This window comes from Paenibacillus nanchangensis (assembly GCF_046543445.1).
GTDB classification, from domain to species: Bacteria; Bacillota; Bacilli; order Paenibacillales; family Paenibacillaceae; genus Paenibacillus_AQ; species Paenibacillus_AQ nanchangensis.
Genome location: NZ_JBHOFD010000008.1, coordinates 1 through 115343, shown reverse-complemented (window position 1 = coordinate 115343; position 115343 = coordinate 1). Strand labels below are relative to the sequence as shown.

At 51.9% G+C, this 115343-nt stretch carries 88 protein-coding genes, 2 pseudogenes and 1 riboswitch (1 of these 91 running past the window's edge); of the genes and pseudogenes, 69 read left to right on the top strand and 21 right to left on the bottom strand.

The genetic code is table 11. From position 1 onward, the window contains the following. Together ACE6ED_RS08205 and ACE6ED_RS08200 are read right to left on the bottom strand one after the other, a co-directional pair. Positions 1–630 carry the 5' portion of a sensor histidine kinase gene (locus ACE6ED_RS08205; protein ID WP_410826621.1) on the bottom strand. It extends 270 nt beyond the left edge of the window, so only the first 630 of its 900 coding nucleotides appear in the window; the start codon lies at positions 628–630; its stop codon lies off the left edge, out of view. An 86-nt stretch (positions 631–716) separates the two neighbouring features. After that, on the bottom strand, positions 717–1427 hold the full coding sequence (locus ACE6ED_RS08200) for a response regulator transcription factor (protein WP_410826620.1): 711 nt from the start codon (positions 1425–1427) through the stop codon (positions 717–719). A 185-nt stretch (positions 1428–1612) separates the two neighbouring features. Here ACE6ED_RS08200 and ACE6ED_RS08195 point away from each other — a divergent pair, with 185 nt between their 5' ends. The 29 genes from ACE6ED_RS08195 (at position 1613) to argH (ending at position 31760) form a co-directional block, all read left to right on the top strand. Beyond that, positions 1613–2023 (top strand): TIGR03826 family flagellar region protein, encoded by a 411-nt coding sequence (locus ACE6ED_RS08195; RefSeq protein WP_410826619.1) that lies wholly within the window; start codon positions 1613–1615, stop codon positions 2021–2023. 105 nt (positions 2024–2128) lie between these two features. Next, a complete protein-coding gene (flgM, locus tag ACE6ED_RS08190; protein WP_410826618.1) occupies positions 2129–2419 on the top strand; it encodes a flagellar biosynthesis anti-sigma factor FlgM in 291 nt (96 codons plus the stop codon). 12 nt (positions 2420–2431) lie between these two features. Next, positions 2432–2932, top strand: a complete 501-nt coding sequence (locus ACE6ED_RS08185) for a flagellar protein FlgN (RefSeq protein ID WP_410826617.1) — start codon at positions 2432–2434, stop codon at positions 2930–2932. Positions 2933–3110: 178 nt separating this feature from the next. Further along, positions 3111–4703, top strand: a complete 1593-nt coding sequence (gene flgK / locus ACE6ED_RS08180; RefSeq protein WP_410826616.1) for a flagellar hook-associated protein FlgK — start codon at positions 3111–3113, stop codon at positions 4701–4703. A 17-nt stretch (positions 4704–4720) separates the two neighbouring features. Next, a complete protein-coding gene (flgL, locus tag ACE6ED_RS08175) occupies positions 4721–5638 on the top strand; it encodes a flagellar hook-associated protein FlgL (protein WP_410826615.1) in 918 nt (305 codons plus the stop codon). 15 nt (positions 5639–5653) lie between these two features. Continuing rightward, positions 5654–6220 carry a DUF6470 family protein gene (locus ACE6ED_RS08170; protein ID WP_410826614.1) on the top strand — a complete coding sequence of 189 codons (567 nt, stop codon included), beginning with the start codon at positions 5654–5656 and terminating at the stop codon, positions 6218–6220. Positions 6221–6389: 169 nt separating this feature from the next. Then, positions 6390–6836, top strand: coding sequence for a flagellar assembly protein FliW (gene fliW, locus ACE6ED_RS08165; protein ID WP_410826613.1), 447 nt, complete (start codon positions 6390–6392; stop codon positions 6834–6836). Position 6837: 1 nt separating this feature from the next. Further along, positions 6838–7080 carry a carbon storage regulator CsrA gene (csrA, locus tag ACE6ED_RS08160; RefSeq protein WP_410826689.1) on the top strand — a complete coding sequence of 81 codons (243 nt, stop codon included), beginning with the start codon at positions 6838–6840 and terminating at the stop codon, positions 7078–7080. A gap of 185 nt (positions 7081–7265) precedes the next feature. Then, on the top strand, positions 7266–8258 hold the full coding sequence (locus ACE6ED_RS08155; protein ID WP_410826612.1) for a hypothetical protein: 993 nt from the start codon (positions 7266–7268) through the stop codon (positions 8256–8258). 369 nt (positions 8259–8627) lie between these two features. Continuing rightward, entirely contained in the window at positions 8628–9992 is a 1365-nt protein-coding gene (locus ACE6ED_RS08150) for a flagellin N-terminal helical domain-containing protein (protein WP_410826611.1), read from the top strand. A 131-nt stretch (positions 9993–10123) separates the two neighbouring features. Continuing rightward, the gene (locus ACE6ED_RS08145) at positions 10124–10507 is read left to right on the top strand and encodes a flagellar protein FlaG (RefSeq protein ID WP_410826610.1); all 384 of its coding nucleotides are present in this window, start codon (positions 10124–10126) and stop codon (positions 10505–10507) included. Positions 10508–10528: 21 nt separating this feature from the next. Continuing rightward, positions 10529–12004, top strand: coding sequence for a flagellar filament capping protein FliD (gene fliD, locus ACE6ED_RS08140; RefSeq protein ID WP_410826609.1), 1476 nt, complete (start codon positions 10529–10531; stop codon positions 12002–12004). A gap of 17 nt (positions 12005–12021) precedes the next feature. Beyond that, positions 12022–12420 (top strand): flagellar export chaperone FliS, encoded by a 399-nt coding sequence (gene fliS / locus ACE6ED_RS08135; RefSeq protein WP_410826608.1) that lies wholly within the window; start codon positions 12022–12024, stop codon positions 12418–12420. Between the two features lie 5 nt (positions 12421–12425). Continuing rightward, positions 12426–12767 (top strand): hypothetical protein, encoded by a 342-nt coding sequence (locus ACE6ED_RS08130; protein WP_410826607.1) that lies wholly within the window; start codon positions 12426–12428, stop codon positions 12765–12767. Between the two features lie 258 nt (positions 12768–13025). Continuing rightward, positions 13026–13223 (top strand): cold shock domain-containing protein, encoded by a 198-nt coding sequence (locus tag ACE6ED_RS08125; protein ID WP_038699258.1) that lies wholly within the window; start codon positions 13026–13028, stop codon positions 13221–13223. A gap of 259 nt (positions 13224–13482) precedes the next feature. Then, positions 13483–14976, top strand: a complete 1494-nt coding sequence (locus ACE6ED_RS08120) for an S-layer homology domain-containing protein (RefSeq protein WP_410826606.1) — start codon at positions 13483–13485, stop codon at positions 14974–14976. Between the two features lie 285 nt (positions 14977–15261). Next, positions 15262–15798 (top strand): ribosome hibernation-promoting factor, HPF/YfiA family, encoded by a 537-nt coding sequence (gene hpf / locus ACE6ED_RS08115; protein ID WP_410826605.1) that lies wholly within the window; start codon positions 15262–15264, stop codon positions 15796–15798. Between the two features lie 280 nt (positions 15799–16078). Then, the gene (secA, locus tag ACE6ED_RS08110) at positions 16079–18586 is read left to right on the top strand and encodes a preprotein translocase subunit SecA (RefSeq protein ID WP_410826604.1); all 2508 of its coding nucleotides are present in this window, start codon (positions 16079–16081) and stop codon (positions 18584–18586) included. 137 nt (positions 18587–18723) lie between these two features. After that, a protein-coding gene (prfB, locus tag ACE6ED_RS08105; RefSeq protein WP_410826603.1) for a peptide chain release factor 2 occupies positions 18724–19837 on the top strand; the annotation gives its coding sequence in 2 pieces (ribosomal slippage) (positions 18724–18795 and positions 18797–19837; 1113 coding nt in all). A 27-nt stretch (positions 19838–19864) separates the two neighbouring features. Beyond that, a complete protein-coding gene (locus ACE6ED_RS08100) occupies positions 19865–20749 on the top strand; it encodes a YitT family protein (protein ID WP_410826602.1) in 885 nt (294 codons plus the stop codon). 273 nt (positions 20750–21022) lie between these two features. After that, the gene (locus ACE6ED_RS08095; RefSeq protein ID WP_410826601.1) at positions 21023–21439 is read left to right on the top strand and encodes an HI0074 family nucleotidyltransferase substrate-binding subunit; all 417 of its coding nucleotides are present in this window, start codon (positions 21023–21025) and stop codon (positions 21437–21439) included. Then, positions 21436–21744: a nucleotidyltransferase domain-containing protein gene (locus ACE6ED_RS08090; RefSeq protein WP_410826600.1), complete on the top strand. Its 309-nt coding sequence runs from the start codon at positions 21436–21438 to the stop codon at positions 21742–21744. The genes ACE6ED_RS08095 and ACE6ED_RS08090 overlap by 4 nt, the downstream gene beginning before the upstream one ends. Before the next feature lie 1051 nt (positions 21745–22795). After that, positions 22796–23842 carry an N-acetyl-gamma-glutamyl-phosphate reductase gene (argC, locus tag ACE6ED_RS08085; RefSeq protein ID WP_410826599.1) on the top strand — a complete coding sequence of 349 codons (1047 nt, stop codon included), beginning with the start codon at positions 22796–22798 and terminating at the stop codon, positions 23840–23842. A gap of 78 nt (positions 23843–23920) precedes the next feature. Further along, positions 23921–25156 carry a bifunctional ornithine acetyltransferase/N-acetylglutamate synthase gene (gene argJ, locus ACE6ED_RS08080; protein ID WP_410826598.1) on the top strand — a complete coding sequence of 412 codons (1236 nt, stop codon included), beginning with the start codon at positions 23921–23923 and terminating at the stop codon, positions 25154–25156. A 33-nt stretch (positions 25157–25189) separates the two neighbouring features. Then, positions 25190–26026, top strand: coding sequence for an acetylglutamate kinase (gene argB, locus ACE6ED_RS08075; RefSeq protein WP_410826597.1), 837 nt, complete (start codon positions 25190–25192; stop codon positions 26024–26026). Between the two features lie 442 nt (positions 26027–26468). Continuing rightward, positions 26469–27791, top strand: coding sequence for an aspartate aminotransferase family protein (locus ACE6ED_RS08070; protein ID WP_410826596.1), 1323 nt, complete (start codon positions 26469–26471; stop codon positions 27789–27791). 66 nt (positions 27792–27857) lie between these two features. Continuing rightward, positions 27858–28820, top strand: a complete 963-nt coding sequence (gene argF, locus ACE6ED_RS08065; protein WP_410826595.1) for an ornithine carbamoyltransferase — start codon at positions 27858–27860, stop codon at positions 28818–28820. A 165-nt stretch (positions 28821–28985) separates the two neighbouring features. Next, on the top strand, positions 28986–30221 hold the full coding sequence (locus ACE6ED_RS08060; RefSeq protein WP_410826594.1) for an argininosuccinate synthase: 1236 nt from the start codon (positions 28986–28988) through the stop codon (positions 30219–30221). Positions 30222–30338: 117 nt separating this feature from the next. Next, positions 30339–31760 (top strand): argininosuccinate lyase, encoded by a 1422-nt coding sequence (argH, locus tag ACE6ED_RS08055; RefSeq protein ID WP_410826593.1) that lies wholly within the window; start codon positions 30339–30341, stop codon positions 31758–31760. Positions 31761–32220: 460 nt separating this feature from the next. Here the strand turns inward: argH and ACE6ED_RS08050 are convergent, their stop codons facing one another. After that, on the bottom strand, positions 32221–33009 hold the full coding sequence (locus ACE6ED_RS08050; RefSeq protein ID WP_410826592.1) for an alpha/beta hydrolase: 789 nt from the start codon (positions 33007–33009) through the stop codon (positions 32221–32223). A 233-nt stretch (positions 33010–33242) separates the two neighbouring features. Here ACE6ED_RS08050 and ACE6ED_RS08045 point away from each other — a divergent pair, with 233 nt between their 5' ends. Then, complete coding sequence (locus ACE6ED_RS08045; RefSeq protein WP_410826591.1) at positions 33243–33809, top strand: DL-endopeptidase inhibitor IseA family protein; 567 nt, start codon at positions 33243–33245, stop codon at positions 33807–33809. Between the two features lie 251 nt (positions 33810–34060). Here the strand turns inward: ACE6ED_RS08045 and ACE6ED_RS08040 are convergent. From ACE6ED_RS08040 to ACE6ED_RS08030, 3 genes and pseudogenes are all read right to left on the bottom strand, one after another. Beyond that, a pseudogene (locus ACE6ED_RS08040) lies at positions 34061–34188 on the bottom strand (IS5/IS1182 family transposase); the annotation flags it as partial. 501 nt (positions 34189–34689) lie between these two features. Continuing rightward, the gene (locus tag ACE6ED_RS08035; protein ID WP_410826590.1) at positions 34690–35082 is read right to left on the bottom strand and encodes a CBS domain-containing protein; all 393 of its coding nucleotides are present in this window, start codon (positions 35080–35082) and stop codon (positions 34690–34692) included. Between the two features lie 172 nt (positions 35083–35254). Then, positions 35255–36685, bottom strand: coding sequence for a VanW family protein (locus ACE6ED_RS08030; RefSeq protein WP_410826589.1), 1431 nt, complete (start codon positions 36683–36685; stop codon positions 35255–35257). A gap of 262 nt (positions 36686–36947) precedes the next feature. On the opposite strand from ACE6ED_RS08030, the gene ftsE reads away from it, so the two are divergent. The 6 genes from ftsE to ACE6ED_RS08000 all read left to right on the top strand — a co-directional run bounded on the left by ftsE (position 36948) and on the right by ACE6ED_RS08000 (position 46725). After that, positions 36948–37634: a cell division ATP-binding protein FtsE gene (ftsE, locus tag ACE6ED_RS08025; RefSeq protein ID WP_410826588.1), complete on the top strand. Its 687-nt coding sequence runs from the start codon at positions 36948–36950 to the stop codon at positions 37632–37634. Continuing rightward, positions 37624–38538, top strand: a complete 915-nt coding sequence (gene ftsX / locus ACE6ED_RS08020; RefSeq protein ID WP_410826587.1) for a permease-like cell division protein FtsX — start codon at positions 37624–37626, stop codon at positions 38536–38538. The genes ftsE and ftsX overlap by 11 nt, the downstream gene beginning before the upstream one ends. 56 nt (positions 38539–38594) lie before the next feature. Further along, positions 38595–39932, top strand: coding sequence for a murein hydrolase activator EnvC family protein (locus ACE6ED_RS08015; RefSeq protein ID WP_410826586.1), 1338 nt, complete (start codon positions 38595–38597; stop codon positions 39930–39932). Between the two features lie 78 nt (positions 39933–40010). After that, positions 40011–41498: a S41 family peptidase gene (locus ACE6ED_RS08010; protein WP_410826585.1), complete on the top strand. Its 1488-nt coding sequence runs from the start codon at positions 40011–40013 to the stop codon at positions 41496–41498. Positions 41499–41584: 86 nt separating this feature from the next. Next, the gene (locus ACE6ED_RS08005; protein WP_410826584.1) at positions 41585–42904 is read left to right on the top strand and encodes a PDZ domain-containing protein; all 1320 of its coding nucleotides are present in this window, start codon (positions 41585–41587) and stop codon (positions 42902–42904) included. A gap of 782 nt (positions 42905–43686) precedes the next feature. Further along, the gene (locus ACE6ED_RS08000; RefSeq protein ID WP_410826583.1) at positions 43687–46725 is read left to right on the top strand and encodes a cellulose binding domain-containing protein; all 3039 of its coding nucleotides are present in this window, start codon (positions 43687–43689) and stop codon (positions 46723–46725) included. Between the two features lie 87 nt (positions 46726–46812). Here the strand turns inward: ACE6ED_RS08000 and ACE6ED_RS07995 are convergent, their stop codons facing one another. Then, positions 46813–47466, bottom strand: a complete 654-nt coding sequence (locus tag ACE6ED_RS07995) for a response regulator (protein WP_410826582.1) — start codon at positions 47464–47466, stop codon at positions 46813–46815. Between the two features lie 55 nt (positions 47467–47521). Continuing rightward, positions 47522–48913 (bottom strand): sensor histidine kinase, encoded by a 1392-nt coding sequence (locus ACE6ED_RS07990; RefSeq protein ID WP_410826581.1) that lies wholly within the window; start codon positions 48911–48913, stop codon positions 47522–47524. Positions 48914–49213: 300 nt separating this feature from the next. Between ACE6ED_RS07990 and ACE6ED_RS07985 the strand changes: the two genes are divergently transcribed. The 4 genes from ACE6ED_RS07985 (at position 49214) to ACE6ED_RS07970 (ending at position 53154) form a co-directional block, all read left to right on the top strand. Beyond that, positions 49214–50149 (top strand): ABC transporter ATP-binding protein, encoded by a 936-nt coding sequence (locus ACE6ED_RS07985; RefSeq protein WP_410826580.1) that lies wholly within the window; start codon positions 49214–49216, stop codon positions 50147–50149. Between the two features lie 13 nt (positions 50150–50162). Next, entirely contained in the window at positions 50163–51344 is a 1182-nt protein-coding gene (locus tag ACE6ED_RS07980; RefSeq protein WP_410826579.1) for an ABC transporter permease, read from the top strand. Then, positions 51337–52488 (top strand): ABC transporter permease, encoded by a 1152-nt coding sequence (locus tag ACE6ED_RS07975; protein WP_410826578.1) that lies wholly within the window; start codon positions 51337–51339, stop codon positions 52486–52488. The genes ACE6ED_RS07980 and ACE6ED_RS07975 overlap by 8 nt, the downstream gene beginning before the upstream one ends. A 336-nt stretch (positions 52489–52824) precedes the next feature. Then, entirely contained in the window at positions 52825–53154 is a 330-nt protein-coding gene (locus tag ACE6ED_RS07970) for an L-rhamnose mutarotase (protein WP_410826577.1), read from the top strand. A gap of 69 nt (positions 53155–53223) precedes the next feature. On the opposite strand, the gene gcvPB is transcribed toward ACE6ED_RS07970, so the two are convergent. The 3 genes from gcvPB to gcvT are packed head-to-tail and all read right to left on the bottom strand — an operon-like array spanning position 53224 to position 57145. Next, positions 53224–54684: an aminomethyl-transferring glycine dehydrogenase subunit GcvPB gene (gene gcvPB, locus ACE6ED_RS07965; RefSeq protein ID WP_410826576.1), complete on the bottom strand. Its 1461-nt coding sequence runs from the start codon at positions 54682–54684 to the stop codon at positions 53224–53226. Further along, positions 54681–56033 carry an aminomethyl-transferring glycine dehydrogenase subunit GcvPA gene (gcvPA, locus tag ACE6ED_RS07960; protein ID WP_410826575.1) on the bottom strand — a complete coding sequence of 451 codons (1353 nt, stop codon included), beginning with the start codon at positions 56031–56033 and terminating at the stop codon, positions 54681–54683. The genes gcvPB and gcvPA overlap by 4 nt, the downstream gene beginning before the upstream one ends. After that, a complete protein-coding gene (gene gcvT, locus ACE6ED_RS07955) occupies positions 56030–57145 on the bottom strand; it encodes a glycine cleavage system aminomethyltransferase GcvT (protein WP_410826574.1) in 1116 nt (371 codons plus the stop codon). Before gcvT ends, gcvPA begins: the two co-directional genes overlap by 4 nt. A 303-nt stretch (positions 57146–57448) precedes the next feature. Further along, a riboswitch (glycine riboswitch) is annotated at positions 57449–57550 on the bottom strand. Between the two features lie 173 nt (positions 57551–57723). On the opposite strand from gcvT, the gene gcvH reads away from it, so the two are divergent. Next, a complete protein-coding gene (gcvH, locus tag ACE6ED_RS07950) occupies positions 57724–58116 on the top strand; it encodes a glycine cleavage system protein GcvH (RefSeq protein ID WP_410826573.1) in 393 nt (130 codons plus the stop codon). Between the two features lie 153 nt (positions 58117–58269). On the opposite strand, the gene ACE6ED_RS07945 is transcribed toward gcvH, so the two are convergent. The 3 genes from ACE6ED_RS07945 to ACE6ED_RS07935 all read right to left on the bottom strand — a co-directional run bounded on the left by ACE6ED_RS07945 (position 58270) and on the right by ACE6ED_RS07935 (position 61173). Beyond that, positions 58270–59037, bottom strand: a complete 768-nt coding sequence (locus ACE6ED_RS07945) for a class I SAM-dependent methyltransferase (RefSeq protein ID WP_410826572.1) — start codon at positions 59035–59037, stop codon at positions 58270–58272. After that, positions 59024–60364 carry a nucleotide sugar dehydrogenase gene (locus ACE6ED_RS07940; RefSeq protein WP_410826571.1) on the bottom strand — a complete coding sequence of 447 codons (1341 nt, stop codon included), beginning with the start codon at positions 60362–60364 and terminating at the stop codon, positions 59024–59026. Before ACE6ED_RS07940 ends, ACE6ED_RS07945 begins: the two co-directional genes overlap by 14 nt. Positions 60365–60480: 116 nt before the next feature. Continuing rightward, complete coding sequence (locus tag ACE6ED_RS07935) at positions 60481–61173, bottom strand: glycosyltransferase (protein ID WP_410826570.1); 693 nt, start codon at positions 61171–61173, stop codon at positions 60481–60483. Between the two features lie 177 nt (positions 61174–61350). Between ACE6ED_RS07935 and ACE6ED_RS07930 the strand changes: the two genes are divergently transcribed. Then, the gene (locus ACE6ED_RS07930) at positions 61351–62064 is read left to right on the top strand and encodes a GT-D fold domain-containing glycosyltransferase (protein ID WP_410826688.1); all 714 of its coding nucleotides are present in this window, start codon (positions 61351–61353) and stop codon (positions 62062–62064) included. An 85-nt stretch (positions 62065–62149) separates the two neighbouring features. Here ACE6ED_RS07930 and ACE6ED_RS07925 read toward each other — a convergent pair whose 3' ends face one another. Both ACE6ED_RS07925 and ACE6ED_RS07920 read right to left on the bottom strand, forming a co-directional pair. Next, entirely contained in the window at positions 62150–63001 is an 852-nt protein-coding gene (locus ACE6ED_RS07925) for a flagellar motor protein MotB (protein WP_410826569.1), read from the bottom strand. Continuing rightward, complete coding sequence (locus ACE6ED_RS07920) at positions 62998–63837, bottom strand: flagellar motor protein (RefSeq protein WP_410826568.1); 840 nt, start codon at positions 63835–63837, stop codon at positions 62998–63000. Before ACE6ED_RS07920 ends, ACE6ED_RS07925 begins: the two co-directional genes overlap by 4 nt. A gap of 184 nt (positions 63838–64021) precedes the next feature. On the opposite strand from ACE6ED_RS07920, the gene uvrB reads away from it, so the two are divergent. From uvrB to ACE6ED_RS07900, 4 genes are all read left to right on the top strand, one after another. After that, on the top strand, positions 64022–66016 hold the full coding sequence (gene uvrB / locus ACE6ED_RS07915; RefSeq protein WP_410826567.1) for an excinuclease ABC subunit UvrB: 1995 nt from the start codon (positions 64022–64024) through the stop codon (positions 66014–66016). Positions 66017–66122: 106 nt separating this feature from the next. After that, positions 66123–68984, top strand: a complete 2862-nt coding sequence (gene uvrA / locus ACE6ED_RS07910; RefSeq protein WP_410826566.1) for an excinuclease ABC subunit UvrA — start codon at positions 66123–66125, stop codon at positions 68982–68984. Between the two features lie 339 nt (positions 68985–69323). Beyond that, the gene (locus ACE6ED_RS07905; protein ID WP_410826565.1) at positions 69324–70442 is read left to right on the top strand and encodes a hypothetical protein; all 1119 of its coding nucleotides are present in this window, start codon (positions 69324–69326) and stop codon (positions 70440–70442) included. A 369-nt stretch (positions 70443–70811) separates the two neighbouring features. After that, complete coding sequence (locus ACE6ED_RS07900) at positions 70812–71021, top strand: DUF2759 family protein (RefSeq protein WP_410826564.1); 210 nt, start codon at positions 70812–70814, stop codon at positions 71019–71021. A 286-nt stretch (positions 71022–71307) separates the two neighbouring features. Here ACE6ED_RS07900 and rfbC read toward each other — a convergent pair whose 3' ends face one another. Together rfbC and rfbA are read right to left on the bottom strand one after the other, a co-directional pair. Further along, entirely contained in the window at positions 71308–71868 is a 561-nt protein-coding gene (rfbC, locus tag ACE6ED_RS07895; protein WP_410826563.1) for a dTDP-4-dehydrorhamnose 3,5-epimerase, read from the bottom strand. Between the two features lie 140 nt (positions 71869–72008). Continuing rightward, positions 72009–72887, bottom strand: a complete 879-nt coding sequence (rfbA, locus tag ACE6ED_RS07890) for a glucose-1-phosphate thymidylyltransferase RfbA (protein ID WP_410826562.1) — start codon at positions 72885–72887, stop codon at positions 72009–72011. 309 nt (positions 72888–73196) lie between these two features. On the opposite strand from rfbA, the gene ACE6ED_RS07885 reads away from it, so the two are divergent. From ACE6ED_RS07885 to ACE6ED_RS07875, 3 genes are all read left to right on the top strand, one after another. Next, positions 73197–75713 carry a U32 family peptidase gene (locus tag ACE6ED_RS07885; protein ID WP_410826561.1) on the top strand — a complete coding sequence of 839 codons (2517 nt, stop codon included), beginning with the start codon at positions 73197–73199 and terminating at the stop codon, positions 75711–75713. A gap of 157 nt (positions 75714–75870) precedes the next feature. After that, on the top strand, positions 75871–76761 hold the full coding sequence (gene galU, locus ACE6ED_RS07880; protein ID WP_410826560.1) for a UTP--glucose-1-phosphate uridylyltransferase GalU: 891 nt from the start codon (positions 75871–75873) through the stop codon (positions 76759–76761). A 121-nt stretch (positions 76762–76882) separates the two neighbouring features. Then, complete coding sequence (locus tag ACE6ED_RS07875; protein ID WP_410826559.1) at positions 76883–79075, top strand: LTA synthase family protein; 2193 nt, start codon at positions 76883–76885, stop codon at positions 79073–79075. 100 nt (positions 79076–79175) lie between these two features. Here the strand turns inward: ACE6ED_RS07875 and ACE6ED_RS07870 are convergent, their stop codons facing one another. Next, on the bottom strand, positions 79176–82001 hold the full coding sequence (locus tag ACE6ED_RS07870) for an O-antigen ligase family protein (protein WP_410826558.1): 2826 nt from the start codon (positions 81999–82001) through the stop codon (positions 79176–79178). 209 nt (positions 82002–82210) lie between these two features. Between ACE6ED_RS07870 and ACE6ED_RS07865 the strand changes: the two genes are divergently transcribed. The 20 genes from ACE6ED_RS07865 (at position 82211) to ACE6ED_RS07770 (ending at position 112254) form a co-directional block, all read left to right on the top strand. Next, positions 82211–83596, top strand: coding sequence for an ABC transporter permease (locus ACE6ED_RS07865; RefSeq protein ID WP_410826557.1), 1386 nt, complete (start codon positions 82211–82213; stop codon positions 83594–83596). Positions 83597–83610: 14 nt separating this feature from the next. Beyond that, positions 83611–84834: an ABC transporter ATP-binding protein gene (locus ACE6ED_RS07860; RefSeq protein ID WP_410826556.1), complete on the top strand. Its 1224-nt coding sequence runs from the start codon at positions 83611–83613 to the stop codon at positions 84832–84834. Next, positions 84824–86320 (top strand): methyltransferase domain-containing protein, encoded by a 1497-nt coding sequence (locus ACE6ED_RS07855; RefSeq protein ID WP_410826555.1) that lies wholly within the window; start codon positions 84824–84826, stop codon positions 86318–86320. The genes ACE6ED_RS07860 and ACE6ED_RS07855 overlap by 11 nt, the downstream gene beginning before the upstream one ends. A gap of 70 nt (positions 86321–86390) precedes the next feature. Further along, the gene (locus ACE6ED_RS07850; protein ID WP_410826554.1) at positions 86391–90149 is read left to right on the top strand and encodes a glycosyltransferase; all 3759 of its coding nucleotides are present in this window, start codon (positions 86391–86393) and stop codon (positions 90147–90149) included. Between the two features lie 49 nt (positions 90150–90198). Beyond that, positions 90199–91134, top strand: a complete 936-nt coding sequence (locus ACE6ED_RS07845) for an NAD-dependent epimerase/dehydratase family protein (protein WP_410826553.1) — start codon at positions 90199–90201, stop codon at positions 91132–91134. 1 nt (position 91135) lies between these two features. Further along, the gene (locus ACE6ED_RS07840; protein WP_410826552.1) at positions 91136–92122 is read left to right on the top strand and encodes a glycosyltransferase family 2 protein; all 987 of its coding nucleotides are present in this window, start codon (positions 91136–91138) and stop codon (positions 92120–92122) included. A 75-nt stretch (positions 92123–92197) separates the two neighbouring features. Next, positions 92198–93220 carry a dTDP-glucose 4,6-dehydratase gene (gene rfbB / locus ACE6ED_RS07835; protein ID WP_410826551.1) on the top strand — a complete coding sequence of 341 codons (1023 nt, stop codon included), beginning with the start codon at positions 92198–92200 and terminating at the stop codon, positions 93218–93220. After that, positions 93217–94089: a dTDP-4-dehydrorhamnose reductase gene (gene rfbD, locus ACE6ED_RS07830; protein ID WP_410826550.1), complete on the top strand. Its 873-nt coding sequence runs from the start codon at positions 93217–93219 to the stop codon at positions 94087–94089. Before rfbB ends, rfbD begins: the two co-directional genes overlap by 4 nt. A 308-nt stretch (positions 94090–94397) precedes the next feature. Further along, the gene (locus tag ACE6ED_RS07825) at positions 94398–95369 is read left to right on the top strand and encodes a glycosyltransferase family 2 protein (RefSeq protein WP_410826549.1); all 972 of its coding nucleotides are present in this window, start codon (positions 94398–94400) and stop codon (positions 95367–95369) included. Between the two features lie 204 nt (positions 95370–95573). After that, positions 95574–96626, top strand: a complete 1053-nt coding sequence (locus ACE6ED_RS07820) for an acyltransferase family protein (protein WP_410826548.1) — start codon at positions 95574–95576, stop codon at positions 96624–96626. An 844-nt stretch (positions 96627–97470) separates the two neighbouring features. Then, positions 97471–98397 carry a glycosyltransferase family 2 protein gene (locus ACE6ED_RS07815; RefSeq protein WP_410826687.1) on the top strand — a complete coding sequence of 309 codons (927 nt, stop codon included), beginning with the start codon at positions 97471–97473 and terminating at the stop codon, positions 98395–98397. Between the two features lie 215 nt (positions 98398–98612). Next, the gene (locus ACE6ED_RS07810; RefSeq protein WP_410826547.1) at positions 98613–100019 is read left to right on the top strand and encodes an undecaprenyl-phosphate glucose phosphotransferase; all 1407 of its coding nucleotides are present in this window, start codon (positions 98613–98615) and stop codon (positions 100017–100019) included. Between the two features lie 227 nt (positions 100020–100246). Continuing rightward, a complete protein-coding gene (locus ACE6ED_RS07805) occupies positions 100247–101128 on the top strand; it encodes a phosphatidylinositol-specific phospholipase C/glycerophosphodiester phosphodiesterase family protein (protein WP_410826546.1) in 882 nt (293 codons plus the stop codon). Positions 101129–101325: 197 nt separating this feature from the next. Continuing rightward, the gene (gene pcrB / locus ACE6ED_RS07800) at positions 101326–102051 is read left to right on the top strand and encodes a heptaprenylglyceryl phosphate synthase (RefSeq protein WP_410826545.1); all 726 of its coding nucleotides are present in this window, start codon (positions 101326–101328) and stop codon (positions 102049–102051) included. Positions 102052–102263: 212 nt separating this feature from the next. Continuing rightward, entirely contained in the window at positions 102264–104612 is a 2349-nt protein-coding gene (pcrA, locus tag ACE6ED_RS07795; RefSeq protein WP_410826544.1) for a DNA helicase PcrA, read from the top strand. Positions 104613–104703: 91 nt separating this feature from the next. Continuing rightward, on the top strand, positions 104704–106719 hold the full coding sequence (gene ligA / locus ACE6ED_RS07790) for an NAD-dependent DNA ligase LigA (RefSeq protein ID WP_410826543.1): 2016 nt from the start codon (positions 104704–104706) through the stop codon (positions 106717–106719). 193 nt (positions 106720–106912) lie between these two features. Continuing rightward, complete coding sequence (locus ACE6ED_RS07785) at positions 106913–108655, top strand: alkaline phosphatase (RefSeq protein ID WP_410826686.1); 1743 nt, start codon at positions 106913–106915, stop codon at positions 108653–108655. A 14-nt stretch (positions 108656–108669) separates the two neighbouring features. Then, on the top strand, positions 108670–109392 hold the full coding sequence (locus ACE6ED_RS07780; protein WP_410826542.1) for an ABC transporter ATP-binding protein: 723 nt from the start codon (positions 108670–108672) through the stop codon (positions 109390–109392). Further along, positions 109389–110912, top strand: a complete 1524-nt coding sequence (locus tag ACE6ED_RS07775; protein ID WP_410826541.1) for an FtsX-like permease family protein — start codon at positions 109389–109391, stop codon at positions 110910–110912. The genes ACE6ED_RS07780 and ACE6ED_RS07775 overlap by 4 nt, the downstream gene beginning before the upstream one ends. A gap of 13 nt (positions 110913–110925) precedes the next feature. Further along, complete coding sequence (locus tag ACE6ED_RS07770) at positions 110926–112254, top strand: hypothetical protein (RefSeq protein ID WP_410826540.1); 1329 nt, start codon at positions 110926–110928, stop codon at positions 112252–112254. 66 nt (positions 112255–112320) lie between these two features. Here the strand turns inward: ACE6ED_RS07770 and ACE6ED_RS07765 are convergent. Then, positions 112321–112671, bottom strand: a pseudogene (locus tag ACE6ED_RS07765) (molybdopterin-dependent oxidoreductase); the annotation flags it as partial. Positions 112672–113678: 1007 nt separating this feature from the next. Next, on the bottom strand, positions 113679–114923 hold the full coding sequence (locus tag ACE6ED_RS07760) for an MFS transporter (protein ID WP_410826539.1): 1245 nt from the start codon (positions 114921–114923) through the stop codon (positions 113679–113681). Between the last annotated feature and the right edge of the window lie 420 nt (positions 114924–115343).

Sequence of the window (115343 nt, the reverse complement as noted above, 5' to 3'; positions counted from 1 at the left end):
GATCCTATCGCCTTTTTTGCCCAGGGACACACCGATTTCGCCTCCTGAATAGCCGTATTTCAGACTATTGGACAGCAGATTGCCCAGAATCCGTTCTATGGCGACCGGGTCACCTTGAGCATACAGCTTATGTTCAGGATAAAGGCTGATCACAGGAGTGATCGACAAACGCTGAAATTCAGGGTATAACCCCAGCGCCGTCTCTGTAATCAGTTTATTCATTTCAACCGGTATGGAAGTAAGTTCGGTATCCCCCGCTTCCAGTTTGGAGAGCTGAAAAAAAGATTCCAGCAGCTTGTACACCGAATCCGCTTTTTGTTTGGCAATTAAGAGGAATTCACGCCGGTCAGCTTCCGTCAGGCGCTCATCGGCAAGAAGGGCTTCGAGATATCCGAGAACGGAAGTTAGCGGGGTTCTCAGATCGTGGGATATATTAGACACAAGCCGCTTGTGCAGGTTCTCTGCTTCACGGGTTCTCGACTCCGCCTCCTGAAGCCGATCCAACACAAGATTGATTGACGCGGCCAGCCCGGCCAGCCCTTCATCGGTCGTTCGCAGCGTCAGCCTGAAGTTGGGAGACGATCGGGGCAAGGTATCAAAGCCGATTCTGTCCAGGAGACTTATCCGCATTTGCCGGAGCTCCTTTTTTAAACGAATCAATCGTAGGCCAGCCGCTCCAGCCAGGGCCGCCAGCAGAATACAAACGATCCAGAGGCTCATTCTTCCCCCCATTTGTAGCCCATCCCCCATACGGTTATAATGCGTTTTGGATTTCCGGGGTCTTCCTCCAGCTTCGCCCGCAACCTGCGAATGTGCACGGAAACCGTGTTCTCTCCGCCCTCGTAGCTCTCTCCCCAAATGCGTTCGTACAGGTTGTCCCTGGTAAATACTTTACGGGGATGTGAGGCAAGCAACTCCACAATTTTAAATTCTTTTGCTGTTAAAGGAAGGCGCTGACCGGCACGGGTTACGGTGCAGGCATCAGGATCGATAACGACATCTCCGGAGACGATGGCGGAAGTTGTTTCCCGCTGCACACGGCTATACCCCTCTTCTGTATATTCCACATAACGGCGCAGCAAGGCTTTGGCCCGGGCGGTCAACTCAAATATACTAAATGGCTTTGCGAGATAGTCGTCAGCTCCACTGCCAAGACCGATAATTTTGTCGGCTTCACTATCTTTGGCCGTCAGGATGAGCACGGGAACACGGCTTACGGAGCGAATCCGGCGCAGCACCTCCAGTCCGCTCAGCTCCGGCAGCATCAGGTCAAGCACAACCAGCTGAAACGGCCCTTGGGCTTCAAAGCTTGCGAGAGCGCTTTTACCATCGCCTGCAATTATGCATTGCAGTCCTTCTTGGGTCAGGTATCTGTCGACCAACCGGCCGATTTGTTCATCATCTTCCACAATTAAAACACGGTTCACTTCTCCATACGCCTCCTGGTTAAATCTGTATAAGGAATCCTCTTTCCTTCCACCTTAGCCTATAACATAAAAATCGTAAACAACCGATAGGAATAATAGACGAACACCTTATAATCATGTAATCTAGAAGCATAAAACGTGCAATTCGAGGCTATTTTAGAGAGAAAGGGGCGCCTTCCCGAATTATGAATCTCGATAACTGTCCAAGATGCGGGCGGCTGTATGTACGGGGGCTTGTGGAGCTCTGCCAGCCTTGCATGAAAGAACTAGAAGCCCAATATGAGATCTGCGTCAAATATTTGCGCGAGAACCGGCAGGCCAACATTCAGGAGCTGTCCGACGCCACGGACATTCCGATTAAGGAGATCACCCGCTTTATTCGGGAGGGCCGTATTTCCATTGCCAATGCGCCGAATATGATGTACCCTTGCGAGGTATGCGGAACCCTGATCCGGGAAGGGCATATGTGCGACAGCTGCCGCTCCAGATTGACCAAAGATCTGATGAGCGCGTCCAAGGAAACCGCTGTCGGAGACGCCTCCAGACAGCCGGGCCAAGGGGCCTACCGGGCCATCGATAAACTGCGTGGAGATTAATCCCATCAAAAAAAACCGTTTCCAGCTATAAATAATGTTTCAATACGCACCGATAAACTTAGTAATGATTATCGGTGTTTTTATTTAATCAGGAAGGTGGAAGGTATGAAAATAAACGAGACCGGACGAATCGGCGCGATTAACCCGTATAACCGGAACGCGGAAACCCAGCGTTTGGAACAGACGAAGAAGAGCGCACGCAAGGACGAGGTATCTTTTTCTGCCGAAGCAATGAATCTGCTCAAAGCCCAAGCGGCCGAAGGCAAAGTCGATACCGAACGCGCCAGCCGGATTCAAAGCCTGAAGCAGCAGGTTGCCGCAGGCACGTATAATGTGGACGCCTCCGTACTCGCCGAGAAACTTGCCCCTTACTTCAGACAGCTCCCCGAAAACTAGGTGATCCAATCCATGGCAATCTCAACATTGATCGAACTGCTGGAGCGGCTGGACGAAGTCCATCTGCAAATGCTGGACCTGGCCGCTTCCAAGAAACAAGCAATTATGGACAACAAGGTTGAAGAACTCATCGAAATCATGAACAGGGAATCAAAGTATGTGAAACTGATCGGACAGCTAGAAGAACAGCGGGCCGAGGCAGCTCATGCACTGCTGCAGCAGGTGGGAATCCGTTCGCCGCTGAATCTGAATCTGACCGAGCTGTCGAGGCTGGTGTTTGATCCGGAAGAGAAGCAGCTGCTGCTCGGTATGCAGCAGAAGCTGTCGGAAACGCTGACCAAGCTGAAGCAGGCGAATGAGTTGAATCAGAAACTGATTGAGCAATCGCTCCTTTTTATAGATTATTCTCTGGATCTGCTGGTTGGCCGGCCGAATCAGGACATCACGTATCATCATCCGTCCGACCGGAGCAATCATAACGGAACATCAGGGCTGTTTGACGCCAGGGGGTGACCCCTGTGCCGAATTTATGTTGCATTCAGGCAAAAGTGTTGGTCTTCTTGCATGCCGCGGGGGAACTCTTGAATCTGGAGAGCAGCGGCGCAGGAGGGCGGGTTCTGCACGAGCACAGCGGACAAACCTGAATGCTTTTATGTCAGTAACGGTGTATACCGAAGGGAGAGCAAGCTAGATGACATCGACATTTCATTCGATCGAGACGGCCCGGCGCAGTCTGTTCACGCAGACGACGGCGCTCGCAACGACAGGACACAACATTTCCAACGCGAATACCGAAGGTTACACGCGGCAGCGGGTGCGGATGACGGCTTCTCTTCCGATTGAACCGTACGGCCTGAACCATTCGACTGTTCCCGGCCAGCTTGGTACAGGTGTGGAGTTCACGTCCATCGACCGGATCCGAGAGCAGTTCCTCGACGATCAATACCGAGGCGAGAACGCCGGCTTCGGCAACTGGAATATCCAGTCCGACACGCTGGACAAGCTGGAGGCTATCGTCAACGAACCGTCTACGACAGGCATCCGGACGGTTATGGATAACTTTTGGAAATCATGGTCTGATCTGAGCAAAAATCCGCAGGACCCGACAGCTCGCAAAATCGTCACCCAAACGGCGCAGGCGCTGACGGACGCCATGAACTATATGAGCAATCAGCTCAATAATCTGGACAATGACCTGGCGACGAACCTGACTGTAAAAGGACAGGAAGTTCAAGGATATTTAACCTCAATCGCGGATCTGAATCAGGCGATTTACAAAATCGAGGGCATGGGCGACAAAGCCAACGACCTGCGCGACCAGCGCGACCTGATGGTCGACAAGCTCTCGAAAATTGTGAATATCACCATGGTCGATACCGACAACGGGTACAACATCTCCATGGGCGGCCTGCCGCTGGTGCAGGGTGCAGCCGTATCTGCGGCGGTCGACACCGCATTCCTGAACAATGCCTACGCTACCGGCGATTTGCGGGGCGGCGAGGCGTACGGGATGATTTTTTCCAGCCGGACTTATGTTGCGGATTACAAAAAACAGCTGGACAACATGGCCAACACACTGGCAAATGGCCAGGTGGAGGTTACAATTCCGGCAGGCTCGACGCTGCCAGCAGGCACTATGGTTGATACGGATTCCACGATTACCAAATCGGACGGCACCGTCATTCAACTGGCTGCCGGTTCGGCTGTACCCGATCCGCTTGACGGCGATCTGAAGACAACCGTAAAAGGTCTGAACGGGCTGCATCAGCTTGGTTATGCGCTGAACGGCAGCACCGGCCGGCCGTTCTTTACTTCGTCTCCAGTAGGAGCGCCGATCACTGCGGGCAACATTAAGCTGAATCCTGAGATCGCCGAAGATCCAAGCCTGTTTGCGACTTCCCTGCGCGCTACAAAGGATACCAACGGCAACGTGCAGGTCATCAGCGGGAACAACACATTGGCGCTGCTTGTTTCAACGCTGAAGGACAGCAACTTCGTAGCCGCGGACAAGTCTAAGACGGGCACAATCGGTTCGTACCTCAGCTCAATGGTCGGTCAGCTCGGTATCCAGTCACAGGAAGCAGCGCGTCAGACGCAGAATGCGGACTTTCTGGTGGAGCAGGTGAACAGCCGCCGGCAATCGGTCAGCGGCGTGTCGCTGGACGAAGAAATGTCGAACATGATCATGTACCAGCATGCGTACAGCGCGGCAGCCCGGTTTATGACTACTTTTGACCAACTGCTCGATAAATTAATCAACTCTACCGGCACCGTCGGCAGATAGGAAGGGAGTGCCCCATCATGCTAAGAGTAACCTCCAATATGATGAATTCGCAGCTGCTGCTTAACCTGAACCGGAATGCCCGGACGATGAACGACACGCAGCTGCAGCTCGCCTCCGGGCGCAAAATCAACAAGCCCTCCGACGATCCGGTAGGCATCACGTATTCGCTGCGCTACCGCGCGGAACTGTCTTCGAACGAGCAGTATCAGAACAATGTGGACAGCGCGTTGTCTTGGCTGGATTTTAATGATACGGTGCTGGGACAAGCTGGCGACGTTATTCAAAGAGTCCGGGAGCTGACTGTAAAAGCTGCTACAGGAAGCAATCCGCAGTCTGCTTTAAATAGTATTAACGAAGAAATGATGCAGTTAAAAGAACAACTTGTTGATATAGCAAACAGTACATTAAATGGGAAATATATTTTTAATGGGGAGAAGTATACTGAAAAACCTTACGACTATGTCAAAGGGACAGATGGAACTTATGATGTTACGAAGGATATAAAAACTGACACTGGCGTCATGAATTATATTGTCGGTGATGGGGTTCGTATGCCAATTAATATGAATGGAAATGATGTGTTTGGCAAAACAGGTGAACCTGATAATTTGTTCACAATAATAAATAATCTTTCAGGCGCTTTAAAAGCTGGTAATATATCGGAAATATCTTCCCAGTTGGGACTTATTGACACTAGAACAGATACAATTCTGTCTGCTCGGGCAGAGATTGGCGCAAAAACAAACCGGGTTGAACTTATGCAGGATCGTCTTAGTGACCTTAATATTAATCTGACGGATTTGCAAGCGAAATCGGAGGATGCAGACTACGAGGAGCTGATTATGAAGTCTAAGGTTCAGGAGAATATCTATAACGCATCCCTCTCTGTGGGCGCTAAAATCATCTCTACGACGCTGGTGGACTTCATCCGATAACGGAGGTGGGCTTGCATGACACAGCCGATTCTGCAAATTCGCCAGACGCCGGCGATCCTGGGCATTGATCAGAACCTGGGCAGCTATTCGATCCGCCAGCCCAAGGCAGATGTCAGGATTACGACAACACCGGGCAAGCTGGAAGTGGAATCCTATCGCCCCCAGCTGAACATCGACCAATCCCGAGCCTGGGAAGCTTATCACGGGGGCAATCCGTTAAAGATGAATAAACGGATTTATTCAGGAATTCAGCAACTATTCCTTCAAAATCTTGCCAATAAAGTAGAACAAGGAAATCGGATCGCGAAGTTTTTCAAGCCGGGGAATACGATTGCTGAAGTATACGGTACAGATACGGAACCACGTTCTTTCCCTGAGACACGCGGACCGGCTTCTTATGATAATGTAGATATTCATTTTGAATCGAGGCCACCTGAAATTTCATTCAAAGCCTCTGAAGTGGATATTCAGATTGAACGCAATAAACCCGAGATCAACTATACTCCTGGAAAGCTAGATATCTATATGAAACAATATTCATCGATTCAGTTTATTCCGCCGGAGTTGAATCTTTATACTTAGCTAACCGATATAAGCTATAGAGGTGCCGTCATGTGCGCTCTATAGCTTTTATACTATTATTAAATTAGGCTATATAAGAAAAATGTTATTTTTATGAATTGGTTAGGTATATTCTTATGCCGTGAAAATGCAACCTGCATCGCATTTTATTATTTAAGGAGTGAAATCATTGATTATTGAAACCTTATCCTGGGGCGACTTGGAAGTGAATGATGAACAGTTGTATCATTTTCCGAAAGGGTTACCAGGCTTTGAAGAAGAAACTGATTTTGCGTTAATATCTATGGCGGACACACCTTTTTGGTATTTACAGTCTATCAATGAGAAAGCTTTATCTTTCCTATTGTGTGACCCCTTTGTATTCTATCCAGCCTATGAGTTTGAACTGCCAGACGATGAAGCTGAGGAGCTGGGCATTGAAGCCGAGGTTTTGATCCGCTGCATCGTTACGCTTAGAGATGAGGTAGAACGGTCTACGATCAATCTGCTGGCTCCGGTGGTGCTGAACCCTACAACACGGAAGGGCAAACAAATCGTGCTGCATCAGACGCCTTACCACACCAAACACAGCCTGCTGCAGGAACAGCTTGTGACCGACGGAAAGGACGGTGAGTAAGATGCTCGTACTCTCCCGCAAAAAAGGAGAAACGATTGTCATTCAGGACCACATCGAACTGACGATCCTTAGTGTGGAAGGCGATACGGTTAAAGTGGGGATTTCCGCGCCCAAACATATCGACATTTTCCGCAAAGAGGTGTATTTGTCGATTCAGGAAGCGAACCGCGAATCGGTGGCGCCGGCTCAACAGGATTTGAACGCGCTGATTAACCGGCTGCGGGGAACAAAAACGGAAGAATAACAGTTTAGACGACGGGGGATAGACAGATGAAAAGATTACGTTTTAAATTTCATGCAGTCATGGCAGCCGCTATGGCTCTTTTTCTTGTAATAACACTGCTGCCGAACACAGCTCCGGCCCAGGCAGCTGCCACAGCTTCTAACGGGACACAAGTGGCCTTAGACAAGCTCAAGAAGATCAGTCGTATGACCTTCCGACTAAAAGACGCCTATCGTGTTCCTTATACGGTGTATATTTACGCCAACGACGAAAAGATGTCCGTACTCCAAGAAGAAGATTATTGGACAGGCAATCATCCGGGGGACAAAAGCTACCTGGGTACATACCGGGCCGCGCTGGTAAAAGACGGTCAATCATTCGGCACCGTTCAGAATGTGCCGCTTGAGCTGCATTCCGTGACGCTGCCGCAGACATGGCATTACACCGTACAGGCGAGCGGTTCGGATATGCCGGACCTCCTGATTTTGACGGAATGGGGGTCATCCAACTTTAATTTGCTGCACCCCTTTATTGTCACTTCAGGGAAGCTGAAGGCGCTGAACTTTACAGACTCTAAAGGGAAAAAGCTGGACACCACGTGGCCGGCAGGACGAGACCAAGGAGTCCGCAGTCTGAACGGATCCAGAATTCAGTTGAGGTATTACAACAATGCGATGGTGAAATATGCAGTGGATACCTTTAAGCTGGACATCAGCCGGTTGGCGCTTAAGCCGGACGATACGCGGTATATGAATAAACCCGCTTGGCCAAATTCAGGTATCGGAGACCGGGCCTATTTGGAGAGTCTACGGTCTGCTGCCGTCAAAGGCGAGCTTCCTTGCCACCCGCAGGTGAAGCTTGGAATGAGTCTGAAATCTGCCTCAGCTAAACTAAATCCACCCAAGTTGAAGGAAAACGGAGAGTGGGGTGCTTTTTACGTTTACTCAGGGTATGCCGTCGGGTTCGATTACTATCTGCATGAACTGAACTCCAAGTCGTCTGTAATGATTTTCAACGTGTTTGTTTCGGATCGCAACTTGGCGCCCTTTAATGTGCGTCAGTGGCTGGGCCAACCGAAGGAGGCGTACTTCAACGAAGAAGACGCCCGGTATGAGATGGTCTACGCCGCCGGGTCGCATTCCTTGGTGTTCTACTACGATGAAGAAGATCCGGTTATTCCGATGGTGTCAATTTACTAAGCGGGTAGGGCTGTTACTTATTTCTTGATTTTTACTGTTACTGCGGGACCGTATCTTTGGGACTTTTCCTTGGGTCATATTCATTGCCCTATACTCCTTGGCCTTTGATTCTGTCCGTTGATTATTGTCTATTGTCCTTCATCTCTTACTCCTGTTTTCCTCTTGAGGCTGCTATCAGCTTTGAGGGGATTTTTTCGTCAATAGGCAAATTAAAAAAAATACTGAAAAACTCGAAATTCACTCTAAAGTGTTAGCGGACACGTGACGATATATATTTTAGACGCTGATCCTGCAGGGCGGCCGACCTTAACGGTTCGGCGTTTACCACACGGATGTGGAACTAATTACATTTCAGGGAGGAAATACCCAATGATTATCAACCACAATATTGCGGCGTTGAACACTCATCGCCAGCTGTCCACGAACACTGCCAACACGAACAAAAATATTGAGAAGCTGTCTTCTGGTCTGCGCATCAACCGTGCAGGCGACGATGCTGCAGGCTTGGCAATTTCCGAGAAAATGCGCGGACAAATCCGCGGCTTGGACATGGCTTCCAAGAACTCGCAAGATGCAATTTCCCTGATTCAAACTGCTGAAGGGGCTTTGAACGAAACACACAGCATTCTGCAGCGTATGCGTGAGCTTTCCGTACAGTCCGCGAATGACACGAATACTTCGACTGACCGTGGCGAGCTCCAAAAAGAAATCAACCAGTTGACTCAAGAAATCGACAGAATCGCTACTACAACTGAGTTTAACACTAAAACGCTTTTGACTGGCGATTATGGAACAAAAGCTGTTTCCAGCGCACCTGCTAACGTATCTGTAAAATCTGCTCTTGCATCGACAATTACTGAAGGAACTTACGCAATTGAAGTTACTGCTGCTGCAGTACGGGGAACTGAAACTGGAGATGCGGATCTCTCTGGCGCAACAACTATCGTTAAAGGTACCAATGATACTCTTGTACTGAATGGTACAACGATCACGTTTGAAGCAGGGAACTATACTTCAGACCAAATTGCTAACAAATTGAACGAATACAAGGAAAAAACTGGCGTTACTGCTTCTATCGCTGGGAACAACCTCGTATTGACTAATAATAAGGTTGGTACTCAAACGAATACCATTGCAGGTAACGCTGTAGCTGAACTTGTAGGAACAGCAGCTTCTGTACCTGGTGCAAATGCAGCAATTTCCGTTAATGGAGCAGCAGTTGGTGTATCCGTAGATCCTAAAGATGGTCGTACTCTTACGATTACAGAGGGAGCGTTAAAAGGTCTCGTTCTGGATGCTAAAGGAGCTCTGAACTCTACAGCGACTATTACTGTAAACAAAGAAGAACTCACTATGCAAATCGGCGCAAATGAAAATCAGACTCTTCAAATCTCTGTTGAAGATATGAGAGCTGCTTCCATTGGCGTAGACGCTATTGATGTAACAACTTCCGGCAGAGCATCTGCTTCGATCACCACAATCAATAAAGCTCTTGAAACAGTATCTGGCGAGCGCGCTAAATTGGGTGCTTACCAAAACCGTCTGGAGCACACAATTAACAACCTGAACACTTCCTCGGAGAACCTGACTGCTGCTGAGTCCCGCGTTCGTGACGTTGATATGGCTAAAGAAATGATGCAACAAACCAAGAACAACATCCTTGCTCAAGCTGCTCAAGCAATGCTGGCTCAAGCCAACCAACAGCCGCAAGGCGTTCTGCAACTGCTCCGTTAATATTATCTTCTTTTATAAAAGCTCCGGATTACTCCGGGGCTTTTTTTGTTTTTTTTCTCTTGACATCCTAAATAATCCCTTATTCTAGCCGATATATATAGTATCAATTAAGAGTCGCTGGAGGTTGGAGCATGAATGTGCAGTTTTCTCTATCCGCTAATTCAGTACATGGTGGACAAAGTAAACCTGAACAGGCAGTTGGGAGTATAACGAACCCCATTGATAGGCCTATTATCCGGGATGAGCAAGAGTTAGTTTCCCAAGAGAGAAAAGGTGTGAATGTCTCTGTTGCCGAGGAACAATTGATTCGGACAATTGAGCGGGCAGTCAAAGCACTTCAAGGACCTCAAACCACTTTGGAAGTTAGCATCCATGAGAAAACACACGACATTATGGTTAAAGTGCTCAATAAAGATACCGGCGAGCTGATTCGTGAAATACCACCTGAGAAAACGCTGGATTTAGTTGCGAAAATGATGGAAATTGCAGGTATATTAATTGATGAAAAAATTTAATTCACTCTTGGAGGTGCTCTTTTGGTAAACCGGATTAATGGGTTCTCAGGGATGGATATCGACGGAATGGTCAAAAGCATGATGGCCACTAAACGAGTTCCATTGGACAAGATGAATCAGAATAAGCAATTGATGGAATGGAAACGCGACAGTTATAGAGACATCAATAGTAAGCTGTACGATTTTCGTAATAACAAGCTAATTGATAAGTTTGGTATTTCTGCTGCGCTTAACGCTAATAAAGCTACAGTTACCGGTAATACTACTTCAGTTAAGGCAGAAGCACTAGCGGCAGCAAACGGGATTGACATGGAAGTCATAGTTACAAAATTGGCTGAGAAAGCTACAATAAAAACTGCTGGGGTAGGTAGCAATCTGAATTCGGATACAACCCTGGCTACTTTGAATTCAAAATTAGCCACACCAGTAACAGAGCCGTATACGTTAGAAATAAACGGTGAATCTTTTACTTTTGAAAGTTCAACTAGAATATCTCAGGTAGTTGCAAAGATAAATGCTAATACCAAAGCAGAAGTGACGGCTAGTTATGATGAGGTAAAGGGTCAACTCATTTTGACTTCTACAAATAATGGCTCGGAGGGAGAACTAAAACTAGGGACCAATCACTCACTTCTAGATTTATTTAAAGGGTATTCGGGTCCTGCTACCGTAAAGGGTACAGATTCAGAAGCAATTATTAATGGAGAAACAGTTAAAAGAAGCTCCAATATGTTTGTTATAAACGGTGTACAGTTGACTTTGCTCGAGAAAACGGGGACACAGCCAGCCTCAAAAATCACTACCCAGATTGATTCCGAGAAGCCGCTTGAAACAATAAAGAGCTTTATTGAAGAGTATAACAAGCTGATCAGCACGATGAATACAAAAGTAAATGAAGCCAAGTATCGTGACTTTACCCCACTTACAGATGAACAAAAGAAAGATATGGAAGAAAGCGATATTAAGGCATGGACTGAAAAGTCGAAAAGCGGTTTACTGAAGAATGATGACATACTAAAAGCGTCGGTGCAGGGGATGCGTATGGTCATAACAGAAAGCTTGGGTGCCCTTAGTGAGATAGGTATCACAACCGGAACATACTCTGAGAATGGAAAACTCATTCTTGATGAAACGAAATTTAAAGAAGCATTAAATAAAAACCCGCAAAAGATTGTTGATTTGTTTCAAGGACCTGCAAGTGAACCTTCTACTGGTCTTTTTGACAAACTGGCGGAGAAAGTTAGTGGTACATTGCAAGATCTTTCGGATCGTGCGGGAACCGATAGATTTTCGGCAAGCTTGACTGGTACTTATAAGACAGATAGTGTTATGGGGAAACGATTAGAAGAATATAATGCACGTATCAAAACTCTCCAAAAAAACTTAACAATGATTGAGACACGATACTATAATCAGTTTACAGCTATGGAGAAAGCTATAAGCAAGTTGAACTCCCAATCCTCAAGCCTTTTATCCAGTCTGGGAACCACTTCATAATATAAAGGATGAGATAAATGATAACTTCTCCCTATGAGAAATATCGGCAGTCGGCTGTTCAAACTTCGACTCCAGCACAACTCGTCGTTATGCTATATGACGGTGCAATCCGCTTTATAAAGGCGGGTTTGGATGGCATGGAAAAAAGAGACAATGAAAAGACAAATACGAATTTAGGCAAAGCTCAGACTATTGTGAGTGAACTTATGAGCACACTCAATCACCAGTATGAGGTCTCGAAGAACCTTGAGTCCCTGTACGAGTATACAAATTTTCTTCTACGTGAAGCTAACATTCGTAAAGATGCCTCTAAAGCAGAAGAAGCAGTAGGGTATTTAATTGAACTCAGAGAAACATGGGTTACTGCCCAAAAGATTATCTCAGGCCAAATGCAGGCCCCTGTTTTAGAGGAATAGCACATATGGATATCTCTGGAGAGATTCAATTATTTAAGACAATGACCGTTTCCCTGATGGAACGCTTAAACGACGCCACCTTCGAAGAACTGGAGACTTTCGTGGAGGAGCGTCAGGCAGTGGTCGACGATCTAGTTCGGCATTTGTCGACAACATCCGCGACGGATGCGCAAAAGATCGAAATTGCCGGTATTTTGGAGAATGACGGTGCGATTCAAGCCCGAATGAACGCCCTGCGGTTGGAAGCTCAGGACTTCCTCTACAAGCGCGGGCAGGCGAAGACACAGCGAAATGCCTATGAGGCGGGGTATGCGGCGGACAGTATCTTGATGGACCGTCGCAAGTAGGCGTAGGCTATAAGCATAATTTAATTAATTATTTATAACCAATGTTTCAACCAAGGAGCAGGCGGGTATTTAATACTCGTCTGCTCCTGTTTTTGAAATATGTACCCATGATTAGCCAAGTTGATCATAAAATTGGCATGGAAAATACTTGAAGGTAACCATTTTCTTTTCCAATTGACAATCGCGAAGCAGCGGTGGTATAGTCAAAACTGTGAGCAAGACTCACGTTCATTTGATGATGAAGGGAATGTTCAAGCAATGGAAGGTAAAGTTAAATGGTTTAACGCAGAGAAAGGTTATGGCTTTATCGAGACTGCAGAAGGCGGCGACGTATTCGTACACTTCTCCGCAATCCAATCCGAAGGCTTCAAGACTCTGGAAGAAGGACAATCCGTGGAATTCGATATCGTTGAAGGAGCACGCGGTCCGCAAGCTGCTAACGTAATCAAATTATAATCATCCGGCACACGCCGACCCTACATATAACGTAACGGTTGATGGTTAGCAATTGAGACAACGCTAGCGCAAGCCCCTGGGAGAAATCCTAGGGGCTTTTCCATTTTGTTAGCGCTTTTCTAAACTGTAATTCCAACCAAATGGAAAAAAATTGGGATTATGTGTTAACCTCACATGAAATGTGGGTAATGAGTTACGTTGAGCTTTTTATTATCTTACTTGCTTCACACTATTCTATGTCGGAAGGATGATTAGCAAAATGAAAAAAGGATGGCGCGGTCTTGTGACCGGAATTCTGGGCGTGAGCCTGCTGTTCGGTTCGCTTGGAACCGCAAGCGTATCGGCCGCTCCTGTGCCGAAGGATATCAAAGGACACTGGGCGCAGGGCCAGCTTCAGGACTGGCTGAATAAAGGATATCTCGGAGGTTATAAGGACGGTACGGTCCGGCCTAATAAGCCGATTACCCGTGCGGAGTTCGTAGCCTTGATCAACCGTCTTTTCGGTTATAAGCAAACGACTGCGATAACCTTTAAGGATCTGAAATCTTCCAACTGGTATTATACAGAAGTGGCAAAGGCGGTAGCCGCAGGGTATATCGGCGGCTACGAAAACAAAACGTTCCGCCCGAACAATCCGATCACCCGCCAGGAAGCGGCGGTCATTGCATCAAAGGTGCTGAAACTGAACACCTCTTCGACAACGCTGAGCTTTAAGGACGCCAAGCAAATTCCGGCTTGGAGCAAGGGAGCTGTAGCGGCAGCGGCGGCCAAAAAGATCATTAATGGTTATCCGAACGGCACGTTTGGACCGAAACGTGCGTTGACCCGCGCCGAGGCGGTCGGCATTATCGCCAATGCGGTTGTGCATAAGCCGAGCCAAGGCGGTACGCTGCCTACGCCGACCCCGACACCAAGCGCCAGCCCGTCCCCTAGCCCTAGTGCAACCCCTGCCCCGACAGCAACCGTTCCTCCAGTTAGCGGCGGAGGCAGCGGTGGCGGTGGTGGCGGCACCGGCGGTGGTGGCGGAGGCGGAGGCGGCGGAATATCCGCACCTACCGTAACCAACCTGACTTATGGTCAAGTTGGCACAGTAACCGCCGATGTTTACCTGACCCCGTCCGTAACGGGCGATGTGTATTACGTTGCAGTGCCTTACACCAGCAACATTGCATGGCCAAGCGCTTTGCAGGTTCGTGACGGCAAAGATGCAGCCGGTCAGAACGCGGTAAACAGCGGCCATGTTAAGGCTACGGGTACAACCAACGTATCCTTCCCGGTTTACGGATTGACCGCGAATACAGAGTATGCCGTATTTGCGGCGATGACCGACTCCACTGGCGGCAACTGGTCTTCTGTACAGATGCTTCGGCTGAAAACACAGCCGGCTGTGGCAGGAGGAATCACCGCGATTCGTCCAGGAACAATTGGCACACCAGGCCCTAACGGAACGGTAACTGCCGATGTGTATGTGACTTATGGTTCGGCTGCTACCACAGACCATCTGTATTATGTTGTTCTTCCGGCTAGTGAAAAAGCACCAAGCGCTGCCCAAGTTCTGAACGCTCAGAACAGCAGCGGACAGACGGTAGCCGCTCCACTGTCTGGAAATAAGGCAGAGCCTGTCGGCACAGAAGCGACTCATCTGGCTTTGGCCGGGCTGAACGCCAACACGGAATACAAGCTTTATCTCGTGACATCAACCGGCAGCAACAATCCGTCTCCGGTTGAAGTGTTCCGTTTCCGTACCCGATAAGATGCAGCAAACGATTAATATGCAGCAACAGATGAACTGATAAAAAGCTCAGCACCAGCCGCTTTAATCAAGCGGCAGCAGCAGGCCTGGAAGGAACCCTCCTTCCGGGCCTGTTTTGCATCAAAAAAGTGTAAAGGGTCTTTGGCCGGATAGCCCGGTATTCCAAGGGGGCTGAAATGTCGGAAATTTGTAGGATTTTTACAGGCCGAGGGAACGAACTTCTTTAATTGTTTTTTACTTGGCGCTTACAATTTGCTATAATAAAGGTGCAAAGGAGGAGTGCCCATGCAATTCAGCATTCGAGGTCAACAAATTGAAGTGACTGACGCTTTGAGAGATTATGTTGACAAGAAACTCAGCAGACTTGAGAAGTATTTCGATGCACCCCCTGCTACGGAAGGTAATGTGACGCTGAGCGCGCTCCGCGGGCTTCATACCGTGGAAGTGACGATTCCGCTCCCCGGCGTAATGCTTCGGGCGGAAGACCGCAGCGACGACATGTACGCTTCAATTGACGCAGTGGTGGACAAGCTGGAGCGCCAAATCCGCAAGCACAAGACCAAGCTCAATCGTAAATTCCGCCAGGAAGGCAGCCTGAAATCCATTTTTGTGGACAATGCGGCGCCTGAGGAAGCCGATGAAGAGCTGGAAGTTGTGCGTAACAAGCGGTTTACTCTGAAACCGATGGATGTGGAAGAAGCGATCCTGCAGATGAATATGGTGGGTCATAATTTCTTTGTTTTCTCCAATATTGACACTTCCGAAGTCAGCGTGGTCTACAAACGCAACGACGGCAAGTACGGCTTGATTGAACAAGGCTGAACCCGGATAAGCGGGAAGCCGGATGAACGCGGGAGGCGGATCCTTCGTTTCCATGACGTTTCTATCATGAATGCAAATCTACCGAGCCCCTACCCGCCAGCCGGGTAGGGCTCTTGTGCGTATAGAGGATTACCGATTTTTGCCTGGTCAAGGGGCTTGTATTGCGGCATCTCTTACAAACTGTTACAATTTATGAAGCAGCGGAATCGATTAAGAACATTGCCCTTTCTCTGAGCGATTGCTCGATTCCACCATCTGTGTTGCATGAAAGGGGTTAACCATGCTAGGACTTGTTAAAAAAATATTCGGCGACACCAACGAACGCGATGTCAAACGTCTGATGAAGACGGTCGAACTGATCAATGGGCTGGAGCCGGAATTTACGGCGCTTTCGGATGAAGCGCTGCGCGGCAAAACGGAGGAATTCCGAGCACGGGTCGCGAAAGGCGAGACGCTGGAAGAACTTCTCCCAGAAGCGTTTGCAACCGTACGCGAAGCTTCCAAACGGACGCTGGGCATGCGGCATTTTGACGTTCAGCTGGTCGGCGGCATGGCGCTGCATGAAGGCCGAATCGCTGAAATGAAGACCGGCGAAGGGAAAACGCTTGTCGGTACGCTTCCGGTTTATTTGAACGCTCTGCTCGGCAAAGGCGTGCACGTGGTAACGGTCAACGATTACCTGGCACAACGCGACAGCCAGCAAATGGGCCAAATTTATAACTTCCTGGGCATGTCGGTCGGGGTCAACCTGAGCGGGATGGACCATCCTTATAAACAAGAAGCTTATGCCTGCGATATTACGTACGGCACTAACAATGAATTTGGTTTCGACTACCTGCGGGACAACATGGTGCTGTACAAAGAGCAGATGGTACAGCGTCCGCTGTATTTCTGTATCATCGACGAAGTGGACTCCATTTTGATCGACGAAGCCCGTACCCCGCTGATCATTTCCGGTCAAGCGGAGAAGTCTACGGAACTGTATTATGCTGCGGACCGTTTTGTGAAACGGTTGAAGCCGGAAGAAGACTACACGATTGATATTAAGGTTAAATCGGTTGCTTTGACCGAGAAGGGCGTTGCCCAAGCCGAAAAGGCCTTCGGAATCGAGAATCTGTACGACCACAGCCACGTCACACTGAACCATCACATTGTACAAGCGCTGAAGGCAAATGCTATTATGCGCCGAGATGTGGACTATGTTGTTACAGAAGACGAGGTTGTTATCGTTGACGAGTTCACGGGCCGTCTGATGGCCGGACGCCGCTACAGCGACGGTCTCCACCAGGCGATTGAAGCCAAGGAGAACATTGAAGTACAGAACGAAAGCATGACGCTTGCCACGATCACATTCCAGAACTACTTCCGGATGTACCGCAAGCTGGCCGGTATGACCGGTACGGCGAAGACGGAAGAAGAGGAATTTAAGAAGATTTACGGCCTGGAAGTGCTCCAAGTGCCGACGAACAAGCCGAACAAACGTAACGATATGCCTGACGTGGTATATAAAAGCGAAAACGGCAAGTTCAACGCGGTAGTTGAAGAAATCGTTAACCGCCATAAAAATAACCAGCCGGTGCTTGTCGGTACAGTCTCGATTGAGAACTCCGAACGGGTATCCGAAATGCTGAAGCGCAAAGGCGTCAAGCACCAGGTGCTGAACGCCAAGCATCACGCGGCGGAAGCCGAAATCATTTCCCAAGCGGGCCAGCCGGGCACCGTTACGATTGCAACGAATATGGCCGGCCGCGGTACGGACATTATTTTGGGCGAAGGCGTGCCGGAGCTTGGCGGCCTGCACATCATCGGTACGGAGCGGCATGAGTCGCGGCGGATCGATAACCAGCTGCGCGGACGTGCCGGACGCCAAGGCGACCCGGGTTCCACACAGTTCTACCTGTCGCTTGGCGACGAGCTGATGAAGCGTTTTGGCGCGGATAACGTGCTGGGCATGATGGACCGGCTTGGTTTTGAAGAAGATCAGCCGATTGAGAGCCGCATGATTACGCGTGCTATCGAGTCCGCCCAGAAGCGGGTTGAGGGCAACAACTTCGATATCCGTAAAGTCGTTCTGCAGTATGACGACGTGATGAACCAGCAGCGCGAGATTATTTACAAGCAGCGCCGCGAAATTCTCGAATCCGAGAACATCAAGGATATCGTGATTGAAATGATCAAGCCGGTTATCGAACGCGTGGTTGAAGCTCACTGCAGCGACGATATTCCAGAGAACTGGGAGCTGCAGGAAGTGGCCGATTACGTCAACAGCAAGCTGCTTGACGAAGGCGCGCTTACCCGCGATGATCTGTGGGGCAAGGAAGTTGAAGAATTGGTCGAATTCATCTTCGGCAAAGTGCTGGAGAAATACGCGGCCCGCGAAGAGCGTCTTGGCTCCGAGCTGGTGCGTGAATTCGAGAAGGTTATCGTGCTGCGCGCTGTCGACAGCAAGTGGATGGACCACATCGACGCAATGGACCAGCTGCGCCAAGGGATTCACCTTCGCGCTTACGGCGGTACCGATCCGCTTCGCGAATACCAGTTCGAGGGCTTTGAAATGTTTAATGCCATGACCGCGAGCATTCAAGAAGAAGTGGCGACCTATATCATGAAGGCCCACATCGAAACGAATCAGGAGCGGCAGTCGGTGGTCGAGGAGGACAAGATCTCCACGAACGCTGAACCGGCAGAAAAGCGCCCCGTTCAGGTGAAGGATACGGTTGGCCGGAATGACCCATGCCCTTGCGGCAGCGGCAAGAAATACAAGCAGTGCCACGGACAAAACGCGTAAGCGGATGTCCGCTGAGGAAGCCGGCGTAATCACCATTTACCGGCAAGCAACTTATAAATAGCTTGACGGCTGGGCCCGGGTTCTCCGATGCGGCCCGGCCGTTTTTTCAAATTAGACGAAAGGTGAAGTGAACACAAATGATCGATCCAAGTGTGAAGCAGGACCTGCGCGAAATGGGCAAGAAATTAACTAACCTTAGGGGGTCTCTTTGACTTAGACCTCAAGCAGGAAATGATCGCGAACTTTGAGGAAAAAATGTCGGCTCCGGATTTCTGGGACGATAACGAAAAAGCGCAGAGTGTCATCGCCGAGATGAACGCCGTAAAATCCTCAGTGGATCAATATGAGAAGCTGCAGCAGGAATACGATGACGCTTCGATGATGGCTGAGCTGGCCGATGAAGAAGGCGATGAAGATCTGGCGGCCGAGATTGCCGGCTCCGTGAAGGCGCTCAGTGCGAAGCTCGACGAGTTCGAACTGCAGCTGCTGCTAAATCAGCCATACGACAAGCTGAATGCAATCCTGGAGCTTCATCCGGGGGCGGGCGGCACCGAGTCGCAGGACTGGGGCCAGATGCTGCTGCGCATGTACACCCGCTGGGCGGAAAAACGCGGTTTCAAGGTCGAAGTAATGGACTATCTCCCGGGGGACGAAGCGGGAATCAAAAGCGTTACGCTGCTGATCAAAGGTTTTAACGCTTATGGTTATCTCAAGGCGGAAAAAGGCGTACACCGTCTGGTCCGCATTTCGCCGTTTGACGCTTCGGGCCGCCGTCACACTTCTTTTGTATCCTGCGACGTGGTGCCGGAGATTTCGGAGGATGTTGATGTTGAGATTCGTACAGAGGATCTGAAAATTGATACCTACCGTGCAAGCGGCGCCGGCGGTCAGCACATCAATACGACCGACTCGGCCGTACGGATTACCCATATTCCGACCGGTGTTGTGGTTACCTGCCAGAACGAACGCTCACAGATCAAAAACCGTGAGCAGGCGATGACGATGCTGCGCTCGAAGCTGTATGAGCGTAAACTGGAAGAACAGCAGAAGGAGTTGGACGAAATCCGGGGCGAACAGTCTGATATCGCCTGGGGCAGCCAGATCCGTTCTTACGTGTTCCACCCTTACAGCATGGTCAAAGACCACCGCACTTCAGTCGAGACCGGCAACGTCGGCGCAGTAATGGACGGCGATCTCGACGCTTTTATCGACGGCTATCTGCGCAGTCAGATCAAGACAGAGGCCGAATAACGGGCCGGGTATGGAGACAATGTTCGTATGGATACGATAAATAAACGCAACAAACCGCCGCTGATCCCGCTGAACGGGCCGCTGCGCCATGCGGTTGACCTGGGGCTGATTACGCTCGGTTCGCTCATTACGGCGATTGCATTCAATTGGTTTATGCTTCCGAATGAAATTGCTTCGGGCGGCGTATCGGGCCTGTCGGTTTTGGCAAAAGCCTGGTTCGGCGCAGAACCGGCGTTTACACAGTGGGCGCTGAACATTCCTTTGTTCGTGCTGGGCGTGTGGCTGCTGGGTAAGCAATACGGCGCCCGTTCGCTGATCGGGAGTGTGATTCTGCCGCTGTTTATTTTTTTGACGCGGGAGGGTCCGATTCCAACCCATAATCCGCTGCTTGCTTCCATTTACGGGGGGATTGGCGTCGGGCTGGGTCTCGGCATCGTCTATCGTGGACGGGGTTCGACCGGTGGGTTGAGCATCCTTGCGCAGATCATTCAAAAGTACACGGGCATGACGTTTTCCGCTTCAGTGGTGGTGCTCGACGGCACAGTGATCGCGCTGGCAGCGTTTGTGCTTGGAATGGAGCAGGCGTTGTACGCTCTGATCGGCCTGTATATTACCGGCAAGGTCATTAACACGCTGGAGATGGGTTTCAGCTACACCAAGGTGGCCTACATTATTTCAGACCACACGGAAGGCATTTCGCGCGCGATTCTTGAGGATCTGGACCGTGGATTGACCAAGCTGAACGCACAAGGCGGTTATACCGGCGATGACCGGGTGGTGCTGATGACCGTAGTCGGCCAAAATGAAATCACCCGGCTCAAAGCAATTGTCCGTTCGGTGGACCCGGCGGCGTTTGTGATTATCACCGAAGCCCATGAGGTGCTTGGGGAAGGGTTTAAGCGAGAGGCGTAGTCCGGGGGGACTGCGTCTTTTTTTCGTAGAGGTGTGATTTGCAGCTGGAGGATGGACGCTTGGGATGAGGGAGTGAAGAGATCAGGAGACAAGGGGATGGGGACCTCTCGAGATTGAAGGAGCGGCGAAGGCGGATTTTGACAGGAGGAACTTAAGGGGTGGTACAATGGGGGCAAATGAAAGTAGGAGCAGCATTAGAGGCAATGATAATATGGACAATGAAGAATCAAATAGACGAAACGTCAAATAACTGGCGCAAGGAGGGGAAAAGAGATGAACAGACAGGGGATCGGCATGCAGGATGAAGTGGGACGGAATAAGCTGGACCAGCTTAAGCAGGCAGCCGGGCGGCTGCGGCAGGGCACGGATGATCCCGCTCTTCAGGAGGAGTATAAGCTCGACGTGATGATTCAGCGGTTTGAATTGGCTTACGATTTAGCCTGGAAGCTGCTGAAGCATGTGCTGCTGGAGCAGGGCATCCGGGCGATTAGTCCGCTGGAAGTGTTCCGTGAGGCTTTTCCGTTCGGCTGGCTGGGCGAAGATCCCGAGCTGTGGCACAAAATGATCCGCGACCGCAACGACACCACCCATACGTATAACCCGAAGCACGCCGCCTACATTTGCGATAATATCCGCCTGGACTATCTTCCGGCGCTTGAACGGCTGTGCGCCAAGTTGGAGCCGCAATGACCGGCGGGATGGGAGGGATTCATCCGGATGCCGTGGAACGAATGCTTATGGTATGCCGCCGCACGCCCGAACTGAAACAGTTGGTCCTGTTTGGCTCACGTGCCCAAGGCCGTCATGGACCCGGCAGTGATATCGACTTGATGTATACGGGAGAGAACGTGCCCGCACGGTTTGCTCATGAACTGGCGGAGGCCGCCGGCTTATACAGGCTGGATCTGTTGGAATTCCGGCAGACGCTGGACGTGGTGCTGAAGCGGGAGATTGAGCGGAATGGGATTGTGTTTTACGAGCGGATTCAGGAATAAAGCAGTTGAAAATGCATGGTGGATAATGTGCAGAAAACAAGTAAACAAGTAAAGAAGTAAACAAGTAAAGAAGTAAACAAGTAAACAAGTAAACAAGTAAACAAGTAAACAAGTAAACAAGTGTACAGGTGGGTAGTGGTAGTTAAAAAGTGTACAGCGGGCTCTGCGGAAGCAGGGCTTTTTGGCGTTTATAGGATAGATGTATTGAAATCCGGGAGCGGGAGCCTGATATGGAGTCAATTTGGAGCGGTAGGAGCGAAGCGATCACCTTAATTTCTGTTGTTCTACGGTCTATATTGACTGAAGCTCTGAAAACAGGAATGCGTGGGTGGCGCAAAGGCGATTTGGAGCTTTAGAAGCGAAGCGATGCCTTTGTTTTCGGGGTTCTACCGCTAATCTAAATAGACTGAACTACTGTAAGACAGGAGAGAGGAGCAGGCACGGAGGCAATTTGGGACATGAGCGAAGCGACTGGCTATATTTTCCGGCGTTCTATCGTCCATACTGACTGAACTACTGAATACAGAGAAGCGGGGATGGCACGGAGGCGATTTGGAACTGTAGGAGCGAAGCGCTCGCCTTTATTTTCGGAGTTCCACCGCTAACCCAGACTACTAATTAAGAACTCCGAAAATAACAGCGACCGGAAGTCCAAATGCGCCGCAGGGACAGCGCCGCCCTACCTGTGTTTCTTCGTTCAGTCTACATGGACTCTCCAGTCAGGAACTCCGAAAATAACAGCGACCGGAAGTCCAAATCCGCCGCAGGGACAGCACCGCCTCACCTGTATTTCTTCGTTCAGTCTATATGGACTACCAATCAAGAACTCCGAAAATAACAGCGGTCGAAAGTTCCCAATCAACCGCAAGGAGGCGAATAGGCGCAAGAAACGGAAAATAACGCCAGTCGCTACAGCTAACATTCCTTGTTGTATTTATATAAGTCCGGTTGTATAATAATACAATATTACAGAGCGGGTATACATGGGACCGGAGAGCCGGAAATAAGATGGGTAGAGAACATCGGCTACATATAGGGGAGTGGGGAGAACATGGAACAAGTAAGAGCCGCGATTGTGGGATCGACGGGGTATGGGGGCGTGGAGCTGATCCGGCTGCTGCAGCAGCATCCTAAGGTGGAGATTACATCCGTGATTTCGTCTTCGAGCGCCGGGACACCGCTGGAGGAAGGGTTTCCGCATTTAACCGGGATTATTGCAAGGCCGCTTGACGGTGTTGTGCCGGAGGAAATTGCTTCCCGGGCAGACGTGGTTTTCACCGCGACGCCTTCAGGCGTCAGCGCAAAGCTGGTTCCCGGGCTGCTGAACGCCGGGCTGAAGGTGATAGATTTGTCCGGGGATTTTCGGCTGAAGGATGGAAGTGAATATGAAACGTGGTATAAGCATCCTGCACCAGATGCCGCTATTTTGGATGAGGCCGTATACGGGCTATGCGAAATCTACGGAGACAAGGCAGCGGGCGCACGCTTCATCTCGAACCCCGGCTGCTATCCAACTGCAACGCTGCTTGGTCTGATTCCGGCGGTCGCAGAGGGTTGGATCCGGCCGGAGAGCCTGATTATTGATGCAAAATCCGGAGTGTCGGGCGCAGGGAGAGGAACAAGCCTGACTGTCCATTACGCTGAAATTAATGAAAATTTTAAAGCATATAAAGTAAACCGCCATCAGCATATTCCCGAAATCGAGCAGGTGCTGACGGATGCGGCGGGCCGTAAGGTTACGGTGACGTTCACCACGCAGCTGGTGCCGATGACGCGGGGGATCATGAGTACAATGTACGCGGAGATGACGGGCGAATACACTGAGGAAGACTTTATTCAGCTCTACCTCAAGTATTATGCGGGCCGTCCTTTTGTCCGAATCCGGAATGCGGGGATCTGGCCGGCGACCAAAGAAGTGAGCGGGTCGAACTACTGCGACATCGGTTTTGCGGCGGATGCGCGGACGGGGCGGATTACGATTTTTTCGGTGATCGACAATGTGGTTAAGGGAGCGGCGGGCCAGGCGATTCAGAATCTGAATCTGATGCAAGGCTGGGAGGAAACGCTTGGTCTTGGATTTACACCGGTATATCCTTGAGAGGGATTAAGGCTAAGGCAGAAGGATCAGCCATTTTAATTAATGATGCGTGGATGTGCGCGGGGATGGGAGCGGGAAATGAAGACGATGAGCGAGCAGCAGTTATACCGTGTTATAGAAGGAAGTGTAACGACGCCACGCGGGTTTCAGGCAGGAGGCCTGCACTGCGGATTAAAAAAAACCGATCGGAACGACCTGGCGGCCATCGTCTGCGAGGTTCCGGCGGTAGCGGCTGCGGTGTATACGACGAATATTTTTCAGGCGGCGCCGCTGAAAGTGACGCGCGACAGTCTCCAGGACGGCACGCTCCGCGCGGTGATCGTCAACAGCGGCAACGCCAATGCCTGCACCGGGGAGCAGGGGGAAGCCGACGCTTATGAAATGCGCTTCCGTTTGGCCGAAAAGCTGGGGTTACAAGAGCAGTCTGTTGCGGTCGCTTCAACCGGCGTGATTGGCGAGCTGCTGAATATGGATGCGGTGCGGGGAGGAATTGCTTCGCTGCCAGAGAAACTGGACGGGAGCGCCAATGGGGCAGAGCAGTTTTGCCAGGCGATTTTAACAACCGATCTCGTAAAAAAAGAAGCCTGCGTCCGGGTCACCATCGACGGCGAAGAAGTCACGATTGCAGGCGCCGCTAAAGGCTCGGGCATGATTCATCCCAATATGGCGACGATGCTCGGCTTCATGACGACCGACGCCGCCATTGACGGGGAGTCGCTGCATACGCTGCTGCGGCAGGCGACGGACGTCACCTTCAACATGATTACGGTCGACGGGGACACCAGCACCAACGACATGCTGCTCGCTATGGCGAGCGGGCTCGCGGGTAACCGGCAGCTGTCGCCGGCCCATCCGGACTGGGAGGTGTTTGCGGAAGGCTTTACCTACGTCTGCCGCACCCTGGCTCAAGCGATTGCCCGTGACGGGGAAGGCGCAACCCGGCTGATCGAGGTTGCGGTCAACGGTGCGGTGGACGATCAGGCGGCGCGGGCGATCGCTAAAACGGTCATCGGTTCCAGCCTCGTCAAATCGGCCGTATTCGGCGCCGACGCCAACTGGGGGCGGATCATTGCGGCCGTTGGACGCGCAGGCGTACCGGTTTCGCCAGAAGCCGTCGACATTTCGCTCGGCGAGATCGAGGTGCTGCGCCGGTCCAGACCGGTAGCGTTTGACGAAGACGCGGCGCTTGCTTATTTGCAGGGCGATACGGTGCGGATTACCGTTACCCTGAACGACGGCGGCGGAACGGCGACGGCGTGGGGCTGTGATTTGACGTACGATTACGTCCGGATCAACGCCGCTTACCGCACGTAGGCTGCAGGCGGATGAACGGAGAGGATGCGGAAGATGACTTTTTCTATAGATCAGAGTTTTGAGCAAGATGCACCCGGCTTGTTCGTGATGAAGTGCGGAGGCAGCACACTTGCGGAACTGCCGGATTCTTTTTTTGACGATTTGGCGGAGCTGCAGCAGTCGGGTGCTAAGCCGGTCATTCTCCACGGCGGCGGTCCGGCGATTTCGGAGAATTTGAGCCGGCTGGGCATCGAAAGCCGGTTCGTCGGCGGCCTGCGGGTGACGACGGAAGCGGTGCTGGATGTCGTCGAAATGACGCTGGCCGGGAGCCTCAACAAGGCGATTGTCCGGCGGATTCAGCGGCACGGCGCCCAGGCGCTTGGCTTGTCGGGAACAGACGGACGTCTGCTGACAGCCCGGCCTGTAGCGAACAGTGCAGAAGTGGGACTCGTCGGACAGGTGACGGAGGTCAACGCGGCGCTTATCCGTTCCATTGCGGGGATGGGCTATATACCCGTTATTGCGCCGGTTGGCATCGGCGAAGACGGCACGCGGTACAACATCAACGCGGATACCGCGGCAGGGGCGGTCGCTTCGGCAATCCGTTCGCCGAGGATGATTGTGGTAACCGATGTGCCGGGAGTTCTCGGCACTGTGAACGGCGTTAAGGCGGTGCTGCCGGCGGTTACGCCCGAGACCATCGAAGCGATGATTGCGAGCGGGGAAATTTATGGCGGCATGATCCCGAAGGTGCGGGCCGCACTGGACTGCTTGCAGGGGGAAGTTGCCGAGGTGATTATCGCGGACGGCAAGGAGCCCCGGGTGCTGAGCCGGATTGTGAACGGCGAGCTGCTGGGAACGCGGATTGTAAAAGAAAGCCGATACGTGTAGCCGGCAGGACGGCAATGTGGTGAAGTTAGTAGGCGCGGCTGTATGCCCCTAATCCGGAGCGGCTATCTGACATATAGACTGAACCAATGAATGACAGAAAAAAAAGATAGCACGCGGCGATTGGATACTTACGGAGCAAGACGCTCGCGTTATTTTCGGAGGTTCTGCCACTAATTCATCTAGATAGGACTGTTGCAAAACAGGAAAGAGGAGAAGGCACGGAGGCAATTTGGAGATGTAGGAGCGAACGCGTTTGCCTTTATTTTCGGAGTTCTCCCGCTATACGGGACTACCATTCAAGAACTCTGAAAATAACAGCAACCGGAAGTCCCAAATTGGCCGCAGTGACTGCTCCGCTCCAACTGTGTGCCTTCAGTTCGATCTAGGTGGGACCACCATGCTCGGATAAAAACTGTACGGATTATAGAAGGAGGAGATGGAGATGAACAAACTTACACAGTTGGATGAACAGGCGAAGACCGGAGGAACTCAGCCGGCCGCTAAGGGTCTGACAACGGTTGATCAGTCTGCGGGAGAGCAAATCTCGAGCGGGCAAACGGCGGGAGCAGAGGGAGCGGACCAGAAGCTGGCTGCGATTTTTCCCTCCTATGCCCGGTATGATCTCAGCCTGGTAAAGGGCAAGGGCAGCTGGGTCTGGGACGACCAGGGGAACAAATATCTTGATTTTACCTGCGGACTGGCCGTAACCAGCCTGGGTCATGCGCCGGAAAAAGTGGGCGAGAAGCTGAAGGCGCAGATCGATACGCTGTGGCATATCTCCAATCTGTTCCACAGCCCCGGCCAGGACAAGGTGGCGCGTCTGTTGACCGAAAACAGCTGCGCAGACCAGGTTTTTTTCTGCAACAGCGGGGCGGAAGCGAATGAAGCGGCGATCAAACTGGCCCGCCGCTACCACCAAAAAATCAAGGGCACCGGTCGTTACGAAATCATTACCTTCGAGCAGTCCTTTCACGGCCGGACGCTGGCGACGCTGACCGCGACGGGCCAGCAGAAGGTGAAGGACGGCTTCCTGCCGCTGCCGGCCGGATTCAAGACCGTGCCGCTGCATGATCTGCCGGCGCTGAAGGAAGCGATCAGCGAGCATACGGCCGCGATCATGCTGGAGATGGTGCTTGCCGAAGGCGGCGTGCTGGAGGTGGAGCCGGAGTTCTTGAAAGAGGTCGAGGCGCTCTGCAAGGAGCATGGCCTGCTGCTGATTGTGGACGAGGTGCAGACGGGCATGGGCCGGACGGGCAAGCTGTTCGCCCATCAGCATTACGGAGTCGAACCTGATATTTTCACTTTGGCCAAAGGCATTGCCAGCGGGTTCCCCGCGGGCGTGATGCTGGGCAAAGGTTATCTGCGCGAGGCGTTTTCGGCGGGCAGCCACGCTTCGACCTTTGGCGGTACACCACTGGCGACGGCGGCGATGGCCGCGACGATTGAGACGATGCTGGAGGAGAAGCTGCCGGAACGCGGAGCCGAGATGGGAGCTTATCTCAAAGAGCGGCTGAATGCGGTACTTGCGGACTGCTCTTTTGTCACCGATATCCGGGGAAAAGGGCTGCTGATCGGTATCGAATGCCGGGAGCCGGTAGGCGAAATCGTCCTGCGCGGGCAAAAACGGGGCCTGCTGTTCGTGACCGCCGGGACCCATGTGGTCCGGCTGCTGCCGAACCTGTACGTCAGCAAAGAGGAAGTCGACCAGGCGGTAGACATCCTGAGCGATCTGCTTCATACTTATGCTCAAGAAACGCAGGGCTAAAGCGGCGGCAACACGGCAAAGAAAAGTCCAGAACACGACGGGAATCAAAGAGCGGGAGGCAAACGGATGAGTCAGGGAGTGCAAAATCAAACGCTGCAGAGCGCCCTCAAGGGGCGGGATTTGCTGGAGCTGAACGATTATACGCCGGAGGAGATCCGCTATTTGCTGGATCTGGCGATCGAACTGAAGGCTAAACAGAAGAATGGGGAAATCTATCAGCCGCTGAAGGGCAAGACGGTGGGGCTTATTTTTGAAAAATCCTCCACCCGGACAAGGGTGTCCTTTGAAGTCGGCACGTATCAGCTGGGAGGACACGCGTTGTTCCTGAGCAGCGCTGACATCCAGATCGGACGCGGCGAGACGATTGCCGATACTGCGCGGGTGCTGTCCCGTTATTTAGACGGGATTATGATCCGCACCTACGGCCACAACAAGGTGGAGGAGCTGGCGAAATACGCAAGCGTGCCCGTGATCAACGGGCTCAGCGACGCGGCGCATCCGTGCCAGGTGCTGGCCGACTTTCAGACCGTGCTGGAACACAAAGGCCGGCTGAAAGGGCTGAAGCTCGCTTTTGTCGGCGACGGAAACAACATGGCGCATTCGCTGCTGCTTGGCGGGGCGAAGCTGGGCGTGCATGTGGCGGTAGCGGGACCTGCAGGTTATGAGCCTGATCCGGCTGTGGTGGCGGAAGCCCAGGCGATTGGCAAGGAAACCGGCGCGGAAATTACTGTAACGCGCAGCCCGGAAGAAGCGGTGCGTGACGCGGACATTCTCTACACGGATGTGTGGGCGAGCATGGGCTTTGAAGCCGAACAGCTGGCCCGCGAAGCGGCGTTCAAAGACTACCAAGTGAACGAGGAGCTGGCGCGTCTGGCCAAGCCGGACTATTTGTTCCTGCACTGTCTGCCCGCGCACCGGGGGGAAGAAGTGAGCGAGGGTGTGATTGACGGCCCGAACTCGGTGATTTTTGACCAGGCTGAGAACCGGCTGCATGCCCAAAAAGCGCTGATGGCCGCGCTGATCGGGTAACCGCGTACGCATTTTCTGCGTACCTGTATCTCGCACATACATCATACAGCTATATCATGTATTGCACACATACCGCGCAGACAGCGCGAATAATCGCAGTATTTCTTCGTTAATAAATCGAACCAGGGATTCGGGCAGTTTTGAACAGGAAAGGAAGTTATGATCATGGCCAAGGAAAAAATCGTGCTTGCCTACTCGGGCGGGCTGGACACCTCTGTTATTTTGAAGTGGCTTAAGGAAACGTACGATGCGGAAATTATCGCCTTCACCGCAGACATCGGGCAAAAGGAAGAGCTCGACGGTCTGGAGGAAAAAGCGCTGGCAACCGGCGCCTCGAAGGTCTACATCGACGACCTGCGTGCGGAGTTTGCGAAGGATTTCATTTACCCGATGTTCCAGGCGGGCGCGCTGTATGAAGGGCAGTATCTGCTCGGCACCAGCATCGCCCGTCCGCTAATCGCCAAACGCATGGTGGATATCGCCATTGCGGAAGGCGCCACGGCCATCGCGCACGGCGCGACCGGCAAAGGCAACGACCAGGTGCGGTTTGAGCTGAACGCGGCGGCGCTGTCGCCAAGCATTCAGGTTATCGCGCCGTGGCGGCTGGAGGCGTTCCGGAGCCGCTTCCCGGGGCGGGCGGAGATGATCGCTTATGCCGAGGAGAACGGCATTCCGGTCCAGGCGTCCGCGGCCAAACCGTATTCGATGGACCGCAACCTGCTGCACATCAGCTACGAAAGCGGCGTGCTGGAGGATCCGTGGTTCGATGCAAGCGCACCGGAGAACAAAGACATGTTCCTGCTGAGCGCTTCGCCGGAGGATGCGCCGGATGAAGCCGAATACGTCGAGCTGGAATTCCTTAAGGGCAACTGCGTGGCAATCAACAGCCAGCCGCTGACCCCGCTTGAGGTCATGGAGAAGCTGAACGAGCTGGGCGGCAAACACGGAATCGGCCGCGTCGATATGGTGGAGAACCGTTTTGTCGGCATGAAAAGCCGGGGCGTGTACGAGACGCCGGGCGGAACGATTTTGTTCACGGCGCACCGAAAAATGGAGTCCATCACGATGGACCGCGAAGTCATGAGCCTGCGCGACAGCCTGATCACCCGTTACAGCAACCTGGTCTACAACGGCTTCTGGTTTGCGCCGGAACGCCTGGCGCTGCAGGCGCTGGTCACCGAAAGCCAAAAAAATGTGACCGGCACGGTCCGCGTGAAGCTGTACAAAGGCAACATCATCGCCGCCGGCGTCAAAAGCCCGGTCAGCCTGTACAATCCGCAGATCGCTACGATGGAAGCGGACCCGACTCAAGCTTACGACCAGGGAGACGCTACCGGCTTTATCCGCCTGAATGCGCTGCGGCTTAAAGTCTCCGCGGGCGTCAACCAGGAAAACCAGTAACCAATGGCAGTTGTTGGACTGCATCATAATAAATAAGCAGGACTTATGAGCCGGCCGTTCCTTGATCCAAGCGATCTGGGGGCGGCCCTCTAATGTCCGGGAGGGGGAAATTCGGACGTGAGCAAGCTGTGGGGCGGACGATTTACAAAAGGAACCGACAAACTGGTGGAGGAATACACGGCATCCATCGGTTTTGACAAAGCGCTGGCGGAAGAGGATGTGCAGGGAAGCCTGGCCCATGTGGCTATGCTGGGCAAATGCGGCATCATTCCGCAGGAAGATGCGGAGACGATCCGGGCGGGCCTGCTGAAGGTGCTGGAGAAGGTAAAAGCGGGCGAAATCGAATTTTCCGTATCGGATGAAGACATTCATATGAACATTGAAAAACATCTGATTGCGGAAGTGGGGCCGGTAGGCGGAAAGCTGCATACGGGACGCAGCCGGAACGATCAGGTGGCGACAGATATGCATCTCTATTTGCGGGAGCGGGTCGTGCAGCTGACCGGACTGCTGCATGCGCTGCAGGAAGCGCTCATCGGGCAGGCTAAAGACAATGTGGACACGATTGTCCCGGGTTATACGCATCTGCAGCGGGCTCAGCCGATTTTGTTCGCCCATCACCTGATGGCTTATGTGTCGATGTTCCGCAGAGACGCTGAACGGCTGACCGACAGCTATAAGCGGATCAACGTGCTGCCGCTGGGGGCGGGAGCGCTAGCCGGTACTACCTTCCCGATCGACCGTCATTTTGTGGCGGAGCAGCTCGGATTCGAAGGCGTGTACGAAAACAGTCTGGATGCGGTCAGCGACCGTGATTTTATCGTGGAGTTTCTGGCCAACGCATCGCTGATTATGACCCATCTCTCCCGGCTGAGCGAAGAGCTGGTCTTGTGGAGCAGTACGGAATTCGGGTTCGTTGAGCTGGATGACGCGTTTTGTACGGGCAGCAGCATTATGCCGCAGAAAAAAAATCCCGACGTTCCCGAGCTGGTCCGCGGCAAAACGGGACGGGTATACGGCAACCTGATGGGACTGCTTACCGTGCTGAAGTCGCTGCCGCTGGCGTACAACAAGGACATGCAGGAAGACAAGGAAGGCATGTTCGACACGGTGACCACGCTGACGGGGGCGCTTCAGCTGTTTGCGCCGATGATCGCCACCATGAAGGTGAACAAGGGAAGAATGCGGGAAGCGGTTAATACCGACTTTTCCAACGCGACGGATATCGCCGATTTCCTGGTGGGCAAAGGACTGCCGTTCCGCCAGGCGCATGAAGTGATCGGCAAAACGGTGCTCTACTGCATCCAGGAGGGCAAATACCTGCTGGATCTGACGCTGGACGAATTCCGGACCTTCTCGCCGCTGTTTGATGAAACCATCTACACGGTGCTACAGCCGGAGACGGTGGTCAACGCCCGGAACGTGTACGGCGGAACGGCAACGGCCCAGGTAACTGCGGCCATTGCACGTGCGGAGGATGCGCTGGCTGAAGCCCGGCTGTGGGTTGAAGAGCGTTCCAAAGCGGGGACGCCGGAGTAAATCGGTGTAACTATCGATGTAACTAATTGGTATAACTAACAATCGGGCGGCCCTGAACGTCCGTCTGAGATACAAAACGGCTCTGTCCTGTTCCATTGAACGGGATAGAGCCGTTTTTTAGGTGATGGAGATAACGGGGCTGGTTGCGGCAATGCGTAACGAAGCAGTGTACCGAAACAGCGTACCGAAGCAGTATACCGAAACAGGGTAACGAAGCAGCATACCGCCGAAACAGAGTACCGAAACGGCGTACCGAAGCAGCATACCGAAGTCGAGTGCCAAAGCTGAGCAGAAACCAGGCAGTGTCACCGTTTGAACAGCACTTTGGCGGAAAATTGCGTTCATAACCTCTGCACCGGTGGTCAGCTCATTCCGCGGGTGACCTGGACATCGGGCCCATAGGTGATTTCACCGGCAAGTTCATCCAGCAGGTGGCCTCGGTGGCCAGCCCATCCCCAGCTTAACGTTTCTTCAGCGGCAGCCAGGCGAGCACATCCTGAATTTTTGCGTCCCAATAATCCCAGGTATGACCGCCTGGGCCTTCTTCGTACGTTAAGTCGAGCGATGTGCGGCTGCAAGCCTCGCGGAACGTTACATTGTCCCGGTACAAAAAGTCTTCCGTTCCGCAGCACTGATACAGCAGCGGCTTTGGCCCCGGCGACCGGTCGCAGTCCTCAAGCAGCCACAGGAGATCGTTGGGAGTGCCGCTGATGTCGTCTTTGCCGAATATAAGGTCATATTCAGGCGTCCGCTGTGTGGGATCCTCCCAGTTCATGAAGTGATGCGCCATATCCAGCGCCCCCGACAGGCTGGCTGCGGCCGAAAATGCATCCGGGCGCCGAAGTCCAAGCTTCATGGCGCCGTAGCCGCCCATACTGAGTCCGGCCACAAAGTTGTCGGCCCGGTCATGCGACAGCGGAAAGAAGGAGCGGGCCAGCGCGGGCAGCTCCTCGCTGATAAAGGTCCAGTATCTCCCTCCATCAGCCATATCGGTATAAAAACTGCGGTGAACCTGCGGCATGACAACCGCCAGCCCCAGCTCGGCAACATACCGCTCGATTGAGGTGCGGCGCAGCCAGATGGAGTCATCGTCCGAGAGGCCGTGCAGCAAAAACAGCACCGGGTGGCGGGTTCCCCTGGCCATGTTATTCATTCCAATCTGCGAGGTGGTCTGCTGCGGCAAAATCACATGCATTGAGGTGCTGAGCCCCAGAACCTCTGAATAAAAACGGCATTCAATCAGAGCCATTCCCAATTCTCCCCTGTCTTATGTACTCTTCGCCCACATCATATCACAGGGCGCAGACAAGGAATATTGGATAAATAAACAGTTTTCTTCGGTGGAGAGGAGTGCGGCAGCCTTGCGGCAAAAAGACACCAACTTTCCGTTTCTTCATAGGTTATTATTGGGTATGTAACTTTACAAGGCAGGAATTTAATCTCCTGCTAACCTGTATACATAACCGAAGGAGGTCACTCTTAATGAAGAAAAGATGGAAGGCGATCCCGTTTGCATTATCCCTGGCGCTGATGGCCGGCGGAGCAGCGGAATTAACCGCGCAGCCGGCTGCGGCCGCGGCGAATTTTAACCCGACCCAGATCAACAACCTGACCCCAAGCACGATTATTCCGCTGGTGGTCAAAGCCAAGGCGGTTTACGATTACACCAGCAGAGGCGGCAAAGGGACCTGGGAAAAGTTCACCTATAAAGGTACCGAGTACCGCTACCTGTCCCGGGAGCTGGGAACCCGTTCGCAGCTGCTGCATTTCGTGAAGCAGTCGTATACACACAATGCGGCGGTTTATTATGCGCAAATGCAGTTTTTGGAGCATGACGGACGTATGGCACAGGTGAATGTGAACCTCGACGGTACATTGGATTATGCAAAAGCGACAGCCCGGATGGTGTCCAAAAATGCGGAAACCGCAGTATACGAGCTGAGCGTGCCCCATTTGAACGCCCCTACGGAGATTGACGTAGTGGTAGTGAAGCTTAAGAAAGTGAGCGGCTATTGGAGAGTTGACATGTCGCCGGCCGTATTATTCTAGTACACGTTCACGTGAAAAACGCGCCATTACTTTGTTGAAGCCGGGAGCTGCTTAATCCGCCCGGAAGCGGGAGGGCAATCGGCGTATACGTAGGTGCTTACGTTGAACTTAAGTGCTCAGGCTGAACTTAAGTGCTCAGGCTGAACATACGTGTTAACGCAGATTGAACGTATATAGCAGAGCACCGGCAGAAAGAACCCTGGATTCTCGGGGTTCTTTTTTTGTGGGCGAACTAGAGTCTGTACGCAAACTTATTTCAGCCATAACCTCATCGAAATCAACGCCAAAAATCCTTGAACACGCTCGCTGTCTTGTCATAGCGGGTTGCCAAACGCCGATAATTTTTCATTTTATTAAAAAAGCATTCACGCTTCAGATTTCATCCCAGATTCCCGCCTTTTGTAGAGCCAGAGAAAGTAGGGGTACAAGTGTACGGACACAGGATACCTTATTTGCTGATTATCCCGTGTTTTGGCAAAGTTTCGGACTCAGCTGCAGCTATTTACGCGGAGAATCCATAGTTTGTATGTTTTCGGTACGAATAACGGACCTGGAGTCCGTCAGGCATTACCAAAGCCCAAGAATTTCAGAAATAACGTCCGCTGGGTCCGGAAAGACCTCCGTATCGCTTGGCCTCCGTATCGCGTACTGTGGTAATCCGCTGCGGGTGTGTCACAGGAGAGGGTGCGTAGATTGATCTGACAATAATAAACAGGTGTAGATCCAGGGTGTAGATTCAGGGTTGATAGCATTTCGTAACCCATCACGGAATCGTTTGACTGACCCTTATTTTCTTAATTTATAGTTTGCGTACACACCCTAAAGGAGTGATTGTCATATAAAAATAAAAAAATCGCCCTATGGGGCGAACGGTGTGGACTTACAGCTTGGAGGCGGGAATTACGCCTGCGTACCGTCCGCTGTCGGTAATAACGACAAACGGGCCGGGAGGGCTTCCAGCTGATGTCCGGACCCGGTTGCGCACAAGCGCCGGTTCTTCGTCCAGGCTGGCGGACGGGAACTCGGGGTTCATCAGCGAGACGACCGGCGCGCGGGAGTACCGTTCCGGCCCGGCGGGCCCGGTCATCAGCGCGAACAAGCGGCTGCAATTGAGCAGACCGACAGGATGGCCCGAAGAATCGCAGACTGCGATCACTTTGGCCTGCGGATGTTCGAACACGACGCGCAGCGCGCAGCGGCCAGTGCAGGCGGAGTCGATCCGGGGGCTGGATTCCAGCAATTCGGCAAGCGGCGTTTGGACGGTTGATAGCATAAGCTTCTTCCTCTCTGAGTTAAGACGTTCCTCTATTATGAAGCTGAAGTGTTAACCCCGCTGCCCGGATTCGTGAACCGCCCGTAAAATTTCCGCAGCCGTTAACTATATAGCTGTCCAACAGGCAGGCCGGTTTACAGGCGCCGTCCGCGTTTCAATCCGGCGCTTGCAGTCAGGGCTCGATTCTGGCGCTGATGCCGTCCTCCACGGGCGGCTTGGCAGACCCCCGGGGGGCCGCGGCTCCGCCGGCCTGCTTCGGGTTCACGGCAATGACGCGCGGCTGCGGCCGGTACACGTCACGGGACAGCTGCTTGGTTTCTATGATTTTGCCGTTTTCCCGGCGAATCAGCACCGTCTCCACCACATAACCCGGCTTACCCGCCCTGATGACCCGGATGGCTCCGGGAGGTAAAGACGGATCGGGGATTCGCTTGTCCCCCGGCGGAATAAGCTCTACCTTAACCGGCCGGGCTTCATAGGTGATGTTCCGCGGAAAGGTCCCGAACAGCTTGACCGTCAGCGTCCGTCCTTCTACGGCGGCTGCAACCGCCAGATGTTTGCCGGTGGTGTTGCGGAACCGGAAGTTGATGGAGCCGGTGGCGAAGGTTGCATCCAGCCCTTTGGGCAGGTAATTTACAGGTGCGGAATGGTTGCGCCGCTCGACAATCTCCAGTCCCACGCGCAGTGCGGCATTATACAGCGTGCTGGAGACCTGGCATATTCCGCCGCCGGTTCCGGGTACCACCTGCCCGCCCACGATGACCGGCGCCTCGCGGAAGCCGTAGCGGCCCGCGGCGCGCTCGATGATTTTACCGTAGTCGAAGACGTCGCCGGGAGCGAGCACGGTGCCGTTCAGCGCTTTGGCCGCTGCTTCCACATTATGCGTCCGGCCCGGGCCGCTTGCGCCAAGCGAGGTGCGGAACTCGGCGATCTTGCGTTCCACGCCCTCCTTTTTCAAGGACTCTACGGTAACCTGAGGCGGGGCAGCTGCAAGAGGAACCTTTACGGTAACCGTCTCCGTTTGGTCCAGCGCAGAAAAATCTCTGGGGAGGACGGCGGTGAGTGCAAGCGCAAAAGCATTCCAGTCAATCCGCAGCGCGGTCTGCTCAGGGATGTAGCGGATCCGGTCATCCGGCGAGATGCGGCGTTCGGCATTAACGGGGTCCCCGAAGGCTTTCCGCTCCCAGGCAGCATCAAGCTTCTGCCGCAGCGCTGCGGTATCCCAGTCTGCCCGGATTGTCCAGTCTGCGGACAGCCTGCTCCGGGCTTTCAGCCGGCTGGTCAAACTTCCGGTTTCCGTTGCGGCCAGAGCGTGCAAAAAATTGTCCGCCCCAAACTCCGCCCCTGCCTCACCAAACGTCATGCGAAGCTCCTGCCCGGTCTCAAAGGTAAGCGCCACCGGCAGGGCGGACAGCCGTTCCAGCCTGTCCCGCAGCTCCCGGCGAACCGTCTCCTTGTCCGCTCCGCCAACTTCCCAGCCTCCCACGGCGATATTGCCGGGAAGCGTATGCTGCCCCGCAAAAAGGCTGAGGCCGCCATAAAGCAGCGACAGTACGAGAATTAAAGAAGCGGCAAGAATGAGCGCGGCGTGCAATTTTTTCATGGGCAGAACTCCTTTGCTGATTTGGCGGCGGAAGGCCGGAAACATACAGTTCCCCCGGCATACGGCCGATATATATTGTTGGACCCCGGACTGGCGGGAGCACGTTATTTATGTATATGCCTTCCTATTGCCAAACTTGCGGGTACTCAAGCGGTTACGAATTTGTTACAATAGATATGTTGCGTTCTTTCCGCAGGATATGCGGATTAGCGGCGCAAGCTGTCAAATGCCGGTAGAAGATGTCATAACGGGAAGTGATGAAATGATCGAAATGCAGGATGTGTGGAAGACCTATCCGAACGGCACTCATGCGCTGCGCGGGGTTTCCGTCAAGATCGACCGCAATGAATTTGTCTATATCGTCGGCCCGTCGGGGGCGGGCAAATCGACGTTTATGAAATTGATATATAGAGAAGAAGTGCCGACCAAAGGCCAAATTTCCGTTAACGGTTTCAACATCGGCAAACTAAAGCCGCGCAAGATTCCTTATGTACGGCGCAATATCGGCGTAGTGTTTCAGGATTTCCGGCTGCTGCCGAAGCTGACAGCCTACGAGAACGTCGCTTTCGCCATGGAGGTTATCGAAGCGCCGAAACGGCAGATCCGCAAGCGGGTCAACGAAGTGCTGGATCTGGTCGGCCTGCGGGCGAAGGCGAACCGTGAACCGTCCCAGCTGTCCGGCGGGGAACAGCAGCGCATCGCGATAGCGCGGGCGATTGTGAACAATCCCTCCGTCATTGTGGCGGACGAGCCGACAGGCAATTTGGACCCGGAGACGTCTTGGGGCATTATGCAGCTGCTGGATGAAATTAATTTTCGGGGCACAACGATCGTCATGGCTACGCACAACAGGGATATCGTGAACAAAATGCGCAAACGCGTCATCGCCATTGAAGGCGGCAATATTGTCAGAGACCAGTTGAGAGGGGAATACGGTTATGAGTTTTAAAACCTTCTTGCGACACTTGCGGGAAGGCTTCAAAAACGTATTCCGCAACGGATGGATGTCCGTAGCCTCCATTACGTCGATTGTCGTCTCGCTGCTTGTCTTGGGCGTTTTTATTTTGCTCGTGCTGAATGTGAATAGCATTGCCGACAGGGCTGACAGCCAGGTCGAGATCAACGTCTATCTGGAAATCGGTACGGACCAGCAGGTCCGGGAAGCGGTCCAAAGCGAAATCGCCGCGATGCCGGAGGTCAGCAAAATCGAATATGTGCCGAAGGAGCAGGGGCTGGCGGAATTCCGCGAGTATATGGGGGAGGAAGCCGGCGAGATTCTGGATACCTTCGACAAGGATAACAACCCGTTGCCCGATGCGTTCCGGGTGCAGGTGATCGAACCTACAACGGCTCCGTTTGTGGCCGAGAAGATCCAGAAGCTGAACGACGGATACGACAACAAGCCGATCTACAAGGTCAAGTACGGGGAAGGCATTGTGGAGACGCTGTTCAAAGTTACGCGCACTGTGCGCAATATCGGTTTTATTTTTGTAGCGGGCCTTGCCCTGATGTCCATGTTCCTCATTTCCAACACAATCCGGGTCACCATTTTGGCCCGCCGCAGGGAAATCGGAATCATGAAGCTGGTGGGGGCGACCAATGCGTTTATCCGATGGCCGTTTTTTGTCGAAGGAGCGCTGATTGGTCTGCTCGGTTCCCTGGTAACCCTGGGTATTCTGTATGTAGGCTACAGCAGTCTGGAAACGTCCTTAAGCGGCGATATTACGCTGGGGCTGAGGCTCGTTTCGTTCCATGAACACGGGCTGCTGATATCGGGTCTGCTGGTCGGACTCGGAGTATTGATCGGCATTTGGGGCAGTACCGTGTCGATCCGCCGGTTTTTGAAGGTGTAAATGTCGGATAGCAGGACCAACCAATTTTATTTAAGACAAAGGATGGGGAACGCGAGTTGAAAAAGATCGCCGCCGGATTAGCCGCCTTGGTGCTGGCAGTCGCCGTATTCCAACCCTCTGACGGATATGCCAAAAAAACAAGCGTCGCCGAGATCGACAAGCAGCTTAAAGCGCTGCAGCAGCAGGTCCAGGCCGCCAAGCAGCAGCAGCAGCAGGCTGCGTCGCAGAAGCAGGAAGCGCAGCATTACAAGAATAAGACCAATCTGAATCTGCAGTATGTGCTGGATCAGATCAATCTGGTGAAGAATGAAATGGGCGAGATTTCGGGCAAAATCAAAGATACCGAAGGCGCCCTGAAGTCGACCGCTGCCGAGCTGGACGCCGCCGAAGAGCGGGTCGCCAGCCGGGAGAAGCTGCTGGAATCCCGGATTCGTCTCATGTACACCGACGGCACGGTATCTTATCTGGATGTGCTGCTGTCGGCAACCAGCTTTTCCGATTTTCTGGACCGGGCGGACTCGCTGAAGATGATTGTTGACCAGGATGAAGACCTGCTGGATCAGCATAAGCGGGACAAGGAAATGGTCATCGAGAAGAAACAGCAGCTCGAAGGACAATATGCGATGGCGAAGCAGCTCTACACCGATCTGGAAGAGAAACGCAGCACACTGAAGGAAAAGGAAGCGGAGAAGCAGCAGCTTATCGCATATTACGATGAGCAGATCCAGGAAGCCAACGACATCGATGAAGAGCAGGATGCCCAGCTGGTGGCGCTGGCTAACCAGAGATCGGCGCTCCAGCAGGAGAAGGACAAGCTGAAGGCGGAGGAAGCGGCGCGCAGAGCGGCAGCGGCCAAAGCAGCGGCTGCAAAAAAAGCGGCTGAGCTTGCGGCCAAGAAAGCGGCGGAAGAAAAAGCCGCAGCGGCAAACCGTGCTTCGTCGCCGCGCAAAAGCGTGGCTTCGGTCCGCTCCGCGGCGGAGGAGAATTTCTCCGGCAGCGGCGGTCCGCTGCTGATGCCGGTCGGTTCGGCCCGGATCTCCTCCGGCTATGGCTACCGGACGCATCCGGTTACCGGTGAGCGGGGCAAAATGCATACTGGTGTCGACTTTGCGGTTCCGCAGGGGACAAGCATTCATGCTGCCGATTCGGGTATCGTTATTGTTGCCGAATGGTGGAGCGGATACGGCAACTGTGTCATTATCGACCACGGCGGCGGCATGTGGACACTGTACGGGCATATCCGCGAAGGCGGTATTATGGTAAGCGTCGGCGACCGGGTGGAGCGCGGACAAGTTGTCGCCGAGTCGGGATCGACCGGACGTTCTACCGGACCGCATCTGCACTTTGAAGTGCGGAACGGCGGCAAGCCGGTAGATCCGATGCCTTATCTGTAAGCAGATCTGATTTCATTCATAGAACACGGCGTACTGGCGTATACTGAGTGAATAGACTATGAAGGGACGGTGCGATCTATGATGAAGAAGAGCACAGCGGCCTATCTGGTAATTGTCTCCCTGCTGTGCGGAAGCCTGCTGACGCTGACGCTGACGGGACAGCTGCCGCTTGGCAATGGACAAGCCGCAGGGCAGGCAACCGGCCAAGGGCTGCTCGCCGCTCCTCCCCAAAGTGCGGGAGGCCTGCGGGAAGCGGAAGCGCAGAAGCTGGGCACCGCCCTTGATTTAATAGAAGGCAACTACTACCAAGAGGTGGACCGCACGAAGCTGATTGACGGTGCGGTCAACGGAATGATGGAAGCGCTGGGCGATCCATACTCCAACTACATGGCGAAGGAAACCGCGCAGAAGTTTGAAGAGAGCATTGAAGGCTCTTTCTCGGGAATTGGCGCCGAAGTATCGTCCGAAAACGGCCGGGTTATGGTCGTCTCTCCGATCAAAGGTTCTCCCGCCGAAAAAGCCGGAATTCAAGCCAAAGACATCATTCTGTCAGTGAACGGGGAATCGCTTGAAGGTCTGGAGCTGAACGCGGCGGTCGCCAAAATTCGCGGACCCAAAGGCAGCAAGGCTGTGCTGAAAATTCAGCGTGCCGGTTCGGCAGAGCCAATGACCTTTAACATCGTGCGCGGGGACGTGAAGCTGGAGACTGTTTATGCGAAGCTGGAAAAAGACGGCGTCGGCGTGATCGAAGTTACCCAGTTCTCCATGAATACCGCGGAACGCTTCAAAGAAGAAATCGCCAACCTGGAGAAGAAGGGCATGAAGGGCCTCGTTATAGACGTCCGGAACGATCCGGGCGGCGTACTGCCGGTTGTTATCGAAATGGCCGAGCAGTTTGTTCCCAAAGGCAAAACGATCGTTCAAGTGGACCAAAAAGGCAGACCCCGCGATGTCAGCCGGTCGGAAGGATCGAGCAAGCCGTATCCGGTGAACGTGCTGATTAACAAAGGCAGTGCCAGCGCGTCCGAAATTTTAGCAGGGGCGCTGCAGCAGTCGGCCGGAGCCAAACTAATCGGCGAGCATTCTTTTGGCAAAGGTACGGTGCAGACGAGCTTTGAGGAGCAGCTGCGCGACGGCAGCCTGCTGAAAATTACCATCGCCAAGTGGCTCACTCCAAATGGAAGCTGGATTCACGGCAAAGGAATCGAGCCGGACATTCCAGTGGCGCAGCCGGATTACTACACAGTAGCGCAAATTAGCAAGAAGGCGACGCTGAAGTTCAATATGAACAGCTCCGATGTCAAGAATGCTCAGGTCATGCTGGACGGCCTTGGCTACAAGCCTGGCCGCAAGGACGGGTACTTCGACACTGGGACGAAAGCTGCGGTGAAGAAATTCCAGACGGCGGCCAAACTTAAGAGCACCGGCGAAATTGATGCGGCTACGGCGGAAGCGCTGGAAGCGGCATTGATCAAGAAAATCCAGAGTCCCGAAAGCGACAACCAGCGCAACCGGGCCATTCAGGAAATCCGGAAGGAAATCAAGGCGCAGGCGTCGAAATCATAAGCAAGGCGAAAGAAGAAGGCTCTCGCAGCCTTCTTTTTTTAGAATGGACGAATGGGAAGAGAAATTCGGGGGAGCGTGAGGCGGATTTGGAGGTCCTGTTTGAACTGATGCAAAGTCTGGGCGCTGCGCTCCTGCACATGCTGACGCAGCCTTTCTACTATATTGCAATTCTGTTGATTGCCCTCTACTACCGCTGGCAGACGATGCTGGAGCGGAAGTTGTTTCATGTGAAGCTGCACAGCTGGGGTCTGGAGACATGGAGAAGAGTGTGGACCGGCGGGCTGGCGGGTCTTCTGGTCTCCGCCGCCGCTGTCGGGCTTGGGGTATCTGTCACCCGAGCAGGAGTGTACTGGATTTGGGGCGTGATGCTTGTGCTGCTGCTAATCCGGGTGCGTTATTTGTGTTTTGCCTATACGGCCGGTGTATTGGGCCTGCTGCAGACCGTGGTCTCCTGGCTGCCGCTGCGCTGGCAGGAGCCTGGGGGCTGGGCAGGCACCGCACTGTCGGCTCTAAAAGCTATTGATGTCCCCGCCCTTCTGGTTCTTGCTGCGCTTCTGCATCTGGCGGAAGGCGTGCTGCTGCGCTGGCAGAGCGCCCGGCTGGCGACGCCGCTGCGGCTTTCCGGCAAACGCGGCAAAGCGGTCGGCGCCTACCGGCTGCACGGCTTTTGGCCGGTGCCGCTGTTTCTGCTGATTCCGGCAGGCGCCGGAAACGGCGCTCTTCCTTGGGAACCGCTGCTGGGCGGGGCGCTTGGACTTGTGCCGCTGCCGGTAATGATCGGGATCACAGCATTAACCCACAGCGAGCCGCCCCGGCGCAAAGCGGCGGTTACCTTTGGACGGCTGCTGGTCTACAGCGCCGTGTTGATCGGATTTGGACTTTTGGCCGCACGCTGGGGTGGCTTTACATTTATCGCCTCACTGCTGGCTGTGCTGCTTCATGAAGGGCTTGTGTGGTACGGGACACTGGAGGAACGCCGCAGCAGTCCGGTTTTTGTGCAGCCGCCCAGCGGTCTGAAGGTGTTGGCTGTTCTCCCGGACAGTCCTGCAGCAGAGCTGGGGATTCTTCCGGGCGAAACGCTGCTGAAGGCAAACGGCACGGCAGTCGGAAGCGAAAAAGAACTGCATGAGGCGCTCCGGCAGAACCCTGCTTTTTGCAAACTGGAGGTCCAGAACGCAGCGGGGGAAAGCAAATACCTGCAGCGGGCAATCTACGATGGTGATCATCATCAGCTTGGCGTGATTTTTGCCCCCGATCCGGACCGCGGCGAGACGGTTTCGGAGAAGTCCCCCAGCCTGTTTGCGATCCTTACGCTGCGTGCGGATGTGCGGCGGACGAGCCTGGGGCCCGGGAACCGTCTAGCGCGGCGGCCGGATGTGCAGAGCGGAAATGAGGCGGAAGCCTGAGTGGAAGCGGAATCGAAACCGTAAGGGAATGCAAGTTCATCGCAAGTGCAATGCAAATGCATCGCAAGTGATAAGGCAAATGCAAAGACAAATGCGAAGGTAAATGCGAAGGCAAATGCAGAGGGAAAGCACAGTGAAGAAGAAAGCACAGTGAAGAAGAAAGCCGCTGTTTTTTATGGGGGTAGCCGTTCCTTGGATTTAGGGGCGGTTATTCTTTTTGTTTGAAAATGTAAAATAATATAATAAATAATAGAAAAAGGGATTGTGGATAGAACAGTCATTCAGTATAATGGGGCAAGAAGAGAAAAATTGATAATATTTGTAATTTTACACCCTCATCTTGAATCTTCCGAATTCGTTCGAACACCACACCACCCGCCACAGACCTTTATCCTGCATTATTTAGATTAGTTAGTCCTAGCCAGGGACAAGCCTCCGTTAGCTTATTAGTGTGTTGGACACCCCTGGCCACTTCTGCCTGCCTTTCCGTGAATTTCACTGCTTCGCTCTCAATGCAAAAAGTCAGCAGCTTAACCGGCATCATAGACTCGCCACATAGATCCGCTTTAATTTGAATCCGCTTACAGAAAGGAGGCCGGATAAATTCTTCTGTCTTAGTGCCCGTCAGACTTAAAGTATCGTCCACATTGTTGAACCGCAAGGCATTCGATTTTTTCTGCTGAAGAAACGGTCATGCTCTGGAACACGGGGTCTTGCAGGCCGGATGCGGCCATGTCGGGCTACCTTATAAGCGGGGAGATGCAAAGAAGATGGGATTTCGTATGATTGGAAGATGGAAAGGCGTGCTCTTGTCGGCTGTGCTGGTCGCCGGGTTGTTTGTGGCTTCACCGGGACAGGCAACGGCGGCCGAAAATGAACCCCATGTTTGGCGGAACGTGGTAACTGGCGGAGGCGGAGGATTTGTACCGGGGATTATTTTTAATGAAAGCGAAGAAGATTTGATTTATGCACGGACGGATATCGGAGGAGCGTACCGGTGGAATCCCGCGGACGAAAGCTGGATTCCGCTGACAGACTGGGTTGGTTGGGACAACTGGGGCACGAACGGAATCGATGCGCTTGCGACTGACCCCGTTGATCCGGACCGTGTTTACGCGGCGGCGGGTACGTACACGAGCAGTTGGGACCCAAACAACGGACGGATTTTGCGTTCGACGGACCGCGGGAATACGTGGCAGGAGACGGAACTGCCTTTCAAGGTAGGCGGCAATATGCCCGGACGGTCCATGGGTGAACGGCTGGTCATTGACCCCAATAAAAACAACATTTTGTACTTTGGCGCCCGCAGCGGCAACGGGTTGTGGCGAAGTCAGGATTATGGCGTCACCTGGTCGAAGGTGAACTCGTTTCCGAATGCGGGCAGCTATATTCCGTTTCCGGGCACGGAATACGGCGGAGATCCGACAGGTCTTGCCTGGATTACGATCGATCCGTCATCGGGCTCGGCCGGACAAGCTTCGGAGACAATCTACGTTGGGGTAGCCGATCTGGAGGAAAACGTCTACCGCAGTACGGACGGCGGAGTTACTTGGGAAGCGATCCCCGGACAGCCGGCCGGGTACATGCCGCATCACGGCGTTTTGTCGGATAACGGCAGTCTGTACTTAACCTACAGCGACGGAGTGGGTCCGTATGACGGGGCTCGTGGCGCGGTATGGCGGTTTAATACCCAAACCGGCGAATGGAAAGATGTGAGTCCAATCCCGGCGGGAAGCGGCGAATATCACAGCGGCTATGGCGGAATCGCCATTGATGCCCAGCATCCGGATACGATTGTCGTTGCAACGCTGAACTTATGGTGGCCTGACGAGCTGCTGCTGCGGTCGACAGACGGCGGTGAGACGTGGAGCCGGATCTGGGATTGGGATGGGTACCCCGGCCGCAAGCTGCGTTACAACCTCGATATTTCGGCGGCGCCTTGGCTGGACTTCGAGAAGATGCCTGAACCGCCCGAAACGGCGCCAAAACTCGGCTGGATGATCGGGGACCTGGAGATCGATCCGTTTAATTCTGACCGGATGATGTATGGAACAGGCGCCACCATTTATGGCACTGATAATCTGACCAATTGGGACAAGGGCGGCAAAATCAACCTCGAAGTCAAGGCCAAAGGGCTTGAGGAGACAGCGGTGACCAGTCTGATCAGCCCGCCTTCAGGCGCGCATTTGCTGAGCGGCGTTTTTGATGTAACCGGCTTCCGGCACGATAATCTGGAGGCGCCGCCGGCCAAAATGATGACAAATCCAAACAGCACGACAGGTATGGACTATGCGGAACTGGTCCCCAATTTTATGGTTCGTGTCGGCACAGCGGATTACAAAAGCGATCCAAGCGCCAAATCGGTTGGATTCTCGTATTCAGGCGGATCGGATTGGTATAAAGCAAATGCCGAACCGCCGGGAACCGCAGGCGGCGGAACAGTGGCGGCTTCGGCGGACGCTTCAAGCGTGCTGTGGAGTACGCCCGATGTCGGCGTCTATTACTCCAAAGGAGGCAATTCCTGGACGGCCAGCCAAGGTGTTCCCTCCGGTGCCCAGATTGCTTCCGACCGGGTGAACCCGGCACGGTTTTATGCTTTTTCGCAAGGGGCGTTTTATGTGAGTGTTGATTCGGGCGCGCACTTTACGAAGACGGCGGCATCCGGACTGCCGGAGACCGGCGGGGTCAAGCTCAAGGCGGTTCCCGGCCTGGAAGGTGAGATTTGGCTGGCAGGAGGCAGCGACACGGGACGTTATGGTTTATGGCGTTCCAGCGATGGAGGGGCAAGCTTCACGAAGCTGCCGAACATGGAAGAGGCCGATGTGGTTGGCTTCGGCAAAGCCGCAACGGGGCACAGCTACATGGCGATCTATGTAAGCGCCCAAATTGATGGAGTCCGCGGCATTTTCCGGTCCAATGACGAAGGACGTTCGTGGGTGCGGATCAATGACGAGGCCCATCAGTATGCTTCAACAAACTCCGCCATTACTGGGGACCCCCGGATTTACGGACGGGTATATCTCGGCACCAACGGCAGGGGGATTGTATACGCGGATACGCTGGCCGGAGAACCGAGTCCAACGCCTACACCAAGTATTAGCCCGACACCTACGGTAAAGCCAAGCCAAAGCCCAACCCCAAGCGTCAGTCCGACACCTACGGTAAAACCAAGCCCAACCCCAAGCGTCAGTCCGACGCCGACGGTCACACCAAGCCCGACACCAAACGTCAGTCCGACGCCGACAGCAAATCCAAGCCCGACGCCAAGCGTTAATCCGACGCCGACAGTACAGCCGAGCCCTACACCGACAGTTCAGCCGACACCTGCACCGAGCGCAGGTCCGTCGCCAAACCCGGGAATGGGGGCATTTAAAATCCAGGTGTTCAACTCGACGCGGAGCGCAGCTACAAATTCCATCAATCCCCGCTTTCGGATCGTTAATACCGGAACACAGACAATTGACTTAGAGGATGTCAGCTTCCGCTATTATTATTCGGCTGACGGGGAAATCAGACAGCAGTGGTTTGTCGATTGGTCGCAGGTGCCGTCCAGCTTGATTAAAGGACAATTTGTCAAGCGGGATGCCGCCTCTCCGGATGCCGATCATGCGCTTGAGGTCGGATTCCTTCCTGGGGCGGGAATGCTGGAGCCAGGCCGGAGCGTAGAGGTTCAGGTGCGATTCTCCAAAGAGAATTGGAGCAGCTATACGCAGACCAACGATTACTCCTTCGATGCGGCTCCCGAGACGTATTCCGACCGCAGCCGGGTAACCGGGTATTTGGCGGGCGAGCTGCAGTGGGGAATCGAACCGCAGCCTTAAGAATTCAAGCAGCGTAATTAAAGAAACGGCAGATCCAATTATGGATGCTGCCGTTTCTTTTGCTTGAATTTGTGGGGGAGGGCGGTATCAGCCGCCATTTTTCAGATAAAAAATTGCGATTTGCGTCCGGTCGCGCAAGCCCAGTTTGCTCAAAATCTCCGTAGTATAGTTTTTCACTGTACCTTCGCTCAAGAACAGCCCGCCGGCGATTTCTTTATTCGATTTGCCCTCCGAAATGGCGATGACGACCTTTTGTTCCATCTTGGTTAATCCAAAGGATTCTAATGAGTGCTGTCCCGAGGGGGCGGGGGACTGCACGGCAGGCTGCAGCAAACCGGCAAGCTTGCGGGCGATGTCCGGATGAATCAGCATATTGCCTTCATATACCGTTTTGATCCCCTGGACGATCCGGTCCGGCGGGATATTTTTCAGCAGATAACCGCTTGCTCCGTTGCGTAGAGCTTCGATGATGTACTCATCGTCGTCGAAGGTTGTCAGCATCAGCACCGATAAATGCGGGCAGCGCTCCTTGATTCGCCGGGTTCCTTCTACACCATCGCAGCCAGGCATACGGATATCCATCAGAACAACATCCGCCTCCAGGCCGCTTTCCAGTAATCTCAACGCTTCATTTCCGTCTCCAGCCGCGCCTGTAACTTGAATCTCGGGGTCAAGTCCAACCAGAACTTTAAGGCTTTCTCGAATAAAAGGGTCATCATCCACAATTATTACATGAATCATAAGGCCGTATTCTCCTTGGGTTAAATTTCAAATGTACCTGCACGAAAAGGATATTCTAGTTGACCTCGGATTGTTTGTAAACCGGCAGCCGGGTGATGACGGCAAAATAGGGGGCCATCCGCAGTTCGAGCGTCCCGCCGACCAGTGCGGTGCGCTCCTGCATTCCCCGGATTCCCACGCCTATTGAAGGCAGCACCGCCCCGGACTGGTGCAGAAGCGGGCGGGTTTCCGCAGGGAGTTCAGGCTTCGCCGGAATTTTGGGGCTTCGGACGGAGGCTGCCGGGCCGACCTTACGAGCTGGGCCTCCCGCTGCTGCACTTTCGGCTCTGGAATCAGCATCCGCAGTGTTCCCGGTTTTGTAACCTCCAGCGGTTGCGCTTTCAGCTCCGGGATCAGTCTTTGCAGTGCTCCCGGCTTTAGAACCTCCCGCCGCTGCCCCCTCCCGCGCCGATCCCGGCACCTGGCCATTGTTTCCCACTTCCATGACCAGCTCCGTATCGCTATAGCTCAACTCGATCCAGATTTCCGACGCCCCGCCGTGGCGCAGTGCATTCGTAACGGCTTCCCGGGCGTTTTTGTACAGTACAATCTGCAGGCTCGGATAAAGCGGGAACGGGGTGCCGTGAATCCGGTAGGAGGTAATGACGCCCGTATCGCGGCCGGTCTCCTCCAGCAGCTTGTCGAGCGTGTAGGCACTGTCCGTCCGGGTCGCTCCTCCGATCCGCCGCACGGCACTCCGCATCTCATCCATGCTTGCGGCAAGCTGGTCCCGGATTTGTTCCATTAGGCGGAGCCCGGCTTCCGTGGACGACGGGAGCGTATGGATAGCCGCTTCCATCATCATTTTCACCCGGATCAGGCGGTGCCCCACGTCATCGTGGAGCTGGCGCGAAATCCGGACCCGTTCCTCCGACTGGGCCGCCTGCTCGACCTGGACTGCGAACTGCTGCAGCCGGCTGCGCGCTTCATCCAGCTCGAAGTGGCGTTTGCGCAGCTCATCGTACAGCAGCAGCGTTTCTTCCCGGCTGTTGCCGGACCGCCGGAGCAGGAAGGTGAGGAGTGCCGCCAGCATGAAGGTAAACAGCGCATAAGGCAGCATTCCGGGATCCGTATGATGGTATCCGGCCAGAAGGAGCCCGCCGTGAACCGCGGTGAGCAGGAAGGGGACATAAGCAGGCTGCAGCCGCATATAGCACAGCATAGCCGATAGACTGGGGAAAATCATCAGGTCTCCGTATTTCCAGCACAGCAAGGAGGATAAACAGAGCTCCAGACAGGCGGCCAGCACCGTCAGGCTTCCGGACAGCCGTGCGCCCAGCACGGCTGTCAGCAGAAGGGCAAGCGTCTCCAGCACAAACCGGTCCAGATCGGCGATGTCCGCCGCCGTATACATCGACACAAAGGCCGGTATAAGGATCATACCGTAACGCAATATTTTGGAATCCATACCCACCGATGAAGCACCTTTTCTCTAATCATATTTAACAGCTATTGTTGCACTTGCTTCCGGGAAGGAAAATAGGTAAATGGATACGTTATGCTTTCCCCGCCTTATTTCATTCTTCGCAAAATCCGCAAAACGCTGCCATTCCTACTCACTCTCGCTAGGACTTATCTTATCACACACCAGCCGTCCCGCAGGAGATGACTTTTGTCACCCGCTAAAAGATGACCTTTTGTACCTCCGTTTCAGGACGGCCGGCGCTACAATAAAACCATGAAGATTACGGACAGGAGAGATGAACCGATGGCGCTTGCGGAACTCAAAAATGTGGTCAAACGGTATGACGGACGGCTGACCGTCGATCACGTGAACATGGAAATTCAGGAGGGTGAAATCTTTGGCCTGCTGGGGCCAAACGGTGCGGGCAAAAGTACAACGATCAGCATGATCTGCGGTTTGATCAAAATGGATCAGGGGGACATCCGGATCGACGGCCTGCCTGTGGCGACAAAGGCGCTGGAGGTTAAAAAGAAAATCGGGCTTGTCCCCCAAGATCTGGCGCTGTATGAAGAGATGACGGCGGAGGAGAACGTCGCCTTTTTTGCCAGACTGTATGGACTGCGCGGCAAACTGCTTAAGGAACGGGTGGCCGAAGCGCTTGAATTTACCGGGCTTGCCGATAAAGCCAAGGACAAACCGTCCACCTTTTCGGGCGGAATGAAACGCAGACTCAATATTGCCTGTGCGATTATGCATAAGCCGAAGCTGATCATTATGGATGAGCCGACCGTGGGCATCGACCCCCAGTCGCGCAACCATATCCTGGAGTCGGTCAAGGAGCTGAACAGACAAGGCTCCACCGTGATTTACACCAGCCACTACATGGAGGAAGTCGAGGCAATTTGCGACCGGGTGGCCATTATGGATAAAGGCCATATTATCGCCTGCGGAACGGAGCAGGAGCTGCGGGAGCGTGTAGCCCGTGAGGAAAAAATTATCGTAAAGGCAACCGGGATGGTTCCCGCGCTGATTCAGGAGCTGAAAAACCACCCCCGGATCAGCCGGGTGGAAGCCAGCGAAGATACGCTGGAGCTGTATATGCCTTCCGCCCAGACGGAGCTGCAGGATATTTTGTTCATCATTTCCAAACACGGCGGCGTAATCGGCTCGCTGCATATTGAAGAACCCGATCTGGAAACGTTGTTCCTCAGCTTGACCGGCCGGACATTACGAGACTAGGAGGCGGAAGACGATGAATAACATTTGGACGATTGCCGCTTACGAGCTGCGCCGCCTGTTCCGCTCCCGGTCGCTGCTGCTCAACCAGTTTCTGCTGCCGCTGGTCCTGATTTTCCTGCTGGGTACGGCGCTGTCGGGCGTGGTTGGGGACGCCGGCGATTCACCGGTCGACCCGGTCAAAGTCGGCGTGGTCAATACGGCTGGCAGCGGACTTCCGGCATCGGAATTGATGGAGCAGTTCCTTGCTTCCTCCGCGTTAAAGGAGACAGTGCTTGTTAAGCAGGCGAACTCCCGCACGGAAGCCGAAAAAGGCGTGCGGTCGGGGAAATTCGATTATGCCGTCATTGTACCTCAAGGATTTGACGAGTCGGTGCACGCAGGAAAACGGGGAGAGATGGAGTTTATCCCCGGCAAGGACCGGACCAATAATCTGGTCGCCGAGGCGGTATTTGACGGGTTTTTGAGCCGGGTGAATTATGCACAGGCCGCGGCTATTACATTGGGGCCGGAAGCTGCCGCCGCATCGGCCCCGGCTTCCGTCAATGAAGAAGGAGCTTCCGTTAAGCTCGGCAAGCTGAACGAAGAGGGAAAAGCCTACTCCTCCTCGCAGTTTTACGGCGTGAGCATGCTGCTGATGTTTTTGCTGTACTGCGGCCTGACGGTCAGCACCAGCTTGTTCAACGAGAAGGTGGGCCGGACGCTCCACCGGATCAGCGCAATGCCGGTCAAAGGTTCGGATTTGTTTCTGGGCAAGCTGATTGGAGTTGGACTTGTATCCATTCTGCAGTGCGCCTCTATTGTGCTGCTGTCTCACTGGCTGCTTGGCATTGATTGGGGAGACCGGCCGCTGGTGCTTGGGGCATTTTGTCTGCTGATGATCATGGCGTCGATGATGCTGGCCATTGTGGTCTCCATGTTTACCAAAACCAACTCCGCGGCAAGTACCGTCATCTCAACGATAACAGTGATTATGACCTTTATCAGCGGCGGGATGGCGCCGCTGCCGGAGTCGTGGACCAACTCGGTGGGGCAGTTTACGATTAATCACTGGGCGATGGATGCCATGCTGCGGATGATGCTGCATGAAGGGCTTGATCATATTTTGCCGAATCTGCTTGTGCTCTGCGTGATCTGCGTAGTCTTGATGGGAGCGGCGGTCATTTCTTACCGGAAGGTGGGCTATACGTATGAATAACATCCTTACTATCGCAGGAAATATGATCAAGCGGATGATCGGATCGGTAAAAGGACTGCTGACCTTTATTGTCTTCCCCGCGGTCATTATCTCGGTCATTATCAATGTGGCGGGAACCGTGTCCGAGACGCCTCCGGTGCTGCTGTACGCAAACACGGACCAGGGAGCAGGGGGCACTCATGTTGTAGCCGAGCTTACACACAGCGGCGCTTACGAACTGAAACGTCTGGACTCCGAGGCGGAGCTGAAAGAGGCGGTCATTTCCCGGCAGGCGGAATCAGCTTTGTTTATCCCGGAAAACTACACCGTCAGTCTGCTGAACGGCGAACGTCCGCAGCTCAGTGTATATGAACTAAAGACTTCCGCAGCTACTGTAGCAGTCCGGCTGAAAGCCGCGGAAATAGGCGACAGGCTGGCCGGCGCGGCCGCGGTTGCAGCTTCCGTATCGGCGCCGGGGAATCCCGAAGAACGGCTGAATGCGGTGCTGAAGCAGGCGGAGCTGCATAATGTGGATAATATCACGACGGATTATAATCTGTATCCAAATCAGAAGCTGGATGTCGTCATCGGATTTACGCTGATGTTTTTGATGACACTGGTGACCAGCACAGTCTCCCGGATCGTTAGCGACCGGAAGCAGCGGACGATGGTCCGGGTATTCAGCGCCCCGGTCCGCGCTTACGAAATCGCCGCGGGGAACTTTCTCGGCAGCTTTACGGTAGGCTTCATTCAGATTGCGGCGGTATTGGCGATATGCACCTTCGGGCTTGGGTTTGATTTCGAGGCTCCGCTGTATTTGTGCCTGCTGATTCTGGGCGCCTTCATGCTGGTGGCGATGGGGATTGCGAGCACGGTTGCGGGGCTGGTCCGCAGTGACAAAAACACCAGCGTCCTCAACTCCCTGATTCTTGTGCCGACCTGTATGCTCGGCGGATGTTTCTGGCCAATCTCCATTATGCCGGATTATATGCAAAAAGCCGCCAACTTCGTTCCGCAAAAGTGGGCGATCCAGGCGGTGGAGATCGCCGCAACTGGGGGCGGCTGGGGTCAGCTGTGGGTGCCGTTTGCGGTGCTGGGCCTGATGGCGGCCATCCTGCTGGCCATTGGGTCGGCGATTTTGCGGCCTAGCGAAGCGGCCCTTTAAGCGAATAAGTGTGGTGGAAACAGCCGGTTCTCCTGAAAGCAAGGAGAACCGGCGATTTTGTCTATGGCGTGCGCAAAAGGAAAATCATAACAGAACGTGCTATAATCATTAGAAGGAATGCGCTTACACTCGAAAAGGTGCGTGTGGTTGCCGGTGTTGTTTTTTTTCGGGTGAGGCCTATATTACATGGGTGTGCTGCTGCTTGTGCCGCAGTGTCAGGGTTCCCGGTCCGGCGGAGACGGTGGAGATTGGAGCCTTGGAGTTTGCGGGCCGGATTGGCCGTGGCCCGATTCTGCAAGGCGGCGGCGGCAGGATGCGAACAGGAGGCGTAAAGGAATGGACAGCAACAGCGGAAAATTTGCTTGGACCTGGCGGGTCAAAGAGGAGTGCCTGGAGGAGTATGTGGCGATGCACTTGAACCCGTGGCCAGAGATTATGGAGGAGCACAGCCGGGCGGGGATTCGCAATTATTCGATTTTTCAGAATGGCAACCAGTTCTTCTACTGCTTCGAATGCGACGATCCGGATGCGGCCTTCGCTTATATCGCACAGAGCGAAGCATGCGGACGGTGGAATGCCATCACATCGAAGATGGTGGAAGGCTCGTTTGATTTTAATGAGCCGGCGCCGATCCAGCCGATGCGCGAGGTATTTTATTTGAAGTAGTCAAAAAAGGACCTCCAGGCAGCTTACCCTGCCCGGGGGTCCTGTTGTTTACTGGCGTTGATGAATCAATCAGCCGCAGGCGCAGTTCAGCACCGGTTTGCGGGCGGCCTGCGCTTCGTCCAGGCGGGTGATTTCCGTTGTATGCGGCGCGTTCAGCACGACCTCCGGCGTTTCCTGCGCTTCCTTCACGATTTGGATCATCGTATCAATGAAGCCGTCCAGCGTTTCTTTGCTTTCCGTCTCGGTTGGCTCGATCATCAGGCATTCTTCGACGGTCAGCGGGAAATAAACAGTCGGCGGATGGTAGCCGAAGTCAAGCAGCCGTTTCGCCACATCCAGCGTCCGCACGCCGTAAGGCTTCAGGTTGCGGCCGGACAAGACGAATTCATGTTTGCAGAGACCTGGATACGGCACGTCAAAATGCGGAGCCAGCCGCTTGAACATATAATTGGCGTTCAGCACGGCGTTTTCGGAAACCTCGCGCAGTCCGTCCGGGCCATAGGTGCGGATATAGGCGTAAGCGCGGACAAGAATACCGAAGTTGCCGTAAAAAGCCTTCACGCGGCCAATGGATTCAGGCCCTCCCGCATCCAGCGTATAGGTGCCGTCTTCTTTTTGGATGACGGTCGGCTGGGGCAGGAACGGGATCAGGGAGGCCTTCACGCCAACGGGTCCGGCGCCCGGTCCGCCGCCGCCATGCGGGGTGCTCATGGTCTTATGCAGATTGAGATGCACGACGTCGAAGCCCATGTCGCCCGGCCGGGTAATGCCCATGATCGCATTAGAATTGGCACCGTCGTAATAAAGCAGTCCGCCCGCCGCGTGAACGATCTCGGCGATCTCCACGATCTGGCGCTCGAACAAGCCAAGCGTGCTCGGATTGGTCAGCATCAGAGCGGCTGTGTCGTCACCAACGGCGGCCTGCAGCGCGTCCAGATCCACCATGCCTTCCGGAGTGGAGGGGATAGTGACCGTCACCAGGCCAGCGGCGGCAGCGCTGGCGGGATTGGTCCCGTGCGAGGAATCCGGCACGATGACCTTGGTGCGGTTCTCTCCGCGGCTCTCGTGGTAAGCGCGGATCATCATCAGGCCGGTCCATTCGCCGTGAGCGCCGGCCGCGGGCTGGAGGGATACCGCATCCATTCCAGTGAGCGCCGCCAGGTCATTTTGCAGGGTATACATCAGTTCAAGCGCGCCCTGAATGCTCTCTTCCGGCTGGTAGGGATGGATCTTCGAAAGGCCGGGAAAGCGGGCAACATCTTCGTTAATCTTGGGATTGTATTTCATCGTGCAGGAACCAAGCGGATAAAATCCGTTATCCACGCCGAAGTTCCGGCGGGACAGCGCGGTGTAATGCCGGATCACGTCTACCTCGGACACTTCCGGCAGCACGGCCGGCTCGGCGCGCAGCAGGTCCGCCGGAAGCAGGGCGCTCAGCTCCTCGTCCGCCGGCACATCGCATGGCGGCAGGGAATAGGCCGAGCGGCCGGGGCGGCTCAGTTCAAAAATCAGCTTTTGCTCCGGTTTCATAAGCAACCCTCCAAGGCTTCCGCGAAGCCGTCAATTTCGGCTTTGCTTCGTTTTTCGGTAACGGCGATCAGCAGGTGTCCGGCAAGCTCGGGATAATCCCGTTCCAGGTCGTAGCCGCCGAGGAATCCTTTGTCCAGCAGGGCGCGGTTCACGGCCGCGATATCCGTGCCTTCAGGCAGCTTCAGGACAAACTCGTTGAAGAACGGGGAGGTGAACGCCAGCTCCGTTCCCTTAACGGCAGCCAGCCTCCCGGCGGCATACCGGCTTTTGCGCACATTCAGCTCGCCGACCTCGCGCATGCCTTCTTTGCCCATCACGGACAAGTATACGGAAGCGCAAAGCGCCAGCAGCGCCTGGTTAGAGCAAATATTGGACGTCGCTTTTTCGCGCCGGATATGCTGTTCCCGGGCCTGCAGGGTCAAAACGAAACCCCGTTTGCCGTTTTTGTCGACCGTCTGGCCGACAATCCGCCCGGGCATACGCCGCATGAGCGGCTCCGCGACCGCAAAAAATCCGCAGGTTGGTCCGCCAAGCGCAGCCGGGATGCCCAGCGGCTGCGCGTCGCCGACAACGATGTCGGCGCCAAGGCGGCCCGGGCTCTCCAGGAGGCCAAGCGCCAGCGGGTTGGCGCTGACGACCAGCAGGCCTTTGACCGCGTGGATGAGCGGCTCAATGGCGGACAGCTTCTCTATGCAGCCGAAGAAGTTCGGCGACTGCACAAGCACCGCGGCCGTGTCGGCGTCAATCTCCGCGGCCAGCGCTTCGGTATCGGTTACGCCGCCCAGGCAGCCGACTTCGACCAGCTCAAGACTCCAGGCATTCGCGTACGTGCGGAGCACTTGACGGGACTCGGGATGGACGGCGGCGGAAACGATGATTTTTTTGCGTTTGGCGGCGCCGGAGGCCAGCACGGCGGCTTCAGCCAGCGCGGTAGCGCCGTCGTACATGCTGGCGTTGGCGACCTTCATTCCGGTCAGCTCGCAGATGTAAGACTGAAATTCAAAGATCGCCTGCAGTTCGCCTTGGCTGATTTCGGGCTGATACGGCGTATAGGCGGTGTAGAATTCGGAACGGGAAATGACATGATTGATGACTACGGGGATATGATGATCGTACAGGCCCGCGCCGAGAAAGCTGGCGTACCGGTCAAAATCCGCATTCCGGTCCGCAAGCTCCCGCATATGGCGGAGCAGACTGTATTCGTCAAGCGCTTCGGATACCTCCAGCCGTCCGCGGAAACGGACGGATTCGGGAATATCGGCGAACAGCTCTTCGGCCGAAGCGACGCCTACGGTGCGCAGCATTTCGGCCCGGTCTTCGCCGGTCATGGGCAGATAACGATGGGTCATTGGGAGGCGCCTCCTTGCGTTTTTTTGTAAAACGGAGCTTTAACGACTTCCGCCTGCAGCTGTTTACCGCGAATGTCCACGGACAGCTTGGTGCCGATGGCGGCATAAGCCGCATCCACCAGCGCAAGTCCCAGATTCCGTTTAAGCGTCGGGGACTGGGTGCCGGTCGTCACTTCGCCGATGCGGACGCCGTCCGCATAAACGGGATAATGCGGGCGCGGGATGCCGCGGTCAATCATCTCCAGACCAACCAGCTTGCGGGGTACGCCAGCTTCCTTCTGCTTCGACAGCGCTTCGCGGCCGATGAAATCACCTTTGTCCAGCTTCACGAATATTCCCAGCCCCGCTTCCAGCGGGGAAATAGTCGGGGACAACTCCTGGCCGTACAGCGGCAGCTTTGCCTCAAACCGCAGCGTATCCCGCGCGCCCAACCCCGCAGGGGTAAGCCCAAGCGGTTCGCCCGCTTCCAGCAGCCCGTTCCAAAGGGCCAGCGCAGCCTGAACCGGCGCGTACAGCTCAAATCCGTCTTCGCCGGTATAACCGGTGCGCGACAGCAGCACCTCCGTGCCGCAGACGGCGGCACGCTCCACAAAGTGGAACGGCTTCAGCGCCTGCAGATCGGTGTCCGTCACGGCGGACAAGATTTGTTCGGCCAGCGGTCCTTGAAGCGCCAGCAGCACCGTATCGTCCGAGCGGTTCTCCAGCTGTACGCCGCCTTCCAGATGCGAACGCAGCCATTCGAAGTCCTTGCCGATATTTGAGGCGTTGACGACAAGCAGATAACGTTCCTCGCCGAGCCGGTAGACAAGCAGATCATCCACCGTCCCGCCTTCAGGGTTGCAGAGGAGCGTGTATTGGGCCTGCCCGTCACCCAGCCGGGTGACGTCGTTGGTTGTCATGCGCTGCAAAAACGCCTCGGCCCCGGCGCCGGTAACATAAAATTCGCCCATATGGGAGACGTCGAACAGGCCGGCGCGGGTACGCACCGCTTCATGCTCTTTCTGAATGCCGGTAAACTGGACCGGCAGCTCCCATCCGCCGAAGTCGATGCATCTCGCATCGGGATAAGCGGCATAGAGCGGGTAAAAAGGCGTTCGTTTCAAGGCTTCCAAGTCGGTAGCTCCCCTTTCCGTGCATGGCGCGAAGTGTAACGTCTGTGTGTTTCAAAGCTTCATAGAGAACGCAAAAAGAGACAGGCAAAAAGCGGAATAGTCGCTAAGACTATTCGCACATTTCGCTCTGTCCCTTGTACCTGAGAGTTGCCCCGCGCCGCCGGACGTAAAAGTAGAGAGGTCCGTGTCCCATTGACCGCGAATGGATGCTGTCTCTCGCGGATAATGCGGTTGTCGCGGGTTTCCCCGTTGGTGACCGGCTAATTCCGGGCGGCCCGCCCGGTCCGGTGCTCTCCAGAGATGCGTCCGGCAAAGGTCCTTTTGCCTGAGAGATTCACCCGTTTGACGGGCTTACTCCTTCGGCGCCGCCGCGCTTAAGCCGGCAGTCTCTCCCCGTGCCATCATTCGCTTGATCCAATTGGCTTTGCTCCCTCCATTAAAACGGCAAGGCAGCGTCCATGTCAATCAAAATGGCGCAAAAAGTTCACAAAAACATTTTTGCTGTCAGAAATATTGACACCCGGCAAGCACATCCCTTAGTATGTGGCTAACTACCCTTTGGAAAAGAGGCGGCAGGAATGAGCGAAGTGCTAGACAACCTTCTGTACAGCGAAGAACACGAATGGGCCCGTCCGGAAGCGGGACAAGTCGTGCGGGTTGGCATTACGGATCATGCCCAGCATCTGCTCGGCGATATTGTGTTTGTGGAGTTTCCTGAAGTGGGCGCCGCGATTGAGGCCGGCAGCAGTGTGGGCAGCATCGAGTCCGTTAAGACGGTGTCCGAGCTGTATTCTCCGGTATCCGGCACCGTGACCCGGATCAACGAAGCGCTGGAAACCGCGCCGGAGCTGCTGAACGAACAGCCGTACGGCGAAGGCTGGATTTTTGAACTGGAGATTTCCGGCAGCTTTGAGTCCGCAGCATCCGGTTTGCTGGATGCAGCCGGTTACCGCAAGCTGATCGGAGAGTAAGCCAACGCGGCTCGAACGTCCTTGCCCCGGCCCGGCCGGGCAGCGGCGATAGCCGCTTGAAGACCTGCGGGAACGGGGAAATGTCCGTTTCCGCAAACAACGGATGGCTGAACCCGGCGCTGCCGCCGATTTCGTCCATCCGCTTTGCCATGTCTATTTTTCCTCCAACCGATCTTCATTCCTTTCGCTGCGTTCCTCCTCCAACTGTCTGACCCGCTGAACCGCCCGGTCGAGCACGGCTTTGCGTTCGTCCAGCTTGTTCCGGTAAGCCTCCTCAATCCGCGGAAACTGCTCATAGTCCAGCTCCATCCATCGTCTCAGCTGCCCGGCATCGGGCCCGCGTTTCGGCCAGCCCGTTCTTTTTCGGCCGGCGAAGCATAGATATTTCCGGTGAATCTCCAGCTTTACTTCCGCAAACCAGGGATCAAGCAGGAGAGACAGGCTGCCGGCATAGAAGGTCTGCTTGTGGTCGTAAAAGGGATGGTAGCCGTATGGAACGGTAATGAGCACAACTCCGTTTTTCGTTAGCAGGCGGTGCGCTTGGGCCAGCAGAAGTGCCGGATCGGCAAAATGCTCCAGGATTTCGCCCAGAATTACGGTGTCGTAGGAAGCTGGCGGCGCCTCAAAGTCGGTTACATTGACAAGCTCAAACCGGACGCGGTTGCGGACGGGAGGGGACTCCTTGCGCAGTTCCTTGCGGGCATACCGGATCGCAGCGGAGTCCAAATCGATTCCCGTGACCGTACAGCCTTCCCGCGCCAGCAAAATCGGAGTGATCCCCTGACTGCAGCCGATATCGAGCACGCGCGGTCCTGCGGCATTCCGGCAAATCCAGTGAATCCGGGCACGGGTAGCCTCGTGCGATTCTTCGGAGTTCACCAGCCCGTAATAGCGCTCATTTACCCGGTCATTGTTGGCCAACCGGCGTTCCTCCTTCCGGAGCGGGCGGACGGCCCAGAACGACAATGTTACCGCCTCGGCAGGAACGGGTTGCGTACCGGGTGTCAAAAATAAGCGGGGCATGGTCAGCCATTTCCTGATAATCGACAGCTGTATGATCCGTGGCGATTACGACGATATCGGCCGCAGACCACAATTCGGGCCCAGCCGTACGGGAATGACAGCTCTGGCCGTCTAGCTCAAATGAAGGGATATGCGGATCATGATAGCTCACCTCCGCGCCCAGTTTCTTAAGCTGCTCAAACAGGGCAAGGGCGGGGGATTCGCGGATGTCATCCACGTCTTTTTTATAGGCGATGCCTGACACCACAACCCGGGCGCCCTCCAGTTTTTTTCCTTCCTTGCGAAGCAGTTCCCCGATCCGTCCGGCCATCCTGACGGGCATCAGCCGGTGCGTCCGGTCGGCCAGCCCGATAAATTCCACCGGCAGTCCAAGCTGTTCAGATTTCCAGGACAGATACAGGGGATCGACGGGGATGCAGTGGCCTCCAATCCCCGGTCCCGGATAAAACGGCATGTATCCAAACGGCTTGGTCGCCGCCGCATCCAGCACCTCCCATATATCGATGCCCATCTGCTCGCAGACTGGCGTCAGTTCGTTCACAAGCGCGATGTTGACGCTGCGGAACGTGTTCTCGAACAGCTTTGCCGCTTCTGCTACAGCGGTGGAACGCACCGGCACGACACGCTCGAGAAAGGAGCCGTAAAAAGCCGCTCCGGCCGCCAGGCAGGCGGGAGTGCTGCCGCCGATCACCTTCGGCGTATTCCGGATCTGGTAAGCGGTGCTTCCCGGATCAACCCGTTCCGGAGAATAACATACATAGAAATCTTGGCCTACCGTCCAGCTTTTTCGCCCGGCAATCGCACCGCTCACAAGCTCTTCCGTTGTTCCCGGATAAGTGGTGCTTTCCAGGATAACGAGCGTTCCCTGGCGCAGATAAGGGAGGATGCCGTCTACGGCGCTCCGAATGTAAGAGACGTCCGGCCGGTTGTTGAGGTCCAGCGGGGTCGGCACGCAGATGACGGCAACCTCCGCCTGCGCGAGAACTGAAAAGTCAGTGCCGGGAAACAGAAAACTCCCAATCAGAGGCTGGAGCGCTTCATCCGGCACGTCGATGACATAGGAGCGTTTGCTCCGCAGCGAAGCGATTTTACCGGGGTGGATATCGATGCCGTATACTGTGTATCCCGCTTCAGCCATTTCGACCGCCATCGGCAAACCGACATAGCCGAGACCAATGACGGCTACCCGGAGCGACCGCTCCTTGATTAGCTGGTTAATGTCCACGCTTGGCACTCCTTTCCTTAGGTTTTTTTAATAGCTTTTATCTCTGTGTTACGAAGCAAGATCGCCTTCCTTCCGAATTCCGCAGCAGGGCGGGGGCTTACGCGCGGTTCTGCCGTTCAGTCCCCCATAAACTCAGCCAGCACCCGGTTCATTTCATCAGGCGTAAGCCGGTCTTTCGGCGGGACTTTTTTGACCGAAGTATTGGATGAATGAATAACGTTGACGTAGTTGCGGAGCGGCAGCACCTCGTGCGGAAGCTCGATTACGTAGCCATGAGTGCCTTTACCCGGAATAACAACCCGCTCTCCTGCCAGATAATCGGCCGCGGAATACACGAACACATAAAAAGAGAGGCACCGATGGAACATTGGAGCCATTTCCCCGTTGTCGGCATCCCAGGTGTAGCCAAGCTGGTTTATAAGCGCCACTGTTTCCGGCTTGGGTCTGTAATCGTGAAGCTGCTGCACAAACGTCTTGTGATACAGGTCGTCCGAGTCGAGCCGGGCGATGTACAATTCGTCCGCATCCTTGATGTAGGCTTCAATCCGCCGCTTGCTCTCGATACTGGTACCAAACCGGATATTCTCCGGCAGCGGCTCGTATTTGGCCAATTCGCTTTCGACAATGTCGCTGCATCCGCCCGCTAGCTTGGCCACGGCAAGAAAGTTCTGGTTTGTCTGCGCAAGCAGGCTCCGCAGCGTGAATCTCCGGAAGATACCGATTCGCTCGCTGATCCATTCCCGGGTCAGCCGGTTAGGATTCATGCCGTAGTTATTGAAGTTAATTTCTATTACAACTTTTCTGTTCATGGTTCTCCTCCATTCCCTCTTAGGTATAACCAATCTATGATTGGCGGCGGTAAAAGGCATGTACGAATGCTTAATCTCGCAAAATTAGGTAGAGCGGCACCAAAAATTGACGGATGGCACAATATCTCGCAACCGCCCTGTCATAGAATAGTGAAAAACAGGGAGGATCGGGTTGTGATGCGGAATCGTCTGGATTTGGGGATAGAGGAAGTGCTGGACCGGATCGGGGAAGCGCTGCAGCAGGAACAGCCGTTTTCGCTCGTGCGGATCGGTGATGGAGAGAACCTGGTAATGGCCCAGGAGAAGCTGTGGCCGCTGGAGCGCGTGCTGGAAGAACGGTGGGCCGTTAAAGCGAATAAAGGGCACAAGGGGCTGACCTTGCCTAATCTGGAGCTGCGGGATGCGGTCGTGGACTCGGTCCGGCGTGCGGACGTGGTGGGCATTTTGCGGCATGAAGACGAAACGATCAAAGCGCCGCGTTATCTGAAGCGGGAACTGACGGATCAGATTTTTGACTTTTATGGACTAGCGCCTGCGTTTACCTGCGATGCCTGTCTAAACCGGAAGCTGGCGACCTCGGAGCGGTTTTGGGAGCTGCTGCGGGGCAAGCGGATTTTGCTGGTAACCCGGGAAGTGGGCGCAGTGCAGCCGGTTTTGGAATCAACGAAGTACGGAATGAATATCGTGCAGACCATCGCTTTTGACGGTTACCATCAAATGAAAGAAACGTTGGAGTGGATGGCTTCCGCTGCGGGACGGTTCGATGTGGCTTTATTTTCCTGCGGGGTAAATGCGGTTGTGCTGGCCCAGCGGACGGCGGAACTGACGGGAGCCGTTGCGCTCGACTTCGGGAAGGCGATCAATATTATCGTTTACGGCAAACCGAACTGACGGTTATGGGTTATAAAAAAACACCTCGCTTTACAGCGGCGCTCTGCCGTTATAAAGCGGGGTGTTTGACTTAATATAAGGCTTTTTATTCCTGCAGCTGGCGCAGCACGATAATTTCCACGCGGCGGTTCTGAGCCCGCCCGGCGGCGGAGCTGTTGTCCGCGGCCGGACGCGTATCGGCATAACCCGCATACTGAAAGCTGTCGGGATTCAGGCGGCCTTCTTCCAAAAAGTAGCGCAGCACGGACAATGCCCGGGCTCCGGACAAATCCCAGTTGTCGTCATAACGGGAGCCCGCCGAGACCGGCGTGTTGTCGGTGTGGCCTTCAATGCTGATGCTCGCATTAATGTTCCGGAACAGGCCGGAAAGCTGGGTCAGCGCCGGCAGGGCGCCAGGCTTCAGCTCCGCACGTCCGACATCAAACAAAAACCGGTCGCTGAGCGTGATGGCGATTCCCTGCGGCTTGTCCGCAACAAAAATTTGGTTTTGCAGCGCGTTATCTTCCACATACCGGGTAATGACGTTCATCAGCGCCGCCAGCTGGCGTTCCTGTTCGCGGAAGGCAAGCTCCCGTTCGGTCGGCTGAGAGGCGCCGCCGCTGCCAGCGCCGGCGCCGTTCTTGCCCGGGCCTGGGGAGGCGGTGGCCTGTGCGGTACCGCCGGGTTCTCCCCGGCCCCCGAGCCGGCTGTCGCCTTCCGTCCGCCTGCCGCCTTCGAGCAGCCCGCTGCCGCCATCCAGCACCGGGTTGCCTACGTGAAAGGTCTCCTGCAGCGAACCGGTTACGGCTCCGTATTTATCCTGGTCGATCGTGCTCATCGCATACAATATCACAAAAAAGATCAGCAGCAGCGTAATGAGGTCGGCGTAAGTAATCATCCAGCGGTCGTTGTTGTCGTGCCCCTCCGCCGGTCCGGGGCGCCGCATGCGCCGTCTCACAGCCAGCCTCCCGGACCCTGCATGTCGTCGTCTTGGCTGTTATCCGCGGTGTTGGCCCGCTGCGGCCGGCTGGCGGATGCGTCAACTGGAGCCAGGCCGGAGACAAAGGAGGCCAGCTTCCTGCGGACAAGCTGGGGGTGATCCCCGTTCTGAAGCGACAGCACCCCTACAAGCAGCATTTCCATCCGGTGCAGTTCATTTTGTCCGCGGGCCTTGATTTTGGAGGCGATGGGCAGAAAAATCAGGTTGGCGCTTGCCACGCCGTAAAGCGTTGCAGTAAACGCAACCGCGATCGAAGGGCCGAGATTTGACGGCTCCGTCAGGCTGCCGAGCACGTGAATCAGGCCCATAACCGTCCCGATGATGCCCATGGTCGGCGCGTAGCCGCCGGCGGCTTCAAAGATTTTGGCATAGGCCCCGTGCTTCAGCTCGGCCGCGTCCATCTCCAGCTCCAAAATCTGGCGCACCTGCTCCTGTTCTGTGCCGTCGACGATGAGCTGAAGGCCCTCGCGCATAAACGGATCGGGGTGGTCGTCGGCCCGCTGCTCCAGCGCAAGCACACCGCTGCGCCGGGCAATGGCCGCCATGGCGACGATTTCGTCGGCTTCGTCTTCCATATGGTGTTTGGTTCGCCCGAACGCCATAGCCAGGGCGGCAGGAATCCGGCGCAGCTTGGAAGCGGGGAAGCTCACCAGCACGGCGCCAAGCGTTCCGCCAAAGACGATCAAGGCGGCATTACCTTGGAGCAGACCGGACAAACTGCCCCCTTCCCAAAAAAATCCGCCGACCAGCGCGGCGAGGCCCGCAAGCAGGCCGATAAGTGTAATTAGATCCATGAGCAGCTCCTTGGTTATCGAGAATATGGTTTGCATAGCCATAGCCTACATTGTATAATTGTACGGGAACAAATATTCTTATTATGGTACAAGTAACCTACGGTATGAACCCATGAAACTTCGATCATAATGATAATTACATCATATATTACTATATTTTAGAGGATAGAGGGGAGGCGGGCAAATGAACAATGACCTAGTCATAAGCAAGAAGACGTTTGATTTGCAGTCCGAATACACGCCTCAGGGCGATCAGCCTCATGCAATCGAAGAGCTGGTGGAAGGCATCCGGCAGGGCAAGAAGCACCAGACATTGCTGGGAGCGACGGGAACGGGGAAGACCTTTACGATTGCACACACCATTGCCAGGCTGAACCGGCCTACTCTGGTGATTGCGCATAACAAGACGCTGGCAGCTCAGCTGGCGAGCGAATTTAAGGAATTTTTTCCGAATAACTCGGTCGATTATTTCGTCAGTTATTACGATTACTACCAGCCCGAGGCTTACATCCCTTCCTCCGATACGTATATCGAGAAGGATTCCAGCATTAACGAAGAGATCGACAAGCTCCGGCACTCGGCGACCAGTTCGCTGTTTGAGCGGCGCGATGTCATTATTGTGGCGAGTGTCTCCTGCATCTACGGTCTCGGTTCGCCGAAGGAGTACGGCAGCCTGCTGCTGTCGCTGCGGGTCGGCATGGAGAAGCCGAGAGGCCAGATTCTGAGCCGGCTTGTGGACATTCAATATCAGCGCAACGATATGAACTTTGTCCGGGGCACCTTCCGGGTGCGGGGAGACGTAATCGAGATTTTCCCGGCTTCCCAAGGCGAGCACGCGATCCGGGTCGAACTGTTCGGGGATGAAATTGAACGGATTACGGAAATCGACGTATTGACCGGCGAATTGATCGGGGAGCGGGATCATGTGGCGATTTTCCCGGCATCCCACTTTGTTACGCAGGAAGAGACAATGCGTGTTGCGCTCAAGAATATTGAGCGGGAGCTGGAGGAGCGGCTTGCGGTGCTGCGCGCGGAAGGCAAGCTGCTGGAGGCGCAGCGCCTGGAGCAGCGGACGAGATACGATATCGAGATGATGAACGAAGTCGGCTTCTGTTCCGGCATCGAGAACTATTCAGGTCCGCTGACTTTCCGCGAACCGGGCGCCACGCCTTATACCTTGATGGATTATTTTCCTGACGATCTGCTGATCGTTATCGACGAATCCCACGTGACGCTGCCGCAGATCCGCGCCATGTACAACGGTGACCGGGCGCGCAAGACGGTTCTTGTCGAGCACGGCTTCCGGCTGCCGTCCGCGCTGGACAACCGGCCGCTGAAATTCGAGGAGTTCGAAGAGAAGGTGAACCAGATCATTTATGTCTCGGCTACACCGGGACCTTACGAGCTGGAGCACTGCGATACGATGACCCAGCAGATTATCCGGCCGACGGGCCTGCTCGACCCGATTGTAGAAGTGCGGCCTTCGGAAGGGCAGATCGACGACCTGATCGGCGAGATCCGGGAGCGGATCGACCGCGACGAGCGGGTGTTGGTCACGACGTTGACAAAGAAGATGGCCGAGGACCTTACCGATTATCTGAAGGACATCGGAATCAAAGTCAGATACATGCACTCCGATATCAAGACGCTGGAACGGATGGCGATTCTGCGCGATCTCCGGATCGGTACGTTTCATGTGCTTGTGGGTATTAACTTGTTGAGGGAAGGTTTGGATCTTCCTGAAGTTTCGCTGGTCACTATTCTGGACGCGGACAAGGAAGGTTTCCTCCGGTCCGAGCGGTCCCTGATCCAGACGATCGGGCGCGCTGCTCGGAACAGTGAAGGCCGGGTTATTATGTACGCCGACAAGATCACGGAATCGATGGATAAGGCGATCACCGAAACCGAACGCCGCCGGGCGATTCAGATGGCGTACAACGAGAAGCACGGCATAACGCCGCAGACGATCCGCAAGAAGGTCCGCGACGTCATCGAAGCGACGAAGACGGCCGAATCGAAGGCGGATTACCTTACCGGTGCCGGCGGCAAGATGAACAAGAAAGAGCGGCAATCCCTGATGCAGCGCCTGGAGGCGGAAATGAAGGAAGCCGCAAAGAACCTGCAGTTCGAACGTGCGGCGGAGCTGCGTGATGCGCTGCTGGAGCTGCGGGCGGAATAACATAGTTGAAGTAGACATCGGAAGTCAGGCAGATATGGGAACGGCGCTGGAACAGGCCGTTCTTTTTTGAATGAGGGCATGAATCTATTAGGGAGATGATTTACCGTTGGCGAACGAAAATATTGTTATCAAGGGCGCAAGGGCGCATAACCTCAAAAATATCGACGTGACGATTCCCCGCGACCGCTTTGTGGTGCTTACCGGATTAAGCGGTTCGGGCAAATCCAGCCTGGCCTTCGACACCATTTACGCCGAAGGACAGCGCCGTTATGTCGAGTCGCTGTCGGCTTACGCCCGTCAGTTCTTAGGCCAGATGGAGAAACCCGATGTGGATTCCATCGACGGTCTGTCTCCCGCCATTTCCATCGATCAGAAGACGACAAGCCGGAATCCGCGTTCCACCGTCGGAACGGTAACGGAGATTTACGATTATCTCCGTCTGTTGTTCGCCCGTGTGGGACATCCCCACTGTCCGGAACACGGCGTGGAGATTACTTCGCAGACCGTAGAGCAAATGGTTGACCGGATTATGCAGTACCCGGAGAAGACACGCCTGCAAATTTTGGCCCCGGTCATCACCGGCCGCAAAGGGGAGCATAAAAGTTTGTTCTCGGAGATTGCCAAGCAGGGTTTCGTCCGCGTCCGGGTTGACGGCGAACTGCGGGACCTGTCCGAAGACATCGAGCTGGAGAAAAACAAAAAACATACGATCGAGGTTGTCGTTGACCGCATCGTGATTAAGGAAGACGTGGAAACCCGTCTGACCGACTCAATCGAAACGGCGCTGAAGCTGTCCGGAGGACAGCTGCGTGTGGATATCATCGGACAGGAAGAGCTGCTGTTCAGCTCGAATTTTGCCTGCCCGGAATGCGGGTTCAGCATGGAAGAGCTGGCGCCGCGTATGTTTTCGTTCAACAGCCCGTTTGGCGCCTGCCCAGAATGCGACGGGCTTGGCGTAAATATGGTGGTCGATCCCGACCTGCTGATTCCCGACCCGGAGAAGTCCATCGAAGATGGCGCATTTCTGGCCTGGACAGGCAGCACATCGACGTATTATCCGCAGTTCCTGAAGTCGGTCTGCGAGCATTTTAATATCCCGCGCGACGTGCCGGTCAGCAGCCTCTCGGCAGAGCATATGAAGAAGCTGCTGCACGGAACGGGAAACGAAAAGATCCGGTTTAAATACGAAAATGACTTTGGCCAGCGGAAGGAAGCGATGGTGGCATTCGAGGGGATTATTCCGAATCTGGAGCGCCGCTACCGGGAAACCGCATCCGAAGGCATCCGCGAGTTTATCGAAGGTTTTATGAGCGCCAAACCGTGCCATGTCTGCCAAGGCAAACGGCTGAAGAAAGAGATTTTGGCCGTTACCGTCAGCGGAAGCAATATCGCCCAGGTTACCGACCTGTCGATCGGCGATTGCAAACATTTCTTCGAGCACATCGACTTGACTGAAAAAGAAACGTCCATTGCCAATCTGATCCTGAAGGAAATCTGCAGCCGTCTCGGCTTTTTGGTCAATGTCGGCCTGGATTACCTGACGCTGAGCCGCGCGGCCGGCTCGCTGTCGGGCGGGGAAGCGCAGCGGATCCGGCTGGCGACCCAGATCGGATCAAGTCTGATGGGTGTCCTTTACATCCTGGACGAGCCCAGCATCGGGCTGCATCAGCGGGACAATGACCGGCTGATTGCCACCCTGGGCCATATGCGCGACTTGGGCAATACACTGATTGTGGTGGAGCACGATGAGGATACGATGATGGCGGCAGACTACATCATTGATATCGGGCCTGGGGCCGGCATTCACGGCGGGCAGATCATCGCACAGGGAACACCGGAGGAGATTATCAACGATCCCCATTCACTTACCGGCCAATACCTGAGCGGACGAAAGTTTATTCCGGTGCCGGCCAAACGCCGGCCGACGGACAACCGCTGGCTCGAGATCCGGGGAGCCCGGGAGAACAACCTGAAGAACGTCAACGTTAAGATCCCGCTCGGCGTCTTTACGGCGGTTACCGGCGTGTCGGGTTCGGGCAAGTCCTCGCTGGTGAACGAGATTCTATACAAGAGCCTGGCCCGTCAGCTGAACAAAGCGGTGAAGGTACGCCCGGGTCTGCATAAGGAGATTCGCGGACTGGAGCATCTGGACAAGGTCATTGACATCGACCAGTCGCCGATCGGCCGGACGCCGCGCTCGAACCCGGCAACCTATACGGGCGTATTTGACGACATCCGTGATCTGTTTTCAAAGACAAATGATGCCAAGATTCGGGGCTTCCAGAAAGGCCGTTTCAGCTTTAACGTGAAGGGCGGCCGCTGTGAGGCTTGCCGCGGGGACGGCATTATCAAGATCGAAATGCACTTTTTGCCGGACGTCTATGTGCCGTGCGAAGTGTGCAAGGGCAAGCGTTATAACCGCGAGACGCTGGAAGTCAAATACAAAGGCAAAAACATCTCGGATGTGCTGGAGATGACGGTTGAAGACGCCGTTGATTTTTTCCAAAACATTCCGCGGATTCACCGCAAAATGCAGACGCTGCTTGATGTGGGCCTTGGTTACATTAAGCTGGGGCAGCCGGGGACAACCCTGTCGGGCGGCGAAGCCCAGCGGGTGAAGCTGGCGTCGGAGCTGTACCGCCGCAGTACAGGCAAGACGCTGTATATTCTCGACGAGCCGACAACCGGCCTGCACGTGGACGATATCGGGCGGCTGCTGGAAGTGCTGCACCGTCTGGTGGATTCCGGCGAATCGGTGCTGGTGATCGAACATAATCTGGACGTCATCAAGACGGCGGATTATTTAATTGATATGGGGCCGGAAGGCGGCAGCGGCGGCGGTACTATGATCGCCAGCGGTACGCCGGAGGACATCATTGAGGTGCCGGCTTCCTTCACCGGCAGGTACCTGAAGCCGATCCTGCTTCGGGATACGGAACGGACCCAGACGCTGCAGCTGCAGAGCTGATGAGAGCTGAATGAGTGGAAGTCTACGCAGACGGGGCAGGCCCGCATGCTGTATAGACTGAATTATTGAATGGCAGGGCAGAGGAGATGCTGTCAGGAGGCCGGGACTGAACCCGGACTATCCTGAACTAGACTGGACTACACAGGACTACACAGGACTGGACAAACCCTCCTCCGGTGCACTTCAGGGCTGTTTCGCTTAAGCGGAACAGCTTATTTTTTGAAACAATGGACATGAAGCTTGCGTAAAACAAAATTACAAGTTACGGGAAATAAACGCGATAAAGGGAGCGGCGGGATAGGCTTGACCGGCCAACTAATGGAGAAGGGAGAGAATAGCATGCTGGAAATGCGCCGAGGGAAAGACCTGAATTACTCAAACCAACTGCCCCGCTGGGCTCTGAATGTCCATGTGGTGATCATCGCATTGTTGGGTCTGCTAGGAGTTGCCGGCATTTTGTTTGGGGTGTATATGATGTGTGTCGACCAACAGTGGTTTCTCGGAGGCTTGTCTTTGGGGATAGGTGCGTTTATCCTGGCTGTGACCTTTATCGTCGGCCGGATCAATACGTTTTACACCGACTTTATTTTTCAGAATGAGCTGCGCGATGACGGCTATTACATGTATGCCAAAAATAAAAAAACGGGCGCTGAAGAGGAACGGCTGATTTCCTACGAACAAATGGAGGAAGTATTAATCGGACGGATGACACGCGCAGTTCCCCAGGGAGACAACATGCCGAGTGTTCAGATTTTGGGAGCCCGCATTGTCATGCGGTGGAAAGATGAACAGGGGCAGGTGCAGTACACGCTGTTTGGCGAGGAAAACCGCGAACCGCTGAAAAACTGGATCGAGAAATTCCAGGAGCATAGGGTTCCGCTGCGGCTCACCCATCAAAATATCGGAGCGCTCCAAGTGGAACAGCTGCGGGAAGCGTATGCTGAAATTGACAAGAGGCTGTATGGGGAGGAAGGCATGCATTTTTTGAACGGCATCGGGACATCTACAACGCCGATTGCGCACTGGAGAAGCTCCGCAATGAAATCAGAGAGCATCGAGAATCAGAAGCGGAGAGACCGGGTCTTTTTCCGGCCGCTGTGGCTTATGCTGCTTGCGGCTAATGTGATCGTCGCCGCACTGTGGATGCCGCATTGGGCAGTCGATGACGGAACGTTTGCGGATAGTTCCCCGTCGTTTAATTGGGGAGTAGTCAACGTCCTGCTGCTTCCGATCGTGCGGACTTATTGGCGTGAGCGGTTCAAATGGCATCGCCCGCTGCGTGATCTTTTGCTTGTGCTTGGAGCTCAACTGGCCGGCATCGGGCTGGCGGTGATTGGAGGACGTGCCGATTCAACTTATATCGAGCCGGTTATCATTGAGAACATCGTTCTTGGGATTTTTACCGGTGTGCTTGTTGTGCTGCTGAGGTTTATCCGCCTGCGTTCGATTGGAAGGTAACGAAAGGCGGGGAAAGGCGGGGAAAGGCGGGGGAAGTCGAGGTGAGAGGATTTGAGGCGGGTAAGGTGAGCTGAGATGGGCGAGTAAGGTGAAAAGAGAAGGGAAGAGAAGAGTTGAGTTAAGGTGAGGAAGGTAAGGTGAGGAAGGTAAGGTGAGTAGAGATGAGTTGAAGTGAGTCGATGGCGCTCGTCAACTTGAAAAGTCATGGGATTGCAGATATCGGATTACCTCATTGTGCTATCTTGTGTCCGAAAAGTGAATTTTTTTGCCGGAACCTCTTGCGTGAATGAAATGGTAACGGTAACATAGTAGGTGTCATAAGGAATTGCCGGATTTTGCGCATGGACAAAATGTTTAGGAGGGTTCCCGATGCAGCTTGCCGAAGCCGCCGCACCGACCGCTTCCGCGTTCAATACGTTCGACGTCTTTATGATTGCGTTCACCGTTCTCATTTTGATCGGTCTGATCCGTCTGGTGAAGGCGCCGCAGAAAAACTTGTTTGCGATCGGCTTTGCGTTAGTCAGCCTGCTTGTTTTTCTGTATTCCGATTATGCGATGATCAAGAATTGGCTAAGCTAAAGCCGGCAGCGCGGCCCGGAAATTTTCCGGGACTGCCCGCTTGCCCTTTTCCTTGGGATAAGGTGGGCGCATGTGAGTAGGTTACAGTAAGGTTCGATAAGAAGTATGGGTGCCCTGCTGAGCGGGGCCATTTTGCGTTGAAGGGAATGTTGAGGGGATTAAAAGGTATGTGCTAATTCACTGACATAACGTAAAAAACCGGTCCGGACAACTGTCCAGGGACCGGCGTCTACTGTCGTTCCAATCATCCCCGTGCACTTAAGCGGCAGCGGGGCTGTCCATCCCCCTAACCTTCGTACACGAAATTCAGTTTCGCGTCCTTCAGCAGCGGGGCTTTCTCATCCTTGGCGGACAGCACCGGCGTAACGTCTATCGGCCACTGGATGCCGATTTCCGGGTCGTTCCACAAAATGCCGCCATCACACTCTGGCGCGTAAAATTCGTCGCATTTGTATTGTACCTCGACGTCTTCCGTAAGCGTCATAAATCCGTGGGCGAAGCCTTTGGGAATCAGCAGCTGTTTTTTGTTCTCCGCGTTCAGCTCCAGTCCAAACCATTGGCCGTAAGTGGGGCTGCCCTGCCGGATATCCACCGCGACATCAAAAATGCTGCCGCGCGTGCAGCGTACAAGCTTGGTTTGCGCTTTGGGGTTTAATTGAAAGTGCAGTCCGCGCAGCGTGCCTTTTACGGCGGAGTACGACTGGTTGTCTTGCACAAAGTTCAGTTTAAATCCCTGTTCCTTGAATTTGACTTCACTATACGTTTCCATAAACCAGCCGCGATGATCGCCGAATACCGCCGGTTCCACGATAAATACACCTTTTAAATGAGTTTCGGTAAATTTCATGAGTCTGCTCCTTTCCTAGTAAGTCTTCCTCTCTGAACTCTGCCCTAATACGAAAGATACGAAAGATTGTTCTAGTACTGAACCTTTCCATTGGCGTCCCCGCCCATATTAAGGGTTATCAACTAATACGAAAGAATGCTCTAGTACTGAACCTTTCCTGTAGCGACTTTGATCAGGTATTGGCCGTAGCCGGTTTTGCTCAGCTTTTGGCCGCAGACAAGCAGATCTTCTTTGGTAATCCACCCGTTAATATATGCGATTTCTTCGGGAGCGGCGATCTTAATGCCCTGATGCTCCTCGATGGTCCGCACAAAATTGGTCGCGTCGACCAAGCTTTGATGTGTTCCGGTATCCAGCCAGGTAAAGCCGCGGCCCAGCAGTTCTACATCCAAGTCGCCCAGACGGAGATATTCTTCATTGATCGACGTGATTTCCAGTTCTCCCCGGGCGGAAGGTTTGACGTTCTTCGCAATAGAGACCACCCGGTTATCATAGAAATAGAGGCCGGTTACGGCATAGTTCGATTTTGGCTGCTCCGGCTTCTCCTCAATGCTGAGGACACGGCCTTGTTCGTTGAATTCGACAACGCCAAAACGCTGCGGGTCAGGCACGTGATAACCAAATACAGTAGCTCCTTGCGGTTTCTCGGAAGCACGTTTCAGCATTTTGCGGATCCCGTTACCGTAGTAGATATTATCGCCGAGAATCATTGCGACGGAATCGCCGCCGATAAACTCTTCGCCAATAATAAACGCTTGCGCCAGACCGTCCGGACTTGGCTGGACCTTATACTGCAGCGAAAGGCCAAATTGGGAGCCGTCCCCCAGAAGACTCTCAAATCTTGGCGTATCCTCCGGTGTAGAGATAATCAAGATATCATTTATGCCCGCCAGCATCAGCGTGGATAGCGGATAATAAATCATCGGTTTGTCGTAGACAGGCAGCAACTGCTTGCTGGTCACCATTGTTAGCGGATACAGACGTGTTCCGCTGCCGCCCGCCAAAATAATCCCTTTCATTGTTCAGCCCAACTCTCCCTGTAATCAGTATGTACTGAGTTAATAGTATACCCTTATTGTACGCCGCCCCGGTGAACCTGTCTATTTTTCTATAAAATTGTCATTATCCGCCTATTGCTGATTGCTGTATAAGCCGAGCTGGTAAAGAACAGATAGGGCAGAGCCGATCCAGAGCCGCCCCAGAGTCGACTCTCGTGATTACTATGAACCAGATCGTAACAGTAGCTATAAACTGTGATTTTTGATACAATACATTAGTTAATCACGGTTAGAATGAACCCGTCTATAAGGCGGTTTGGGAGGATATAGATGAACAAGCAGGACGTACGCAGAGAAGACGTAGAGCTGCTGGCGCCGGCAGGCGATTGGGATTGCATGCGGGCGGCAGTGGCGAACGGAGCGGACGCGATTTTTTTTGGTGTAGAGAAGTTTAACGCCCGGGCCCGGGCCAACAATTTTCGCATGGACGAGCTGCCGGAGATTATGGCGTTTCTGCACAGCTATGGGGTAAAGGGCTTTTTGACGTTCAACATTTTGGTGTTCGAAAACGAGCTGCCGGATGCAAAAGTTTTGATTGATGCCTGTGTAGATGCTGGTGTGGATGCGGTAATTGTTCAGGACTTGGGCCTGGTGAAGCTGATCCGCGAAATTTCGCCGGATTTTCCGATTCATGGTTCTACCCAGATGACGATTACTTCTCCGGAAGCGGTGGAGTTCACGAAGCCGTTTGGACTGGAGCGGGTCGTGCTGGGCCGGGAAAACAACTTGAAGCAAATTCAAAAGATTGGCGAGCAGGCACGCCTTCCGATGGAAGTGTTCGTGCATGGAGCGCTGTGCGTGTCCTATTCAGGGCAATGTTTGACATCTGAAATGTGGGGCGGCCGCTCCGCGAACCGGGGCGAATGCGCGCAGGCCTGCCGGCTGCCTTATGATTTGATGGTTGACGGGGAAGTAAAGCCGATGGGCGATGTGGCCTACCTGCTGTCCCCAAAAGACCTGGCAGCGATTGACCTGATGCCGGAACTTATAGAAGCTGGCGTAACTTCCTTCAAAATCGAAGGCCGGCTCAAAAGCCCTGAGTATGTAGCCAATGTCGTGAGCAAATACCGGAAAGCCATTGACCGGTACTTTGACGGCCGCTGGGAAAAAACCTCGAAAGAGGATCTGCGGGAGCTGCAGCAGAGCTTTTCACGCGGATTTACGCATGGCTTCCTGGAAGGCACCAACAATAAAAAACTGGTGGACGGCACCTTCCCCAAAAGCCGGGGCGTGTACTTGGGCAAAGTGGAACAGATTTTGCGTGATGGGGTAGTCTGCCGCCTCGAAGCGCCTTTGAAACGCGGCGACGGCATTGTGTTTGATGCAGGCGATCCGACGAAAAAAGAGGAAGGCGGCCGGGTCTACGACGTACGCCGTAAGGGCGTCAAGCTGGAAGGCGGCGCCGATGAAGGCTGGGTGGTTGACATCGTCCCAGGCCGCAGCGATGTGGACCTGCGCCGGCTGCATGTCGGCGACCGGATTTGGAAGACCAACGATCCCGCGCTGGATAAAGCGCTGCGTCAGACCTACGAAACAGAGAAGCCATACCGTGTTTTCCCCGTAGACGTTCGGGTGGAAGGCCGGACAGGGGAAAAGCTGACGACCTGGTGGACGGATGTCCAGAAAGATGTCACCGTGCAGGTCGACTCTGAAATCGCGCTCGAGACGGCGCAAAAACGGCCGATGGATGCGGCGCTGCTTGAAGAGCAGTTCGGACGGCTTGGCGGGACGATTTTTCAGCTGAATACGCTGGAGGTGCGGCTGGAGGGCGAAGTGATTGTCCCCATGCGCGAACTGAATAACATCCGCCGCCGTGCAGTGGAGCTGTTGGCCGGGCAACGTCCGAAGCCGCCCGTGTATGTCAAACGTCAGGTTGAGGTGTACAGCGATGCGGCCGCAGGAACGGGCGCTGTAAGAGGGCGTGTGGATTCTAAATTGACGGCGCTCTGCCGCAGTCTACCGCAAGTGGAAGCCGCCCTGGCTGCAGGTGTCAAAAGTATCTACGCCGACTTTGAATTCATCAAGCAGTTTCCCGCTGCCGTCGAGGCGGTCCGTAAAGCAGGGGCGGAGATCGCACTTGCAACGCCGCGGATCCATATGCCTGGCGAAAACGGCTACCACGCCAATATTTTGCGTTTGCAGCCGGATGCGGTGCTTGTACGGAACACGGGGGCGCTTTATTATTACCTGCGTCATCGTCTGGAAAACCCCAGTGCCCGGCACCCGCGTCTGATCGGTGACTTTTCGCTGAACATTGCCAACCATAAAGCGGTGGATCTGTTCCTGGAATCGGGCTGCGACCTGGTGACCCCGTCGTATGATCTGAACATTCAGCAGATGATCGATCTGCTGGAACGCAGCGATACTTCACGGATGGAGATTGTCATTCATCAGCATCTGCCTATGTTCCACACCGAGCACTGCGTATACTGCACCTTCATGAGTGAGGGGACGGATTTTACGAACTGCGGACGTCCTTGTGAAGACCATCGCGCTTCGCTGCAGGATCGCATTGGCATGGCGCATCCGGTCCGGGTGGATGAAGGCTGCCGGAATACGGTTTATAACGCGATTGAACAATCCGGTGCGGAGTACTTGAACCACTTCCGCGATCTGGGCGTCGCCGCTTACCGGGTTGAGTTTCTGGAGGAAACGCCGGATCAGGTGACGGAGGTTATCGACTTGTACAACCGTGCGCTGCGCGGTGAGATTTCAGGGACACAGGTCTGGAAGACGCTCAAGGCAACCAATCAGCTTGGGGTAACCCGCGGGCAATTGGTGAAATAAATGTTTTTAGTCCTCGCATGGGTTGCGGGGGCTTTTTTTACATAAGGAAACAAGTGACAGTGGAACGACAGTTCTGCCCAAAACTGTTATAATGAAAGATAATGTGTTTATTTATGTGTTACGACACCGATACTGACAATTTAAAGGAGCCCTGATTATGAAAATTCGTAAAGCGATCATCCCGGCGGCGGGACTCGGTACCCGCTTCCTGCCGGCCACCAAAGCGATGCCTAAGGAAATGCTCCCTATCGTGGACAAACCCACGATTCAATACATTGTGGAAGAAGCGGTTGCATCCGGAATTGAGGATATTATCATCGTAACCGGTAAAGGCAAACGTTCGATTGAGGACCATTTTGATAACTCCTTTGAGCTGGAGTTCAACCTTGCCGAGAAGCAAAAATGGGATCTGCTCGACTCCGTCCGCAAATCGTCCGATATGGCCGATATTCATTATATTCGCCAAAAAGAACCAAAAGGTCTTGGCCACGCAATTTGGTGTGCCCGCAAGTTCATTGGAAACGAACCGTTTGCCGTTTTGCTCGGGGACGATATCGTTGAAGCGGATAAGCCGTGTCTGCGGCAAATGATTGATGTGTTCGATGAATACAAATCTTCTATCGTCGGCGTACAGCCGGTACCGTGGGAAGAAGTGTCCCGCTACGGTCTGGTGGATGGCACCGAATTGGCTGAGCGCGTCTACAAGGCGAACCGGCTGGTTGAGAAGCCGAAAAAAGAAGATGCGCCATCCAATCTCGCGATTTTGGGCCGCTACATTTTGACTCCGCGGATTTTTGATATGCTGGGCGAACAGCAGGTTGGCGTCGGCGGAGAAATTCAATTGACGGACGCCATTTCGCGTCTTAGCGAAGTTGAGCGGATTATCGCCTACAATTTTGAGGGGAAACGCCATGACGTAGGCGAAAAGATGGGTTTCATTCGTACAACTATCCATTACGCGCTGCAGCATGAAGAGCTCAAAGATGACCTGATGGCGTATTTGAAGGAAATTATCGAAAGCGACTCCAAGCAGCTTGAAGTGAAGTAACGAGGCATTATGCCTTTATTGTTGAATAGGTAGGAACGAGCCAGGAAGACCAGCATGGGCGGCGGGGGCGCCCGGTCGGCCTGGCTTTTTTGATTGGAATCCGTAACGGGAGTGACGACATTTGAAGAAAGTATGGTATACCGTCCCTTCGATCCTCTTTTTGGGACTTTTCTGCTGGGGCAGAATCTTGCTGCTTCAGAGCAAAAATATCGCGGCCGGTCCGGGCGAGCTGGTGCTGCCTCTGATTAAAGATTTGGGCACCGGTGTGCTGTTTCTGCTGCTTTTTTACGCGCTGACTAAAATCAATCGTTTTGCCGCTTACCTGCCTGCACTGGTTGTCGCCCTGCTGCATCTGGCGAACATGGAGTACATTTATGCGCTCGACCATGTCATTAACCTCACCGATTTGTCGATGGCTTCCGATCAGGAATTCATTCGCGGAACGTTATTTCACGTTAGTTTCCCGCTGTATTCGCTGGCCTTCACCATTACTTTAATGCTGGCAATCTATACGTTGGGCAAAACCTCGTTTATTCCCTTGAAAACAAAAATACTGCGCTGGTCTGCGTTTGGCGGCCTGCTGCTGTTGTATGGGTTCATTGCTGTTTATGCGAGCGGAGACTGGAAAACCGGGAGTTTTGTATCGGCTTCGCTCAGCAATACGGTTGCCGTCTTAACGTTTGACGATGAGGGGCTGACAGATTATCCTGCAGATATCGAACAGCGGATTCAAACGACAGAGAAACTGAAGCAGGGAGAATATTTGTTAGGCCCCCGCGGAACCTCGCCCAAAAACATCCTTATGGTCGTTATGGAGGGAATTCCCGGTGCTTACCTCCCGTCTGCGCAAGATTATTTGGAGGTCTCGAACGATATCCGCATGACCCGCCTGCAGGACAAAATCAAAGACCACAGCCTTGTTTTGCCCAATTATATTACCCATAACAATCAAACCATTCGGGGTATGTATTCGGTGATCAGCGGCGATTATCCGAACCTGGATGCTTCAACGCCAAAGGCTTACGAATATCTTCAGCTTAACGAAAGCGAACGCAAAAAACTGCTGCCGCAGCGGCTGAAGGAGCAGGGGTATCATACCGCATTTATTCAGGCGGCTAACCTGGAGTACATGTCTAAAGGCGATTTTATGAAGGCGGCAGGGTATGAAACGATAATTGGCGGGGAGAGCTTCACCCACAGCTATATTCCGTTTGGCTGGGGACCGGATGACAAAGCGTTTTTCGAGCAGAGCCGCACCTTTCTTGATGAACTGGACAGTAAAGGCAAACCATGGTTTGCGACGATGCTTACGGTAGGGACGCACCATCCGTATGCTGTTTCTGATGAATATGAAGACCGTTATTCCAGCCGAAAGGAAGCGGCGGTGGCGTATCTGGACGAGGCGTTGTCCGATTTTATCGACTATATCGATTCTTCCACATTTGCAAAAGACACACTGGTCCTGTTTATCTCCGACGAGTCGCACGGAGTGAACAACCAGCCTTACGGCTCCAACTGGGGTATTTTTGCGGCATATTCGCCTGAAATCGAAGGCCAGGTTGTGAACGATGGTGTATTTGGACAAAAGGACATCATGCTTTCCCTGCTGGATTATGCGGATCCTGCACTTGATGAGGAAACAGCCGGGCGGAGCGTGTTCCGGAAATACCGTGATGAAACGCCGATTTTGTTCGCCTCTCATTACACCGGCGATGTTTTTTACTCAACCCGCAAGGGTGAGGTGTATCAGGTCGACAACGGAGGCCAACTATACGAATTGAAATCGAAAAGCGGGGAAATGTTCGGCACGGACTATGAACGGACAGCTCTTACCGACAAGGAATTAAAAAAACAGATTTTAACGTACAAAAACTATATCAGCCGGCCAATGAGCTCGGATGATCACATCCGGATTGCCGGTCCAAAGGACTTTAAGCTAACTGGAGGCGGGGAAGAGATTATCAGTGACGGTCAGTTTCTGGCCCTGCCGGAGGAATCCTATGTCGATATCCATGTCGATTATACGATAAAGGGACTGAAGCAAGGAGAGACAGTGAAGCTGATGATCCAAGACGGTGTGCGGAAATATGAGCAGACCCTTGATGACGGACAGCCGGACGGACAAGTTACGCTGCGGTTTTATAACAAGCAATCAATGTCTGGTTACGCCTTCTCCTTCAAAGCAGCTGCCGGCTGGACAGGCACTGAGCCCAAAACATTCACTTTAAACGACCTCAGCATTGACTTTACTCCAAAGAGTGCAGGGGACGCGCAGGGAGTGGGTACGGTTCCTTTTGAAGCGAAGAGTAAGTAAGGTGAGATTATCAGGGATCAGATGCCAATGCAAAGAATAAAGAAGAAGGGCAGGCCTCCATTGTGAGGTCTGCCCTTTTGTATATCCTAACTAATCTGTGCTAGAACTTGGCTGCTACGATTTCATCAATTCGCGCCTGCTCGGTTGGCTCTGCCTGAATCAGAGCATCGTGAACCGCCTTGTCCATCTGCTGCCCTGAACGAAGCTGGGCGGCTAAATAGTAGCGGGCGATCTCGCGGTTGTTAAGATCCGCATAGTTATCGCTGAGCGCCTGCTGCAAAGTAGCTACAGCCTCTGCTTCACGTCCTGACATGAGCTGCATTTTGCCTGCATTCAGGGCGATCGTTGGGGTTACCTCAATCTGTCTTTGCCCTGGCTGAGGGTTTTGCGGCTGGGAAGCAATGTCGACCACCTGTTGATAAGCGGCGAGTCCTGCATTAAAGTATTCTTGTTTTTTGGCCTGGTCCTGCGAATGCAAGGCTTGATTGCCCATGTTAAAAGCGCGGCTGATGAGTTCTTCGTGCCAGCTGAGACTAAGCACAAACTGTGGAGCTTGATCCCGGAAGACGGCAAAAGCCTGTTCGCTTTGTCCCTGCAGTTCATACAATTGGGCTTGTTGTCTCCAATAGGTTTCATTAGCCGGTTCAGCACCAAGATGTGCTGTCAGGCTCTCTTGCGCCTGCTTGTAAAAGGCAGCGGCTTCCTCTTGGTTGCCCGACAGCTGCTTCATTTTTGCCATATTCATTGAGATCAACGGTGTAACCTCAAAAGCACGGCCTTGCTGCTGACCCGCAGGAAGCGTCTTTATATGTTCGACTCCGGCTACTACGTGCTCATAAGCATCCTGCCCGATCTTGAAATAATCCTGCTGCTTGTTAGGATCCTGAATTCCCATATTCAAAGACCGGGTAGTCAACTCCTCGTACCAGTCAATATCCCAATTGAACTTATCGGCATTATCCCGGTATATAGCGTAAGCAAGGTCGCTTTGACCCAGCAGATCGTAGAGAGTAGCCTGCTGCTTGAGCAGCAATTTGTTATAAGGCTCTTTCTTTAACGTACGGTTGAGTGCGTCCATAGCCTCTTGGGAGAATTGTTGATTTCCCGTTTGCTGGAACACAGACTGATCGACTGATGACAAATACAGCACCATTTCCGGATGGGTTGGACGATAAGACAGCGCCCGGTCGAGCGGTTCCTTAATGGCTTCGTACGATGAACTTACCTGAACCGTACGTTTTGTCTCCATTGCAGCACTTGCCGAAGAGGTGCTTCGGGCAGCAAAAACGACTACAACAACCGCAGCCAGAGCTAGAACGGCGGAATAACCCAGCTTAATGCCATTACCATTAAGCTTTCGACGAAGTGGTGCATGGTCCATAACGGCTGCCATTCCTGCAAGTCCAATAAAGACCAGGAGTCCCATAAAGGCGTAACTCATGTTGAAGTCAAGGATACTATGAATCAGTATCGACATGGCGATAATCACATAGAAGAACCCGTTCTCCCATTGATCGCGTTCGCGGTGTTTAACATATCCGCGAATATACTTGTAGAAGATATAAAGGATGAAGCCCATAAAGATCAGGAAACCAACGATTCCGACTTCGATTAAATATTGAAGGAAAAAGTTATGCGCCTGACGGCTGGTATACGGGTTGTTTTGATATTTTTCATACAGCGAAGCCCAGCCGCCGCCGCCCGCGCCAAGTACGGGATAATCCTTCACAACTTTAAGAGCATCTTTATAAAACGTAAACCGTTCAAGCACACTATGCTGCTGGAAGTTGATGTTTTCAAACCGCACGGCAACATTGGCCGGCAAAATATTGCGTACATTAGTCGCGATCAGCAGATATGCAGCTAATGCCACAAGGGCAGTGGCACCAATCGGCAGCCACAGGTTGCTGAGTCTGCGCCGGGACAAAGGCTCCAGCTTAGCTTCAAGCCATGGCGCTACAAAACGCTGGATGACCCAGCCGAGAACCGCCATAAGCACTGAAGCGCCAATCAGGTAACCCCAGCCTTTAGCGGACAGCGCAGTGCTGGGATTGGTGCTGAGCTCTTGTCCTATGTTCGAAATCGGGTTCAGTACAGCCAAGGATATGATCCCAGCAAGAGCTAGATAAACCACCCACAAAATTTGCTGTGCGGGCCGCAAGAACAGCAGCAGCAACACAAAAACAACCGGCATCAGCACAAGGCCGCCGCGTGACAACGTCAAAAACATGGAGATGATGATCGGTACCAGCATAAAGGCGTGGGTAAGCATACCATACCATTTTTTTGAGCGAATCAAGGCGAATACCGCTACAAACAAGAAGGCCATCGTAAAAGCTGCATAGGTGTTGGCGTATTGAAAAATAGCGGTTAGGCGTAGGCCATTGGAGTCCGTCATTACGGAATCAAGATAAATTCCGTTATACACCGTGTTGGAGAACCAGCCGACTAACGATCCGGCTAGCTTGGCGTTCCCGAGCCAGTTCATCAATCCAAAGCCGACAATTACATAAGAAACTGTTAACACGGCGTATTGTATGATAACATTGATTTGTTTGCTTCGAAGGAGGTAGAGACTAATAATAAAAATCGCCGCATACATCGTCTGGACGAACACCATGTTGACTGCCAAATAGTGAGAAGCGGCATTGATGACGGCAAGCGCATAGGTAAGAGGAAGCAGAAGAACTGCGACCGCAAGCGCATCCCTATTATCTTGAAGCGAGAACTGCTTGTAATACCCGCCGATCCAGACAAGCAGAAGTAGACAACAGATCAGCGAACCGATGTAGAGCGGCTTCTCATAGTCCATCATTTGCCCGTTAAATAATCCCACTTGAAACGGAGCCCATACTAAAAATACAATGAAGCCAATGATTAATACCCACGTGAGAGAAGAGAGCTTCTTCGCGTTTCTCGACTGCACGGCGTTTTTGCCGTATACTGGATTCGACAACTTTATTATCTCCTTTTTTAATAGTACATAGTTGTGCCTATTTAAATGTTATTATTTTATTAATATATTAGTCAAGTAACAGGGCTGTTCTTGCTGTATATTACAAATAATTGCATATCTAGAAAAGGCGAAAGAAGCTAGTTCTAGAAGTTAGTTTATTAGTAGAGGAGCTTTAACCAGTGAAATTGCGTAATAAGACAAAGTTTGCTAAATTCATCATCGTATTCGTCAGTGCTTTTTTTATTTTGTACTTCTTATTGTCAATGTTTCTGCAAGCTTCTCATAACATGAACTTGTCTATAACTTTAAAAAGTGGAAATGAGGATTACTTTCAAGTTTATTATATTGAAGCTAAAGAGAAGTTAAGTGAGGAACAATCGGAAGTAGCTAACTATAAAAAGGCCGACTCATATGAAAAGCTGAACTTTAAACTCGGAGCTGACATCTCGTCCCTCCGTCTAGACTTGGGGACAAAGCCCGGTGAAGTTTCAATCAAGCATATTGCATTTGGCTCTTTTTTTCATTCTTATTCATTTGACTTGAAAAATTTGAGTTTGAAGAACAGCAATCAAGTAGACGAACTGAAACTAAATAAATCAGACGAATTGATAGCAAAAGTAGCAGGTACAGATCCTTATGTAGAACTTATCCCATCTTCCGAGCTTAAAGAATCCATTATGCAAGACAACAGAGCAGCAAAAGATCTAATAGCAGCTCTTATAGCGTTAATAACTTCAATTGTGCTCGTTTTGTTACTTAAAATAAGAAGGGATATATATGATCTCGTAAAAGAACTTTATGCACATAAAAAAATGTTGTATTTTTTATCGGTTAACGATTTCAAAACAAAATATGCAGGATCGTATTTAGGGGTGGTTTGGGCTTTTGTTCAACCGGTGATAACTGTATTGATTTATTGGTTTGTTTTTGAGATAGGCTTTAGATCGGGACCAGTGCAGGATGTTCCCTTTGTCCTGTGGTTAATAGCTGGATTGGTGCCGTGGTTCTTTTTTGCTGAAGCGTGGGGAACTGCAACTAACTGTTTGATCGAATATAGTTATTTAGTTAAAAAAATAGTTTTTCAAGTCAGATTATTACCGCTTGTGAAGATTATGTCCTCTTTTTTTGTTCACGTATTTTTTGTCGGTTTAACCTTTGTCATATATTTATTGTATGATATTAGACCGTCAATTTATGCGGTACAGGTGATTTATTACTCGTTGGCAGCTATTTGTTTTGTTTTTAGTATCTCTTTAATCACAAGTTCGTTAATTGTATTCTTTAAAGACTTAGGGCAGATAATCAGCCTTTTATTACAATTTGGAATGTGGCTCACCCCTATCCTTTGGAGCTCTACGATGCTTCCTGCTTCCTACAGATGGTTGCTGAAAGTTAACCCAGCTTATTATATCGTAGAAGGATACAGAGATTCCCTGATTCATAAAGTTTGGTTTTGGGAAAGGTACAATCAATCCATATACTTCTGGCTGCTGACTGCTGTGTTGTTTTTGATTGGAATTGTCATTATGAAACGAACAAAACCGCATTTTGCCGATGTTTTATAGAAAAGGTGAGATAAATGAGTCAAGAAGTTGCAATTAAGGCAGAGCATGTCTCGAAATTATATAAACTATATGAAAAGCCTGTAGATCGATTGCGCGAAGCCCTAAGTCCGAGGAAAAAGAGCTACCACCGTCCTTTTTATGCTTTAAACGGAGTCAGCTTGGAAATTTCAAGGGGTGAAGTTGTTGGAATAATCGGTAAAAATGGAGCCGGCAAGTCTACAATTTTGAAGATTATTACCGGAGTTTCATCGCCGTCTTCTGGTACGATTGAAGTTAATGGGAAAATATCTGCTCTTCTGGAACTGGGTGCAGGATTTAATTTGGAGTACACCGGCATAGAAAACATATATTTAAATGGAATGATGATGGGATTCAGCCGAGAAGAAATGCAGGGGAAATTGGATGATATTTTAGCTTTTGCTGACATTGGAGATTTTGTATATCAACCTGTAAAGTCTTACTCCAGCGGGATGTTCGCGCGTTTGGCATTTTCAGTTGCAATTAATGTGGATCCGGACATATTGATAGTTGATGAAGCACTGGCAGTGGGAGATTTAAAGTTTCAGATCAAATGTATGGAGAAATTTAGTGAATTCCGAGACAGGGGTAAAACGATTTTATTCGTTTCTCATGATATAAATAGCATCAAAAGATACTGCAATAGAGCGATTTGGTTGCATGGAGGAAGAGTGCAGGCCCAAGGTGATACGGATGTTATTTGTGACAGATATACTGATTTCTTAAAATATGGTGATTCTTCCTCCGCTAAACAAAAGGTTGCTGTTGAACCCTTAAAATTAAGAGATGACATAATTGGCGTCATAGAAAATCTCCAGATTCTAAATAACGAAGGTCAGCCTTTGGAGGAGATTGAGCATAGTTCTCGATTTAAGCTGAAAATTGATTTTGCGATGAATACTACAGACATTGATATAGTTATTGGGGTGGCAATTCACACCATAGATGATATTTATGTCTGTGGAATCAATACACTGTTAGACAATCAAAAAATTGCATATAAAAAAGGGCTAAATACGATTTATTTGGAATATAAACAGTTTAATCTTTTAGGCGGTTCATACTATTTTGATATTGCCATCTTCGAAAAAAATGCACATGTCCCAATCGACTATAAGGCAAAAATAAAAGAGTTTTTCGTGAAATCGGCCTACATTGGTGAGGGAATATGCATTATACCCCATAACTGGAAAGTGGAAGGTGACGAGGATGAAATATAATTTTCAACTGGAATTATCTTCGAAAAATTCGTTGTCCTTAATCTTGAAAAAAATCACCCAAGGCGCTACAGTACTGGAGTTTGGTCCTGCTGCAGGCAGGATGACAAAGTATATGCAAGAGACCTTGAACTGCAAAGTGTATATCGTCGAGATTGATGAAGAAGCAGCAAAGATAGCCTCCGCTTATGCTAAGGAAACTATTATAGGTAACATTGAGGATTACATTTGGTACAGTAAATTCAAAGACATCAAGTTTGATTTTATTATCTTTGCAGATGTATTGGAACATCTATACGATCCGCACACTGTCTTAAATAGAGCACAGAAACTTCTAGCAGAGAATGGATCGATAATAACATCAGTGCCAAATATTGCCCACAACAGCGTTATTATAGACCTTTTGCAAAATAAGTTTAATTATAGGCGGACAGGGCTACTCGATGATACTCACATTCGTTTTTTTACACATGAAAGCCTGCACGGAATGATCAATTCTTGTAACTTAACAGCTATTTGGGAAGAAGCGATTATCAAAAAAGTCGGAGATACTGAATTAAATAATTATTTTGATGAGTTACCCAAGGGTGTTGTTAAATATTTGAAAAACAGGCCCTTGTGTGACATTTACCAGTTTGTTGTGCAACTCCAACCCAAATTGGCTTATTCCGATAGTTTAAACAAGGTCAGTAACCTTGGTAGAACTGGTGATTACTACTACACTCAATTGTACGTGGATTGTGGTGGAGGATTCAACGAAGATAGCAGTATTCGGCTGAGGGCATTTGTAGAAAAGCAAATTCATACTTACGAGTTTGATCTGAGCGATTTTGAAAACGTCGAAGAGATTAGATTCGATCCTTTGAATGTTGATTGCACTATAGAGATGCTGGAGATGTATTGTCTAGATGAAAAAGGGGAACAAGTTAAGGTTGAAGGTTTACATGCTAATACAGAGTTGAATTTCAAGCAAATATATGTATTTTTATCCGATGATCCCCAAATTCATTTCAAGACATCTTCTCGTAAAATCAAATCTTTTTTTGTCCGATTTAGAGTTGTCAATTATGAAACCGACAATTTTGAGTGGTTAATTAACCTCTTTAGAGAGATGAATGAATATACTCTTAACCATAACAAAGATGAATACGAGAGCAAACTACAAGAATTCTCGGAAATAAATAGGCTCCTGAAAACGGACAGTGAGATGATAAATAATCAATTAAATATCATTTTCGAAGAAAAGACTGAGTTGGTGCAAAGGCTTAAGGTGATTGAATCAGAACTGGAATTACTAACAACGGGAAAGAAACAAATGGAGGAAAAAGTGAATAAGCTTTCCTCTTCTCTTCAAAATTATGAAAATGACCTTCTTGAAGCGAATAAGCAAATAGTGGCATTAAATCAGGAAGTGCAATTGAAACAAAATGAAATTGCTAAAATCTATTCAACAAAGTTAGGGAGACTCCTCAGAAAACTTACAAAATAAATACTTATGAATGGTGTGATCATTTTTGAGCGGTGCTAGACTACTTGATGAAATACTAAGCAGGAATAAGATGAAACAGAATATGTTGCGACGAACGGCCTCCATTGTATCAGTTGCTGTCGAGAACGCTGAAGTTAAAGACAATGGTTTGGTGATCGCAACGTCAACAGAGCCAGTTGAATTAAAATTTGAGGTTCAATCGACCGGCAACTTTATGAAGATAGTGTATAACTTTCTTGATATGAAAGGAACCTCAGAACTAGTTATTATTGTTGAAGGAGAAGGAAGTGAAAGAGAAGAGCATAAGTTAGGAAACTTCTTCGGCACAAGTATTCCTTTTTACTTAAAGGCGAACTTTAAAGTAAAGCTTATAACATTTCAAATTAGTGCTGCTGAAGAGATCCAAATAAGGCAGCTTGAGCTTATATCAATAAGTGAAGCAGAGTATAAATTTAACAAAATTAAGCAGTATTCAATTAAATTAAATAAATTAATTAGCAAACAGCCTCATTTAAGGAGAAAATTTTTTGAGGAGTTGAAGTCGAATGGACTGAAGCATACATTAAGAAAAACTAAGCAGAAATTGTATAATAGCAACAATAACTATAACAATATTCACGTTCTACCCCCCGTTCGAACACAAAAAGTTGGACAAACTTCAGTGTCTCCAATTTTGTTTATTTGTCATGAGGCCCAAAATGCTGGCGCCTCAATTCTTTCATTAAACCTTGTAAAAACCATGAAAGAAATGTTCAAAAAGGAGATCATTGTTATCCTATTAAAAGGCGGCCCCTTAGAAAAAGACTTTTCTGAATACGCGACTGTAATAAGTCTCAATCAGAATTCTTTATCCTACTTAGAGAACGAAAATGAAGTGAAAAAGGTTGTTGTAGGTTTAAAGGAACAAAATGTAAAGTTTTGCATCGCGAATTCTGTAGTCTCTAATATAATGGCAAAAATTCTCTCTGAGCATGGCATAAAAGTAATTTCTTTGATACACGAGTTGCCGACTTCGATTATCACCTACAATTTTAATGAGGCTGCTCAATTTGTGTGTCAATATTCTGACAAAGTTGTATTCCCAAATCAGTTTGTAAAAAAGGCATTTGAAAAACACTTTTCTCTCATTGAAGACAAAATAATGATTCGGCCCCAAGGGATTTATAAAAAACGAATGGGTTCTTTAAACAAAGAGCAATCCAAAAAGGAATTGTGTAATTCTCTTGGAATTTCAACAAACTCTAAAATAATTTTGGGTGGCGGCTATGGGGATATAAGAAAAGGCATTGATCTTTTCTTTGCTCTTACGAAAGAGATCGTCCTTGAGGAAGAAAAAGGAGATTATCATTTTGTATGGGCGGGGCAGTTAGACTCAGTATTAGAGAAGTGGATGGTTCATGATGCAGAAGTACTTGGATTAATGCCGAACATCCACTTAATGGGGTTCCAATCGAATATGCTTCCTATACTTCAGGGAGCAGATGTTTTTATTCTCCCTTCTAGAGAGGATCCATTTCCCTCGATTGCTCTTGAAGCTATAGATAATGGTACACCAGTGGTAACCTTCGATAGTAATGGGGGAATGCCGGAATTCATCAGGAAAATTGGAATGATTCCATCATCATACTTAAACGTAAGTGAAATGAAAAACGAGATTTTTAGAATTTTAAACCACCCCGTTTTATATGATCAAGTTGTTCAAGAAGGACTTGAACTAGTTGAAAAAGACCTTAACTTTAGTGAGTATGTAGCTGATCTATTATCTCTCTCGTCTCCCGGTAAAAATCAAAAATCCAGTGTGAGTGTGATCATACCGAATTATAATTATGAAGCCTATTTGCCTGAAAGACTGATGTCGATAGTAAATCAGACCGTACAGCCTCATGAGATAATTTTTTTGGATGATGTTTCAAAAGACGAAAGTGTAAAGGTTGCTCAAGCGTTTCTTCAGAAACACAAAATTCCGTTCAAAATAATTAGAAATGAAAAGAATAATGGATGTTTTGGTCAATGGATAAAAGGGATTAATTTAGCTGAAGGAGAATATGTTTGGATCGCTGAAGCAGACGATTTCTGCGAAATTGACTTTTTAGAAAAACTAACACCTTTATTTGAAGATGATGAAGTGAATTTGGCTTACTGTCAGTCCGAAATTATCGATGGCCAATCTAGAAAAGTCGGGTTTAACTACGAAAGCTATACAAAAGACCTCTCAGAGACTAAATGGAGCTCCAGCTACAGTGTGGAGGGGAGACACGAAGTAGTACAAGCGCTTGGAATAAAAAACACTATTCCCAATGCAAGTGCAGTGATTTTTAGGAAAGCAGCGTTGGCCGGTATCGAAAACGAATTGAAGGATTATAAAATTGGTGGAGACTGGCTTGCTTATTTATATGTGCTGAGAATAGGCAAGATTGCCTTCTTATCGGAAACTCTTAATTATCACAGAAGACATTCTTCTAGTATCGTCAGTAGAAGTGAACAAAGTCTGGGGTTTTATAATGAATTAATTAACATCAAACGATTTGTCATTGAAAACTTCCAGATCCCAAAATCCCAAATGCATGCTTTCCTAAATCTTGTGCCCAATGAATATGCACGTTTAGGATGTAAGGGTTATGAAAGTAATAATATAATGGACAACGATAAGTTAGCAGGAGCATTCGAAAGCCTTGTGAATGATTGCAGACATTCCATGGATAAATATAACTATTTAAATAGTAGGAAAAAAATCCTGTTTGTCGCTCCAGACTTTGAAGTGGGGGGAGGGCAAATGTTAGTAGTTAGACTGGCCAACTTTTTTTCGGCATATCAAGAAGTTTATATCTACAATGCCCGTCCATGGTTGGTCGATAGAGTGATCACAACAATGATATCAGAGAGTGTAACAATTCTTCCTAGTAATGGTGATCCTAATGAGCTAGGAGCTTATATGGACTCAATTGGTATTGAAGTTGTTAATTCTCACATTTGGTGGTCAGACAAAATAACTTACCGGGCCATCAAAAACAAACCGTTAACACAATGGGTCCTTTCGATGCATGGTTGCTATGAAGCACTAATGAAAAATCCGGATTGGGATATAGATTTTGAAGGACTTGTTAAACCTGTTCTGGATAGAGCAAATCATATTATATATGCCACAGATAAGAATTTGGAGATATTTAGTGAAGTTAAAATTAACACACCATCCAAACGACGGAAAATTTATTACGGGTATCAACTTCAAAATATACCTAAAAAAAACAAGCAGGATTTAGGCATTGAAGAGAATTCTTTTGTATTCGGACTGGTATCACGTGCGATAAAGGAAAAAGGTTGGGAGGAGAGCATCAAGGCCATTATTGAACTAAACAAAAACTATGATAATAAGGCACACCTTATATTAGTTGGGAATGGCGCTTATGCTGAACAGATTAAGAAAGCCTATGAGAAATATAGTTTTATCCATGTAGTCTGTAATTTAACTAAACCATCCGAATGGATTGGTTGGGTTAAGGTTTTTGATGTCGCATTGCTCCCAAGCTATTTTATTTCAGAGAGCCTGCCAAATTCTATCATTGAGTATCTTGCCTATAACAAGCCTGTAATATCAACAAATTTAGGTGAGATTAAAACGATGTTATACGCTGAAAACACCAATAAGTATGCTGGAATTATACTTGAGCTCAATAATGAGCGAAAAGTGGAAGTGGATGAACTCACTAACGCTATGAGTACTTTAATGAGTGATACAAAAAAGTTTCATGAACTCAAAGAAAATACGAGTTTTTTATTTCAACAATTCTCAATGGAAAGTTTTGCCTCGAGCTATTTCGAACTGTTCTGAAATTAGAGATTTGAGGAAGACTTATTAAAAGGAAGGGATTGTTGATAGAATGAAAATATTTATTCTGGGAGGAGCCGGATTTATCGGCTCCCACTTGGCCCGGCAGCTTCATCAAGCTGAAAACGTCGTTACCGTATATGATAGAAATGTAAACCTTAAGATGCTGCCAAACGGCATATCCAATATTATTGAAGGCGATTTTTTGAATGAGGGAGGCTTTGAGGAGTTACTGGCTGATCAGGATATTATTATTCATCTCATTAGCACTGTATCACCATATACCTCAATGATTAATCCTACAGATTCTTATAAGCTGGATGTAATAAAAACAATTGAACTTTTAGAAGCTGCAAAGAAAATGAATGTCGGGAAAGTCATCTTTCTTTCCTCAGGAGGTACTGTCTATGGAGACCATGGGGATGCTGAACTGCTAAATGAAGGTTTTAATTGCAATCCTCTAAATCACTATGGAATTATGAAATTAACTATCGAGAAGATAATGCTCCTCTATAACCAATTGTTTGGTATGGAGAATATTGTACTTAGAGTTGCTAACCCATATGGAGTTGGGCAGGATCCTAGCAAAAAAATAGGTGCTGTTTCAGTTTTTTTAAATACCATTTTGCAGGGTGAGAGCATAACGCTTTATGGAGATGGTTCTACTACTAGGGACTACATAGATATCGATGATGTGTGTAATGCTATTGTGGCTGCTGTTAGCTATAGAGCTTCCAGTTTTGATATTTTGCCCGTATTCAATGTGGGAACTGGTATAGGAACTAGTATTGTAGATATTATAAGGAAAATAGAGCATTACACCAGTTTGAATGCCAACATAGACTTTAAAAGTATGAGGAGTATTGATGTAAAACGAAATGTTCTTGATCCACGTCGAGCTAAGGAATATCTTGGGTTTAAAGCTCAGATAAGTATCGATGAAGGAATCAAAAAGTTGGTCAATAACTATTTAAACACAAGGGAGTAAAATGAAGGTTACGGTTATTATCCCTAATTTTAATGGTGAGCGTTATTTGGCAGATTGTTTAAAAAGCTTGTTAAATCAAAGTTACACTGATTATGAAATAGTTATTGTGGACAACGGTTCAACTGATAATAGCATCAAAGTCGCAATGAAGATTGCACCACAGGTGACTGTCTATAGACTAGACGGTAATAGAGGTTTTAGTGCAGCTGTAAACTATGGTATTACACACTCTAATAGTGAATATGTGGTTCTGTTGAATAATGACACCATTGCTACAGAAACTTGGCTTCAAAATTTAATTGAAAGTATAGAAAGTGCTCCGGAGGCTTTTTCGTATTCTAGTAAGATGATTCAGTACTATTCTCCAGAACAAATTGATAATGCTGGCGACGAAATGACTTTTTTTGGATGGGCATATCAGGAGGGACATGGAGCAAATATAAACTCCTACTGTACTAATAGAGAAATATTTTCTTCTTGTGCAGGATCGGCAATTTACAGAAAAAAAGTATTCGACACCATTGGTTTATTTGATGAGAATTTTTTTGCGTATCTAGAGGATGTGGACATTGGGTATAGGGCCAGACTTGCAGGCTATAAAAATTATTATTGTGCAAGTTCATTAGTTTATCATATAGGTAGTGCAACAACTGGACACGGATACAATCCATTGAAGGTTAAGTTGTCAGCAAGAAATAGTTTTTATTTGTTGTACAAAAATTTTTCGGTTTTGCAGTGGGTAGTTAATACCCCGTTTCTAATTATCGGGCATTTATCTAGGTACTGTTTTTATAAACGACTGGGATTTCACAAAGATTATTTGGACGGACTTAAAGAAGGTTTTGGAAATAGGGAAAACATTGGATCCCGCTACTGCAAAAATAGTAATGCTAAGAGCATATATAAAATTCAGATATATATAATGAAAAAAGGGGTTCAATATACTCTGAAAAAGGGGAAAAAGATACTGGGTATACGGCAGGTTTGATTAACAAAAGATCGGAAACATTCTCTTAATATCACATAAGTTATGTATAATAAATATTAATAAAGGAGTCTTCCCATGAAACTTCTCGTTACCGGCGGAGCCGGCTTTATCGGCAGCAACTTTGTAATTTATATGCTGCAGCAGCATCCCGAATACAAAATCGTCAACATAGATGCTTTGACCTACGCAGGTAATTTGGAGAACTTAAAATCTGTGGAAGGGAACCCGAACTACACCTTCGTCAAAGCGGACATCACAGACGCGGCCGCAATGGATGCGCTGGTCGCAGATGGTGTGGATATCGTGGTGAATTTTGCTGCAGAATCGCATGTGGACCGGAGTATACTGGAACCTGAAGTGTTTGTCAAAACCAATGTTTTGGGGACGCAAGTGCTGCTGGATGCAGCCAAGAAGCACAATATTACAAAATTTGTTCAAGTATCGACAGATGAAGTATATGGTACCTTGGGCGAGACGGGATTGTTCACGGAGGAAACTCCGCTGACGCCAAACAGCCCTTACTCTGCAAGTAAAGCTGGCGGCGATTTGATGGTTCGTGCCTATCATGAAACCTTCGGACTGCCGATGAATATTACCCGGTGCTCCAACAACTATGGCCCGTATCAGTTCCCGGAGAAATTAATACCGCTGATGATTTCCCGCGCTCTGGCTGATCAAGCGCTCCCCGTATATGGAGACGGTTTGAATATCCGCGACTGGCTGTATGTAGAAGATCACTGCAGCGCGATTGATCTTGTTATTCACAAAGGAGTAAACGGCGAGGTTTACAACATCGGCGGTAACAATGAGCGGACCAATGTACACATCGTTAAAACGATTTTAGCTGAGCTTGGTAAACCTGAAACGCTGATTACGTATGTCCAAGACCGTCCTGGACATGACCGACGCTATGGCATTGATCCAACCAAAATCACGCGAGAATTGGGCTGGAAGCCTAAGCATACCTTTGAGACCGGAATCAAAGAAACCATTCAATGGTACTTGAACAATAAAGAATGGTGGGCTCGCATCCAGTCCGGAGAATATCAAAAATATGCACAGCTTCAATACGGTGAACGCCTTGGGGATTCGCTATGAAGGTTCTGGTTACCGGAGCGGCCGGACAATTAGGCCAGGATATGGTCCTCCTGCTACAGCGGGAGGGACATGAGGTTCTTGCATGCGACCGGGCGGAAATGGATATTACGGATCTTGCCCACTGCGAAAAAGTTATTGGAGCGTTTGGACCGGAAGCGGTCATCCACTGTGCTGCTCATACTGCGGTGGATGCTGCTGAGACGGATATTGATGCAGCCTACTTAATCAATGCAACGGGAACGCGAAACGTGGCGGTGGCTACGGAAAAAGCCGGAGCAAAGCTGGTTTACATCAGCACGGATTATGTTTTTAACGGGCAGGGTACTCGTCCTTACCATGAATATGATAATACAGATCCGCAGAGCATTTACGGCAAGTCCAAGCGTGCAGGCGAAGTTTTGGCGCAGACGCTGAACAGCCGTTACTTTATCGTTCGGACCTCTTGGGTATACGGAAAGTACGGCAACAACTTTGTCAAAACTATGCTGAAGCTGGGCCAGGAGAAGCCTCTGCTCCAAGTGGTTAACGATCAAAAGGGCTCGCCGACGTATACCGTGGATTTAGCCCGCTTCCTGCTGAAGCTAATCCAGACGGAGAAGTATGGGTTTTATCATGCCTCCAACAGCGAAGCTTGTACCTGGTATGAGTTCACTCAGGCTATATTTGCCGAGGCAGAGGAATTGCTTGGCTTAAAAATGACAGCGCGTCTTGAGCCATGCGGAACCGAGCAATTCCCTCGTCCCGCCCCTCGGCCCAGTTACTCGGTGATGGAGCATCTCTCCATTCGGACAAATGGATTCGAGGATCTTAGACCTTGGCGGGAAGGACTACGGGACTTTTTAAAGGAACTTCAAAACTCCAACCAGTGATGTATTTGAAACTGGGGGGGACGGACCAAACACGGAATGACGAACTTTGGAACAAACAGTAGGTGTTATAGTATAGTAGGCTAGAGACTTCGAAACAGCTCGGCTGCAAGTAAACTCCAGACAAACGTCTGGAGTCTTTCTTTCGGTTAATTTTATCCTAAGAAAAAGTATGACTAGTTGATTCTACAGTAATTTGTTGCGGCTCAAAAAATGAGAGAGTATCAGACGATTCAAAAATTGGAATTTTATATTCCCGTTTTTGTTTTTTCGGTATAATAGGTTCATTACAGTTGCCCAAAGGATGAGTTATGAACAGATCTACGGTAAGCGTACATATCGTGACATATAACAGTGAATGCGATATAGCAAATTGTATAAATGCAGTGCTTCTACAGAATTACCCGATTCAGCAAATTGTTGTAGTGGACAATGCATCTTCTGATGGCACAATAGAGCAGGTTGAGTTGATTAACGCCGAGATCAAGGACAGTGGCACAGCGCTCCATCTCTTTCGCAACACTGACAACACCGGCTTCGCCCCCGCACACAACGCGGCCATTGATCAGACCGATACAGATTACTGCCTAGTCCTCAATCCAGATGTAACTTTGGCGCCGGACTATGTGTCCCGACTCGTAGCAGTGATGGAGGCGAATCTGCGGATCGGAAGCGCGACGGGAAAGCTGCTCTTGAAACGTGATTCTTCGCTTGTCGATAGCACCGGTCTGCGGATGAACAGGGCACGGCGCGCGTTTGATCGAGGGATGGAAGAGCCCGCAGAACATTGGAACGAATCGGGAGAGGTGTTTGGCGTATCCGGCGCCGCGGCAATGTATTCCCGGAGAATGATTGAGGACATTTGTGTGGATGGCGATTTTTTTGACGGTGATTTTTTTGCGTATAAGGAAGATGTTGATGTCGCGTGGCGGGCACGCTTGTATGGCTGGACCGCTTATTATGATGCGGAGGCGCTAGGCTACCACGAAAGAGGTTGGAAACCGTCCGGACGAGGCGGTAAAGCACTGTTCATTCGGAGAATCTCTTACATTAACCGCTATAAAATGCTGTACAAAAATGAACCGGCCCGTACTCTCCCGTTTACACTTGCCGTATCGCTTCCATATGAAATTGCAGCCCATGGCTATATGCTGCTAAAGGAGCGTGATCTGTTCGGGGCATGGAAGCTGTTCAGGAAGCAGTGTCGCAATCTTCGTCGTAAAAGAAAAGAGATTCAGCGGATTGCTGCTGAGCGGAGAAGAGTAGGCCGAAGCTGGCTATAGATCATAGCAGGTCAATATAATGCTTTCCGTTGTCAATGCACAGAAAGGTGTTTCTAAGTAACAAATAGATTCTTCTGACAGAATCTATTGATTAGAACATGAATTTCAGTTTTCGTGTCTTACCCTACGGGCATAATACATAAAAAGTGAGTGTAAACTGATATACTATGCTAATTGATTTCTTCATTAGGAAAGGTATAAATCATGAAAAAAAATGTCGATTATATTGACTCTTTAAAAGGGATAGGTGCAATACTTATAGCTTATTATCATATAAGTGGTCTTATTGGAACTCCTACTAGTTCATTACAGACATTTAATAAGATAGCGGATGTACTATCCTCTATAGGATATATTCCAGTAGAAATGTTTTTTTTCTTTTCTGGTTATTTAATGGTATACAATTATGCTGATAAAATTAAAGATATTGCGTTTTTTGAGTATATAATTAAGCGAATTAGAACAGTATACCCTTTCCTAATGATTAATTTAGTAGGGTGCTCTCTGTATATTATTATAAGTGGAGGGAATGTTAGTTTATATCAAATCCTATATAACCTATTATTTCTCCAGAGTGGATACTTCCCAGGTGGTGGAGATTTTCGCATAGATGTTGCAGGTGGAGGGACATGGTTTTTAGCACCGCTACTTTTATCCTATATCATATTTTTTTATGTATCTAAGTATAAGAGTGAAGAAAAGGCATTCGGAGTCTATGGTGTCATTGTAATAATTGGAATGATTGCATTGAAAAATAATTGGAATTACCCGATTTTCAATGGGTACATGTTACGAGGTTTGCTAGGATTTTTTACAGGATGTTTATTCAGTGTAGTGGTGAAAAAATACGGATTCAATTATACCAAATCAGTTAAAGTAGGCATGCTAGTTGTTTTCTTAGCGTACTTAAGTTTAATTGTTTTTGGCGAATACACTAATACTATTGATTTTATCGTAGTCACTGATGTACTAATTTTACCTTGTATTATTATGATTATTGAGAGCTTTGGGTGGCTTAAAAAGATTATTGAAGTTAACTTCTTAAGAAGATTAGGTAAACTATCGATGCATTTATTCTTCTTAAATCTACCTGTGGCTTATTTCTTTAAATTAATAATAAGTGACCATTTTACCATATCTAACTGGGTTCAAATAATGCTGTATTTGGTTTGTTTGTTATCATTTTCAGTGTTATTAAATTTCCTTATTATTAAGTTTGCAAGCCTGAATAATTCAAAAAAACAAGGAGCTATTTAATTTATTTCTTAATCCATATTAAACCGGGGAAGTTACTCAGAGAAAAACTGAATACTATTTGTGCAATGCCCCCAATGTCAGGACAAAATTTTTGAGAAATAAGTTAACCCAAGAGGCCGTTCGTCGATCATGGTTACGAAAAACGGATATAACGAACTGGCCCTTTTGCAGCACACGCTAAGGTTTGCGGATTCGTTGAGGAGTATGCAATACTTAAGTGAGTGGAACATCGTTCCGCCCGGTTGCTGTCTATTGTTAGCTCTTGCTATCCATCGTGGCTTTTACTTTTGCTTCTTTAGCATTGGTTGTACTAATCGATTAAGCCCATTCGGATATAGGTAATGTTTATTACCCAGACCTGTTCGGGTAACCAGTTCTTAAGCCACAAATCAGATAGGGACGGGTATAATTATGCTGGCGCTTACTCTGGTTTGGCTTTGGATAAATTGTTCTAAGCCCATAAGCTTTCATACTCCTTTCTACTTTGTCAGCTTTGCCTCAATCTATGCCATATACAATACCTGCGTTAAAAACAATGATGTGATGGAGTTGTGGCTGGGACAATTGGATTTATTATTTAGACTATTGCTGGCACAGCTCATTGGTATCGTCTGAGTGGATCGCTAGTGTGAATTTTCAGCGTTAAACCGTCGCCGGTATACACCGCCGCTAAAATCGCCGGGTTAAATTACTTGCCTAGACGATTGGCATAACCGCTGGCATAAACCGCCATTATGAATATCCGCACGTTAGGCTCGGGATTCCTTCTGTTCCCGGGTCTTTTTTGTGCTATAATAGGTGTCGATAGATTACTATATTTGTCAGGAGCGTTCGCATCGTGGATATGGATGTCAGCTTGTTGATTTTGAACTACAACACGTGCCGCCTGACGGTGGATTGCCTGCGGTCGGTCTATGAGTCCGAGACGCGCTATACTTACGAGATTATTGTGATCGACAATCACTCACAGGATGATTCGGTGAAGGTGATCCGGGAGCAGTTCCCGGAGGTGAAGCTCATCGAGAATAAGGAAAATACCGGGTTTGCCAAGGCGAACAACCAGGGTATGCAGGCCGCTTCGGGAAGATATGTGCTGCTGCTTAATTCTGACACACTAGTGGAGAAAGACACGCTGGAGACGATGGTGTCCTTTATGGATGATCATCCGGATATTGGCGCATCGGGCTGCAAAGTAGTGCTGCCGGACGGAGCGCTGGACAAGGCGTGCAAACGCGGGTTCCCGACGCCGTCTGCTTCGTTTTACTATGCTTTTGGATTCAGCAAGCTTTTCCCGGATAATCCCCGGTTCAACGGCTATCAGCTGGGGTATCTGGATCCGGATCAGGAGTACCCGGTCGACTGTCTGGTAGGCGCCTTTATGCTGGTCCGGCGGGAAACGGTGGAGCAGGTCGGCGGGCTGGATGAGACGTTTTTTATGTATGGTGAGGATTTGGACTGGTGTTACCGCATCAAGCAAGCGGGCTGGGGGATTTATTATTATCCGCGGACCCGCATCATACATTTAAAAGGCGGGAGCGCCCGGCGCCGGCCGTTTAAGATTGTATATGAATTTCACCGTGCAATGATCTTGTTTCACCGGAAGCATTACCGGAAGCAGTACAATCCCCTCGTGAACGGGGCAGTTTACGCAGGTGTAGGCGTTAAATTCGCTCTCTCTCTGCTTGTGAATTGGTTGAGACCGGTGAAGCCGGCTCCGCCGCTGCGTCCGCAAACGGCTGTAAACGGTGAAACCGTACGGCGCGAAGGGTAATGCCGCAAACGGCTGTAAACGGTGAAACCGTACGGCGTGAAGGGTAATGCCGCAAACGGCTGTAAACGGTGAAACCGTACGGTGTGAAGGGTAATGCCGCAAACGGCTGTAAATGGTGAGACCGTACGGCGCGAAGGGTAATGAAGGTTAGCGAGGGAGGGATTCCCCGCCCGCGAATTTTTTAAATTGATCGATATGAATGCCGAGGTGACGTTATGATTCGCCGCAATCAGCGGTTTTTGACCCAACTCTATATCATCGCCGATTTCATCATCATTCAGCTGGCCTTTGTGGTGGCATGGTGGCTGAAATTCCGCAGTGGTTGGCTGATGTACGAGAATCCGCTGCCGATCGAATCCTACGGGTACTGGAGCGTAATTTATGCGCTGATTGCCGCTTTGACGGGTTTGATGTTTGGTCTCTATATCCCGAAACGCAAAAAGCGGTTTGCTGATGAAGTGCTGAAGATTTTCCAGATACATGTGTTTAGTATTTTCGTGCTGCTGGGCCTGATGTTTTTTGTCAAAGAAATTAACATATCCCGGCAATACCTGGCGATTTACATGGGGCTGAACGTTTTTGCCATTTTGCTCTACCGCTTTGTCTTGAAGCGAATGCTGAAGTCTTTCCGTAAAAAAGGCTTGAACCGCCAGTTTGTCCTGATCCTAGGTGCCGGTTCGCTTGGCAAAAAGTTTTACCATAACCTCGAGCAGTATCCTGAACTGGGTTATGAGGTGGTGGGGTTCCTGGATGACTACCATACGTGGGACGGGATTGAGGAACGCCGTTACAAGCCGGTGCTTGGCACGATTGATGAGCTGCCGGAGAAGCTGGAGACGCTGCTTATTGACGAGGTCATTTTGGCGCTGCCGCTGGATGCGCACCATAAATACCCGCGAATTATCGCAGCATGCGAAAAGGCGGGCGTCCGGACGCTGATCATTCCCGACTTTTTTGATTATTTGCCGGCCCGTCCGTATTTCGATAATTTCGCCGGGATGCCGATGATCAACGTGCGCGATATCCCGCTCGATATGGCGGGGAACCGAATCGCCAAGCGGATGTTCGATATTGTTTTCGCTGTTTTTGCCATCATTGTTACCAGTCCTGTTATGTTGGCAGTCGCAATTGGGGTGCGGCTCACCTCCCCAGGGCCGGTCATCTTCAAGCAGGAGCGCGTGGGGCTGAACCGCCGTAACTTTATGATGTACAAATTCCGCTCGATGAAAATGCAGACCGAAGAGGAAGAAGACCGCGGCTGGAGTACGCCGGACGATCCGCGCCGGACCCGGTTCGGCAGCTTTATCCGCCGGACGAGTCTGGATGAGCTGCCCCAGTTCTTCAACGTGCTGTTGGGGCATATGAGCGTGGTGGGCCCACGGCCGGAACGTCCTTATTACGTTCAGCAGTTCAAAGGCGAAATTCCCAAGTACATGGTTAAGCATCATGTCCGCCCGGGCATTACCGGCTGGGCGCAGAGCAACGGTCTGCGTGGAGACACGTCGATTGAGGAGCGGATCAAACACGATATTTTTTATATCGAGAACTGGTCGTTATTATTCGATATCCGCATTATTTTAAAGACGATTCGAAATGGTTTTGTTAACAAAAATGCGTATTAGTTCCGGTGGGGAGTATTTACAAATCACGTCTTCGTCTTCCTCCACCTAGTTAATCGGCAACCGTTGCACTAAGCTAACTCAGCCAGCGGAAGCCGGTCACTTTGCAGAGATGTTGGCCTGCACCCCATATTCCCTTCTTCTCCCGTTATGCCGAAGAGGCGCAGCGGGAGATTGTTTTTATCTAGGCTTTTTACATTTATTCACACAATATAAAGGAACCTGCTGCTATGAAAAAACTTACCGTATCGCTCGCCGTCCTGTTCGCTTTGTCTCTGCTCGTTGTGCTGTCCCTGTCCTTTTATGGCGGAAAGGAAAAGCCCGCTGTCAAAGAAGGACCGGCCGCTTACCGGATCGTAGCCCATGCGATGGGCGGGATCGAGCACCAACCTTACACGAATGCCTACGAGGCTTTTGTCGCCAATTATGAAAAAGGCACCCGCATCTTTGAAGTGGATTTTATGCTGAGTACGGACGGGTACCCGCTTGCCCGTCATGAATGGTCCGCCAATATGAGCAAGCTGCTGGGGCAAACCCGGACGCTTCCGGCGGAAAAACAGGATCAGCCGCTTAGCCGCAAAGAGTTTATGGGTACGCCGATCTTTGAATTTTATACTCCGCTTGACGGGGAACGGATCCTGGATCTGATGGAGCACTATCCTGATGCATACATTGTGACGGATACCAAGGAGGATGACGCCGGGTACTTGCGTCTGCTGAGGAAGCTTGCAGAGGAAGCCAAAACAAGAAATCCGGCCCTGCTGGATCGGGTGGTGCCGCAAATATATTCGCGGGAAATGTTGGCCCAGGTCAAAGACATTTATCCGTTCCCACAGGTGATCTATACGCTGTATGCTTCTGAGGATAGCGACGAAGCGGTGGTGGAGTTCGCTAAAAAAACGGGTGTATGGGTGACCATGGCCGATTCGCGCGCAACGGAGAAGTTTGTCGGCGATTTGATTCAAACCGGAACACAGGTTTATGTGCATACGGTAAACGATGAGGAACGGATTCGGGAGTTGAGCAAAATGGGGGTCAGCGGTTTTTACACCGATTACTTTTCAGAAGAAGACTTCAGCCGAATGCAAGGCCTCTCATCACTCAGCCGGTAATTAGGTAATTACATGGATCCATACAGCCACTTTTAAGAAAATAAGCGAAAAAACGTTCGTATTTTTTGGTATACTGGAAACAGCTTAAGTGGAACGATTTACGGTTTGACACCCCGCCTGCGGCTGCTATAGACTGGATGTACTGTTTTTTGGCGGCGCTCTGCCGGCGAAGTTACTAAGTAGTGGAGGAATGGTTGTTGGAACAGAAAACAGAACCGCGGGTATGGATTCAGGAATGGCGCCATGTCTTCAAGCTGGATCCGGACCGTACCCTTACGGACGAGATGCTGGATGCAGTGTGCCGTTCCGGTTCGGATGCGATAATGATAGGCGGCTCTACGGGAGTCACCTATGACAACACGCTGGAGCTGCTGACCCGGGTGCGAAGGTATAACCTGCCTTGTGCGCTGGAGGTATCAGACCTGGAGGCTGCTGTGCCCGGGTTCGATCTGTATCTGATTCCGATGGTGCTGAACAGCCCTGACCCTGCATGGATTGTGGGCCATCACCGCGTGGCAATTGAACGGTACGGTTATTTTATTCCGTGGGACCGGCTGCTTGCCGAAGGGTATGTTGTCATGAACGGCGATTCCGCCGTAGCCCGTCTGACCGGGGCGGATACGAAGCTTGAACCGGAAGGGGCCGCTGCTTATGCCCGTTTGGCAGACAAGCTGCTCTCTCTTCCGATTATCTATCTGGAATACAGCGGCACGTTTGGAGATATGGAGCTTGCCGCGGAAGTTTATGCAGCTGTAGAGAACGGCAGGCTGTTTTATGGCGGCGGTATCTCGGATGCGGCGGAAGCGGAGCAGGCGGCGGGCATATGCGACACCGTGGTCGTAGGGAATGCGGTGTACCATGACTTGGCTGGTGCGCTCCGCACGGTAGAAGCTGTGAAGAAGGTGCCGTTGCGGCGTGTATAACACCGTATATCATTAAGGGAAATCTCATTTCCTTTTGCTTATACATTATCCGTTTGTTTTTTTGCATTATTCGTCTGTTTATATGTTTCCAAGTTCCGTCGTACTGTTCAGAACTACTCTTAACGCAACACTCTTATATCAATTAAATAAATCCAAGTCGTCTTTATCCATCCAGCACCTCTTCATTATCAACGGAAAGGAGCATGTTTCGCATGCAAACCCTTAGTATACAGGAAGCCGTGTCACGGCTGAACCCGCCGCAGCGGCAGGCGGTTGAGACAACCGAAGGCCCGCTGCTTATCATGGCCGGAGCGGGAAGCGGCAAGACCCGGGTGCTGACTCACCGTATCGCCTGGCTGATTGCCAACCGCAAAGCGCCGCCATGGTCTATTTTGGCCATTACATTTACCAATAAGGCGGCACGCGAGATGCAGGAGCGGGTATCGAAGCTGGTTGGACCGGAAGGCCGCGATATTTGGGTATCCACCTTCCACTCCATGTGTGTGCGTATTTTGCGCAAGGACATCGACCGGATCGGGTTTACCTCTAACTTCTCTATTCTGGATTCCACCGATCAGCTGTCGGTCATCCGGAACTGCATGAAGGATCTGAACATCGATACCAAGAAGTTTGAGCCCAAAGCAATCCAGGCGATGATCAGCGCAGCCAAAAACGAACTGATCGAACCGGCAGCCTACGAACGCAAAGCGGGCGATTATCTGGAAGCCCAGGCGGCGAAAGTTTACGCTATGTACCAGAGACGGCTGAAGAGCAACAACTCGCTTGATTTCGACGACCTCATCATGGCGACGATTCAACTGTTCAAGGAAGTTCCTGAAGTGCTCGATTTTTATCAAAAAAAATTCAAATATATCCATGTGGACGAATACCAGGATACTAACCGTGCCCAATACATGCTGTGCCGCATGCTGGCCGATGCGCATCACCGGATTTGCGTGGTGGGCGACAGCGACCAGTCGATTTACCGCTGGCGTGGAGCGGATATCACCAACATTCTGAATTTTGAAGAGGATTATCCGGAAGCAAAGGTGATATTGCTGGAGCAGAACTATCGCTCGACCTCTACAATTCTGAACGCGGCAAACGGCGTAATCGCCAACAACAGCGGACGGAAACCGAAAAAGCTGTGGACGGACGCCGAAGAAGGGCCAAAAATCAAGGTATACCGTGCCGATTCCGAACATGACGAAGGGTACTTCATTACCGGGGAGATCAGCAAAAACGTCAAACAGGGACGGCGTTACCAGGACCATGCGATTTTGTACCGTACCAATGCCCAGTCCCGGGTAATCGAGGAAATTCTGATCAAATCGGATATCCCGTACCAAATCGTGGGCGGCATCAAGTTCTACGACCGTAAAGAGATCAAAGACCTGCTCGCTTACCTGCGTCTGCTGTCCAATCCGGACGACGACATCAGTTTGACGCGCATCATTAATGTGCCTAAACGCGGGCTCGGCGATACAACCGTGGCGAAGCTGGCGGCGGCTGCGGGGGAGCGGGGCGTGTCGATTTTCCGTGTGCTTCAGACCGTGGATGACCTCGGTTTTGCCGGACGTACGCGCAATGCGCTGGTGGATTTCTACGATATGATTGAGGCGCTGCACCGGATGACGGAATTCCTGTCGGTGACGGAATTGACCGAAAAAGTGCTGGAAATGTCGCAATACCGGATGGAACTGCAGCAGGAGAACACGATTGAGTCCCGTTCCCGGCTGGAGAACATTGACGAGTTCCTGTCCGTTACCATGGAATTTGAAAAAAATAACGACGACAAGTCGCTTGTATCCTTCCTGACCGACCTGGCGCTTATCGCCGACATTGACAGTATGAATGACGACGAAGACGACGACCGCGGCGACGCGGTGGTGCTGATGACGATGCACAGCGCCAAGGGACTGGAATTCCCGACCGTTTTTATTGTCGGCATGGAAGAAGGCGTCTTCCCGCATAGCCGGGCGTTCCTGGATAACGAGGAGCTGGAAGAAGAGCGGCGGCTCGCTTATGTAGGCATCACCCGGGCGGAGAAACAGCTGTTCCTCAGCTGCGCACGGATGCGCACGCTGTTCGGCCGGACGACGGCTAACGCGCCGTCCCGCTTTCTGGAGGAAATCCCGGAGGAGCTGAAGGAAGACACCGGTGGCACAGCCGACCGGTTCCGCCGGGGCGGCGACCCCGGCGGGGCATACGGCGGCCGAGGCTTTAGCGGCTCCCGCGGCGGCAACTTCGGCAGCCGGAGTACAGCGCCGGCAGCATCGGCTTCGGCCTTCGGCAGCGGCAGCTCCGCCAAGGCCACGACGGGCCGCGTCACGATGACGACCGGCGCGGCCAGCGCCCGGTCGGCTGCAGCACCGGCCGCAGCCGGAGCAGGCGGTTCCTTTAAGGCCGGCGACAAAGTCTCCCATGGCAAGTGGGGGACCGGAACCGTCGTAGCCGTGAAAGGAACGGGAAATGACACGGAGCTGCAGATTGCTTTTCCGGCTCCGGTGGGCGTGAAGCGGCTCCTGGCCGGTTTTGCTCCGATTACCAAGGTGGAATAATCCAGAAGACGGAGTGTAATTCGCTCTGTTTCGGTTTACGCTACTAAGAGTACAAGGCTCAAAGGAATTTATGACGGAGGGGATTGTTCGGATGGATGCCAGGCAGGCTATGGAAGAGCTTGTAGCGGAACTCAATAAATACAATTACCACTACTACACCCTGGATGCGCCGCTCGTAAGCGATAAAGAGTACGATGCGCTGTATGACCGGTTAACCGCGCTGGAAGCCGAAACCGGAATCGTGCTGCCGGATTCGCCTACCGTCCGGGTCGGCGGAGAAATTCTGAAGGGTTTTGCGCCCCACCGCCATCTGGCTCCGCTGTGGAGCTTGGACAAGGCGCAGAACATTGAACAGCTCCGGAACTGGAATGCGCGTGTGCTGCGGCTGGTTAACGACTACAACACCAAAAATCCGGATAACCCTCTCCCCGAGCCGTGTTATGCCGTGGAATTAAAGTTCGACGGGCTGACGCTGAACCTCACGTACCGGGACGGCGAATTGGTGCAGGCCGCTACGCGAGGGAACGGGGTAACCGGGGAAGGCATTCTCGCTCAGGTGAAGACGATCAAATCGGTGCCGCTTACCATTCCGTTCAAGGACGGTGTGATTGAAGTTCAAGGCGAAGGCATCATGAATTTGTCGGTGCTGGAGGACTATAACAAACGGGCCGCGGAACCGCTGAAAAATGCCCGGAATGCCGCCGCGGGCGCGCTGCGTAACTTGAACCCCAAGCTAACCGCCGAACGCAGGCTGAATGCTTATTTTTATAACGTTGGTTATGCTGAGGGCATCCAGTTCAAGGACCATCAGGAGATGATGGGATTCCTGCGCGACAACCGGTTTAAAGTGAATCCGTATCTGACGTATTTCTCGAAATTTGACGATGTGACCGAACAGCTGGCGGAGATCGAAGAAGGCCGCACGAAGCTGGATTATCTCATCGACGGCGCGGTAATCAAAGTCACCGACTTCCGCATCCGCGAGGTGCTTGGTTACACCGACAAATTCCCGCGTTGGGCGGTTGCGTACAAATTTGAAGCCGAGGAAACGACAACCGTGCTTAAGGGTGTCAGCTGGAACGTGGGACGTACCGGCAAGGTGACGCCGCTTGCGCGGGTGGAGCCGGTGGAGCTCGCCGGGGTGACTGTGCAGAACTGCACGCTAAACAATGTGGGCGATATTGAACGCAAAAATCTGAAGCACGCGCTCGGAACCCGGGTGTTCATCCGGCGGTCCAACGACGTCATCCCGGAGATTTTGGGCAAAGTGACCGAAGAAAGCGACGGCGAGGAGATTATCTATCCGACGCATTGTCCTTCCTGCGGGTTCCCGCTGGAGCAACGGGGGGCGCATTTGTTCTGTAACAACAAGCTGAACTGCAAACCTCAGATCATCGGACGGATTACGCATTTTGCTTCCCGGGACGCCATGGATATTGAGACGTTCAGCGACAAAACGGCGGGTCAGCTCTACGATGAACTGAGCGTGCGGGAGCCGGCCGACCTGTATGAACTGAAACTGGAGCAGCTGGTGAAGCTGGAGCGGTTCGGCGAGAAAAAAGCGGCGAATTTGCTGCAGGCGCTGGAAAACAGCAAAGACAGAGATCTGGCATCCTTCCTGTACGCCTTGGGTATTCCGAATACGGGCAAGGCGACCACCCGGATGCTGGCGGAGCATTTCCGCAGCCTTGACAAAGTGATGGAAGCAACGGCGGAAGAGCTGGCGGGCCTGCCTGATATCGGCGGAATTGTCGCCGAAAGCATTGTCGGTTATTTTGCTGATCCGTTTATTCTGAATGGGATCCAAAGACTGCGTGAGCTGGGGGTTGAACCCAAGGTGGAAGCTCCGCGTGAAGTGGTGCAGGACTCGGTGTTCAGCGGCAAAACGGTGGTGCTCACAGGCACGCTGCACCGGCTGACCCGGGACGAAGCAGCGGACAGACTGGAGGCGCTCGGCGCCAAAGTGTCCGGCAGCGTCTCAAAGAAAACCGATTACGTTATTGCCGGAGAGAAAGCGGGCAGCAAGCTGACCAAAGCGCAGGAGCTCGGCATTACGATTATTGACGACGAGGAAGAACTGCTGCGTTTGCTCCAAATGGAATCCTGATCGGACAGAAGATGCACATAAACAGTTGATAAAAGACGTTTCTCATGCCTACAGGGCGGGAAACGTCTTTTTTATATGCTGAAAGTAAATATTTAACAATGAATTGATCTTCATTTGATCATCCTTTAATGCTTTCCCATTACGATGATTACGAATATATTTCCTACGCGGAAGGGGAATTACCTTGAAACCAATGCTTCGAACTCTTTTGGCTGGCGGCCTGGCGCTGTCCGTCGTTTCGGCCGGTACATACGTTGGCGCGGCAACAGCTCAACCAAAAGCTGCCAAGCCCCAAGCCGCTGCACCCGCAGCGTCCCAGAACAAAGCAGCCTCTAAAAACCTGATCGTGCTTATCGGCGACGGCATGGGTCCGGCGCAGGTCTCGGCGGCCCGGTATTACCAGCAGTATGACAAAAAAGTGAATCACCTCAACCTGGACCCTTATTATGTAGGCCAAGCAACAACCTATGCAGACCGCGGGGAAGACGGCGGCAAAGTTGTCTCAGGCATTGTAACCGACTCGGCTTCGGCCGGCACCGCTTTTGCTACAGGGCACAAAACCTACAACGCAGGCATCAGCGTCTCGAATGAAGACGTAAGTAAACCGTTTGCCTCCGTAATTGAAGCTGCCGAAGCCTCCGGTAAAGCAACCGGCCTGGTAACGACGGCCCGGATTACGCATGCGACGCCGGCTGTGTATGCCTCTCACGTCCGCAACCGCGATAATGAAGCGGCTATTGCTTCCCAGTACCTGGACAGCGGAGTGGATGTGCTGCTGGGCGGGGGCAAGCAGTTTTTTGTCACCAAAGATGAAAAAGGCAAGCGCACCGATAAAAACCTGCTCGGCGATTTCAAAGCCAAAGGCTACCAGGTCGTGGAATCGGCAAACAATCTGAAGGCCGTACCGGCCAAAGAAGGAACCAAAGTGTTGGGTCTCTTCGGAAGCTCCCATGTCGCTTATGTGCCGGACCGCACGCCGGAAACGCCGAGTCTTGCAGCTATGACGTCGAAGGCGCTGGATATTTTGTCCAAAGATAAAGAAGGATTTGTCATGATGATTGAAGGCGGCCGGATCGACCATGCCGGGCACGCTAACGATCTGCCGACTATGGTGCAGGAAACGCTGGATTTTGATGCGGCTTTCAAAACGGCGATCGAATTTGCCAAAAAAGACGGCAATACCTCCGTCGTAGTTACGGCGGACCACGAAACCGGCGGTTTGTCGCTCTCTCGCGACAACATTTATGAGCTGAACATGGACCTGTGGGATAAGCAAAAGCATTCGTCGGAGAGTCTGGCCAAAACGCTGGAGGAAGCGCAGACGCCGGAGGATATCCGCAAAATCGTCCAGGAAAATACCTGGATTACGGATCTGTCCGATGAAGAAGTACAGCAAATCATGGCCGGCGACGGCTCATCCTACAAACGCGAAGGTGCGTACAATGCCGTGATCTCGAAACGTCTGCTGGTTGGCTGGTCTGGCCATGGCCACTCCGCCGTCGATGTAGGGGTTTGGGCTTACGGGCCAATTGCCGACAAAGTCAAAGGCCAAGTGGACAATACGCAGATCGCTAAAGCCGGAGCGGCTGTCGTGGGTGTCGATTTGAACAAACGTTCTGAGGAGCTTCAAGCTCAATATATCTATCCAAAATTTAAAATCAGCCGTGACAACGAAGTGCTGTATCCGGCGAAGGCGTTAACCGCAGCGCTTGGCGGAGCTGCCAAGGAGAACGGGGGCGTGCTGAAGCTGACGATCAGCAAAAATACGGCCGATATCGACCTAAACGGCAAAAGCGCAAAGCTGAACGCCAAAGCCGCCGCTTACACGGTAGATATCGATAACGGCACGGTGTATTTGCCGCTTGAGGCGTTTAAGCAGCTGTCCGGCCGCAGCTTGGCTTGGGATTCGCTGTCCGAGCGGATTGCGCTGAAGTAGCGGAGAGCCTGCGGATGCTGTCCTTACATCAAGTAGAAAAAAGCTTTAGGATCGACGGCCGTGCCGTCCCGATCCTGAACATTCCGGAATGGAAGGTGGAAGCAGGGGAGCAGGTGGCAATTACCGGGCCAAGCGGGTCCGGTAAGAGCACCCTGCTTCACCTTGTTAGCGGCCTGCTCCGGCCAGACCGGGGCGAAATCCGCGTCGACGGGCAGGCGCTGGAAGGGCTGAAGGAATCCGAGCTGGACCGTTACCGTGCCGGGAAAATCGGTTATGTGCTGCAGAATTTTCATCTCATTCCCTCGTTGACGGCCAGACAAAATATCGAGCTGGCGCTGGCCGCCCGCCTTTCTTCCGCTGAGCGGAAAAGGCTGGTGGACGGGTGGCTGGAACGGGTAGGGATGCGGAACCGTGCGGAGCATCTGCCTTCCCAGCTCTCGCGGGGACAGCAGCAGCGGATTGCCATTGTGCGGGCGCTGATCAACGAACCGCTGCTGGTGCTTGCCGATGAGCCTACGGGAAGCCTGGACTGGGAATCGGCCGACACGATTGCCGAGCTGCTGCTGGAGCTGAGCGGCAAAGAAAACCATACGCTCCTCGTGGTTACGCACGACCGCAATCTGGCCCGGCGTTTCCCCAAAAGTGTCGATATTTACGACATTAACCGGCTAAAGCCGCCGGGGTACGGAGAAAAGCTGCGTCTGCCGCGCACCGTTCCGGAAGAAGGTGTCATATGAGCCTGATGAAGCTGATGTTCCGTAATCTGCTGCACCGCCGGTTTTTGTCCCTGCTTACGGTATGTGCGGTTGCGCTGACGGTGGCTTTTATCGTGTTATTTCTCCTGTCGAGGGAAAGTGTCGAACAAGGTGCGGAGCAGGGGTACGGCCCATATGATCTGGTTATCGGGGCCGAGGGCAGCGAAACCCAGCTGGTCTTGAACACGTTTTACCATATCGGCGCGCCTACCGGGAACGTTCCGGCGCAGACGCTGGACCAGGTAAGGTCGGATGAAGGGGTCAAAGCGGCCTACGCGATGACCACAGGGGACAACTACAAGGGATTTCCTGTCGTGGGGCTGGACGCGGAGTATTTCCTCACCCGTTATGGAGACCGTAGCTTGCAGGAAGGTTTTTTGTATGGAAAAACGGGTGAAGCTGTGATCGGGTATTATGCGGCGCGTGAGCTTGGCCTGAAGCCGGGCGATACGTTTACCGGATCGCATGGGTTGGTCCAGGATGAGGGGCATGGCTTGATCCAGGATGAAGGGCAGCCGCAAGCTCGTCCTGAAGGCCATTCGGAATCGCAGCCTGCCTCCAAAGCGGAAGCAGGCATTGCTCTGGCAAACGGTCATGAATCTGAAGAGCACATGGCCTCGGGCACGGGGACAGACAGTCATGAGTCTGCGGATCACATGGCTTCGAGCACTGAGAAAGACGGGCATGAGTCTGCGGAGCACATAGCTTCAGGCACGGAGAATGACGGGCATGAGTCTGCGGATCACATGGCTTCGGGCACGGAGAAAGACGGGCATGAGTCTGCGGAGCACATGGCCTCGGGCACGGAGACAGACAGTCATGGAGAAGGCGAAGCTCATAGTCACGCCAGTTTTGTCTACACCGTAGTGGGGATTCTGCCGCCGCTGAATACACCGGATGACCGGGCGATTTTTACCACGGTAGATTATGCCTGGGCGGTACACGGCTTGGCTCCTGAAGAGCGGGAATTAACCGCCATCCTTGTGCAGCCGTCCAGCCTGCTGGGTGTTCACGCGTTGAAGGAATCATTTGAAGCCGGCAGCGGCGTTCAAGCAGTCTATACGAGTAAAGCTGTGTCCGATGTGCTGAATGTGGTCGATCAGGGCTCGCGGCTGCTCGAAATCGTATCAGGATTGTGTGTGCTGCTGGCCGCACTGACCATTTTGCTGTCGCTGGTTGCGGCGGCTGGTGAACGAACAAAGGATGCCGGGCTGCTGCGGCTGCTTGGCAAATCAAAATCGTATGTATGGACCACGCTGGTCGGTGAAGGATTGCTGTTAACGGCAACCGGCCTGCTGATCGGAATGGCTGCCGGTCACCTGGGGGCCTTTTTGCTGAAGGATACACTGTTTGCACAGACCGGTATTCAGCTTGCGCCGTTTCATTGGACAGGAGGCCACTTGGCTGTTGCTGCCGGAACACTGGCTATTGGACTGCTGTCCTCGGCCTTGCCGGCGTTTAAGCTGTACCGCCTTCAGCCGCTGTCATTGTTCAAATCCTAGGAGGGTTCATCACGTGAGAGAACTAAGGGTAAGCAGGATGCTGGTTATCGGAGCGATGGCAGCGATGCTGCTGCAGGGCTGCGGGGCAGATGACGGCACAGCAGAGAAAAGCGGTTCATTTGCTGCGGCGGAAAGTGGGGCTGCGGAAACGGCTGAAACGGTGGAGGCTGCCGGTGCTGTGGATTCTAGCGGCACAGCAGGGGTTAACGGTGCAAACGAGCCCAGCGGTACAGCGGGGGCTAACGGTGCAAACCAGCCTAACGGTATAGTCGAAGATACCGATGTAGTGAAAAGTGCCGGAACGCAGGCGACTTCCAGGCACCCGCTGCCAGATCCGGCAGCGGAGAAGGCGGTGCCTGCAGCCCCGGCTGCAACGGAGGCGGCTGGCGTGAACGCGGCCGAAACAGGCTCATCGGCGGCTGCTTCGGCCGCGCCAGAACTGTCCGCGTCCGCAGAGGCAGCGGGGCCATCCGGCCCGGCTTCGCCTGCGGCGGGAGCTGCGGCAGACGGCGGGGCTCCGTCCACGGCGCCGACCGAGTCTCCGGCTGCGGAACCGTTGGCTTCCGCTGGGCCGTCGCCGGCAGCAGCGCCGAAGGCGCCAGGCCGCGGAGCCGGCGCTGCGGCCGGACGCTCTGCGGCTGCGCCTTCCGCTCCGGCCTCCGCCGATGCCCGGCAAGCGCCGCCGGCACAGCCGGAGGACACCGCATCCGGCCGGAAGCCCGCGCCGCAGCCTTCTGGCGCTTCCGGCGCCAAGGCCGCCGGCATGCCGCAGGCGAAGCCGCACGGCCAGTCGGCCGGATCGGCAACGCCGTCCTCCCGGCCGGCTAAAGCGCCGCAGGCACCCGCAAGCGGACTGGCGTCGGCGGCCCCTGCGCCCGGCTCCCCGCCGTCCATCCCGCCCCAGTCCGCCGTACCCAGTCCGGCTGCAGCTGCCAAGCAAGCAGCGAAGCCAGCGTCCAAAGCGGACGGGAAGCGGGCGGGCGAAACTGCGATCGGCTGGTCCGAGTTTTTTGACGGGGAAGATCAGACCCGGCCGTCCGAGCGTTTTTGGGATTTAAGCGGCAGCCAGGTAACGATCAAGGGATTTATGGGCGAGGTGCTGTCTTTTGACAAACACTGGTTCCTGCTGATCCCTGAGCCTGGAGCGGAATGCCCTTTCGACAACGGCGATGAGACATACTGGAATAAAATCATGATCGTATTTGTACCGGACAGCGTAAACCTCCGCTACAAATCGGGTCCGCTACAGATCACAGGGAGATTGGATGTAGGCATCAAAATTGACGAGTCGGGCTACAAAACGATGTTTCGTCTATACGATGCGTCATTTAAAGAACTCTGATGCACGATTAAAACCAAACGGCTGTTTGAACCGGCAAGTTCCCGGACAAACAGCCGTTTTAATTTTTTATGCGCGGGCACCCGGCAGCCAGGCATCCTTGTCGTATCCCCGTTGTTCCCAATACCCGACATGGTCTTCGGCAATCAGCTCGATGCGATTCAGCCACTTCACCGACTTATACGCATACATTTGAGGCGTAACCAGCCGCACGGGCCCGCCTAGTTGGTTGGAAATCGGCCGGCCGTCGTAAAGCACGGCGACCATCACATCCTGCATTTGAGCCTGCTCAAGTGTCAGCGAGTCGGTGTATACCCCGTCGCCGGAATAAAATTTGACCATTACAGCTTCCGGTCTGACTCCCGCCTGATCCAGCATCTCGCGCAGCGGGATGCCCTCCCACGTGTATTGATAGACCGACTGCATAATCTGCTTGAACTGCAAATACTGTACATCGCCAGCGGCCAAAAGCAAGCCCGAACCTACAAGCTGCAATCATTGACTGAATAGGTAGTAGGTAATAGGGTAAATGGTATGGGCCCATACAACTTAATATAACTTACCCATGAGCCGGACTCAGATTCCGCTATTCTCTATATTATCTCCGTAACATGAGAATGCAGGACTCAGATTCCACTATTTGAGCAGCAGCACCTTATTAAAACGCTGTTCACGGCTATTAGCGGAACTACAGTCCGTGAACTTACGAATAAGCGCAAAACTAAGCGAATAGCGGAACTACAGTCCGTGAACTTACGAATAAGCGCAAAACTAAGCGAATAGCGGAATTACAATCCAGCTTGGCGGAGCTGCCCGACTAGCGGAGTTACAGTCCACTTTGGGGGACTGCCTACATCCTACAATCTAATACATGCAGACTAACTAACATTCTCTAGCCTGTAGATATCCTGTCACTCGCTTACTTTGTCCGAAGCCACCACCATAGTGCCTTTTGGAATAACAGTGTCTATAAAGACAGCAGCCAGCCGATTCAGTGTTACCTTGCAGCGGCAACATCGTTTCTTGCGGATGAGAGAGTGGGAGGTGGTGACCATAGGACAACCGCTTATGGGAAATGACGATAACGCTCTGGAATCTTATAGTTTGGTTCCCTATATAAACGCACTTTCACCACTTCTTACTGCTAGGGAATCAATTCAAAGCTATCGCTGCGGTCAACTTCGCCAGAACTCTTGCAAGGGTTGTTCTACTCTTGGAGAGCGCAGCTCCCATGCAGATATTTTACCTACTCTCTGCTGGAATCCAGCACATAGTAGGACTCAGTTTCCGGTTGTTGCCCCAGGGCAAGCGCTATGATGAATGCCGCCAGATGATCCACACGGAAAAGCGGCAGCCAGTCCCCATTTACTTCCGGTAAAACGGCCTCAGCTTGTTACGGACCGCGATGACGCGATGGATAGTGAACTCTACTCGGCCGCCCATTCGTCCAATTTATGGTCATTCGGCAGCAAAAGCGCCAGCAAACCAAGCAGAGGCAGGAAACCGCAAGCCACAAATACCTGAGTGATGCCTAGCCGGTCGATCAGATTGCCAATAACCAGCGAGCCAATTCCGCCTAGTCCAAAAGCAAGGCCGGTGATCAGTCCTGACACGGTACCGATATTGCCGGGATGCAGCTGCTGGGCATAAATAACGGTCACCGAAAAGCTGGACAGCAGGACGAACCCCCCGATGGCAAGCAGAACGACAGCCCAGAACTGATTAACAAAAGGCAGGGCGAGCGCAAACGGTACAGTGCCGACCATTGAAAATAAAATCAGGTTGCGGCGTCCGTAGCGGTCCGCCAGCGGTCCGCCAAAGAAGGTGCCCACTGCTCCGGCAGCCAGGTAGATAAAGATGTACACCTGTGCATCATCGAGCGGAAGGCGGTATTTTTCCATTAAGTAAAAGGCATAATAGCTGCCGATCGCCGCACCGTACCAGGAACGCACAAACACCAGAAATACGAGGATGACTGTTGCAGCCAAAATGCTTTTGCGGCGTGCAGGGTCTAAACTGCGGGCGGAGGAAGCACGGGTCTTGAAGGTATATCCCGCCTCCAGCATTTGTTTGTACCAGCGGGCCACATAGGCTTGAACAGCCACTCCCGCAGCCGCGATGACAGTAAAGCCAAGTGCGCCGATCTGGCCGAAAGGGATGAAAATCCATTTGGTAAGCATGGGTCCCAGGGATTGTCCGGCATTACCGCCCACCTGAAAAATCGATTGGGACAAGCCTTTTCGCAGTCCGGCAGCCATATGCGCCACCCGCATGCCTTCCGGATGAAACGTGGCTGATCCGAGACCAACAAGTACGACGGACAGCAGAACCAGCCAGTATTGGTGGGCATAGGCCAGCAAAAAGACGCCCGCTAAGGTGCAGCACATTCCCAGCGGCAGGAGAACCGGTCTCGGTTTGCGGTCGGCCGCATACCCGATCACTGGTTGGATGACGGAAGACGTGACGTTCAGGGTGAACGAGATCCAGCCGATTTGGGCGAAGGTCAGATACAAGTTATCTTTTAAAATAGGAAAGATAGCAGGGATGACGGCTTGGATGGAATCATTAAACAGATGGACAAAACTGACGGCCAATAAAATACGGTACACAGTGGCCTGCTGGGCATTACGCGCCGCGGCTGGCGACAACGGCGGAGACGATGGTTTGTTCATGTTCTCTCCTAACTATCCGCTTTAACTCTCTTCATCTAATATAAACAGACGGGAGGGAGCAGATTGATTTTCGTTTCGGCGGACTAGTGCCGGCCGTATAATTAAGACAATGACCTTAACTTACCCCCTTTCTTTAGAAGGTGCAACAGGAGAATTGGAGGTCTTGAAAGACTGCCTAAATTTTCATGCGATTAAAGGGTTGCTTAATAGAATAGGGAGTGGTATATTATTTCTTGTCGCTTGCGGCGGTTGCTAAATCGCTTGGCTGAAAAGCCAAAAAACAAGTTGACATGATAGTGAAAAACATGATATACTCTAATTCCTGTGATTGACGAGATATATTTTCGTCATCAGGGCAAGTTCTTTGAAAACTGAACAAATGGAACGCGTTGTTATTATAGATTCATTATTGATTATGAA

Excerpts from the sequence above, each read along its gene's own strand:
- ACE6ED_RS08195 (WP_410826619.1), top strand. The coding sequence starts at position 1,613 with ATGAATCTCGATAACTGTCCAAGATGCGGGCGGCTGTATGTACGGGGG.
- flgM (WP_410826618.1), top strand. The coding sequence starts at position 2,129 with ATGAAAATAAACGAGACCGGACGAATCGGCGCGATTAACCCGTATAAC.
- ACE6ED_RS08185 (WP_410826617.1), top strand. The coding sequence starts at position 2,432 with ATGGCAATCTCAACATTGATCGAACTGCTGGAGCGGCTGGACGAAGTC.
- flgK (WP_410826616.1), top strand. The coding sequence starts at position 3,111 with ATGACATCGACATTTCATTCGATCGAGACGGCCCGGCGCAGTCTGTTC.
- flgL (WP_410826615.1), top strand. The coding sequence starts at position 4,721 with ATGCTAAGAGTAACCTCCAATATGATGAATTCGCAGCTGCTGCTTAAC.
- ACE6ED_RS08170 (WP_410826614.1), top strand. The coding sequence starts at position 5,654 with ATGACACAGCCGATTCTGCAAATTCGCCAGACGCCGGCGATCCTGGGC.
- csrA (WP_410826689.1), top strand. The coding sequence starts at position 6,838 with ATGCTCGTACTCTCCCGCAAAAAAGGAGAAACGATTGTCATTCAGGAC.
- ACE6ED_RS08155 (WP_410826612.1), top strand. The coding sequence starts at position 7,266 with ATGACCTTCCGACTAAAAGACGCCTATCGTGTTCCTTATACGGTGTAT.
- ACE6ED_RS08150 (WP_410826611.1), top strand. The coding sequence starts at position 8,628 with ATGATTATCAACCACAATATTGCGGCGTTGAACACTCATCGCCAGCTG.
- ACE6ED_RS08145 (WP_410826610.1), top strand. The coding sequence starts at position 10,124 with ATGAATGTGCAGTTTTCTCTATCCGCTAATTCAGTACATGGTGGACAA.
- fliS (WP_410826608.1), top strand. The coding sequence starts at position 12,022 with ATGATAACTTCTCCCTATGAGAAATATCGGCAGTCGGCTGTTCAAACT.
- ACE6ED_RS08130 (WP_410826607.1), top strand. The coding sequence starts at position 12,426 with ATGGATATCTCTGGAGAGATTCAATTATTTAAGACAATGACCGTTTCC.
- ACE6ED_RS08125 (WP_038699258.1), top strand. The coding sequence starts at position 13,026 with ATGGAAGGTAAAGTTAAATGGTTTAACGCAGAGAAAGGTTATGGCTTT.
- ACE6ED_RS08120 (WP_410826606.1), top strand. The coding sequence starts at position 13,483 with ATGAAAAAAGGATGGCGCGGTCTTGTGACCGGAATTCTGGGCGTGAGC.
- hpf (WP_410826605.1), top strand. The coding sequence starts at position 15,262 with ATGCAATTCAGCATTCGAGGTCAACAAATTGAAGTGACTGACGCTTTG.
- secA (WP_410826604.1), top strand. The coding sequence starts at position 16,079 with ATGCTAGGACTTGTTAAAAAAATATTCGGCGACACCAACGAACGCGAT.
- ACE6ED_RS08100 (WP_410826602.1), top strand. The coding sequence starts at position 19,865 with ATGGATACGATAAATAAACGCAACAAACCGCCGCTGATCCCGCTGAAC.
- ACE6ED_RS08095 (WP_410826601.1), top strand. The coding sequence starts at position 21,023 with ATGAACAGACAGGGGATCGGCATGCAGGATGAAGTGGGACGGAATAAG.
- ACE6ED_RS08090 (WP_410826600.1), top strand. The coding sequence starts at position 21,436 with ATGACCGGCGGGATGGGAGGGATTCATCCGGATGCCGTGGAACGAATG.
- argC (WP_410826599.1), top strand. The coding sequence starts at position 22,796 with ATGGAACAAGTAAGAGCCGCGATTGTGGGATCGACGGGGTATGGGGGC.
- argJ (WP_410826598.1), top strand. The coding sequence starts at position 23,921 with ATGAAGACGATGAGCGAGCAGCAGTTATACCGTGTTATAGAAGGAAGT.
- argB (WP_410826597.1), top strand. The coding sequence starts at position 25,190 with ATGACTTTTTCTATAGATCAGAGTTTTGAGCAAGATGCACCCGGCTTG.
- ACE6ED_RS08070 (WP_410826596.1), top strand. The coding sequence starts at position 26,469 with ATGAACAAACTTACACAGTTGGATGAACAGGCGAAGACCGGAGGAACT.
- argF (WP_410826595.1), top strand. The coding sequence starts at position 27,858 with ATGAGTCAGGGAGTGCAAAATCAAACGCTGCAGAGCGCCCTCAAGGGG.
- ACE6ED_RS08060 (WP_410826594.1), top strand. The coding sequence starts at position 28,986 with ATGGCCAAGGAAAAAATCGTGCTTGCCTACTCGGGCGGGCTGGACACC.
- ACE6ED_RS08050 (WP_410826592.1), bottom strand. The coding sequence starts at position 33,009 with ATGGCTCTGATTGAATGCCGTTTTTATTCAGAGGTTCTGGGGCTCAGC.
- ACE6ED_RS08045 (WP_410826591.1), top strand. The coding sequence starts at position 33,243 with ATGAAGAAAAGATGGAAGGCGATCCCGTTTGCATTATCCCTGGCGCTG.
- ACE6ED_RS08035 (WP_410826590.1), bottom strand. The coding sequence starts at position 35,082 with ATGCTATCAACCGTCCAAACGCCGCTTGCCGAATTGCTGGAATCCAGC.
- ACE6ED_RS08030 (WP_410826589.1), bottom strand. The coding sequence starts at position 36,685 with ATGAAAAAATTGCACGCCGCGCTCATTCTTGCCGCTTCTTTAATTCTC.
- ftsE (WP_410826588.1), top strand. The coding sequence starts at position 36,948 with ATGATCGAAATGCAGGATGTGTGGAAGACCTATCCGAACGGCACTCAT.
- ftsX (WP_410826587.1), top strand. The coding sequence starts at position 37,624 with ATGAGTTTTAAAACCTTCTTGCGACACTTGCGGGAAGGCTTCAAAAAC.
- ACE6ED_RS08010 (WP_410826585.1), top strand. The coding sequence starts at position 40,011 with ATGATGAAGAAGAGCACAGCGGCCTATCTGGTAATTGTCTCCCTGCTG.
- ACE6ED_RS08000 (WP_410826583.1), top strand. The coding sequence starts at position 43,687 with ATGATTGGAAGATGGAAAGGCGTGCTCTTGTCGGCTGTGCTGGTCGCC.
- ACE6ED_RS07995 (WP_410826582.1), bottom strand. The coding sequence starts at position 47,466 with ATGATTCATGTAATAATTGTGGATGATGACCCTTTTATTCGAGAAAGC.
- ACE6ED_RS07990 (WP_410826581.1), bottom strand. The coding sequence starts at position 48,913 with ATGGATTCCAAAATATTGCGTTACGGTATGATCCTTATACCGGCCTTT.
- ACE6ED_RS07985 (WP_410826580.1), top strand. The coding sequence starts at position 49,214 with ATGGCGCTTGCGGAACTCAAAAATGTGGTCAAACGGTATGACGGACGG.
- ACE6ED_RS07980 (WP_410826579.1), top strand. The coding sequence starts at position 50,163 with ATGAATAACATTTGGACGATTGCCGCTTACGAGCTGCGCCGCCTGTTC.
- ACE6ED_RS07975 (WP_410826578.1), top strand. The coding sequence starts at position 51,337 with ATGAATAACATCCTTACTATCGCAGGAAATATGATCAAGCGGATGATC.
- ACE6ED_RS07970 (WP_410826577.1), top strand. The coding sequence starts at position 52,825 with ATGGACAGCAACAGCGGAAAATTTGCTTGGACCTGGCGGGTCAAAGAG.
- gcvPB (WP_410826576.1), bottom strand. The coding sequence starts at position 54,684 with ATGAAACCGGAGCAAAAGCTGATTTTTGAACTGAGCCGCCCCGGCCGC.
- gcvPA (WP_410826575.1), bottom strand. The coding sequence starts at position 56,033 with ATGACCCATCGTTATCTGCCCATGACCGGCGAAGACCGGGCCGAAATG.
- gcvH (WP_410826573.1), top strand. The coding sequence starts at position 57,724 with ATGAGCGAAGTGCTAGACAACCTTCTGTACAGCGAAGAACACGAATGG.
- ACE6ED_RS07935 (WP_410826570.1), bottom strand. The coding sequence starts at position 61,173 with ATGAACAGAAAAGTTGTAATAGAAATTAACTTCAATAACTACGGCATG.
- ACE6ED_RS07930 (WP_410826688.1), top strand. The coding sequence starts at position 61,351 with ATGCGGAATCGTCTGGATTTGGGGATAGAGGAAGTGCTGGACCGGATC.
- ACE6ED_RS07920 (WP_410826568.1), bottom strand. The coding sequence starts at position 63,837 with ATGGATCTAATTACACTTATCGGCCTGCTTGCGGGCCTCGCCGCGCTG.
- uvrB (WP_410826567.1), top strand. The coding sequence starts at position 64,022 with ATGAACAATGACCTAGTCATAAGCAAGAAGACGTTTGATTTGCAGTCC.
- ACE6ED_RS07905 (WP_410826565.1), top strand. The coding sequence starts at position 69,324 with ATGCTGGAAATGCGCCGAGGGAAAGACCTGAATTACTCAAACCAACTG.
- ACE6ED_RS07900 (WP_410826564.1), top strand. The coding sequence starts at position 70,812 with ATGCAGCTTGCCGAAGCCGCCGCACCGACCGCTTCCGCGTTCAATACG.
- rfbC (WP_410826563.1), bottom strand. The coding sequence starts at position 71,868 with ATGAAATTTACCGAAACTCATTTAAAAGGTGTATTTATCGTGGAACCG.
- rfbA (WP_410826562.1), bottom strand. The coding sequence starts at position 72,887 with ATGAAAGGGATTATTTTGGCGGGCGGCAGCGGAACACGTCTGTATCCG.
- ACE6ED_RS07885 (WP_410826561.1), top strand. The coding sequence starts at position 73,197 with ATGAACAAGCAGGACGTACGCAGAGAAGACGTAGAGCTGCTGGCGCCG.
- galU (WP_410826560.1), top strand. The coding sequence starts at position 75,871 with ATGAAAATTCGTAAAGCGATCATCCCGGCGGCGGGACTCGGTACCCGC.
- ACE6ED_RS07860 (WP_410826556.1), top strand. The coding sequence starts at position 83,611 with ATGAGTCAAGAAGTTGCAATTAAGGCAGAGCATGTCTCGAAATTATAT.
- ACE6ED_RS07855 (WP_410826555.1), top strand. The coding sequence starts at position 84,824 with ATGAAATATAATTTTCAACTGGAATTATCTTCGAAAAATTCGTTGTCC.
- ACE6ED_RS07850 (WP_410826554.1), top strand. The coding sequence starts at position 86,391 with ATGAAACAGAATATGTTGCGACGAACGGCCTCCATTGTATCAGTTGCT.
- ACE6ED_RS07845 (WP_410826553.1), top strand. The coding sequence starts at position 90,199 with ATGAAAATATTTATTCTGGGAGGAGCCGGATTTATCGGCTCCCACTTG.
- ACE6ED_RS07840 (WP_410826552.1), top strand. The coding sequence starts at position 91,136 with ATGAAGGTTACGGTTATTATCCCTAATTTTAATGGTGAGCGTTATTTG.
- rfbB (WP_410826551.1), top strand. The coding sequence starts at position 92,198 with ATGAAACTTCTCGTTACCGGCGGAGCCGGCTTTATCGGCAGCAACTTT.
- rfbD (WP_410826550.1), top strand. The coding sequence starts at position 93,217 with ATGAAGGTTCTGGTTACCGGAGCGGCCGGACAATTAGGCCAGGATATG.
- ACE6ED_RS07825 (WP_410826549.1), top strand. The coding sequence starts at position 94,398 with ATGAACAGATCTACGGTAAGCGTACATATCGTGACATATAACAGTGAA.
- ACE6ED_RS07820 (WP_410826548.1), top strand. The coding sequence starts at position 95,574 with ATGAAAAAAAATGTCGATTATATTGACTCTTTAAAAGGGATAGGTGCA.
- ACE6ED_RS07815 (WP_410826687.1), top strand. The coding sequence starts at position 97,471 with ATGGATGTCAGCTTGTTGATTTTGAACTACAACACGTGCCGCCTGACG.
- ACE6ED_RS07810 (WP_410826547.1), top strand. The coding sequence starts at position 98,613 with ATGATTCGCCGCAATCAGCGGTTTTTGACCCAACTCTATATCATCGCC.
- ACE6ED_RS07805 (WP_410826546.1), top strand. The coding sequence starts at position 100,247 with ATGAAAAAACTTACCGTATCGCTCGCCGTCCTGTTCGCTTTGTCTCTG.
- pcrA (WP_410826544.1), top strand. The coding sequence starts at position 102,264 with ATGCAAACCCTTAGTATACAGGAAGCCGTGTCACGGCTGAACCCGCCG.
- ligA (WP_410826543.1), top strand. The coding sequence starts at position 104,704 with ATGGATGCCAGGCAGGCTATGGAAGAGCTTGTAGCGGAACTCAATAAA.
- ACE6ED_RS07785 (WP_410826686.1), top strand. The coding sequence starts at position 106,913 with ATGCTTCGAACTCTTTTGGCTGGCGGCCTGGCGCTGTCCGTCGTTTCG.
- ACE6ED_RS07780 (WP_410826542.1), top strand. The coding sequence starts at position 108,670 with ATGCTGTCCTTACATCAAGTAGAAAAAAGCTTTAGGATCGACGGCCGT.
- ACE6ED_RS07775 (WP_410826541.1), top strand. The coding sequence starts at position 109,389 with ATGAGCCTGATGAAGCTGATGTTCCGTAATCTGCTGCACCGCCGGTTT.
- ACE6ED_RS07760 (WP_410826539.1), bottom strand. The coding sequence starts at position 114,923 with ATGAACAAACCATCGTCTCCGCCGTTGTCGCCAGCCGCGGCGCGTAAT.